Raw genomic sequence first — 113,768 nt, 5'->3', positions numbered from 1 at the left:
GCGGTGGTGTCCGGGCTGTGGCTCTTCCCGCGGCGGTCCTTCCCGCGGCCGTTCCCGGAGGTCGCCGATCCGGGCGTGGTCGAGCCGGACGTGGTCGGTCCGGGCGTGGTCGAGCCGGACGTGGCCGACCCGTCCCCGGCCGATCTGTCCGTTGTCGACCCGTCCGCCGTCGACGGGTCCACTGCCGATCCGTCCTCCGCCGATTCGTCCGCCGTCGATCCGTCCGCCGCCGATCCGTTCCTGGCCGTGAGGAGCCGCACCCCGACGTCGAGGCCCGCGTCGAGCAGCCGCCGTTCCTGGTTCGCCGCCTGCCGCGGTCGGCCGCTCTGCTCGGTCCGCAGCAGCCCCCTGGCCATCGGCAGCAGCACCGCGGCCCGTTCCCGCAGATGGGCGTCCTGCTCGGCGTGCACGTCATGGCTGACCAGGCGCAGCAGCAGCGCCCCCGAGCCCAGGACCAGCAGGGGCATGGCGATGCCCATGGCCAGGGCGATCCGAGTGGAGAGCCTCATCACGCGGTCTCCGATGCGGATGTGGATGGGGATGGGGGTGTGGGTGTGGATGGGGATGCGGGTGTGGACGCGGACCCGGGCGTGGATGCGGACGCCGATCCGGCTGCGCCTCCGGAGGCCCGCAGCACGAAGCCGACCCCGCGGACCGTGTGCACCAGGCGCGGGCGGCCCCCGGCCTCCGTCTTGCGGCGCAGATAGCTGACGAAGGTGTCGACGGCGTCCGTACGTACGTCGAAGTCGTAGCCCCACACCCGGTCCAGAAGCTGGTCGCGGGTGAGCACCACCCCCGCGTTGCGGGCCAGCACCTCCAGCAGTTCGAACTCCCGCCGGGTGAGCCGGACCTCCACGCCCCCGTACGTCACCGCGCGCGCGGCCGTGTCCAGGACCAGGTCACCGACCTGCACCGCGTCCCTGCCGGCGGCGGGGCGGCGGCGCAGCAGGGCCTGCAACCGGAGCACCAGCTCCTTGAGCGCGAACGGCTTGACGAGGTAGTCGTCGGCCCCGGCCTGCAGGCCCGCGACCCGATCCGCCAGCTCGTCCAGCGCGGACAGCATCAGCACCGGCACCTCGTCCCCGTTGGCCCGCAGCGTGCGGCAGACGTCGGTGCCGCTGAGCCCCGGCAGTGACACGTCCAGGACCACCACGTCCGGGGGGCGCTCCGCCAGCTCCGCGAGGGCGGTCGGACCGTCCTCGGCGAGCGCGACGGCGAAGCCGTTCAGCCGCAGACCGCGCCCGAGGGATCGCAGGATCATCGCGTCGTCGTCGACGACCAGGACTCGGTCGAGGCGCTTGGCCGCGCACATTCCAGGCTCCGCTCTCGTCTCATCGGGCGGCTCAGCCCGTTCGATCGGGTGATGACGGGTGGTGACGGGTGGTGATCGGGCGGCCGAACCGCTTCGTCCGGTGGCTCAACCACTTGACCGGGCGGCCGAACCGCTTCGTCGGGTGGCTCATGACCGGGCGGCCGAACCGCTTCGTCGGTGGCTCAGCCGCTCGCCCCGCAGTTGTTGCAGCACCATCGGCCGTCCGGCCCCTGGATCACCGGACCACCGCAGTGTGTGCAGTTCACTGTCGACGCCGTTCTGGTCCGCTGCCCCAACCACCGGCGGCACGCCGTGCAAGGTAGCCGCACCAGGAAGGTAAGCGGCAATCTTGTGGGTTCTCTGTGGCGCTCCCGAGGCAAACCTCCGTCCCGGACGCGGGCGCGCGCACCACTCCGGTGGGGGCTCCCGAACGCGCGCGAGCTGCCGTGATTACCTGGTGTGGTGACTCCACTGCGAACGGTGGCGACGCTGGAAGTCGCCCACGAGGCGCGTCCGGCCCGGCGGGCGGCGCGCGTGAGCGCCCTGCCGTTCGCCGTGTCGGCCGTGCTCTACAACGGCTGGCTCCTGGAGTTCCTGCTGCCGACCGGGCTGGACCCGCGCCACTCGTACGTCAGCGAGCTGTACGCCGCCGACCAGCCCTTCCGCCCGCTCTTCGCCGGCATCGAGAGCCTCTGCGCCGTACTCCTCGTCCTGGGGGCGCTGCTGGCGTACGGCTTCGCGCAGGACGGCTGGGCGCGGTGCGGCTGGCTGGCGCTCCTCGGCTTCGGGCTGTCGTCCGTCGCCGATGTCCTGCTGCCGATGCGCTGCGCGCCCTCGGTGGAACCGGCCTGCGCGGCCGTACACCCCAGTCACACCCTCACCAGCGCACTGGCCCACTTCTTCGTGTTCGCCTCCATGGCGCTGCTCAGCCGGGCCGCCGGGACCGCACGGCCCCGCCTGAACCTGGTCCGCCGTTGGGGCCCGCGCGTCCTGGCGCTGGCCCTGCCGACCGCGGTGTGCACGGTCGGGCCGCTCTTCGGCCGGCCCGGTTGGCACGGCGTCTCGCAGCGGGCGCATCTGGTGCTGGTGGGGGTGTGGTTCGCGGTGCTGGCCGCGGAGCTGGCCAGGCCGTCCCGGCGGCCGTCAATCGTGTGACGGCGCGTCACTCGCGGCGGGCACAGGCGGGCGTGGCCGCGCCGCGGGATTGACCGAAGCGGGCGTTGCCCGGCGGGGAGCGGCGTACGCTGCTGCGACGATGACCGAGTTTGTCGAAGAAGTCCGTTCCCGTGTTGTGCGGCTGCTGAGGATGGCCAACACCACGGACGACCGGCTGCGCAAGCAGATCGTCGCCTATGCCGACGCCACGCCCGAGCCGCCGATCATGGGGTCGCTGGGAATCGGTACCACCGGCTGCCCGCTGTGCCGGCGGACCATGTGGCAGCAGCGGGACAGCGAAGGCCCGGTCTGGGTCTGCGCGTTCTGCGGCCACGTCGAGACCGTGTCGGTGCACTGTCCCCACTGCGAGGTGGCGATGCGGCCGCCGGCCCGTGGCTGGACGGACCGCTGGTCGTGCCCCGAGTGCCCCCGCGTCGCGACGGCGGGCGAGAGCGCCCAGGAGATCGAATCCCGCGAACGGGGACGCCAGCGGACACTCGGCCTGCTCGATCACGCCTTGACCGTGCGTGAGACCGAAAGCGAGGCGGGGGCCGGCGGCTGAGGCCGAGCCGACCGCTCGGGGGGGCGACCCGGGCTTCGGGGCGGAGGGGTCTCAGGTCCCTGACGGGGCCTCAGGCGCGGGGAGGGCTCCCCGGCCCCTGACGTGGCTTCAGAGGTGGAGAGGGCTCCCCGGCCCTTGACGTGGCCTCAGGCGCGGAGGCGACTCTCAGACCCCTGACGTGGCCTCAGAGGCGGAGACGGCGCTCAGGTCCCCCGCCCCGGCCGGGTCGCCCGCGTCCCGCTCCGAGTTCAGGTCCGTCCGCAGCTGCCTGCTGAAGCCGAAGAAGTAGGTGGCGAGGAAGCCGGTGGCATAGCCGACGGCGAGGCCCAGGGCATAGATGACGACGGTGGTGCCGAGGCCCTGGTTGCCCTTGACCAGGGGGAACAGTGCCCAGCCGGAGGGACCGATGGCCGTGGCGCCGACCGTGTCGCCGAGTTGGTGGAACAGGCCGATGAAGCCGCCGCCGAACGCCCCGCCGATGCCCGCCGTGATGAAGGGGCGGCCCAAGGGCAGGGAGACGCCGTAGATCAGCGGCTCGCCGACGCCCAGGAAGCCCGCGGGGAGGGCGGACTTGATGGTCGTGCGGATCGAGCGGTTGCCGGGGAGGCGGAGGTATACGGCGAGGGCGGCGCCGACCTGGCCCGCGCCGGCCATGGCGAGGATCGGCAGCAGGACCGTGTAGCCCTGCTGCTGGATGAGCGTGGTGTGCAGGGGGATCAGGGCCTGGTGGAGGCCCAGCATGACGAGGGGGAGGAAGAGGCCGCCGAGGACGAAACCGGCGAGCGCTCCGCCGTGGGCGAGCAGCCAGTTGGCGAAGGTCCCGACGGCGGTGGAGACCTCGCCCGCCGCGTACATCAGGCCGAAGAGCGTGACCAGGCCGGTGATCAGGACCGTAAGGGTGGGGGTGACGAGGACGTCGAGTGCCTCGGGCACCGCCTTGCGGCAGGCCTTCTCCACCTGGACGGCGAGCAGCGCCGCGGCCAGCGCGCCGAGTACGCCGCCCTGGCCCGGGGAGAGGTGCTGGCCGAAGGCGGTGAGGTGCGCGACGCCGGGGAAGACCGTGATGGCGGCGACGGCGCCGCCGAGGACGGGCGTACCGTCGAACTCCTTGGCGGTGTTGAACCCGACGAAGACGGCGATCAGTGACAGGAATCCGGAGGCGATGGCGGCGAGGGCGGGGACGATGGACGGCAGCCAGCCGAGGTTGCCGAGCAGGCCGTTGATGCCGGCGACGATGCCGCAGCCGATGAGTGCCGGGATCAGCGGGACGAAGATGTTCGCGATCCGGCGGAGGAAGAGCTTGACCGGGGTGGCGTTTCTGGCCTTCTGACGGGCCTTGATGGCGGCGCCCTGGGCGGCGAGTTGCTCGGCGTTGATGGTGGCGGTGGCGGTGGCGGTGGCGGCAGCGCCGGTGTCGGTGGCAGTGGCGGTGGCGGTGGGCGAGGCTGCGGTGGGGGGCTGTTGCGGGGCTACTGCTGTATCGGAGTGTGCGGTGGGTGGGTTGGGTGCGGTGGCTGGGTTGGGTGGGGTCTGCTTCGTTGGCTTTGTTGTGGGGGCGTGCTCTCTGGTCGCCTTGGTGGGCGCCTTCTTATTACGGCAACGATTACGGAGAGTGATTGGTTCCTTTCGTGGGGTGGTTTCGTGGGGTGGTGCGGTGGGGGGTGTGCGGGCCTGTTGCACCAGGTGTTCGAGTTCGGGGGTGACGCGGGCGACCGTTCCGGGGCCCAGGACGATTTGGTAGGTGTCGTCCTCGACCACACCCAGGACGGCCGGTAGTGCCTTGAGGGCGTCGTCCTGGACTCGTGAGCGGTCCTGGATGCCGAGTCGGAGCCGGGTCATGCAGTGGGCGATGGAGGTGAGGTTCTCGGCGCCGCCGACGAGGGGGAGGATCGCGGCGGCGGTGGCGCGGTGCTTGTGGTCGGGCATGTGGGTGCCTTGCTGTGGGTGCCTTGCCGTGGGTGCCTTGCTGTGGGGGGAGGCGTACGCCGACACCGGGCGCTGTGCGGGTGCACCGGGTGTGGGGTGCGCTGGGTGTTGGGGGCGCTGGGTGTTGGGGGAGCGCCGGTGTGTGGGGGTGGTGTGGTCGGCGGGGGTGGGGGAGGGGTACGTGGGGTGGTTCGGGGGGTGAGGCCGTCCGGGGTCAGTGGTCGCGGGCTGCTTCGAGGGCTGCGCGGAGGTGGCCGCCGGAGGCGTCGAGGAGGCGGGCGGCGGTGGGGCCGTCGACGCCGCCGAGGAGGGTGAGGACGGCGTTCTTCACCTCGCCGCCGGTGCTGCTGAGCGCCGTCTCGATCTCCGGGTCCGTGGCGCCGGTGGCGAGTGCGACGATGCGCCGCGAGCGGGCCCGCAGTTTGTCGTTGGAGGCGCGGACGTCGACCATCAGATTCCCGTAGGTCTTGCCGAGCCGGATCATGGTGATGGTCGAGAGCATGTTGAGCACGAGCTTCTGTGCGGTGCCCGCCTTGAGGCGGGTGGAGCCGGTCAGCAGCTCGGGGCCGACCACTATTTCGATGCCGTGCTCGGCGGCCGCGGCCAGCGCCGAACCGGCGTTGCAGGACAGCCCGATGGTCAGTGCGCCGAGGGCGCGGGCGTGCTCGACGGCGCCGATCGCGTACGGGGTGCGGCCGGAGGCCGAGATGCCGACGACGGTGTCGAGCTCGGTCAGGCCGGCCGCGGTCAGGTCCTCGACCGCGAGTTTCTCGCTGTCCTCGGCGCCCTCGACGGCGGTGAGCAGCGCGGACGGGCCGCCCGCGATAAGGCCGAGGACCTCGGAGGGGTCGGTGTTGAAAGTCGGGGGGCACTCGCTGGCGTCCAGCACCCCGAGGCGGCCGGCCGTGCCGGCGCCGGCGTAGATCAGGCGGCCGCCGCGGGCCATCCGGGCGGCCGTGGCGTCGATCGCGGCGGCGATCTCGGGGAGGTGCGCGGCGACGGCGGCGGGGACGGTGGCGTCCTCGTCGTTCATCGCGCGGGCGATGTCGAGGGTGGGTCGGCGGTCGATGTCGGCCAGGTCGGGGCGGAACGCCTCGGTGGTCAGGGTGTCGAGCTGGGCCCGCAGGTCGGTGTGGTGGTCGGCGGTGGAGGTCATGGGCTGACGGCTCTTTCCAGCGGCGGCGGACGGCGGGCGGGGGTCAGTGCCGGTTGTTGCGGGGGGAGTGGCGGTGGGCCAGGGCCTCGTAGGACGCGGAGAGGGCGGGCGCCGCGGTCTCGTAGGTGCGCTGGGCGACTCCTATGAACAGGCAGTCCACGACGAGCAGTTGGCTGGTCCTGGAGGACATCGCGGCGGGGCGGAGTTCGCTTTCGCGGGCCGTGGAGGTGGTCAGGATGTGGTCGGCGTAGGCGGCGATCTCGCCGTCGGGGCGGCCGGTGACGGCGATGGTCGTGGCGCCGTGGTCGAACGCGACGCGGAGGGGCTCTATGACGTCGGTGGTGCGGCCGGAGTGGGTGATGGCGACGGCGACGTCGCCGGTGCGCATCTGCACGGCGTTGGTCACGGCGAGGTGCGGGTCGGCGTGGGCGTGCGCGATCAGGCCGATGCGCAGGAGCTTTTGGGCGAGGTCCTGGCCGACGAGGTTGGAGGCGCCGATGCCGTAGACGTCGATGCGGCGGGCGGCGCAGAGGGCGGCGACGGCGGCTTCGAGCTGGGTGACGTCCAGTCCGGCCGCGGTGTCGGCCAGGCACTGCTGCTCTTCCTGTGCCAGCTTGGCGACGACGTCGACGAGGGAGTCGTCGACCGCTATGTCGGCGGTCACGGCGGGTGCGCCGCCGGCGGCCTGCTGCGCGGCGAGCGCGGCGAGCGCGAGGCGCAGGTCGCGGTAGCCCGGGTAGCCCAGCAGCCGGGAGGTCCGTACGACGGTGGCCTCGCTGGTGCCGGTGCGTTCGGCCAGGCCGGTGACGGTGAGTGCGGCGCAGCCGGCCGGGTCGCTCGCGACGGTCTCGGCGACGCGCTGCATGGAGCGGGTCATCGTCGGGGCGAGCGTGCGGACCTTGGCGGCGAGCGCCGCGGGGGCGGGTGGGGTCGGGGCAGGCCGGGTCTCGGCCGGCGCTTCCTTGAAAGATTCCTTCTTGAAAGTTTCCTTCACGCTGCTGCTCACCCTTGAAAAGTAATTTCATCCGCCCGTCGCGTCAATACCCTCCGTGAGGGCTGTGGACAGCGGGCACGGCCCGCGGGGGGCTGTGGACAACGCCGGGCGCCGGCTCGTGCTCGGGAGACAATGGGGGGCATGGAGCTGGAACAGGCATTGCACGCCGCGCGGGCGCTGGTGCTCGCCGACCTGATGGCGGACGAGGTGGCCGACGCCGACATCGTCTCGCTCGTGGAGGACGCGGTCGTTCACCGCCGGTGGTGGGTGGAGCAATGGCCTGAAGGCGCGGAATTCGTCGCGGGACTGATAGCGCAGGACGTCCAGGACGCCCTCCTGGAGCGGTACGGCCGGTGGCCGCTGTGCCCCGTGTGCACGGAGTCGGGCGATCCCCATGCCCTCGATGTCGAACCGGAGTTGGGGCCGGACCCGCACTGGGTCTGCCCCAAGACGGCGGTCGCGGTGGCCCGGGTGGGCCGGCTGCGCGCCCAGGCGGAAGGCTGAGGTGGCTGCCCGTGCGCGGGACTGACGGCGCGATCCGGCCGGAGGGCTGACGTGGCGGTCTATATCGACCGGCCCATCTGGCCGGGGCACGGCCGTATGTGGTCGCATCTGGTCAGCGACGAGTCCTTCGACGAGCTGCACGCCTTCGCCGCGCGCCTCGGTGTGCCCCGGCGGGCGTTCGAGCGTGATCACTACGACCTGCCGGCGGAGCGCTATGACGACGCGGTGCGGGCCGGTGCGGTCCAGGTCGGCAGCAAGGAGCTGCTGCGCCGGCTGACGGCCGCGGGCCTGCGCCGGCCCAAGCACCGGCCGCCGCCGCAGCCCTAAGCCGTCCGTGCCGGGCCCGGCACCCCTGTCGGGCCCGTTACCCCTGCCGAGCCCGGCGCCCGCACCGGTACGGCCACACCCGCACGGCCCGCACCCGTACGGCCCGCTGCGGTGCGTCGCAGCGGCGGCCGGATGTCGCCTCCCCGCACGATGGGCCCTGGCCGTGCGCCGCGCCGAGCGCACCGCACCGACAGCGGCGTACCGAGAGGGGACAGCGATGTCAGTCAGCGCACCGCGCAGAGAACCGGTCACCGAGCTCGATCCCGCCTACAGCAGTCAGGGCGCCGAGGCGACCGCATGGTCCGCGGCCGTCGGCGGTATGTCCGAGGCGGAGATCTTCTGGCTCGCGACCGTCCGCCCCGACGGCCGCCCCCATGTCACCCCGCTGCTCGCCGTCTGGGCGGACGACGCCCTGCACTTCACCACCGGCCCCGGTGAACGCAAGGCCAAGAACCTCGCGGCCAACCCGCACTGCGCGCTGACCACCTCCACCGCCGGCGGGAACGACCTGCATGTGGGCCTCGATGTGGTCGTCGAGGGCGAGGTGGAGCGGGTCGAGGACGAGTCGAGGCTGCGCCGCCTGGCCGAGCTGTACGTCGGGAAGTACGGCGCCGACTGGCAGTTCGAGGTCCGCGACGGAGGGTTCGACCACCGGGGCGGCCGGGCGGTCGTCTTCCGTGTCGAGCCCCGCCGGGCCTTCGGCTTCGGGCGGGGGGAGTCGGAGTTCAGCCAGACGCGGTGGACGTTCGACGGTGAAGGGTGAACGAAGGGGCCCGGGGTCAACGAAGGGGCCCGGGGTCAACGAAGGGGCCCGGGGTTGGCGGAAGGGGCCCGGGGGCGAGTGAAGCGGTGCTGATCCGGCCGGGCGGGGGCCATGGGGGCGCCCCCGCCCGGACCGCGTCGGTGCCGTTCGCCCGGCTCGGGCCGGCGCGCTTCGCCCGGGCCCGGATCAGCGCTGTTCGGCGGTCTCCGGCTGGGAGGAAGCCGTCTTCGGCGATCCGGCGACGAGCCGGGAGCGGCTGGTGGAGCGGTGCAGGCGGAAGGCGAGGCCGGTGGTGACGACGGCCACCGCCGCCAGCGCCGCGCCGGTCCAGGCCACGGACGGGTAGCCCCAGTGCGCGCTGATGGCCAGGCCGCCGAGCCAGGGGCCGAGGGTGTTGCCGATGTTGAACGCGGCGGTGGTGGTCGCGCCGGCCAGCGTCGGCGCGGCGTTGGCCACGTTGAACATCCGGGCGTTGAGGGCCGGGGCCGTGGTGAACGCGGTCACCCCGAGCATCAGGGAGAGCGCGACGGCGGCGAACGGGCTGTGCGCGGTCAGCGCCAGGACGGCCAGTACGACGGTCGAGGCGGAGATGCCGCCGAAGAGGGTGCCGAACAGATGCGCGTCGGCTATCCGGCCGCCGATGAACGTACCGATCAGCGCACCGACGCCGAAGAGCGCGAGGACCGTGGGCACCCAGCTCTCGGCGAGGCCGGCGGTGTCGGTCAGCAGCGGCGAGAGGTAGGAGAAGAGGGCGAAGACCGCGGCGCCGTTCATGGCCGTGGCGATCAGCGCCAGCCATACCTGCTTGTCCTTGTAGATGGTCAGCTCGCGGCGCAGCTGGGGGCGGTCGTCGCCGGTGGGTACGGCCGTCCGCGGCACCAGCGCCACCACGCCGACCAGGCCGATCGCGGCGAGTGCGGCCACCGCCCAGAACGCGGCGCGCCAGCCGGCGTGCTGGCCCAGGAGCGCGCCGGCCGGGACGCCGGCGATGTTGGCGATGCTCAGGCCGCCGACCATCACGGCCATCGCGCGGGCCCGCGAGGTCACCGGCACCAGCGATACGGCGACGGCCGCGCCGACCGCCCAGAAGCCGGCGCAGGCCAGGGCGCTGACGACGCGCGAGGCGAAGAGGATTCCGTAGGAGGGCGCCAGCGCGCCGGCCACCTGGCCGAGGCCGAAGACCGCCAGCAGCGCGATCAGCGTCGTACGGCGGGGCAGGCGGAGCGTGGCCGCGGCGAGCACCGGGGCGCCGACCACCATGCCGATCGCGAAGGCGGAGACCAGCAGTCCGGCCTGCGGGATGGAGACCCCCAGGTCGCGGGCGAGCGGCTGGAGGATGCCGGAGAGCATGAACTCGGAGGTGCCGAGCGCGAAGACGGAGAGGCCGAGGACGTAGACGGCGACGGGCAGGCGGGTGCGGTCGGATGGCGGTGCTGGCATGTCAGCTACTAACGCGGGTAGGACGGCGGGCATTCCCGGCCATGGTGGCGGGAAGTGAGAGGTCGCTCACCCGCCGCCCAGGAGGTCCAGCTCGGTGGCCAGGTTGCGGCGCGCCAGGTGCTCGAAGCGGTCGTAGCCCTGCGGGGTGCGGAACAGGCGGGGCAGGGCGAGGAGTTGGCGCAGTACGGCGGCGCGCCCGGCGGCGAAGTCGGGGTCGGGGACGAAGCCGTATTCGGCGCGGACCGCAGCGGCGTAGGCCGCGTACGCGTCGGGCGGGCCGCCGAGCACCGCGAGGTCGGCGTCGCACAGCACCTCGCCGTCGGGGTCGTCGGGTGCCGGGTCGTGGGTGGTGGTCAGCCGCACCAGGCGGGCGACCTCCGCGGTGCGGGCGGCGCCGATGCCCAGCTCGGGCAGTGCGCGTTCGGCGAGGGCGGCGCTGCGCTCCTCGTTCTCGGAGCGGTCCGGCCGGTAGACCGCGTCGTGGAACCACGCCGCCAGCTGGACGACGGGCAGATCGTCGGCGTGTCCGGCCAGTTCGTCGATGCGCTGGAGGACCGCGGCCAGGTGCTCGACGGTGTGGTAGCGGCGCTGCGGCTCGCTCCACCGGGCGAGGAGGTGGTCCGCGTACGGTCCGGGGTCCGGGGCCGGTGGGTCGTGGGGCGCCGCGGACTTCCGGCCGTCGCGGGCGGCGGCGACGGTGGCGGCCCAGCGCCGTCGCAGCTCCTCCAGCAGGGCGGTGGTGTCGGCCGTACGGGGCACGGAGGTCATGGCAATCATTGTGCCGGAGCGCCGGTCAGGCCGTACGCTGGGATATTGGACTAGACCTGTTGTCGGATGTGGGCTTCCCCGGCGCCGGGCCCCGCCCGCCGCGCCGTCTTCGAAGGAATGGGGTCATATGAGCAAGCGCGCGCTCCTGGAGGTGATCGCCCTCGGGCCCGAGGACGCGGTCGCCGCCCAGGCCGGCGGTGCCGACCGGCTGGAACTCGTCGCCGACATGGCGGCCGACGGGCTCACGCCCTCCCTGGCCACCTTCGCGGCGGTCCGGGCGGCCGTCGACATCCCGCTGCGGGTGATGCTGCGGGCCGCCGACGGGTTCGCGGCCGGTGACCTCCAGGCGCTGTGCGAGCGGGCGGCGGCGCTGCGGGCGGAGGGCGCGCGGGAGTTCGTGCTGGGGTTCCTCACGCCGGACGGCCGGGTGGACCTCGATGCGGTGGCGGCGCTGGCCGAGGTCGTCGACGGCTGCCGCTGGACCTTCCACCGGGCCCTCGACCGGGCCGCCGACCGGGACGCGCTGCGCAAGGAGCTGGCGGGCACGGCCGGCGCCGCCGGGCTCGACACGTATCTGACGGCCGGTGACGCCGACGGTGTCGACGCGGGGCTGCCGGTGCTGCTGGCGGAGCAGGCGCGTACGGCGGCGGGCGAGCCCGGGTACGCGCCGCGGATCCTGGTCGGCGGCGGGCTCGGGCTCGGCCATCTGCCGGCGCTGCGCGCGGCCGGTCTGGACGCCTTCCACATCGGGGGCGCCGCCCGGCCCGCCGGGTGGTCCGCGCCGGTGGACGCGGCGGCGGTACGGCGGTGGCGGGAGGCGCTGGACCGGGTGGAGGTGCCGGGCGGCGGGTTGTAGGGGCGGTGCGGCCTCAGGAGGCGGCGCCGGCCTTGAGCGCCTCGGTCGCGGCCCGCGGGCCCTGGCCGTGCTCCGTCCCGTCGGTCCCGTTCGTCCCGCCCGTGCCGTCCGCCGACCGTCGCGCCGTGACGGCCGACAGGGCCAGGACGACCAGGGTCAGCGCCGTCGAGACGAGCGGGAACCAGCGGTTGCCGAGGACTGTGAGGGCGAGGCTGCCGGCGCCGCCCGCGGCGGCGATGCCCAGATAGAGGGCACTGCTGTTGAGGGAGATCAGCAGCGGCGCGTTGGGCGGGTCGAGGGTGGCCAGGCGGTGCGGCAGCGCGACCGCGACGGCCCAGGCGGCGAGCGGGGAGACGGCGGAGTAGAGCAGTGCGCCGGTCATCGTGCCGGAGAGCCAGGGCAGGGCGAGGTAGGCCGCCGCGGCCGCACCGCTGCCGGTGAGCAGCACCGCGCGGGTGCCCAGCCGGTCGACGGCCCGGCCGCCCAGCCAGTTGCCGGCGACCGAGGCGACGCCGGCGACCAGCATGATCAGGCTGAGTCGGCCCGCGTCGCCGCCGGTGGCGGAGCTGACCGCCGCGCCGAGGTAGATGTAGACGAGGTTGACGGCGAGGAAGAACACCAGGGTGGTGGCCGCGGCCCCCAGGACGCGGCGGTCGCGCAGCGGGGCGAGGCGGGTGCGCAGGTCGGGGGCCGCGGTCGGGGCGGGGAGGCCGCGCAGCAGGAGGGCGAGGCCGAGGAACGCCGCGGCGCCCAGGGCGACCACCAGCCACATGGTCAGCCGCCAGTCCGTACGGCCGAGGTAGGTGCCCAGCGGGACGCCGAGCGCGGTGGCCACGGTCATCCCGCCGAGGACGGTGGCCAGCGCGCGGCCGCGGCGCTCCGGCGGTACGAGGGTGGTGGCGACGGCGTTCGCGGTCGGGGTGTAGAGCGCGGCGCCGGCCGCGGCGAGCACCCGGGTGCCGAGCAGGACCGGGTAATTGGGCGCGAGGGCGCTGAACGCGTTGGCGAGGGTGAAGACGGTGAGCGCGGTCAGCAGTACCCGGCGGCGCGGCCACCGGGCGGCGGCGGTCGCGAGGACCGGGGCGAGCACCGCGTAGGACAGCGCGAAGACGGTGACCATCTGGCCGGCCGCGGGGAGGGAGATGTCCAGGTCGTGGGCGACGAGGCCGAGGATGCCGGCGGTCACCATGGTGTCGGTGCCGACGGCGAAGGTGCCGAGGGCGAGCAGAAGCAGACGCAGACGCACGGGTGTCCTTCCCGGTACGGGTGGCGGGGCAGGCGAACGGGTAAGTTTGATGTGCGTCAAACAATAGAGATTGTTTGATGGATGTCAAACAATTTTGGGGTGGGGATCGGGAAATAGAGTGGGCCGGGTGAGGCCGGTGGTGCCGGGCGAGGCCGGGCGAGTGGCGGAAGGAGGCGCAGCGCCGTGGTGAGTGACGTCGATGCGGGTGACGGCGAGGGCACGCTGCTGGAGCAGCCGGAAGCCGCCGACATCCAGCTGGTGAAGGTGCTGCACGCGCTCGGGGACCCGACGCGGCTGCATCTGCTGCGGATCTACGCGAGCGGGAAGCAGTACGACTGCTCGTCGGAGCGGCTGGGGCTCGCGCATCTGCACAAGTCGACCGTCTCGCACCACATGCGGATCATGCGCGAGGCCGGGCTGACCAGCACGCGGGTCGTCGGGCGCAACCGCTATGTGCGGCTGCGCCGGGCCGAACTCGACGCGCGGTTCCCCGGTTTCCTCAAGGGGCTGCTGGCGTCCCTTGAGGGGGAGGAGATCCAGGGCGTGTCACTGCCCTAGCCGGGGTGTTCCTCCCCCCGGTCCGGGGCGCGCCCGAGGGTGAGCGCTGGGGCGCGCCCGCAGCCCGGTCCTGGAGCGGCCCGACGCTCAGTCCTGTGGCGCGTCCCACCCCGCACCGCCGTCGGCCAGTTGCTCCGGAAGCGGGGCCGCGTGGACCACCGTCAGGCCGGACACCGGCCGGGTCAGGCACACGTACAGGCGGCGCAGGCCGGTCCGCTCGTCCGGTTCGCCGTCGACGATCGCGGCCGGCTCGTCCAGGACCACGTAGTCGTACTCCAGGCCCTTGGCGAGCGTGGCGGGTACCAGCGTCAACCGGGCGGCGGCCGAGGTCTCCTGGCCCGGGGACAGGCAGGTCACACCGGCCGCCTCCAGGGCCGCGCGGAGCAGCGGGATCCGCACCTCCGCGGCGATCAGGCCGATCGAACCCTCCTTGGTCAGGGCGTCCTCGCAGGCCGCGAGGGTCGCGGCGACCAGATCCGCCGACTCGACCCGGCGGATCTCGAAGTCGCCCGCCGACTCGCGGATCGAGGTGGCCTCCGTCAGATCGGGGGCGATGGCGGGCAGCAGCCGGGACGCGTACGCGATCACCTCGCGCGGTACGCGGAAACCCTGGGTGAGCTCCTCGACGGCCGCGCCGGGCTTGCCCAGATGGAACAGGGCCTCCTCCCAGGTGCCGGTGGCCCAGGGGGTGGTCCCCTGGGCGATGTCGCCGAGGACGGTCGCCGAGCCCGTGGTGCAGCGGCGGCCGACCGCGCGGTACTGCATGGGGGAGAGGTCCTGCGCCTCGTCCAGGACGACATGGCCGAGCGAGTGGGTGCGGGTGACCAGATCCGTCGCCTCGTCGATCAGCACCGCGTCCGCGGCGGACCACCGGGCGCCCTTCACGCTGCGGGCCGGTTTGGCCCACAGGATCGTCTTCTGCTCCTCGGGCGAGAGGATCCCCTCGGCCTGCTCGGCGAGGAACTCGGCGTCACCCAGCAACCGCAGCACCAGCTTCGCCGGATCGACCGGCGGCCAGACCGCCTTGACCGTGGCCTTCACGGCGGCGTTGCGGGCCACCGCGTCCTGCACCCGGTCGTCCGGAGCCTCGCCGGCCTGCTCCATGCGGACCAATACGGCGTGCGCGATCCGCTGGGGCAGCGCCTCGCGGGCCGCGCCGTAACGGATCTCACGCTCCGCCAACTCCCGCACGATCTCTTCGAGTTCATACGCCGGTACGCGCCAGCGGCGGGAGCCGCGCACGACCACGCAGGGCTCCTCGGGCAGCGTGATGTGCGAACGGACGGCCCGCCGCAGGACCTCGGCCATCCGCGCGTCGCCCTTGACCGTCGCGGCGGCCGCCTCGTCGGTGCCGCGCACCTCCACATGCCCCACCAGGTCGTCGACCGTGGCCTGCTTGACCTCCAACTCTCCCAGTGCCGGCAGGACCTGCTCGATGTAGTGCAGGAAGGAGCGGTTGGGGCCGATGACGAGGGTGCCGGAGCGGGCCAGCCGCTCGCGGTGCGCGTACAGCAGGTAGGCGACACGGTGCAGGCCGACGGCGGTCTTTCCGGTGCCCGGCGCTCCCTGGACGCAGACCGAGCCGCCGATGCCGGCGCGCACGATCTCGTCCTGCTCGGGCTGGATCGTGGCGACGATGTCCCGCATCGGGCCGACGCGCGGGCGCTCGATCTCCGACTGCAGCAGCCGGCTGGTCCGGGCCGCCTCCGCCGGGTCGGTGAGGTGCTCGTCCTCATACGCGGTCAACTCGCCGCCCGTGTAACCGAATCGGCGGCGCAGTTCGAGGTCCATCGGGTCCTTCTTGGAGGCCCGGTAGAACGGCTGGGACACGGGGGCGCGCCAGTCGATGACCATCGGGTCGCCGTCGGCGTCGTGGACATGCCGTCGGCCGATGTAGAAGTTCTCTCCCGCGGCGCCCTCGGCGAGGTCGACGCCCGGCGCGTGGAGGTAGTCCAGGCGGCCGAAGAAGAGCGGGGTGTGGGAGAGGTCCGCGAGCGCCTTGATGCGGGCGTCGATCTCCCCCTGGAGCACCTCGGCGTTGACCCAGTTCGCGGTGACGTCGGCGATGTTCAGCGCCTCGGCGTCCTCGCGCATGGCGCGCAGCGCGGCCCGGGAGGCGGCGAGGTGGTCCTTTTCGCGCTGCAGGGGGTCGTGGGGGGTGGGTTGGTGGGCGTGCGAGGGCACGGCGTTGCCTCCGGGGCGGGTCAGCGGCGTGAAGCGAAGGGCCGGCCGGTTTCCGACCGGGCGGCGGCACTCCTCGGCGGGAGGCAGGCAGACGCGGGAGTGTAGTTCAGCCCCGCAGACGGCGCCAACGGAATTTCTTCCGTACCGGTGGCGGCGGTGGCGGCCGTACCCGTGAGGGAGAACCCTGACCGACGTCGGCCTCCCGTAGGGGGTGGGGTGGGCCTGGAGGCTGACGGAAAACCCGTGCGGGATGGGCCTATGGACCGATGTGCTGCAATCGGGTGAATCCCATCATGGAGGCATGAGCAGCGCAGCGATTCCACCAGCCGCCGTCCCTTCTCCCTCACTCCACCCGGCCAGAGGCGCGACAGCCCTCGGCACGGGCTCCGCCGCCGGCGCGGCGGTCGTCCACGGGCATCGCCATTTCGTCGGCAACGCCCTTCGCGCGATCAAGGTCTTCGCCGGGGCGGCCTTCAGCGTCGCCGTCCTGGGGGAGTACGCGGAGGACTGAGCCCGTCCCCCGTGTGCCGCAGTGCCCTAGTGCCGCAGTGCCCGCGTACCGAGGCCGCCCCGTGTGCCCTCGCGCCCAGAGCCGACTCCGTGCTGCCTCGTGTACGAAGCCGACTCGGTGGCGCCTGACCTGCGAAGCCGACCCTCGGCCGCTCGGGTACGAAGCCGACTCCGCGGCGGCTCGTCCATGAGGCCGACTCCGGGCCGACTCCGCCCGGCCACCCAGATGACCAAAAACCGTTACAGAAGGTCGACCTCGATCCACTAGCGTCGCCGCAGGGGCGCGCTCAGGGCGACAGAGCATGCGCTCAGGGCGACGACGAGGGGGTCGAAGGGTGTCTGCCGCCGACGGGATACGGACGTGGAGACAGACCTGGAGGCGGACGTGGGCCCTGAGCACCGCGAGCCCCCGCCGACTGATCCCCGCGGCCGCGCTGCTCGTGGCGTCGCTCGCCGGGCTGTGGGTGCTCTACCAGGTCCAGCCGATGCCGATGTCCGACATCGCCGTCTACCGCGCCGAGGGGGAGGCCGCCGCGACCGGTGGTGACCTCTACGGCTTCACGGTCACCCGGTGGGATCTCCCCGCCACCTATCCGCCCTTCGCCGCCCTGCTCTTCATCCCCACCACCTGGCTCTCCCTCGGCACCCTCAAGATCGCGGCCGTGGTCGTCAACGCGGCGCTGCTCGCCCTGCTGATCCACCTCTCCTGCAAGGCCGCCGGCCTGCGCAAGGCCGCGCACAGTGCCCCCGCCCTCCTGACCGTCACCGCACTGGGCCTCTGGCTGGAGCCCGTCTTCCAGACCTTCGTCTTCGGCCAGGTCAACCTCGCCCTGGCCTGCCTGGTGCTGTGGGACCTCTCCCGCCCGGACGGCGCGCGTTTCAAGGGCTTCGCCACCGGCCTCGCGGCGGGCATCAAGCTCACCCCTGCGATCTTCGCCGTCTACCTCCTGATCACCGGCCGGGTGAAGGCCGCCTGCACCGCCCTCACCGGCTTCCTGGTCTCGGCGCTGCTGGGCTGGCTGGTGCTGCCCGAGGCCAGCATCGAGTTCTGGACGCGGCGGATGTTCGAGACCGAGCGGGTCGGCAAGGTGTGGATCGTCGACAACCAGTCGCTCCAGGGGCTGATCAGCCGCGTTCTGCACGATCCCGAGCCGGGGCCGCTGTGGGCGGTGCCGGCGGTGCTGACCGCGGTGGCCGGGCTCGCGGTGGCCCGCCGCGTCCACCGGCGGCGCGGCCTCGACGCCTGGGGCGTGCTGTGCACGTCCGTCACGGCGCTGCTGGTGTCGCCGATCAGCTGGTCCCACCACTGGGTCTGGTGCGTGCCGTTGCTCGTCGCGCTCGCCGCGCACACCCGGCGCAGCCGCCCGCGCCGTGCGCTGCTGGCCGCCGTCACGCTCGTCTTCACCGTCCGCACGATGTGGATCGTGCCGCACACCGGCGACCTCGACCTGCGCCTGCCCTGGTGGCACCAGCCGCTGGCGTCCCCGTACCCGCTCCTGGGCCTCGCGCTGCTGGCGACCGTGGTCTGGTGGACGCGGAAGCCGGCCGACGGCCCCGGCACTCCGGGCGCCCCCGGCGGCCGCATCCCCGAGCCGAGGACCGCCGGGACCGGCCATGAACTGCCGGCCCGGCCCCGGAGGTGATCCGGCGGGGGACGTACGGGGGCAGGGGCGGGGGCCAGGGGCGGTACCAACGGACGGGGCGGCGGTACGGCGGGTCGGTACGGCGCAGCGGTACGGCGCGGCGGTACCTAGGGGGTGGGCGAACACATCCCGTAGGGGATGCGAGGGCCCCCTGCGGGGCCACAACGCGGCGGGTGCGGGCAATATTTCGGATCGCCCGCGCCCGTCACACGTTCGCGCCCGTCACACGTCCTCGTCGGCCGCCAGCAGTTCGTCCGCGTCGACGATCCGGTACGCGTACCCTTGCTCGGCCAGGAAGCGCTGGCGGTGTGCCGCGAAGTCCTGGTCGATGGTGTCGCGGGCGACGACCGAGTAGAACCGCGCCTCGTGCCCGTCCGCCTTGGGGCGCAGCACCCGGCCCAGCCGCTGGGCCTCCTCCTGGCGGGAGCCGAAGGTGCCCGACACCTGGATCGCCACCGTCGCCTCGGGAAGGTCGATCGAGAAGTTCGCGACCTTCGAGACGACGAGCACCGAGATCTTGCCCTCCCGGAACGCGTCGAAGAGCTTCTCGCGCTGCGCGTTGGTGGTCTCGCCCTTGATCACGGGCGCGTCCAGATGCTCGCCCAGCTCGTCCAGCTGGTCGATGTACTGCCCGATGACCAGGGTCTGCTCGCCCTGATGCCGGCGGACCAGCGACTCGGTCACGAACTGCTTGCTGGCGGTGGTCGCACAGAAGCGGTACTTCTCCTCGGTCTCGGCGGTCGCATACGCCAGCCGCTCCGACTCGGTCAGATTGACCCGCACCTCGACGCAGTCGGCCGGGGCGATATAGCCCTGCGCCTCGATCTCCTTCCACGGCGCGTCGAACCGCTTCGGCCCGATGAGCGAGAAGACGTCCGACTCCCGGCCGTCCTCCCGGACGAGCGTCGCGGTCAGGCCGAGCCGCCGCCGCGCCTGGAGATCGGCGGTGAACTTGAAGACCGGTGCGGGCAGCAGATGCACCTCGTCGTAGACGATCAGGCCCCAGTCGCGGGAGTCGAAGAGCTCCAGATGCGGGTAGACACCCTTCCGCTTCGTGGTCAGCACCTGGTACGTCGCGATGGTGACCGGCCGGATCTCCTTGCGCGTGCCGCTGTACTCGCCGATCTCGTCCTCGGTCAGCGAGGTCCGCTTGACCAGCTCGTGCTTCCACTGCCGGGCCGAGACCGTGTTCGTCACCAGGATCAGCGTGGTGGCCTTCGCCTGCGCCATCGCACCGGCGCCCACCAGCGTCTTGCCCGCGCCGCACGGCAGGACGACCACGCCCGAGCCGCCGTGCCAGAAGCCCTCGACGGCCTGCTGCTGATACGGGCGCAGCGCCCAGCCGTCCTCGCGCAGCTCGATCGGATGCGCCTCACCGTCGACGTAGCCGGCCAGGTCCTCGGCCGGCCAGCCGAGCTTGAGCAGCGTCTGCTTGATCTGCCCGCGCTCGGAGGGGTGGACGACGACGCTGTCCGGATCCAGCCGCGCCCCCACCAGCGGCTGCACCTTCCTCGACCGCAGGATCTCCTCCAGCACCGGGCGGTCGGTGGTGGTCAGCACCAGACCGTGAGCCGGGTGCTTGACCAGCGTCAGCCGCCCGTAGCGCGACATCGTCTCCGCGATGTCGACGAGCAGCGCATGCGGCACCGGATACCGCGAGTACTGCACCAGTGCGTCCACGACCTGCTCGGCGTCGTGCCCGGCGGCCCGCGCGTTCCACAGCCCCAGCGGCGTCACCCGGTAGGTGTGGATGTGCTCCGGCGCCCGCTCCAGCTCGGCGAAGGGCGCGATGGCCCGCCGGCAGGCGTCGGCCAGCTCATGGTCCACCTCCAGAAGCAGCGTCTTGTCGCTCTGGACGATCAGGCAGGACACACATACCTCCACGGATAGGTCGCCTGGTGACAAGTGAAACACCCCAGGCGTCTCTTCCGGCCCGGGCTCTGCCCCGGACCCGGCGCCGGAAGGGCGTCCCGGCCAGCGCGCCGGGCATGCGCGCAGCCATCCATCCTCGCCTATCGCGGGAGACCGGGGAAGGCGCTTCCCCGCGACGGGGCAGAAGCGATCTTGTGCGGCGCGCCGAGAACTGAGAGCTACCTCACAGAGTCGCCGGTCAGCGGCCGTAGCGGGTCCCTATGCCGATCGCCGAGGTCGTCGCGGTGGCGATCGCTGTGATCAGTCGTGCCGGAAAACGGTCGGCGGTTACCCGGAATCCGCCGATGCGGAGTGCGAAGCAGGGGCGAGGCGGATGCGGCATGGAGGTCCCCCGGCTCGTTGTCGGTGATCGGCCCGGTGGTCGTGTGCCGCCGTCCGCCAACGCCCCGCCGGACGGTCGTCACGGCGGTCGCCGTCGCGACGCCGACGCCGACGTCGCCGTCGACACGCACGCGGCAGCCATGGGCCCGGAGCGCGTACTGGACGGTGCGGGCCGGCCGTCGGCCCGGGCCGATACACCGGACGCCGCCGCGGCGGCCAAGGTGCGGGCCCGGGGGAGGTCGGCGTCCGGCGCGCGCAGGACCGTGTGGAGCAGTTCGACTGTCTTGGGGGGAGCGGTTGAGGGGTGTTGGGGGTTGAGGTAGCGGGAGAGGGTGGTCTGGCCGATGCCCAGTCGCCCGGCGAGGGACTGCTGGGTGGGCTTGGGGCGGCCGTCGCGAGCCGATAACTCCCACCAGTTCCTGAGCAGTTCGGCCAGTGCCCGCCCCGCGTCCCGGTCCGAGCTGGTCGGTGGTCCCGTCATGCGTCCCCCGGGTCGTTCCGTGCGTCTTCGTCTTCGTCTTCGGCTGTGGCGTTGTGGCGTTGTGGCACCTGCACCAGGACGAGCCTTGCGTGGCTCTGCGGAAGGGCGGGTCGGCGCCGTGCATCGAGTCGCTGCGTCGATGCATCGGCCCGAGCCTGGCAGATCGTGGTGAAGTCCCGTGCCGCTGCTGCATGGTTGAGGAGCGCGGTCGGTCGGGCCCCGCGCCTTCCACTCCACCGCAAGCCCTGGCCAAGGGCTCCTCCGGCCTGCGCGGATCCGGCGGCCTCCGGTCTCCCATGGTCCCGTGGGGCCACGAAGCAAGGGGTGATGAATATGCCTCTGGCATCACCCATTCGGGTGCGTACGGCCCTTGTCCGCGCGCATGCACCCCGGCGTCGGCCCGGCCGGCCCCGCTGATCGCGCCGCCGGGCCCGTGCGTTGGTCCGGTGCCCGCCGGGCCCGTGCGTTGGTCCGGTGGCCGCCGGGCCCGTGCGTTGGTCCGGTGCCCGCCGGTCGGCCGTCAGACCGCGTCGTCCGCCAGCTCCGCCACACCCGTGATCCGGTGCAGCGGATAGGTGCGGACCTCGTCGGAGGTGTGGTCGTAGGCCGTCACGAAGCCGCCCTCCACCCGTACGGGGGCGATCACCCGCTGGCTGGCGGCGCCGTCGGCGTTGACGTAGCCGATCCACAGGGTCGAGCTGGTCAGCACCGCGGCCTGCATGGTGGCGAGGGTCTCCGCGGATGTCGTACGGGGGAGGGCGCCGGGGGACGGGGCCGGTGCGCGGACCGGCTTGCGTTCCGCGGTGGCGGCCAGATCGCCGGCGCGGATGGCGCGCACCGCCGCTTCGAGCAGGGTGGCGTCCGGGGACGGCGGGCCGTCGGGGACCGGAGCGGGGGCGCTGCGCGGCGCGGTGCGGTAGGAGTCGGCGCGGGCGATCAGGACGTCGCCGGCCGCGGACTCGGCGGCCGGTGCGTAGCCCATCGCCCGCAGCCCGTCCAGGAGTTGCTCGGGGGAGGTCTGGGCGGCGAGCACGGTCGGGGCGAGGCGGCGCAGGAGCAGCGGGGCGGCGCGGCGGTCGGCGAGGATCTCGGACAGCAGCGCGTCGTCGTCGCAGCGCACATACGCGGCGGCCGCGCCGATCCGCAACTGGCCGTGCCTGCGGGCCACATCGTCGATGAGGTAGGCGAGCGGCTGGGGGACCGGTGTGCGGGAGTGGGCGTGCAGGAACTCCTGGAGTTCGGCGGCGGAGCGGCCGGCGTCCAGGGCGCGGCGTACCGAGGCGGGGGTGAAGCGGTAGACCGTCGCACCGCCCTTGGACTCGATGTCGGCCAGGACGCCGAGCGCCTCGGCGAGCGGGCGGCGCAGCGGCCCGGGGGCGACGGCGGTCAGGTCGGCCTGGAGCAGGACGTGGTCGAGCGGCTCGGGCAGGAGGGGGGCGAGGAGGTCCGCCGCGCGGGACGCGGCGGCGCCGATCTCGGCGGGGGTGGGCGCGACGGCGGCGTCCTGCGGGCTGCCGCCCGCGGCGCCGATCAGGGCCCGCGCATGGGTGGCGAGCGCGCCCCGTCCCGTCACGCCGAGCAACTCGGCCTCGGACAGGGCCCATTGGGCCAGGCGGGTGCGGAGGTCGTCCCCGGGGGCGGGCGTGCCGGGGGAGCCCTCACCGGACGCGGGCGCCGTGTCCTGGGCCGGCGCGGCTCCCGCGCCGCGCAGCGGACGCTCCCACCGCAGCCGGGACAGCACCGCCGTCGCCGGTGCGGAGGTACCGGCCGGCAGGTCGGCCAGGAGCCCGAGCGCGCGGCGGCGGACCTCGGGTGCCGCGGAGCGGTCCAGGTTCGGGCCGAGGGCGGCGAGCGCCCGGCCCTTGGCGTCGGCGGTGCCGACCACGCCCGGGGTGCGGGTCGCCGGCAGCCAGCCGGCCGCCAGTACCGCCCAGCGCTGGTGGTCGGGCAGCTCCAGCCACTCCTCGGCCGCCGGGGTGGCCGCGTACCGCTCGTCGGCCTCGCCGTCGGAGGCGATCAGCCCGGCCGCGTAGGCGAGTTCGAGCCAGAAGGCGGCGAGCTGCTCGGTGGTGTCCAGGGCGACGGCGGTCCGCTTGAGGTCGCGGACGCTCAGGCCCCCGGCGCGCAGGACGGGCGGTCCGCCCAGGTCCCACTCCTTGAGCAGCTCCTCGACGGTCGCCAGCGCGGTGAACGCCTGGCTCGCGGCGGCGCTGTCCACAAGCTGTGGATCGCGCTCCGTCGTCGGCGACAGCGCGGGCGGCAGCGGCTCCGGCGCGCGGTGCGCGCGTCCGCCGCGCAGATGCAGTGCCGCCTCCCTGGGCAGCACGACGTTGCGGCCGCCCGCCGGGATCAGCAGGCCCCGGTCGAGCAGCCACTGCAGATGGGGCGCCGGCCGGTCGGTGACACCGCCGTACGGAGGGCCCCACAGCAGCTTGTCGAGGACGGCAACGGACTCGGCGGGCGCGGTGTCCAGCAGCGCCGCCATACCGTCGCGGTCGCGGAAGAGCGAGGTGAGCGCGGCGACCGCGGAGACCGGGTCGTGGGTGGCGGGCAGGCCGGCCGCGGCGATGATCTCCTGGAGGCGGCCCGGCGACATCCCGGCCATGGCCTCGGCGACGGTCGGTCCCAGGCCGGTCGGTGAGGGGTGCGCGGGGCTGGGCGTGAGCAGTTCACGCGCCGTGCGCACCAGCCGCAGCCGGTCGTCCGGCCCCCACACCAGCGCCTGGGCGCGCAGCTCGGCCACCGCCCGGGGCAGCTCGGCGGCGACCGCCTCGTCCCCGGCGTCCCCGCCCATCAGCGCGCCCAGCGTGCCGTACGGGCAGGGGTCGGGCGCCACCGCCAGCGCCTCGGCGGTCTGCAGCGCGAACCGGTCGAGCCGCTCCACCGCGCGGACCACCGACGCCCGCGTCCCGGCCCGGGTCGCCAGCTGCGTGACATCGCCCGGCACCGGATTGAGCAGGTCGGGCCGCGCCCGCAGCAGCCCGATGAGCCCGCTGTCGGTGCGGGTCCGGAGCTCCTCGGCCAGGGTGCGCGGCGTGTCGGTCATTCGTCCTACGTTAGCGGGGCCGGGGAGGCGGGGGCAGTCAGCGGCGGTACGGCGCCGGGGCGCGGCGCATCCGGCCTGCGGCACGGCACCCGTAGGCGGCGCACTCGGGCTGCCGTACGGCGCGCGTGCGCGGCGCACCCGCCCTCCGGTCCGGCGGCCGGTCGACGGGGTACCGTCGAGGGAGCAACCAGCGGACGCCGCAGGGGATTTCGTGGGGATCGAGAGCGATCAGCTCGTCTTTGACTACCTGAGCCGGGTGGGCGACCTGGCCCAGCAGCGGGGCCTGCCCAGCTCCACGCGGATGCGGCTGGTGAGCGGGCTCAGGGCCGAGATAGACAGCCGGCAGATCGGTTCGGCGTCGGGCGTCCGGCGCCTGCTGGCGCGCCTGGGGACGCCGGAGGCGGTGGTCGCGGCGGCGCAGGGCGCGGACGACCGGCCGCCGGGGGCCTTCGGGGGCGGCACGGACCCGCGGCCGGCTCCGGAACGCGGGTCGGCCCCGGGAGGCGGGCCGGTCCCGGACGACGGGCCCGCCGTGCCGATCGGCCTGCGGCCCGCGGAGCCGCCTGACCCGCCGCGGGCCGCCGGTGCGTCCCGGCTGTGGTCCGGCGCGCGCGAGAGGCTCGGCGGGCTGGCCGCGCGCGGCGGGCTGACGGGCCGGGCCGCCACGGCCGGTGGCCCGCTGCCGCCCCCGCGCGAGGGTTCGGCGGACCCCGAGGGCTCGGCGTCCGCCGATTCCGCCTCCGCGTCCGCCGCGCCGACGGCCGGTCTGCCCCCGCACCTCGCCGGAGCGGACGAGCTGGGCGATGCGCAGGACGCGCCCGACTGGTGGCGGGTGGAGCCGGCGGCGTTCGGGCCGGGCGAGACCGTGCCCGGCTTCGTCGGCGGGATCGAGATCCCCGAGATATGGGACCGGCCCAAGAGCGGCGCCGACGGTGACGGTGACGGCGAGGGTGACGGCGGCCCGCTGTCGCTGAAGAAGGGCGGCACAGCCGGGTCCGGCGGCGACCGGACGCCGAGCGCCGACGAGGAGGCGGAGCCGGACGGGAAGCGCGGACTGCCCGGGCTGCTGCGCCGCGCGCTCGCCCGGCGGCGCGGTGCGGCGGCCGACGAGGAGACCGCGGCCGACGAGACCGGCGGCGAGGAGGAGGCGGGCGGCGGGCCGGTTCCGCTGCGGGCCTGGCTCAGCCCCGTGCCGACGCTGGCCGTCCTGCTGCTGGTGGCCGGCGCGGTCCTGGGATCGTGGCTCGCGCTGGCCGGCGGCTGGGCGCTGGCCTATCTGTCGCGGCGGCTGACGCCCGCCGAGGCCAAGTTCGCGGCGCTCGGCCTGCCGGGGCTGATCGCCGCCGGCCTGGTGGTCTGGCTGTGGGGTCGCTTCGACGGCCGCTGGGGCGAACCGATCGCCCGGGGCCAGCTGGGACCGGAACTCCTCGCCGGCCTGCCGGCCATGGCCCGGACCGCGGCCGTCGCCTCGGCACTGTTCCTGGTGTGGCGGATGCGACGGGCGGCGCGCTGAGGACCGCCGTGTCGGCGGCGCGGTGCGCGCGGGCGTACGGCGGCGCGGTGCGGGATCCGGCCTACGGGCGACGTGGTGCGGGACCGGCCTACGGGCGGGGCGGGCGGGCGCCGGGTGGGCGCCCGCCCGCCCCGCCCCGCTCAGCTGCCCGGCTTCGGGATCAGCGTGCGCTCGCGGCCCAGGGCCCCGGCGCGGGAGTCGGGGTTGAGGGTGAGCTTGCCGTCCGGCCAGCGGGCCACGACATCGTCGGCCCGGCCGTCGCCGCCGAAGGCCCCCACGGTCGCCATGGCGACGTTGCGCCACGGGGACTTCGGTGCCCGCAGCCGCCGCTCCTTCTTCAGCTGCGTTCCGGCGGCGTCCTCCAAGACCGACACCTCCCCGTCGGCCCAGCGGACGAACAGGTCCTGGCCGGCCGACGAGGCCGCGAAGTCCCCGGCGGCGATGTCCCGGGCGTAGGTCCAGGTCTTGTTGGGGCCGATGAGCCGCTTCTCGGCGTGCAGGCCCTTGCCGTCGACGTCGGTATAGACGCTCACATGGCCGTCGGACCAGCGGACGAGGAGGTCGTCGGCGCGCTGGTTGCCGCCGCCGAAGCGGCCCGCGGCGATGCCGTGCGCACGGGTCCAGAAGCTGCCGCGGGGGCGCAGCCGGACCTCCTTGCCGAGCTTGTTGGTCTCGTCGACGTCGATGTAGAGCGTCAGTTCCCCGTCCGACCACCGGACGACGAGGTCGTTGGTGCCGGAGCCGGTGAAGTCGCCCGCCGTCATGAACGAGGCGTGCGTCCAGGTGGAGTGGGGGTTCGCCAGCCGGATGCCCTTGCCGAACCCGTGCGCCCCGTCGCCGGGGTACAGCGTCACCTCGCCGTCGGTCCAGCCCACGATCAGGTCGCTGTTGCCGTTGCGTACGGAGGAGCTGTGGAAGCGACCGGCGGCCATGACCTTGGTGTGCTGCCAGGTCGTGGCGTCCCCCAGGGGGCTCGGGGTGTCCGGCTGCGCCCCGTCGACCGCCTGCCGGTAGAGCCGGAAGACGTCGTCGTCGAACTGCGAGCTGTAGGAGATGTGGTCGTAGCGCCCGCCGGTCTTGTAGCCGCCTATCGCGCCGATGAGCTTGCCGCGCCGGCCGTCGAAGTCCGTCAGGAACGGGCCGCCGCTGACGCCCGACCGGAACCCGGCGCACTCGATCTCCAGGAACCGGCCCTGGAATGCCTTGGTGCTGTTGGTGCACTGCAGCGGCGTCTTCTGGCCACCGGGGTAGCCGACGACGGTCACGTTGTCGCGCGCCAGCTGCGAGGCGGGCACGGCGGTCAGCTCGTTGCCGCGGCCGGTCGCGTCCTCCAGCAGCTGCCCCTGCGCGTTCGGGCCGACGCGCAGCAGCGCGAAGTCCACGTCGTCGTCGGGCTTCGACTGCAGATAGCGTCCGTCGATCCAGACCTTCCCCGGCAGCATCGGGAAGATCCCGTACGGTGTCTCACCCGGCTGGCCCGGCTTCGTCGCCCCGGCCCGGTAGCCGGGGACGAAGGCGACGCTGCGGTAGGGCTTGTCGCCCTTGAGGCAGTGCGCGGCCGTGAGGACCAGGCTCTTCGTCGGGGAGGCCACGGATCCGGCGGTGCAGAACTGGTCGGCGGTCGCCGATCCGTCGCCGGCGCGGATGAGGAAGACGCCGACGGTGGCGACGCCCTGGTCCACCGGGGCGCTCGGCGCCCGCAGTGCGCGCTTGCGCCGCTCCCCGGGGGCGGCCGACGCGCCGGCGCCGTCGTCCACGGGGACGGCCGCACGGATCCGCTCCGGGGTCCAGTAGCGCTCCGTCTCCCGGGCCAGCCGGATGTCGTCGTCGCTCACGCCCTTGGACCGCTCTTCCGGCCGGGTGGAGGAACTGGCGGAAGGGGAGGGCGAGGGCCCCGGGGAATCCGCCGCGGTCGCGGTCGCCGTCGCCGTGGCGCCGCCGGCGATCGCGGCGCAGACGGCCACCGTGAGGGCGCGCGTCCGGAGTGCCGGTCTCAAACGTATGTGTCTCATCAGGTCTTCCATTGACAGCTCATCAGCCGGGCCGCCGGAGCGTGCACTTCCGGCTCACCCGGCCTGCTCGATCTTGCCGTGTGCCCTGCCGGCGCCCGCACCCGGGTGGGGCGGAGTGCCGTGTTTGTTCCCCGGCGTGCTCGCCCCGCGGGGCCGCCCGCGGTCGTGGAAGGCCATCGGCGACAGGGGAGCCGGCGGGTGAAAGCCCGCCCGCCGCCCCCGGGTTGGGCGCCCGCTCGGTCCTGCTTCTGCCGACTTGCGCCCGCCTGCGCTACTTCTTCACCAGCCGCTGCTGCACCTCGTCCAGGATCTTGCCGGCGCCCGTGTAGCCGATGCCCTGGATCCACAGCCGGTCGTCGACGCGGAAGGACCGGCCGCCGGTGACGGCCCGCATCCGCTTCCACCGGCCGCCGGTGGTGATCCGGGCCTCCCCGGACTCCTTCGGGGTGCCGTGGGAGGCGTAGAAGACGGCGTCCGCGTCGGCCCGGTCGATCCGCTCGGGGCCGACCTCGACCGTCCGGCCGTCCTCGGAGCCGTCGACGACATCGGTCGGGCCGGTGCCGAGGTCGGCCAGGACGGTGCCGGGGTAGCTCCGGCAGCCGTAGACGCGGGCGTCGGCGCCCTCGACGAAGCGGACGATGTTGATACGGAGCCTCTGGGCCGCCGCCGGGCCGCCGAGGGCCTCGGTGACCCGCTCGGCGTGTGCCTCGTACGCGGCGGCCGCGCGCCGCGCCTGGGGGATCCTGCCCAGCGCGTCGGCGTGCGTGGCGAAGTCCTGCTTCCAGGAGTGGCCGGTGGTCCCGGTCGTCACGGTCGGCGCGATCTTCGTCAGCCGGTCGTAGCGCCGGCCGTCGCGGACCGCGCCGGCCAGGATCAGATCGGGCTTGAGGGCGGCGATCGCCGCCAGGTCCGGGGCGCCGGTCCCGCCGACGTCCTTGATACCGGCGACCTGGTCCCCGGAGAGGTAGTCGAGCGAGCCGGAGGCGGCCTTGGGGCGGGTGGCGCCGACCGGCTCGACGCCCAGGGTGATCGCGGAGTCCAGCGCGGCGGTGCCCAGCACCACCACCCGCTTCGGGGAGTTCGGCACCCGCACCTCGCCCATGGCCGTCCGCACCGGGTGGGTGCCGCCGCCGGTGGCCGGCTCGGCCCAGGCCGTGGCCGGCTGCTTGGGGCAGTCGGCGGCCTTGAAGGGACCCGGGGAGCCGGTGGAGGACGCCTCACCGCCGAAGCCGCAGCCGGTCAGGGCGAGGGAGGCCGCGAGCACACCGGCGGCGGTGAGGGCGCCGGTGGGGGAGACGGCGGCGGCGCGGCGAGCGGCGGTGGAACGGAACATGACATGTCCTCTCGGCTCGCCTGGCCGTCCCGCACCTCGCCCGCAGGCGGCCGGAAGTCAGGTAAGGCAGGGCTAAGAGTACGGCCTGGATGCCCGGCCGTCCGCGGTCGCCTGCACAATGGCCGGCATGGCTGCGTACCCCCTGACGGTCGGCTTCGACCTCGATATGACGCTGATCGACTCCCGCCCCGGAATCAAGGCCGCGTACGAGGAGCTGTCCGCCCGGACCGGCACCTTCGTCGACGCCGAGGCCGCGGTGACCCGGCTGGGGCCGCCGCTGGAGGAGGAGATCCGCCGCTGGTTCCCCGAGGAGCGGGTGGCCGGGATCAGCGACCTGTACCGCTCGCTGTATCCGCAGTACGCGATCGCGGCGACGCCGGCCATGCCCGGCGCCCGGGAGGCCCTCGCCGCGGTCGCGGCGGCGGGCGGCCGGTCGATCGTGGTGACCGCCAAGTTCGAGCCGAACGCCAAGCTGCACCTGGCGCACCTGGGCATGGAACCGGACGCCGTCGTCGGCTCGCTGTGGGCGGAGGCCAAGGCCGAGGCGCTGCGTGCGCACGGTGCGCGGATCTACGTCGGCGACCACACCGGTGACGTCCGGGGCGCGCACGCCGCGGGCGCGCTGTCGGCCGCCGTGGCCACCGGGCCGTGCGACGGCGGCGAGCTACGGGCGGCCGGCGCCGATGTGCTGCTGGACGACCTCACGGACTTCCCGGCGTGGCTGAATCGCTACCTCGCGGAAGGGGCGGAAGGGGCGGATCCCTCGGAGGCCGCCTCGGCCTGACGGCGCTGAGCGGCGGCGGAGCGGACCACTCCGGTCGCGGCGATCAGAAAGCCGAGGCCCATCAGCATGCAGACCCAGTAGAAGGCGGACGGCAGCGGGTGGGTCCCGATGAACAGCGGCGTCACGGTGGCGAGAGTGGCCGCTGCGCCAACTAGGAACATGATCGCGCCGATTCGGACCAGCAGATCCCCGGCCTGGGGAGTTTCGTCAGACACCTGACCAGGGTAAGTCCGGGCCAGAAGCGCTGAGGATCCACCCGGCGGCGTCTTGTCACCGGCCCGGGGACCATTAGCCTTGGTGGTGGCGGGTCCTGCGGCCCGCTGCATTGCTATCCAGACCCGATTCCGCCGCTGCTTCGCGGTGGGCGGCCCAGTTTTTTCCAACGAGTACGAGGACGAGGACAGACGTGCCTACCGGCAAGGTCAAGTGGTTCAACAGTGAGAAGGGCTTCGGCTTTCTCTCCCGCGATGACGGCGGTGACGTCTTCGTCCACTCGTCGGTGCTGCCCGACGGCGTGGCCGCGCTCAAGCCTGGCCAGCGCGTCGAATTCGGCGTGGTCGCGGGCCAGCGCGGCGACCAGGCGCTGACCGTGACACTCCTCGACCCCGCCCCCTCGGTAGCCGCGGCCCAGCGCCGCAAGCCCGACGAACTCGCCTCGATCGTGCAGGACCTCACCACGCTGCTGGAGAACGTCACCCAGCAGCTGGAGCGCGGCCGCTACCCCGACAAGGCGCACGGCTCGAAGATCGCCGGCATGCTGCGCGCGGTCGCCGACCAGCTGGACGTCTGAGCGGACCCGCCCAGGACGACCCACCTCAGACGAAACGCAGCGCATCGCGGCCGAGGGGCGGTACGAGCCCCTCGGCCGCGGCGCGGGTGAGCAGCCCGCGCACCGCGGCGTAGCCGTCCTCGCCGAGGTCGGCGGTGAACTCGTTGACGTACAGCCCGATGTGCTGGTCGGCGACCTTCGGGTCCATCTCCTGGGCGTGCTCCAGGACGTAGGGGCGGGATGCCTCCGGGTCGTCCCAGGCCATCAGGACCGAGGTGCGCACGGCGGCCGCGAGGTCGCGCAGCGTCCGCTCGCCCAGCGAGCGCTTGGCGATGATCGCGCCGAGCGGGATCGGCAGGCCGGTGGTGTGCTCCCAGTGCTCGCCCATGTCCGCCAGGCAGACCAGGCCGTAGTTCTGGTACGTGAAGCGCGCCTCGTGGATGACCAGGCCCGCGTCGACCTTGCCGTCGCGGACCGCCGGCATGATCTCGTGGAACGGCAGTACGACGATCTCGCCGACGCCGCCGGGCACCTCGGCCGCCGCCCACAGCCGGAACAGCAGATACGCCGTGGACCGCTCGCTGGGCACCGCGATCGTCTTGCCGGCCAGGTCCGCGGCCGTGCCCTGCCACCGGGTCAGCACCAGCGGCCCGCAGCCGCGGCCCAGCGCCCCGCCGCAGGGCAGCAGCGCGTAGTCCTGGAGCACCCACGGCAGCACCGCGTACGACACCTTCAGCACATCGAACTCGCCGCGCTCGGCCATGCCGTTGGTGAGGTCGATGTCGGCGAAGGTGACCGCGAGGTCCGGCGCGTGCGGGACACGGCCGTGCGCCAGGGCGTCGAAGACGAAGGTGTCGTTCGGGCACGGCGAGTACGCGATCTGCAGCGGCCGGGTCACGGTGTCCTCCTCTAGGGGCGGTGCGGTTGCCCGGCCGTCCCGTGGGCGGCCAGGGCTTCGGGGAGCGTACGGAAGGCGCCGGTCAGGGCGGCGAGCGCGTCGCCGATGCGCCAGGCGGCGCGGTCGCGGGGGCCGACGGCGTTGGAGACGGCGCGCAGCTCCAGGACCGCCACGCCGTGCGCGGCGGCCGCCTCGGCGACCCCGAAGCCCTCCATCGCCTCGGCCAGCACGCCCGGGTGACGCCGTGCCAGCTCCGCGGCGCGGGCCGCCGAGCCGGTGACCGTGGAGACGGTGACGATGGTGCCCACGGCCCCGCCGGACGCCTTGGCGACGGCGTCGACCAGCGCCTTCTCGGGGCGGTGCGCCACCGTTCCGAAGCCGAGTTCGGTGACCGGGACGAATCCGTCGGGGGTCTGGGCGCCCAGGTCGGCCGCGACGATCGCCTCGGCGACGACCACCGACCCCAGGGGCGCGGAGGCGAACCCGCCGCCGATCCCCGCTGAGACCACCAGGTCGTAGGGCGTGCCGGCGAGCGCGGCGGCGGTCAGCGCGGTGGCCGTGCCGGCGGCCGCGGCGGCCGGTCCGACACCGGCGGCCAGCACATCGAAGCCCATGGCCCGGCCGCGCACACGCCGCAGCTCATAACCACCGGGAAGCGACCACGGCTCCGCCTCGGCCAGCCCGGCGGCCCCGCCACTGAAGGCCGCATCGCCCTCAGCCGCCACCGCCGTGACGACCAGGACCCGCATCACGAGGCCCGCACCGTGCGCGGACGCCGCGCGCTCAGCGCGCTCAGTCCTTCTGCTTCAGCGTGAAGTGCCACATCGTCTTGGGGCCCTGGCCGGTGCCGATCTCGGCGACCTGGAGGGTGACGTCCTTGGTGTAGGAGGTCTGGCCGGTCTGCGGGTTCTGCTGCATGAAGAGGGTGTCCGCGTCGAAGCTGCGGTACGTCTGCTTGCTGGGCTCGCGCATGACGGGGCCCGCGCCGATGACGATCCACCCGGACTTGGCGACCTCGGGGTCGACGCCGACGCGCACCTGCTCACCGGGGTGCACGGTGATCGTCTTGCCGCCCTTCTTGGTGATGCAGGCGGCGACGGCCTTCCGGGACAGGTCCTCGCCCTTGCCGTCGCAGCCGGGCGTGGCCTCGGCCGTCACCGTCGACGAACCGACGGTCACGGTCGCGAGCGCGGTCGGCTTCTCGCAGGCGGAGAGGGTGACAAGGCCCAGGGACACGGCACCGATGGCGGCAGCGGCGCGGCGGCCCTTGCCCCAGGAGATGAACGCAGCGGTCATACGGGCAGGCTATCGGGCGCCCCAGCTCACGCCACGCCCGGGTGCGGCGTGCCGCGCGGCCGGTCCGAAGCCGTGCCCCCGACGGGCCGGTCCACCGCCCCTTTCAGGCCACCCGGGGCGCCGACCCGCCGCCGCGCCGCGCCGCGCCCAGCAGCCCCCGTACGGCCAGCACCACGCCCAGTGCCACCAGCGCCGCGGCCACCGACATCCCCAGCGTCCCGGCCAGCGGCAGCGAGATCCCGATCGCGCCGCCGACCACCCACGACATCTGCAGCGCCGTCTCGGAGCGGGCGAACGCCGAGGTGCGCACCGCCTCGGGCACATCGCGCTGGATCATCGCGTCCAGCGACAGCTTCCCCAGCGCCTGGCACAGCCCCGCGCAGGCCGCGGCCGCGGTGACCACGACGGGCGCGGCCGCGGTGTAGAACACCGCCGCGAACACCGTCGTGCCGAGCGCCAGCCCCAGCACCGCCGCGACGATCTGCTCCGGCCCGCGGGCCTTCAGCCACGCCCCGACGGCCGTCCCCAGGGCGTTGCCCGCCCCGGCCGCCACCGCCACCAGGCCCAGCGAGGCGGCCGGCCCCAGGCCGCCCAGCGGATGCTCGCGCAGCAGGAAGGCCAGGAAGAACGTCAGAAAGCCGGAGAGCGCCCGCAGGCAGACGTTGGCCTGGAGCCCGTGCAGCACCGACGGCCCGACGGTGCGCAGCCCCGGCTTCGCCGGCCTGCCGCCCGCCGCGCCCTTCGCCACCGTCTCGCGGGACGCCAGGCGGGCCCGCGCCTCGCCCTTGTCCGAGTCGACCTTGTGCGGCAGCGAGAACGACAGGAACGTACCGGCCGCGAACACCGCGAACGCGCCGTACAGCGGCCAGCTCGGCCCGATCAGATGCAGTCCGGCCGCGGCCGGCGCGGCCGCCCCCGTGGCCAGCAGCCCGGCGAGCGTCACCCGGGAGTTGGCCCTGACCAGCGAGATCCGCGGGGGCAGCAGCCGCGGCACCACCGCACTGCGCACCACGCCGTACGCCTTCGACGCCACCAGCACGCCCAGCGCCGCCGGATACAGCTCCAGCCCGCCGGTCGCCACCGCGCCCGACATCGACACCGCCAGCAGCGCCCGGGCCAGCATCGCGCCCGCCATCGCCGCCCGGCGGCCGTGCGGGACCCGGTCCAGCAGCGGGCCGATCACCGGCGCGAGCAGCGCGAACGGCGCCATCGTGACCGCCAGATACAGCGCCACCCGGCCCCGCGCCTCCTGTGTCGGCACCGAGAAGAACACCGTCGAGGCCAGCGCGACCGTGATCAGCATGTCGCCGGCGGAGTTCACCGCGTGCAGCTCGATCAGCTTGCCGAGCCCCGACTCGCCCGCGCCGTGCGCATGCGTCGCCCGCCGCACCCGGCGCGCCGCGCCGGTCAGCGGCCGGTGCAGCGCACGGCCGGCCGCCCGGCCCGCCCGCCGGGCAGGGCCGTCCCCGAAGCCGTCCCGGGACGGCCCGCGCGACGACACTCTCGACGACTTCCGCGATGCCTTCGACACCTTCGACACCTTCGACGCCCTTGCGGCAGCAGCCACTCGGCCATAGTGCCCCAACTCGCCCAGGGGAGGGCGTTTTCTCCGTACCGCCGCGCGAGGCGCCCCGGCGCGCGGTAGCCGTCGCGGACATTTGCGCTCCCGCCGAGGAGTCGTACACCGCTGAAGGGGTAGCGTGTGTAGCGCGCCACCGGCGGTCGGTTTTGGCCGCGTGTCTCATTGCGTTCCGCGATCCCGCAGAATGGGTCTATGAGGTGCGCTCGACCGAACCGATCGGGCGCGGACGTCGACGCGGTCCCCAGGTCCGCTCCGCCCGCCCCCGGCCCGCCGGTCGTCCGGACAGGACAAGGACAGCTCCGGCTGGCGCACTCGTGAGACGGCGTGGAAGAGAGAATCGATTCTTGTGAGTGCTGCGATGCGAAGCCGTACCCCTGACCGCCTGTGCGCCGAGGCGGTCGACCTTGCCCGGGCGGCGGCGGAGGAAGTCGCCCTGCCCGGAAGGGTCGGCGACCACATCGAGGCCGTCGCCGACGCGGACCGTGTCGTCACCCACCTCTTCGCCGCCAACGAGCCCGGATACCGCGGCTGGCGCTGGGCGGTGACGGTCGCCCGGGCCTCCAGGGCCAAGGTCGTCACGCTCGACGAGGCGGTGCTGCTGCCCGGCCCCGACGCGCTGCTCGCACCGGAGTGGGTGCCCTGGAGCGAGCGGCTGCGCCCCGGCGACATGGGCCCCGGCGATCTGCTGCCCACGGAGGCCGAGGACCTGCGGCTGGAGCCGGGCTTCTCCGGCGAGGACGGCCCGCCGCCGAACTCCGCCGTCGCCGAGGGCATGGCCGCCGAGGTCGCCGACACCGAGGAGGCGGACGTCGTCCCGGGCTCGCCGGCGATCCAGCCCGCGCCCACGCGCGGCGGTATCGCGGACGTCGCCGAGGAGCTCGGCATGCGCCGCGCCCGGGTGCTGTCCCGCTACGGCCTGCACGCCGCCGCCGACCGCTGGGAAGAGGCGTACGGCGCGAAGACCCCGATGGCCCAGGCGGCCCCCGCCACCTGCCTGACCTGCGGCTTCCTCACCCCGCTCACCGGCTCCCTGCGCCAGGCCTTCGGTGTGTGCGCCAACGAGTTCGCCCCGGCGGACGGCCGGGTGGTCTCCCTGTCGTACGGCTGCGGGGCGCACTCCGAGGCCGCCGTGATGCCCAAGACGCCGCGGCCGGCCGCGCCGGTGGTCGACGAGACGGTGGTGGAGCCGCTGTCCCTGCGGCCGGAGCGCGACAGCGGTTCGGTCGAGGAGGCCGGGCCCGCGGAGGAGCTGGGCCACAGCTGAGGTGTGTCCGGGCGGGGCGCCCGGAAAAGGAATCAGAAGCTCGGCCGCGTCGTGGCGCGGCCGAGCTTCTGCCGGTCCTTGACCTCTCCCCCCCCGGGCCCCGGCCCGATACGCCTCACCCCCGCCGAAGGCGGGAAACTGAAGCCCCCACGACGGGCCGGCCGACAACGCGGGGCGATACCGTCTGCACACAGACTCAGCGAGGGAGACGAGAGACGTGACCGCAACGTCGTGGGTGCGAGGCGCAGCCGGAGACCCGTTCGGGACGGCTCGACTGCGGCGCGGCGTGCTGGACGCCTGGGCCGCGTCACCGGCCCGGTTCCGGGAGGACGCCAACGCCGAGGAGGATCTCGCGCTCGGCGGCTACCGCGACCGGCTCGCCGTGGAGCTGGCGCAGAACGCGGCGGACGCGGCGGCCCGCGCCGGCGTCCCCGGCCGGCTGCGGCTGACCCTGCACCCGGCCGACGGCGACGCCCCCGCCGTACTCGTCGCCTCCAACACCGGCGCTCCCCTCGACGCCACCGGCGTCGAGTCGCTGTCGACGCTGCGCGCCTCCGCCAAGCGGGAGGCCAGTGTGTCGGCCGGCGCGGTCGGCCGGTTCGGCGTGGGCTTCGCCGCGGTGCTGTCCGTGAGCGACGAGCCGGCGCTGGTGGGACGCACCGGCGGGGTGCGGTGGTCGCTGGCCGAGGCCCGCACCCTGGCGCAGGAGGTGGCGGCGCACAGCCCCGGCCTGGGCGGCGAACTGCGCCGCCGCGAGGGGCATGTGCCGCTGCTGCGGCTGCCGCTGCCCGCGGAGGGCACCGCGCCCGACGGGTACGACACCGCCGTCGTGCTGCCGCTGCGGGACGTCGCGGCGCAGGACCTCGCCGAGCGGCTGCTGGACGGTATCGACGCGGCGCTGCTGCTGACGCTGCCGGGGCTGGCCGAGGTCGTGGTCGAGACCCCGGAGGGCGTCCGCGAGTTGAGGCGGCGTCAGGACGGCCCGTACGTCCTGATCGAGGACAGTGAGCGGGGCGCCACCCGGTGGCGGGTGGCGACCGACGGCGGGCCGCTGGACCCGGCGCTGCTCGCCGACCGGCCCGTCGAGGAGCGGCTGCGGCCGTCGTGGTCGGTGACCTGGGCGGTGCCGGTGGACTCCGAGGGCGCGCCGGCCCGCCCGGGGACCACGCCGGTGGTGCACGCGCCGACGCCGACGGACGAGCCGCTGGACCTGCCCGGGCTGCTGATCGCCTCGTTCCCGCTGGAGCCGACCCGGCGCCATGTCGCCCCGGGCCCGCTGACGGACTTCCTGGTGGAGCGGGTGGCCGCCGCCTACGCGGCGCTGCTCGCGGACTGGCAGCCGGTGTCCGTCGCCACCCTCGACCTGGTGCCGGGGCCGCTGGGCAAGGGCGGACTGGACGGTGAGCTGCGCCGGCAGGTGCTCGCGCTGCTGCCGCGGGTGCGGTTCCTGCCGAGCGCGGGCGCGCCGGGCGCGGGGGAGCGGGCCGAGCCCGAGGCCCCGGCGGAGAGCGCCTGGGACTCCGGCGAGGACGCGGTGCGCTATGTCCTGCGGCCCGTGGAGGCCGAGGTGGTCGAGGGCGCCGGGGCCGCGACGGTCGCGGTGCTGGCCGAGCTGTTCCCCAGCCTGCTGCCGGCCGGCCTCGAACGGCGCCCGGAGCTGCGGTCGCTGGGCGTGGCCCGGGTGCCGTTCGGGGAGATCGTCGACCGCCTGGCGGGCGTCGAGCGGGCCCCCGGCTGGTGGTGGCGGCTGTACGACGCGCTGGCCGGCACCGACCCCGACCGGCTCAGCGGACTGCCGGTGCCACTGGCGGGCACGACCGGCCAGGGCCCCGGCGGGGCGAGTGGCACCGCGCGCACCACCATCGGGCCGCGCCAGGTGCTGCTGCCGCTGCCCGGGGGCGGCCCCGGAGAGGGCGAGGACGCCGCCCGGCACCGCATGCTCGCCCGGCTCGGGCTGAAGGTCGCCCACCCCGACGCGGTGCACCCGCTGCTGGAGAAGCTCGGCGCCACCCCGGCCGCGCCCCGCGCCGTGCTGACCACCCCTCAGGTGCGGGCGGCCGTGGAGAACTCGCTGGACGCGGACGAGGACGCCTACGACGTCTTCGCGGACGACTTCGCCGGCGGCGGGGCGGGGGCTGCGCCGGGCGCGGAGGAGCTGGCGGAGATGGTGCTCGGGCTGGTCCGGGACGCCAACCTCTCGCCCGGCGACGAGCCCTGGCTCGGCGCCCTCGCGCTGCCCGACGAGGACGGCGAGCTGTCCCCGGCGGGTGAGCTGGTGTACCCGGGCAGCGCTTTCGAGCGGGTCATCCGGGAGGGTGAACTCGCCGCATGCGATGAGGAGTTGGCCGCACGGTGGGGTGAGCAGCCGCTGACCGCCGTGGGCGTGCTGGCCGCCTTCGCGCTCGTACGGGCCACCGATGTCGTGCTCGACCCGGACGAGCTGGAGCCCCGCGACGGGGACTTCGCCGAGCCGGACGACGCCGGGCTGCTGGACGCCGTCGACGTGTGGTGCGAGGACCTCCTCGACGCCCTGCCGGACACCCCGGTCCCGCCGGTGCTCACCGAGCTGGTGGCCGTCCGCGACCTCGATCTGGTCGACGACGACGCCTGGCCGCAGGTGCTGGCGATGCTCTCCCAGCCGCCGCTGCGCGACGCGCTCACCGCACCCGCCCGGGTGCTCCTGCCCGACGGCACCACCGAGTCCGTACGCCCCTACACCGCCTGGTGGCTGCGCGGCCACCCGGTGCTGGACGGGCGGCGGCCCGCCGGTCTGCGCGCGGCGGGCGGCGACCCGCTGCTGGCCGGCCTCTACGAGTCCGCGGACGCCGGCGAGGTCGACGCCCAGGTGCTGCGCGCGCTCGGCGTGCGCACCACCGTCGCCGCCCTCCTGGACGAGCCGGGCGGCGCGGCCGAACTGCTGGCCCGCCTCGCCGACCCGGACCTGGCCGTGGGCGCGGCGCAACTCCACGGCCTCTACGGCCTGCTGGCGGACCTCGACCCCGATCAGGTGACGCTCCCCGACGAGCTGCGGGCCGTCCTCGACCGGGAGGTGCGGGTGGTGGACGCGGCGGACGCCGTGGTCGCCGACGCCCCGGATCTGATGCCGCTGGCGGCGGGGCTGCCCCTGCTGCCGGTGCGCCCGGCGCGCGCCGCGGACCTCGCCGAGCTGCTCCAGGTGCGCAGGCTGAGCGAGGCGGTCGCCGCCGAGGTGCGCTCCGAGGGCGTGCGCCACGAGGTCCCGGAGGCCGTACGGGCCCTGCTCGGCCCCGCCACCCCCGAGTCGTACCTGGAGCACGAGGAGCTGCTGGTCGGCGACGGCCCGGACGCCACCGCCGAACTGGACTGGCGCTGCGCTCCCGACGGCACCCTGCACGCCGCGACCCTGGAGGGCGTCGCCGCCGGCCTGGCCTGGGCGGCCGGCCAGTGGCCGCGCCGCTTCGAGGTCGCGGCGCTGCTGGAGGACCCGGACCGGGGCGAGGAGCTGGCGCGGGCGCGCTGGTTCGACTGACCGTCGGGGCCGGGGCGCACCGCACAGGGCCGGGGCGAGGTGTCGTCCCGGCCCGGACGACGGAGCTCCGGTCTGATCCGGTCGGTCGGTCGGATCGGGTTCGGCCGGGTCCGGTCAGTCCGAGGTGAACTTCTTCACCAGGGCCCAGACCACGAGGATCGCGCCGACGGCCAGGATCAGCCACTCCCACCAGTCCAGGACGCCGTCGCCCCCGTAGTGGGAGGTCGAGTGGTGGTAGTGGCGGTGCGAGCCGGCCAGCACCTGGTACGTGAGGTCCCCCGGAAAGAGTTTCATGGGGCGGAGGGTAGGGGAGGGCGCGGGCCGTGGCCAGGCCGCGGGGCGCGGGCTCGACCGCGAACCCGACCCTCAGGCCGGGAAGCGGCGGTCCACTCGGCGCCAGGTGATCTCCAGGAGCACCGCCGCCACCGCGGCGACGGCCACCGCCGTCCACGGCATCGTCGTACCGACCAGGCGCAGGTCGAAGAAGTCCTGCAGCCAGGGGGTGACCAGGACGATCAGGAAGCCCAGGCCCATGGCCAGCACCAGCGCGATCCGCCACCAGGTGTAGGGGCGGGCGATGATCGCCAGGACCCACATCGCGGTGAGGAAGAGGGTCAGCGTCGCGGCGCTGGTCTCGGCGGAGAGGGCGCCCGGGCCGCTGTAGTGGGCGCGGGCCAGGAGGTAGGTGGCGAAGGCGGCCACGCCCGTGATGATGCCGGAGGGGATCGCGTAGCGCATCACCCGGCGGACGAAGTGCGGGCGGGCGCGCTCCTTGTTGGGGGCCAGCGCCAGGAAGAACGCCGGGACGCCGATGGTCAGGGTGGACAGCAGCGTCAGATGGCGGGGCAGGTAGGGGTAGGGGATCTGGCAGCAGGCCACGAGGATCGCCAGCAGGACGGAGTAGACCGTCTTGGTGAGGAAGAGGGTGGCGACGCGGGTGATGTTGCCGATGACCCGGCGGCCCTCGGCGACCACGGACGGCAGGGTGGCGAAGCTGTTGTTCAGCAGGACGATCTGGGCCACCGCGCGGGTGGCCTCGGAGCCGGAGCCCATCGCCACGCCGATGTCGGCGTCCTTCAGGGCGAGGACGTCGTTGACGCCGTCGCCGGTCATGGCGACGGTGTGGCCGCGGGACTGCAGGGCCGCGACCATGTCCCGCTTCTGCCGCGGGGTGACGCGGCCGAACACCGCGCCCCGGTCCAGGGCGGCGGCCATCGCCTCCGCACGGGCGGGCAGGCTCCGGGCGTCCACGGGGGCGGTCGAGCCCGGCAGGCCCAGCTTGCCGGCCACCGCGCCGACGGACACCGCGTTGTCGCCGGAGATGACCTTGGCGCGGACGCCCTGCTCGGCGAAGTAGCGCAGGGTGTCGGGGGCCTCGGTGCGCAGCCGCTGCTCCAGGACGACCAGCGCGGTGGGGCGCACGCCCCGGGCGACCTCGGGGTCGTCCAGCTCCCGTTCGGCGCGGGCCAGCAGCAGCACCCGCAGGCCCTGGGCGTTGAGGTCGTCGATCTCGGCCAGGTGGTGGTCGCCGGCCGGCAGCAGGACGTCGGGGGCGCCCAGGAGCCAGGTCGTGCGCGCGCCGTGGGCGTCGTCGAGGGACGCCCCGCTGTATTTGCGGGCGGAGGAGAACGGCAGCGACCGCGTGCAGCGCCAGCCGCCGTCGGCGGGGTAGGCGTCGACGATCGCCTGGAGGGAGGCGTTGGGGCGGGGGTCGGACGCGCCGAGCGCGCCCAGCACCCGCTCGATATAGGCGTTCTCGCCGGCACTCCGCTCCGCTCGGTCTCCGCTGCCTTCCAAGCCTTCGGAGGCGGAGCCCATGACCCGCAGGGCGCTGACGTCCATACCTCCCTCGGTGAGCGTGCCGGTCTTGTCCAGGCAGACGACGTCGACCCGGGCCAGGCCCTCGATGGCGGGCAGTTCCTGGACGAGGCACTGCTGGCGGCCGAGCCGGACGACGCCGATGGCGAAGGCCACGGAGGTGAGCAGGACCAGTCCCTCGGGGATCATCGGGACGATGCCGGCGACCATCCGGCGGATCGCCTCGTCGGCCGGCAGGCCGAGGGTGAGCAGATGGCTGAGGATCAGGCCGAGCGCGGTGGGGATCATCATCCAGGTCACGTACTTGAGGATCCGGCTGATGCCGGAGCGCAGCTCGGAGTGGACCAGGGTGAAGCGGCTGGCCTCCTCGGCGAGCTGGGCCGCGTACGCCTGGCGGCCGACCTTGGTCGCGGTGAAGGCGCCGCCGCCCGCGACGACGAAGCTGCCGGACATCAGCGGCTCGCCGGGCTTCTTGACGACCGGGTCGGCCTCGCCGGTCAGCAGCGACTCGTCGATCTCCAGGCCGTCGGTCTCCAGGACCTCGCCGTCGACGACGACCTTGTCGCCGGGACCGAGTTCGATGACGTCGCCGAGGACGACCCGGGCGGTGGGGATCCGGGCGCGGACGCCGTCGCGCCGGACGGTCGGCCGGGCCTCGCCGATGACCGCCAGGTTGTCCAGGGTCTTCTTGGCGCGCAGCTCCTGGACGATGCCGATGCCGGTGTTGGCGACGATGACGAACCCGAAGAGGCCGTCCTGGAGGGGCCCCACGATCAGGATGATCACGAAGAGCACGCCGATGATCGCGTTGAAGCGGGTGAAGACGTTGGCGCGGATGATCTCGGCGGTGGAGCGGGAGGACCGTACGGGGACGTCGTTGACCTCGCCCCTGGCCACCCGCTCGGCGACCTCGGCGGCGGTCAGGCCGGGGTGGGCCGGGGCGCGGACGGCCGCTCCGGCCGGCTCACCGCCCGCTTCGGCGTTCCCGGCTTCGGTCCTCGCCCGATCCGTCATGCCCTCGACGTTACGGGCGCGGCGCGCACTTCACCCGCCGGCCGGGCGCCGGGTGCGGCGGGGGGAGGGGAGCCGGGGTCAGGAGTCGCCGGCGGCGGCCGCGGCGCGCTTGATCGCGGCGTCGCGCTTGCGGACGTACCAGATGCCCAGCAGGCCCAGGGCGCCGCCGGCCAGGCAGGTCCACACCCACCAGGCGTGGCCGTTGTCGGCGTACCAGCCGTAGAAGGGCAGCTGGCCGAGGAAGAGCACGAACCAGATGATCGTGCCGCCGGTGATCGTGCCGACGACGGGGCCCTCCAGAGGCGCCGGGGCCGGGCGCAGTTCGGACTTCTTCCACATGGTGTTCAGCTTACGGGGGTCGCATGCGGGGCCGGACGGCGGACGCAGGGCGAGGCATCCCGCGGCGGGAGGGCGCGGGCCCGCCCCAGGACAACAGGGGTCTACGCGCGGAGATAGCGATCAATGCATTGTTTATTCATACTGAACCTTTCTGGATCTGACCGGATCGGATCGTCGATTCATCCAACGTGATCCGGTTATTGATGCTCTGTACGTGTTCCGGGCCCACGGGCCCCCGCGCCTTCCCCAGGCCCGTCCGACTGAGGTCCCTGCATGTCCCCCTCGGCCACCACGCCGGTCGATCCCCTTGAGAACCCGGCGCCGACGCCCCCCAAGAACGGTTTCGACCGCTTCTTCAAGATCTCCGAGCGGGGGTCGACGGTCAGCCGCGAACTGCGCGGCGGTCTGGCGACGTTCTTCGCGATGGCCTACATCATCGTGCTGAACCCGATCATTCTCGGCTCCGGAGTCGATAAGTTCGGCCACCATCTCGACAACGGCCAGCTGGTCACCGCGACCGCGCTGATGGCCGGGCTGTGCACCGTCCTGATGGGCGTCATGGGCAACGTCCCGATCGCCATCGCCGCGGGACTGGGCATCAACGCCGTGGTCTCGCTCCAGCTCGCCCCCAAGATGAGCTGGCCGGACGCGATGGGCATGGTCGTGCTCGCCGGTCTGGTGCTGATGATCCTGGTCGCCTCGGGTCTGCGGCAGCGGGTGATGGACGCGATCCCGGGCGGGCTGCGCCGGGCCATCGCCATCGGCATCGGCCTGTTCATCTCGCTGGTCGGCCTGGTCGACGCGGGCTTTGTGACCCGCAACCCGGACGCCGCGCACACCACCGTGCCGATGGGCCTGGGCCAGGGCGGTCAGCTCCAGGGGTGGCCGGTGCTGGTGTTCGTCGTCGGTCTGGCGCTGATGTTCATCCTGACCGTGCGCAAGGCCAAGGGCGCGATCCTCATCGGCATGGTGACGATGGCGGTGGCCGCGATCGTCATCAACGCCGTCGCCGACATCCCGGACGCGGCATGGGGACTGGCCGTCCCCAACGTCCCGGACAAGATCATCGGCGCCCCGGACTTCGGCCTGATCGGCCAGATCAGCCTCTTCGGCGGCTTCAAGGAAGTCGGTCTGCTGACCGGCTGCCTGTTCGTCTTCACCGTGCTGCTGTCCGGCTTCTTCGACGCGATGGGCACCATCATCGGCGTCGGCGAGGAGGCCGGGCTGCTGGACAACGAGACCGGCAACCTGCCGAACATGGGCCGGATCCTGATGGCGGACGGCATCGCGGTCGCGGGCGGCGGCTTCGGCTCCGCCTCGGCCAACACCTGCTTCGTGGAGTCCACGGCCGGCGTCGGCGAGGGCGCCCGCACGGGCCTGGCGAACCTGATGACCGGCGGGCTGTTCCTGCTCGCGCTGATCTTCACGCCGCTGGCGACCGTGGTCCCCTCCCAGGCGGCGACGCCGGCGCTGGTGGTCGTCGGCTTCCTGATCATGGCCTCGAACGTCCGGGACATCGACTGGGGCGACTTCACCGTCGGCATCCCGGCGTTCCTGACGCTGGTCTCGATGCCGTTCACGTACAGCATCACCAACGGCATCGGCATCGGCGTGCTGTCGTACATCCTGCTGCGCACCGCGACCGGCCGGTTCCGGCAGATTCCGTGGCTGCTGAACGCGGTCGGGGTCTGCTTCCTGGTCTACTTCCTGCTGCACCCGATCGAGCAGGTCCTGGGCGTCAAGTAGCCGACCAGCGCACGCCGAGCTTCTCGGTCTCGTCGACGGACGATTTGAACCGTTCGTCGAAGTCCTCGCGGATGAGCGTCCGGACGACATAGTCCTGGACGCTCATTCCGCGTTTTGCGGCGTGCTGCCGAATGCGCTCCAGCAGCTCCCCGTCCACGCGCAGGCTGAGCACTCGCGATCCCATACGGACACGGTCCCGTCCTCTCCCGGTCAGGTGTGTCACTTTCCGCCGCGTCCTCACTCATATGGGTGATCCATGGTGGACACCAGCCCGCAGCTTTACTTAGAGAGGGTAATGAGTTATGCTAAAGACCATGCCGGAACTGTCCCACCCCCAGCCTGACGGCCGGGCGGTGCACCCAGATGACGCGGCCGCGGTGAACGCACTGCGGTCCGCCGTGATGCGCCTGTCCCGCCGGCTCAAGCACCAGCGGGTGGACGAGTCGCTCAGCCCCACCGAGATGTCGGTGCTCGGCACCCTGGCCCGCTGCGGCCGGGCCACGCCGGGTGAGCTGGCCCGCAAGGAGCATGTGCAGCCGCCGTCGATGACCCGCATCGTGGCCATGCTCGAAGCCAAGGGACTGGTCCGGCTCGAACCGCACCCCGACGACCGCCGCCAGAAGGTCGTCACGCAGACCGAAGAGGCCGAGGCGATGCTGGAGGAGAGCCGCCGCAAGCGCAACGCCTGGCTCGCCGAGCTGGCCTCCGGACTGGACGAGGACGAGTGGGCGAAGGTGCGGGCCGCCGCGCCCGTACTGGAGAAGCTGGCACAGCTGTAGAACCCAAGGCCAAGGAGGCGAACCCGATTTGAGTACGGGATCCGGAGCAGACTCCGCCCCCGCACCGAACTCCGACGACGGCACGGTCCCCCGCGATCCGACCGCGACCGCCCCGCGCAAGGGCACGTTCAGCTCCCTGCGCATACGCAACTACCGTCTCTTCGCCACCGGCCAGATGGTGTCCAACACCGGCACCTGGATGCAGCGCATCGCCCAGGACTGGCTGGTGCTCAGCCTCACCGGCTCGTCCGCCGCGGTCGGTATCACCACCGCGCTGCAGTTCCTGCCGATGCTGCTCTTCGGCCTCTACGGCGGCGTCATCGCCGACCGCTTCGCCAAGCGCAGGCTGCTGCTGCTCACCCAGTCCGCCATGGGCCTGACCGGCCTCGCCCTCGCCGCGCTCACGCTCAGCGGCCAGGTGCAGGTCTGGCACGTCTACCTGGTCGCCTTCCTCCTCGGCCTGGCCACCGTCGTCGACAACCCCGCCCGGCAGGCGTTCGTCTCGGAGATGGTCGGCCGGGACGAGCTGCGCAACGCCGTCAGCCTCAACTCCGCCAATTTCCAGTCCGCGCGCCTGATCGGCCCCGCGGTGGCCGGCGTGCTGATCACGGCGTTCGGCAGCGGCTGGGCCTTCCTGCTCAACGGCCTGTCCTTCGTGGCGCCGGTCGTCGGCCTGCTGATGATGCGCCCGGCCGAACTCCACAAGGTCGAGCGGGTCCCCCGCAGCAAGGGGCAGCTGCGCGAGGGCCTGCGCTATGTCTCCGGCCGCCCCGACCTGGTCTGGCCGATCGTCCTGGTCGGCTTCATCGGCACGTTCGGCTTCAACTTCCCGATCTGGCTGACCGCGTTCGTCTACCACGTCTTCCATCAGGGCGCCGGCACCTACGCCCTGTTCAACGGCCTGTTGGCGGCCGGCTCGCTGATCGGCGCGCTGCTCGCCGCCCGCCGCGCCGGCTCCCGGCTGCGCCTGCTGGTCGGCGCCGCCGCGCTCTTCGGCGTCCTGGAGATCACGGCCGCGCTGGCACCCTCCTTCTGGATCTTCGCGGCCCTGCTCGCCCCCATCGGCATGGCCGGCCTGACGATCAACGTCACCGCCAATTCGAGCGTCCAGCTGGGCACCGACCCGCTGATGCGCGGCCGGGTGATGAGCCTGTTCATGATGGTCTTCATGGGGGGCACCCCGCTCGGCGCCCCCCTCGTCGGCTGGGTCACCGACGCCTTCGGCGCCCGTGTCGGGTTCCTTGCGGGCGGTGTGGTCTCGCTGGCCGCCGCGACCCTGATCGGCCTGGTCCTCGCCCGGACCGGCGGCCTCCGGCTCAAGATCGACCTCCGCCGGGGCCATCGGCACGTCGCCTTCGTGCCGCGGGCCGCGGCTCTCGCCCCGTCCGGCGAGAAGGAGCTGTCCCCGGCCGCGTAGCGGCGCCCCACCCGCGCCCCCGCTCCGCTCCCGCGGTCGCCGCGCGCGCCGCGCCGCGCGCGGTCACCATGGGCCCAAGGGCGCAGAGCGGTTCTCCGCGGACACCCCGGTGCCGCGGAGAGGCGCGGAAAGGGGACAGCCGTGGTGCCCATACGAGGGGAGGCGTTCCTGGCGCAGGTCCGGGAGCGCGGTGAGTACGCCTCGGCGCAGGAGGCGGAGCGGGCGGCGCGGGTCGTGCTCGCGGTGCTGGGCGCGCATCTGGTGGGCACCGAGCGGGCCGAGCTGGCCGCCTGCCTGCCGGAGACCTTCGAGCTGATCCTGCTCAGCCCGCTGCCGGCCGTCGAGCCGCTGGATCCCGAACGGTTCGTCCGCGCTACCGCGGCCTGGATCGAGGGGGCCAACGAGGAGACCGCCCGATGGGACGTCGGCGCGGTGCTCAGCGTGGTCGCCGACGCCGCCGGCGACGACCTGATGCGGCGTGTCCTGCTCCAGCTGCCCCCGGACTACGACCTGCTCTTCGGCCGCCCCCGGCGGGTCTGATCCCCGCCCGTACGGCCCCGGGGCCGTACGGGGCCGTACGGGGCGCGCCGCACCGATCCGGCCGGGCCCCCGCGGACGCCCGGTCCGCCGGGCGGTGTGGGCCAGACTGGCCGCATGAGACTCTTCGCGGCGGTCCTGCCGCCCGCCCCCGCCCTTGAGGAACTGGCCGTCGAGGTGGCGCGGTTGAAGCGACTCCCGGCCGCCGACCGGCTGCGCTGGACCGGCCGGGACGGCTGGCACTTCACCCTCGCCTTCTACGGCGAGGTGCCCGAGGAGATCCTGCCCGAGCTGCACGAGCGGCTGGCCCGCGCGGCCCACCGCCGCGATCCGTACGCACTGCGGATCGCCGGCGGCGGCCGCTTCTCGGACCGCGTGGTGTGGGCCGGGGCCGACGGCGACCGGCCCGCCATGGGCAGGCTCGCCGACTCGGCGTCGGCCGCGGGCCGCCGGGCCGGCCTGGCCATGGCCGACGAGCACCGCCCGTACACCCCGCACCTCACCCTCGCCAGGAACCGCACCGCCAACCTGAACCTCGCCCCGTACGCGGCCGCCCTGAAGGACTTCCACGGCTCCTCCTGGACCGTCGGGGCGCTCTCCCTGATCCGCAGCCATCCGCCCGTCCCCGGACCGGCCGGCGCACAGCCCCGCTACGAGGAGATCGCCTCCTGGCCGCTGGGCCGCTGAGCGGCCCGGGGAGCCCGCCGCCGAGGGGCGTGGGGGAGCGCGGGGGCCGGCCCGCGTGCCCGGGTCGTTGAAATGTTCGGATCCACCCCGGTTACGCTCAGGGGGTGGACCCGAAAACCCGTAACCGCATCATGTCCGGCCTGCTCGCCGTGCTGCTCGTCGTCGTGATCGTGGCGGCGGCGCTGCGCTGACGGCCGCCCGGCCGGACCCGGCGGCCGTCAGCGCGCCGCCTTCGTCACCAGGCGAACGCCTCCGGTGACGGCCCCGGCCCGGGGAAGATCTCGTCGAGCGACGCCAGCAGCTCGTCCGGCAGCTTCAGCTCGACGGCGCGCAGCGCGGAGGCGAGCTGGTCGGCGGTGCGCGGGCCGACGATGGGGCCGGTGACCCCCGGGCGGGTCAGCAGCCAGGCCAGCGCCACCTCGCCGGGCTCCAGGCCGTGCTTGGCGAGCAGATCCTCGTAGGACTGGATCCGGGCGCGGATGGCGGAATCGGCCAGCGAGTCGGCCGAGCGGCCGGAGACCGAGCGGGCCGCGCCGCCCTCGCGCTCCTTGCGGATCGCGCCGCCCAGCAGCCCGCCGTGCAGCGGGGACCAGGGGATGACGCCCAGGCCGTAGCTCTCGGCGGCCGGAATGACCTCCATCTCGGCCCGCCGCTCCGCCAGGTTGTACAGGCACTGCTCGCTGACCAGGCCGTACGAGCCGCGCCGGGCGGCGGTCTCGTTGGCGCGGGCGATATGCCAGCCGGCGTGGTTGGACGAGCCGGCGTAGAGGATCTTGCCCTGCTGGACGAGGACGTCGATGGCCTGCCAGATCTCCTCCCAGGGGGTGTCCCGGTCGACGTGGTGGAACTGGTAGAGGTCGATGTACTCGGTGCCCAGCCGCTGGAGGCTGGCGTCCACCGCCCGCCGGATGTTGAGGGCGGAGAGCTTGTCGTGGTTGGGCCAGACCGCGTCCCCGTCGGGGGCCATGTTCGCGTAGACCTTGGTGGCCAGCACGGTCTTGTCGCGGCGGCCGCCGCCCTTGGCGAACCACGAGCCGACGATCTCTTCCGTGCGGCCCTTGTTGGCGCCCCAGCCGTAGACGTTGGCGGTGTCGAGGAAGTTGACGCCGGCGCCGAGCGCCGCGTCCATGATGGTGTGGCTGTCGGCCTCGTCCGTCTGGGGCCCGAAGTTCATCGTCCCGAGGACGAGTCGGCTGACCTTGAGTCCGGTGCGTCCGAGCTGCGTGTACTCCATAGTGCGTCAGCCAACGCCTTGAAGTGCGCCCGAAGCAAGGATGTGCGCGCGGCGGCCGCGGCGTGGCGGCCCCGGCTCAGTGCACCGCGGCGGCCGGGTGCGGTGCGTCCGGCCGGTACGGGCCGCCGACCCCCCACGCCTGGTGCATCGCGTCGGCGAACGCCCCCGCCAGCAGGTGCTCGCCCCATGCGGAGGGGTGGGTGCCGTCGTAGGTGGCGTGCCCGGTGTCCCAGTCGGCCGGCTCCGAGGCCAGCAGCAACGGCGAGGCGGGCGTGGACAGATCGCCGACGGCCTTGGCCAGCAGCTCGTTGAAGCGCGCGCACTGGGCGCCGAAGGCGGCGTCCGCGGCCGCCCGCACGTTGGGGATGACGGGCATCAGCACGGCCCGGACGTGTGGCGCCGCCGCCCGCGCCCGCGCCACGAACTCCCGTACGTTCTCGGCGGTCTGCTCGGCGTTGGTGTAGAAGCCGAGGTCTATCAGGCCGAGCGAGACCAGCAGGGTGTCGGCCTCATGGCGGTCCATCGCCTCGCCGATCAGCGGCGCCATGTGCAGCCAGCCCTCGCCCCATCCGGCGAGATGGCACCGGGCTTCCTGGGGGAAGCCGGGGTCGCCGTAGGCGTGTGAGGTGGCGGCGTCGGCGGCGGGGTCGTGGAGGGTGCGGCGCGGGCCGACGATGCGGTACGCGTCGCCGCAGGTGGCGTTCAGGTGCTGCCACATCCGGTAGCGCCATGTGAAATCGCCGGTGCTCCCTATCGTCATCGAGTCACCGACGAACATGATCCTCATCGGGCCATGATGGCCGAGAACCCCTGCGACCTGGTACGTGACGCTGACCACGCCCGCCGGCCACCGAGTCGGTGCCCCCTCCGCGCGCCGGTGCCCGGGATGGCAGTCTGTGCCCATGCGTTCGCTTCTGTGCGCGGCCGGTGCCGCGGGGGTCCTGTGGGCGGCGGCGGCCGGGCCGGCCCTCGCCGACGAGCCCGACGGCTTCACCATCGGCGATCCCCGGATCACCGAGTCCAGCGGGCTGGCCGCCAGCCGGGCGCACCCCGGCGTCTACTGGACCCACAACGACAGCGACGACGGCCCGTACGTCTACGCCGTCGACGGCAGGACCGGCCGTACGGTCGCCAGGATCACGCTGCGCGGCATCGGCACGCCCCGGGACGTCGAGGCCATCTCGGTCGGCCCGGACGGCAACGTCTACGTCGGCGACATCGGCGACAACCTCGGCGGCACGTGGAAGAACGTGTGGATCTACCGCTTCCCGGAGCCGGCGAAGCTGCGCGACGCCACCGTCACCGCCACCCAGTTCGACGTGGTGTACGCCGACGGGCCGCGGGACGCCGAGGCGCTGATGGTGCACCCCAGGACCGGCCGGGTCTATATCGCCAGCAAGAAGCAGGGCGGCGGCGGTGCGCTCTACGAGGGCCCGCGGCACCTCGCCACCGCCGGCCCCAACACCTTCCGCAAGGTCGCGCCGATCGATCTGTGGGTGACCGACGGCGCGTTCTCGCCGGACGGTACGCGGCTGGTGATGCGCAGCTACTTCGGCGCCCGGATCTACCGGTGGCAGGACGGGCGGCCGAAGGACATCGGCAGCGTGGGCGTACCGATCCAGCAGCAGGGCGAGTCGGTCGCCTTCACCCCCGACGGCCGCACCCTGATGTACGGCTCCGAGGGCCGCGGCAGCGAGGTCCGGCCGGTCGGGCTGAGCGGCGAGCAGCTGCCGGAGTCGGCGAAGGAGTCCGGCGGCCCCGACGACCCGGCGGGCGGCGGGAGTTCCGCCGACGGCCCTGACGGGAAGGGGGGTTCGGGCACGGAGCTCAAGCCCGGCGTCGTCAAGGGCGCGCTGATCCTCGCGGCGGCGACGGCGCTGGTCGTGGCCGTACGGCGGCTTCTGCGGCGGCGGTCCTAGGGGGTGTCCGACGCCGCCTCACCGGACCGGCCCTGGGAGGCCGCCGGCGGCCAGGCGTCGGCCTCCGCCGTCAGCCGCAGCTCGTAGTGGAGGGTGCGCTCCTTCTTCATCCGGTGCGCCAGCGGCACCAGCAGCCCGTGGATCAGCGGGTACTTCCGGGTCAGCGACCGCTCGGCCCGCCGGTACTCCCGGGTCTGCGGATCCAGCAGCCGCACCCGGGCCCTGACGGCGGGTCCGGTGGGTTTGCCCCGCCAGGTGGACGCGCAGATCTCCACCTCGGGGAAGTTCCGCATCCGCTTGGCTTTCCAGGCGCTGCCGTACGTGCGGATATAGGCGTGGTCGCCGTCGACGGCGATGTTGACCGGTGTGCCGACACCGGTCCCGTCCCGCTTGTACGTGGTCAGCAGGATCGCCCCTTGCCGCTCGAAGGGGGTCAGGCCGGGGCTGGGGGGAGTGGTCATGCCCCCATACAGGCATATCCGGCCCGTTTCGTCACTTCGCGGTGCGTCCGTTCGGGGGGCGTCTCGGGCTGTCGTTCGGCCGGTTCCGGACGGATGCGCGGCGGTCGGGCGCAGCAGCGCCGCGGGCCCCGGCGAAGGACGCCGGGGCTCGCGGCGCGGTGTGCTGCCGAACCGGCCGTTACAGCTGGCCGATCACGTAGTCGACGCAGGCCGTCAGGGCCTCGACGTCCGACGGGTCGATCGCCGGGAACATCGCGATGCGCAGCTGGTTGCGGCCCAGCTTGCGGTAGGGCTCGGTGTCGACGATGCCGTTGGCCCGCAGGGCCTTGGCGACGGCCGCCGCGTCGATGTCGTCGTGGAAGTCGATCGTGCCGATGACCTGCGAGCGCTTGGCCGGGTCGACGACGAACGGGGTGGCGTACTTGGAGTCCTCGGCCCAGCCGTACAGGGTGCGGGCGGAGGTGGCGGTGCGGCGGACCGCCCAGTCCAGACCGCCCTGGCCGTTGATCCACTCCAGCTGCTCGTTGAGCAGGAAGAGGGTGGACAGGGCCGGGGTGTTGTACGTCTGGTTCTTCAGGGAGTTGTCGATCGCCGTGGGCAGCGAGAAGAACTCCGGGATGTGGCGGCCGGAGGCGTGGATGGCGCGGGCGCGCTCCAGGGCGGCGGGGGAGAAGGCCGCCAGCCACAGTCCGCCGTCGGCGGCGAAGGACTTCTGCGGGGCGAAGTAGTAGACGTCGGTCTCGGCGATGTCGACGGGGAGGCCGCCGGCGCCGGACGTGGCGTCGACCAGGACCAGGGAGCCGGAGTCGGCGCCCGCGACGCGCCGGATGGGGGCGGCGACACCGGTCGAGGTCTCGTTGTGGGTGAACGCGTAGACGTCCACGCCCGCTTCGGCCTCCGGGTCCGGGTGGCTGCCCGGGTCGGCGGAGATGACGGTGGGCTCCGCCAGCCACGGCGCCAGCTTGGCGGCCTTGGCGAACTTCGAGGAGAACTCGCCGAAGGACAGGTGCTGGGACTTGCGCTCGATCAGGCCGTGCGTCGCGATGTCCCAGAACGCGGTGGAGCCGCCGTTGCCGAGCACGACCTCGTAGCCCTCGGGGAGCGCGAAGAGGTCGCGTACGCCGTCGCGCACCTTGCCGACCAGGTTCTTGACCGGGGCCTGGCGGTGGGACGTGCCGAGAAGGGAGCTACCGGTGGCGGCCAGGGCGCCGAGCGCCTCCGTACGCACCTTGGAGGGGCCCGCGCCGAAGCGTCCGTCGGCGGGCTTGATGTCAGCGGGAATCTGGATATCAGCCACGGGCGAAGCCTAATCCGTCGCGCTGCGGGGTCCGGCGGCACGTCCAGCGGGTGAGATGGTCGCCGATCGCAGGCTGGACAGGCCGGGCGGGGATCACGGCGGCGGCCCGTCCTCGGCGTACGCCCCGGCGATGGCGGCCGCGGCCCGCGCCATCACCCGGCGGGCGGCGGGCGGGCCGAGCACTTCGACGTCGTCGCCGAACTGGAGCAGCTGGCGGACGGCGGGCAGGACCGGGTAGGCCAGTTCGAGCACGGCCCAGTCCTCGCCGCCCGCTTCGGTGTCACCCGTACGGGGCGGGCCGGTCAGCGACCCGCCCAGGATGCGTACGGCCAGATCCAGTCGTGTGCGGCGGATGCGGGCGGTGACCCGGACGTCCGCGGGCCGGTCCTCCACCTGGCTCCGCAGCCGCCGCCAGACCTCGGCGAGCTCCACGCCGGGGCGCCGCCGCACCGGGGTGTCGGTGAGCGTCGCGCGGTCCACCCGGTCGGCCCGGAAGAGCTGCGGGCGGCCGCGCCGGTCGGCGACGAGGTACCAGGTGCCGGCCTTCGCCACCAGTCCGTACGGATCGACGGTGTACGTGCGCAGCCGGGTCTCGCCGCTATGGCGGTAGCGGATGCGCAGCCGCAGATCGCTGAAGACGGCGGTGTGCAGCACGTCGAGGTCGACGGCGGGGGACGGGCGGGCCAGCCAGCGGTCCGGGTCGACCAGGATGCGGCGGCTGGTCAGCTCAGCGGCCGGGCGGTGCGGTGCGGGCAGCGCGGCCATCACCTTGCGCAGCGCCGAGCCGAGCGCGCCGTCCAGGCCGAGGGCGCTGTGGGCGCCCTGTGCGGCCAGGACGAACAAGGCGCGCGCCTCGTCGGTGGTCAGCCCCGTGACGTCGGTGCGGAAGCCGGGCAGCAGGGCGATCCCGCCGTGCCGGCCGCGCTCGGCGTAGACCGGCACACCGGCCGCCGACAGGGACTCGATATCGCGGTAGACGGTCCGGCGGGAGACCTCCAGCCGCTCGGCGAGCTCCCCGGCCGGCACCCGGCCGCGGGTCTGGAGGAGCAGCAGGATCGACAGCAGGCGGTCGGACTTCACCGACCGATTTATATATGACGGCCGGTGTCAACTTATCGCGGCAGGGTGCGGGGCATGCAGATCGACGACCTCGCCCCCGCGCACCCCGCCTTCCCCTTCTCCCCCGCCGTCCTGGCCGCCCTGAAGCGGGAGGTGACCGGGGTCGTCCTCGTCCCCGGCGACGACGGCTACGACGCGGAGCGGTCCGGGTTCCAGCTGGCCCACCGGCACCGGCCGGCCGTCGTCGTCGGCGCCGGGCACGCCGACGACGTCCTCGCCGCGGTGCGCTTCGCCCGTGCGCAGGGGCTGCCCGTCGCCGTCCAGGCCACCGGGCACGGGCGCTCCGCCGCCACCGACGGCGGACTGCTGATCAGCACCCGGCGGATGGACGAGGTCCGCATCGACGCGGCGGCCCGTACCGCCCGCGTCGCGGCGGGCGTCGTCTGGGGCCAGGTGATCGCGGCGGCCGCCCCGCACGGGCTCGCGCCGCTCAACGGCTCCTCCCCGGGCGTCGGCGTCGTCTCCTACACCCTCGGGGGCGGGGTCGGCGTGCTGGCCCGCACCTACGGCTTCGCCGCGGACCACGTACGCTCCGTCGACCTGGTCACCGCCGACGCCCGGCGGCGGCACGTCACCGCCGAGCGCGAGCCGGAGCTGTTCGCCGCGCTGCTCGGCGGCGGCCACGGCCTGGGGGTGGTGACCGCGATGGAGTTCGGCCTGATGCCGGTGGCGCGGCTGTACGGCGGGCAGCTGGTGTTCGGCGCGGAGCGGGTCGACGAGGCGCTGGCGGCGTATCTGCGCTGGACCGAGACCGTCCCCGACGAGCTGACGTCCTCGCTCGCGCTGATGGCCTACCCCGATCTGCCGCAGCTGCCGGCGGACCTGCGCGGCCGCTACCTCGTGCACCTCCGCATCGCCTACACCGGCAGCGCCGAGGAGGGCGAGCGGCTGGTGGCGCCGCTGCGCGCGGTGGGCCCGAGGGTCGCCGACGACCTGCGCGAGATGGCCTACGAGGAGTCGCACACCATCCACCGCGACCCCAGCGATCCGCACGCCTACGACGGCGACAACGCGCTGCTCGGCGCTCTGGACGCGGCGGCGCTGCGCCGGGTGGCCGCGCTGACCGGCCCGGCCGCCCCGACGATGTGCGTGGTGCAGCTCAACCACCTCGGGGGAGCGATGGCGGCGCCCGGCGCCGTCGGCGCCGTCGGCCACCGCACCGCCCGCTACGCGCTGCGGGTGCTCTCGCCGCTGCCCGCGGACGACACCGGCGCGGGCCTGGCGACCGTACGGGCGCTGCACGCCGAGGCGCTCGCGGTCGTCGCGCCCTGGCGGCTCGGCCGGAGCGTGAACTTCCTCTTCGGCGGCCACGGGGAGCGGCCGGACGCGGCCGAGGTGGCGCGCAGCGCGCACGACGCCGACGAACAGCGCCGACTGGCCGGGCTCAAGGCCGCCCACGACCCGCAGAACGTCTTCCGCTTCCACCCGACCGCGGCCGCGGCGCCGGGCCGCGAACCGGCGGCCGCGGCGGCCTCCCGGGCCGGCTGACGGCCCGTCGGAGGATCGGCCCCGCCGAGGGCCTCATGGACCGGTCCCAGTGGGCAGGCTGGGGACATGGCTGATCGCAATGTGACGGAGCAGCGGGACCTGATGAAGGAGTTGGCGGCCGCGGTACGAGGGGAGGTCTCGTCCACCGCGGCCGACCGGGCGCTGATGACGATGGACGCGTCCAACTACCGGCGGGTGCCCCGGGCGGTGGTCGCGCCCCGGGACGCCGACGATGTCGCGGCGGCGCTACGGGTGTGCCGGGAGCACGGTGTGCCGGTGGTGGCGCGCGGCGGCGGGACCAGTATCGCCGGCCAGGCGACCGGCGTCGGCGTCGTGCTGGACTTCACCCGCCATATGCGGCGGATCGTGTCGCTGGACGCCGAGAGCCGGACGGCCGTGGTGCAGCCCGGCGTGGTGCTCGACGACCTGCGGGCGGCCGCGGCCCCGCACCGGCTGACCTTCGGCCCCGACCCCTCCACCCACAGCCGCTGCACCCTCGGCGGCATGATCGGCAACAACTCCTGCGGGTCGCACTCGGTGGCCTGGGGCACCACCGCCGACAGCGTCCGCGACCTGCAGCTGCTGACCTACGGCGGCGAGCGGGTGCGCGCCGGCCGCGGCACGGACCGCACCGGCGCCCCCACCGGACTGCCGCCGCGCCTGCGGGACGGCGTCAAGGCCCTGGTCGACGGGGAGTTGGCGCTGCTGCGCACCGGCTACCCCGACCTCCCGCGCCGGATCTCCGGCTACGCCCTGGACGCGCTGCTGCCGGAGGCGGGCACCGACCTGGCGCGCGCCCTCACCGGCAGCGAGGGCACCCTCGGCGTGCTGACCGAGGCGACCGTCGCCCTCGTGCCGACCCCGGCGGCCCGCGCCCTGGCCGTCCTTGGCTACCCCGACGAGAGCGCGGCCGCCGAGGCCGCCCACACCCTGCTGCCGCACAAGCCCATGACCGTCGAGGGGATGGCCGCCGACCTCGTGGGCAGCGCGGCCGGGCTGCCCAAGGGCGGCGCCTGGCTGTTCGTCGAGATGGGCGGCGCGAGCCCCGCCGAGGCGGCCGCCCGCGCCGAGGCGCTCTGCCGGGCGGCGGCCGCCGACGGCGCCACCGACCACACCCTGGTCACCGACCCGGCCGGCCAGCGGGCGCTGTGGCGGATCCGCGAGGACGCCTCCGGCACCGCGACCCGGCTGCCCGACGGCACCGAAGCCTGGCCCGGCTGGGAGGACTGCGCCGTACCGCCCGCCCGGCTCGGCCCCTACCTGAGGGACTTCCGCGCCCTGCTCGCCCAGCACGGCCTGCGCGGCACCCCCTACGGCCACTTCGGCGACGGCTGCATCCACGTCCGCATCGACTTCGACCTGCTGACCGCCCCCGGCATCCGCCGCTTCCGGGAGTTCTCCTGCGACCTGGGCGAGTTGGTCGTCTCCTACGGCGGATCGCTGTCCGGGGAGCACGGCGACGGGCAGGCCCGCGCCGAGCTGCTGCCGAAGATGTACGGCCCGGAACTGGTCGGCCTCTTCGAGCGCTTCAAGGACCTGTGGGACCCGGCCGCCGGCCTCAACCCCGGCATGCTCGTGCGCCCCGCCCGCCTCGACGACAACCTGCGCTTCGCGCCGCTGCCCAAGGGCCCGGTCCCGGTCGCCTTCGGCTACCCGCACGACGGCGGGGACTTCTCGGCCGCCGTACGCCGCTGTGTGGGCGTCGCCAAATGCCGCAACGCCCACACCGCGCCCGGTGCGACGGACGTCATGTGCCCGTCCTTCCGCGCCACCGGCGCCGAGCAGCACTCCACCCGCGGCCGGGCCCGGCTGCTGCACGAGATGCTCGCCGGCGAGGTGATCACCGACGGCTGGCGGTCGCCGGAGGTGCGCGACGCCCTCGACCTGTGCCTGTCCTGCAAGGGCTGCCGCAGCGACTGCCCGGTCGGCGTCGACATGGCCACCTACAAGGCGGAGTTCCTCCACCACCACTACGAGGGCCGGCTCCGCCCCGCCGCCCACTACTCCATGGGCCGGCTGCCCCAGTGGCTGCACGCCGCGGCGCCGGCGGCCCCCCTCCTCAACGCCCTCGCCCGCACCCCGCTGGCCGCCCTCGGCAAGCGCCTCGCCGGCATCGCGCCCGAGCGGCCCGTCCCGGAACTGGCCGCGGAGACCTTCACCCGCTGGTGGTGGCGCCGGCACCGGTCCACCGGCGAGCCGGCCGCCGGCGCCGCCCGCACGGTCGTGCTGTGGCCGGACACCTTCACCGACCACCTCTCCCCGCAGGTCGGCCGCTCCGCGGTACGGGTCCTGGAAGCGGCCGGTCTGCGCCCCCTCCTCCCGCCGACCGCGCCGCCGCGCCCCGCGTCCGACGGGCCGCCGCGCCTCCGCCCGCCGCGCCGCCACCGCCCCCTGTGCTGCGGTCTGACCTATGTCTCCACCGGCCAGCTCGACCGGGCCCGTGCGGTGATGCGCCGCACCGTCGACGTCCTTGCCCCCCTGGTACGGCCCGGCCGGCCGCTGGTCGTCCTCGAACCGAGCTGCGCCGCCGCGCTGCGCACCGACCTGCCCGAGCTGCTCGCCGACGACCCCCGCGCCGCCCATCTCGCCTCCCAGGTACGCACCTTCGCCGAGGCCCTGGAGGAGCTGGCCCCCGATTGGCGGCCCCCGCGCCTGGACCGCCCCGTCGCCGGCCAGACCCACTGCCACCAGCACGCCGTCCTCGGCGACGCGGCCGACCGCCGGCTGCGCGAACGCGCCGGGCTCACCGGTGAGTTGAGCGGCGGCTGCTGCGGCCTGGCCGGCAATTTCGGCTTCGAGAGGGGCCACTACGACGTGTCCGCGGCCTGCGCCGAGGACCAACTCCTGCCCGCGGTGCGGCAGTCTCCGCCCGAGGCGGAGATCCTCGCGGACGGCTTCTCCTGCCGCACCCAGCTCGACCAGCTCGCGGGCCGGACCGGCCGCCACCTGGCGGAGGTACTGGCCCAGGCGCTGGAGGAGGAGGGCCGCTGACCCGGGCCGCCGCCCGGGGCCCCTCCGGTGGAGCACTCCGGTGGAGCACTCCGGTGGAGCGCCGGGCGCCGGCGCGGGATGCAGCGGCCCCCGGCGCTCCGTAAGCTCGTATACGGGAGTGCTCGCCGGCGTGGCCGAGGCCCACCGGCGCCCGGCCCCGCGCGCCCTCGCGACGCGGGGCGCCGGCCCTGACGTGGAGCCGCTGATGACCACACCGCGGGACCTGCTGATCGTGGCGCTGGACGCGGAGTCCAGCCGCCCCCTGGAGCGCGGCGATCTCTCGCTCGCGCTCGCGGGAGCCGAGCTGATCGACCTCCTCGGCGCCGGAGCCGTCACGCTGGACGGCGAGCGCATCGTGCCGGGCTACCGGCCGGCACTGTCCGACGACATCCTGGAGCAGGCCGCGTCGGCGCTCGACGGCCAGGCGCCGTACGAGACCGTCGACGACTGGCTGTGGCGCAGGGGCCGCGGCCTGGCCGGGGTCTACCTCGCCGCGCTGGAGGCGGCGGGGCAGCTCACCAGGGAGCACCGCCGCTGGGTGCCCTTCGGGGCGGGCCGGGTGGGCCTGGCCGACTCCGAAGGCCGCCGCCGGGCGGTGAGCCGCTGGAGCGGGCAGGAGCCCGTCCTCGCCGCCCTCGCGACCACCGTCGGCGTCCTGGACCAGCGCACCGAGGACTCCCCGGACGTGGCCGACGACGCGGTGGCCACCGTGCTCGCCGCCGTCGACGACGCGGTCCGCCACCTGGAGTTCGAACGGCAGCGGCGCGCCATCGACGAGGCCGCCTTCGACAACGTCTGGCGGGGCGACGGGGGCTGACGACACTCCGCAACCGGACTGGGTGGCGTGGGTCGACCGCAACGAGTTGCTGATCATGAGCGGCCGGTGCTGGACGGAGTTGCGGCGTCCGCTGCGCGCCGTTCCCGTTCTGGAATCAGCGCTCGCCGTGTACGACGACACCCACGCCAGGGATAAGAGCCTGTACCTGTCGTGGCTGGCCGACTCCTACCTGACAGCCGGGGAGGTCGAGCAAGCCGCGACCGTCACGGGCCGAGCGCTGGACCTCTGCGCCGGGGTGGCTTCGGTACGCCCACGGGAACGGCTCGCTCCCGTCCTACGACGGCTCGGCGAGCACCGGACCGTGCCCGGCGTCGCCGAGGTTTTGGAGAAGGCCCATGCATAAGGAGTTACTGCCCGGAGATCGGCCCGACGGTGGTAGCGATCCAGCGTAGGTAGGCATCCGACCCGGCCACGAGCGGAACGGCCGAGACCTCAGGGTTCTTCCACGGGTGATGCTTCAGGAGGTGCGTCTCCAGCGCGGCGTATCCGTCGGCCCGGCTCTTGAGCAGGAGTTGCCACTCCTCGCCCGTCCCGAACTCGCCCGGCCGCCCCCAGCCACGGCCCCGCACCGGGTGCGCCCGGAGTACCGCTGTCCGCTGGATCGCCAGGAGTGACGACCGCGGGGCAGAGGCAGCCAGGGCCGGACTACTGCCGCCCGCGGTGGCGCCCCATGACCTCGTGGGCCAGCGCGACCAGGTCCGGGATGCGCGGATGTCCCGGCCCGTCGCGGCGGGCGATGACCACCGGGACCGGCGGGGCGTCGGTGAGCGGGACGTACGCCATCGAGGGGTGCGGGTGCATCTCGGCGGTGGCGGAGGTGGTGACGCCCACCGCGCGGCCGCCGGTGATGGCGGCGAGCCAGTCGTCGGTGTTGCCGATGGTGATCGTCGAGGAGGGGCGGGCCGAGGCCGGCCACAGGTCGAGGGTGGTGGTGCCGGAGACCGTGTTCAGGGCGATGGTGCGGTCGGCCAGCTCGGTCAGGGAGAGGGCGGCGCGGTGGGCCAGCGGGTCGTCGGCGGGGAGGCCGGCGACCCGGGGTTCGGTGGTGAGCTGCTCGGTGACCAGGCCGGGGGCGTGCACGTCGCCGCGCAGCAGGGCGGCGTCGACCGCGCCGCGGGCCAGACCGGCCGTGCGGTCGTCGATGCGCAGGAGTTCCAGCGGCGTGCCGGGGTGCTCCTTGTGCCAGCGGCGCAGCAGCGCGGTGGTGTCCGTACCGGCGGCCGACCAGGCGTGCCCCAGGCGCAGCGGCCAGCCGGGGTGGTGCGCGAAGCCCAGGGCCCGGTCGAAGGCGGCGACCGCGACCGCGGCCCGGTCGCGGAAGGCCGCGCCGTCGGGCGTGAGCGTGAGGTGGTGGGTGGAGCGGTCGACGAGGCGGACGCCGAGCTCCTGCTCCAGCTGGCGCAGGGTGCGGGAGACGGCGGGCTGGGTCAGGTGCAGCCGCTCGGCGGCACGGGTCACGCTGAGGGTGTCGGCGATGGCGAGAAAGCAGCGGAGATGACGCAGCTCGATGCTCATGCGCGCGGAGCATAACAACAGGGGAAAAGGCATTTCACGGACGAGAACGGCGGGCCTTAGCGTGGTGGGGTGAACGCTTCGCCTGCCGGTCCCGAGGGACGCATACCCGCCACAGAACTCACCACCGCGGCCCCCGGTGACGGGGCGGTCCCGCATCCGGTGCCGCCGTCGCCCGAGGTGCTGACAGCACAGGCCGAGGCCGACCGGGCGGGGGCGCCGGGGGCGCGCGGGCGGCTCGGGTCGGTCGCGCTGGTGATCGGCGGGATCGTCTCGCTGCAGTTCGGCTCCTCGGTGGCGGTGCTGCTCTTCCCGCGGGCCGGTGCGCTGGGCGTGGTCACCCTCCGCTTGGTCGTCGCCTCCCTGGTCCTGCTGCTCTTCTGCCGCCCCAAGGTGCGCGGCCACTCGCGCGGCGACTGGGCCACGGTCCTCGCCTTCGGCGTCGCCCTGGTCGGGATGAACTCGCTCTTCTACCAGGCGATCGACCGGATTCCGCTGGGTGCCGCGGTCACCCTGGAGTTCCTCGGACCGCTGATCCTTTCGGTGGCCACCTCGCGGCGGCTGCTCAGCGTGGTGTGGGCGGCGCTGGCGCTGGGCGGAGTGGTGCTGCTGGGGCGTGAGGGGTTCGACTCGCTCAATCTCGTCGGCGCGGGCTGCGCCCTGGCTGCCGGTGGCCTGTGGGCCGCGTACATCCTGCTCTCCGCCCGTACGGGGCAGCGCTTCCCGCAGGCCGACGGGCTGGCGCTGGCGATGACCGTCGCCGCGCTGCTGAGCCTGCCGCTCGGCGTCCTCAGCGCGGGCACCGCACTGCTCGACCCGGTCACCCTGGGCCTGGGCGCCGCGGTCGCCCTGATGTCGTCCGTCCTGCCCTACACCCTGGAGCTGCTCGCCCTGCGCAAGCTCCCGGCCTCCGGCTTCGCGGTCATGATGAGCCTGGAGCCGGCCGCGGCGGCCACCGCCGGCTTCCTGGTGCTGGGCCAGGCCCTGGGCTGGGCGGAGATCGTCGCGATCGGGCTGGTCGTGGTCGCGAGCGTGGGTGCGGTGCGGTCCGCGGCGGGCCGCTGACGCCCATGGCCTGATCGCACTCATGGCCTGATCGCACTCATGGGCTGATGAGGCGCGCGCCCCGGTCCGGTGGCGCGCGCCTTTCTGGCTGGTGAGGCGCCCGTCCCTGGCTGGTGAGGCGGGCGCCCCGGTACTCCCGCATGGCCCGTGGTGCCGCCCGGGCCCAGAAATCATGCATGCATGCTTGATTGTTTCTCCGTGCGCTGCCACCCTCGGTGCGGAACCCGTAACGCACCACGACGCCTGTCAACCCGCCCTGGCCGCCCGGCACATGGGCCGACGAGGGGAGTGCCGCGTGTTGGATGCCGGTCCCGTACTGGCCGATCTCAGGGCGGAGAGCGAGGAACTGGACGCGCTGGTCGCCGAGCTGCCGGCCGCGCGCTGGCGGGCGCCCACACCCGCCGAGGGGTGGACCCTCGCCCACCAGATCGCGCATCTGGCGTGGACCGACCGCCAGGCGCTGCTCGCGGCCACCGACCCCGAAGCGTTCGCCCGCGCCGCCCAGGAGGCGCTCGCCGCACCGCTCACCTTCGTCGACGAGGCCGCCGAGGCCGGTGCCCAGGCGCCGCCGGAGCAGCTGCTCGCCGACTGGCGCACCGGCCGCCGGGAGCTGTCCCGGGCGCTCGCCGCACACCCGGCGGGGGAGAAGCTGCCGTGGTACGGCCCGCCGATGAGCGTCGCGTCGATGGCCACCGCGCGGCTGATGGAGACCTGGGCGCACGGCCAGGACATCGCCGACGCGCTGGGCGTCACCCGGCTGCCCACCGCACGGCTGCGGCATATCGCCCGCATCGGCGTGCGCACCCGCGACTTCGCCTTCGTCACGCATCAGCTCGCCCCGCCCGAGGAGGAGTTCCGGGTGGAGCTGCGGGCGCCGGACGGCAGCGTATGGGCCTACGGGCCGCCCGAGGCCCGGCAGCGGGTCACCGGTGGCGCGCTGGAGTTCTGCCTGCTGGTGACCCAGCGGGCGCACCGCGACGATCTGCCCTCCCTGCGGGCCGAGGGGGCCGAGGCGCAGCGCTGGCTGGGGATCGCGCAGGCCTTCGCGGGACCGCCGGGCAAGGGCCGCGGGCCCTCCGGCAAGGGCGGCGCCGCATGAGCGGCGACGGCACCCCCGCCCGCCCCCTGGGGGCGGACCCCGACGTCCTGCGGGTCGGCAACGCCTCCGGCTTCTACGGCGACCGCTTCGACGCGCTGCGCGAGATGCTCACCGGCGGCCCCCTGGACGTACTGACCGGCGACTACCTCGCCGAGCTGACCATGCTGATCCTGGGCCGCGACCGCCTGAAGGACCCCGCCCGCGGCTACGCCCGGACCTTCCTGCGCCAGCTGGAGGAGGGACTCGGCCTGGCCGTCGAGCGCGGGGTGCGGATCGTCGCCAACGCCGGCGGGCTCAATCCGGCCGGACTCGCCGACGCCGTACGGGAGTTGGCGGACAGGGCCGGGGTGCCGGTGCGGGTGGCGCACGTCGAGGGCGACGACCTGCTGGCCCGCGGGGGGTGGGGCGAGGGCGTGCTGACCGCCAACGCCTACCTGGGCGGCGGCGGGATCGCCGCCTGCCTGCGGGCCGGGGCCGATGTGGTGGTCACCGGGCGGGTCACCGACGCCGCGCTGGTCTGCGGCGCCGCCCAGGCGCACTTCGGCTGGCGGCCGGAGGACCTCGACCAGCTGGCCGGTGCGGTGGTCGCGGGGCATGTGCTGGAGTGCGGGACCCAGGCGACCGGCGGGAACTACGCGTTCTTCGGCGACCACGACGTGCGGCGGCCCGGCTTCCCGCTCGCCGAGATCGCCCGGGACGGCTCGGCGGTGGTCACCAAGCACCCGGGGACGGGCGGGGTGGTCGACGTCGGCACGGTCACCGCCCAGCTGCTCTACGAGACCTCCGGCGCGCGCTACGCCGGCCCGGACGTCACCGCGCGGCTGGACACCGCACGCGTGGTGGCGCAGGCGCCGGACCGGGTCCGGATCGAGGGGGTGCGCGGCGAGGCGCCGCCGCCGACCCTCAAGACCGGGCTGACCCGCCTCGGCGGCTGGCGCAACGAGGTCACCTTCGTGCTGACCGGGCTGGCCGTCGAGGACAAGGCGGAGCTGGTCAAGGCGCAGATGGACGCGGCGTTCGAGGCGGCCGGCCGCCGCCCGGCCGAGGTGCGCTGGACGCTGGCGCGCACCGACCGGCCCGACGCCGACGTCCAGGAGGAGGCCGCCGCGCTGCTGCGGCTGGTGGTGCGCGACGGCGACCAGGACGCGGTGGGGCGGGCGGTCAGCGGCGCCGCGATCGAGCTGGCGCTGGCCAGCTACCCCGGCTTCCACGTCACCGCACCGCCCGGCAAGGGCTCCCCCTACGGGGTCTTCGAGGCGGTCGCGGTGCCCGCGGCGGAGGTGGCGCACACCGCCGTGCTGCCGGACGGCACCCGCCTGGCCATCCCCCCTCCGGGGCGGACGCGGCCACTGGTGCGGCTGCCGGACCCGCCGCTGCCCGAACCGCTGCCGGCCGGGACCACCCGGCGGGCCCCGCTCGGCCTGGTCGCCGGCGCCCGCAGCGGGGACAAGGGCGGCGCGGCGAACATCGGGGTCTGGGCCCGCGGCGACCAGGCATGGCGCTGGCTGGCGCACACGCTGACCGTCGAGCGGCTGCGCCAACTCCTCCCGGAGACCGCCGAGTTGTCGGTCGACCGGCACGTACTGCCGAATCTGCGCGCGCTCAACTTCGTCGTCGAGGGGCTGCTCGGCGAGGGCGTCGCGGCGCAGGCCCGCTTCGACCCGCAGGCCAAGGCCGTGGGGGAGTGGCTGCGCGCGCGGCACATGGACATACCGGAGGTGTTGTGTTGACCGTGCCGACAACCGGGCTCGACCCGACGAGCGCCGAGTACACCGAGCGGCGGGCGGCGATGCTCGCCAGGCTCGCGGACGTCGAGGCCGAGCACGCCAAGGCGATCGCGGGCGGCGGCGAGAAGTACGTCGCCCGGCACCGGGGGCGCGGCAAGCTGCTCGCCCGGGAGCGGATCGAGCTGCTGATCGACCCCGACACCCCGTTCCTGGAGCTGTCGCCGCTCGCGGCCTGGGGGAGCGACTATCAGGTGGGCGCCTCGCTGGTCACCGGCATCGGCGTCGTCGAGGGCGTGGAGTGCCTGATCACCGCCAACGACCCGACCGTGCGCGGCGGCGCCTCCAACCCCTGGACGCTGAAGAAGGCCCTGCGCGCCAACGAGATCGCCTTCGCCAACCGGCTCCCGGTGGTCTCCCTCGTCGAGTCCGGCGGCGCCGACCTGCCCAGCCAGAAGGAGATCTTCATCCCGGGCGGGGCGCTGTTCAAGGACCTCACCCGGCTCTCGGCGGCCGGCATCCCGACCGTGGCGGTGGTCTTCGGCAACTCCACCGCCGGGGGTGCCTACGTCCCCGGCATGTCCGACCACGTCATCATGGTCAAGGAGCGCGCCAAGGTCTTCCTGGGCGGGCCGCCGCTGGTGAAGATGGCGACCGGCGAGGAGAGCGACGACGAGTCGCTGGGCGGCGCCGAGATGCACGCCCGCACCTCGGGCCTCGCGGACCACTTCGCGGTCGACGAACCGGACGCGCTGCACCGCGCCCGGCGGGTCGTCGCCCGCCTGAACTGGCGCAAGGCGCACCCCGATCCGGGCCCCGCGGCACCCCCGAAGTACGACGAGGAGGAGCTGCTCGGCATCGTCCCCGGCGACCTCAAGGCGCCCTTCGACCCGCGCGAGGTCATCGCCCGGATCGTGGACGGCTCCGACTTCGACGAGTTCAAGCCGCTGTACGGGCCGAGCCTGGTCACCGGCTGGGCCGAACTGCACGGCTACCCGGTCGGCATCCTCGCCAACGCCCAGGGCGTGCTGTTCAGCGCCGAGTCCCAGAAGGCCGCGCAGTTCATCCAGCTCGCCAACCAGCGCGACATCCCCCTGCTCTTCCTGCACCACACCACCGGCTACATGGTCGGCAAGGAGTACGAGCAGGGCGGCATCATCAAGCACGGCGCGATGATGATCAACGCGGTGTCCAACTCCAAGGTCCCGCACCTGTCCGTCCTGATGGGCGCCTCCTACGGCGCGGGGCACTACGGCATGTGCGGCCGCGCCTTCGACCCCCGCTTCCTGTTCGCCTGGCCGTCCGCCAAGTCCGCCGTCATGGGCCCGCAGCAGCTGGCCGGCGTGCTGTCGATCGTCGCCCGCGCCTCGGCGGCCGCCAAGGGGCAGCCCTACGACGAGGACGCGGACGCCGGGCTGCGCGCGATGGTCGAGCAGCAGATCGAGGCGGAGTCGCTGCCGATGTTCCTGTCCGGGCGGCTCTACGACGACGGCGTCATCGACCCGCGCGACACCCGCACCGTCCTCGGCCTGTGCCTGTCCGCCGTGCACACCGCCCCCGTCGAGGGCGCGCGGGGCGGCTTCGGCGTCTTCCGGATGTGAGGCAGAAATGATCCGCTCCGTACTTGTCGCCAACCGCGGCGAAATCGCCCGCCGAGTCCTGCGCACCTGCCGCGAACTGGGCATCGCCACCGTCGCCGTGCACTCCGACGCCGATGCCGGCGCCCCGCACGTCCGGGAGGCCGACACCGCCGTCCGCCTCCCCGGCGACGCCCCCGCCGACACCTACCTGCGCGGCGAGCTGATCGTGCGGGCGGCGCTGGCCGCCGGCGCCGACGCCGTCCACCCCGGCTACGGCTTCCTCTCCGAGAACGCCGGCTTCGCGGCGGCGGTGGCCGACGCGGGCCTGACCTGGATCGGCCCGCCGCCCGCCGCCATCGAGGCGATGGCCTCCAAGACCCGCTCCAAGGAGCTGATGGCGGCGGCCGGGGTGCCGCTGCTGTCCCCCGTGGACCCGGCCGCCGCCACCGTGGACGAGCTGCCCCTGCTGGTGAAGGCGGCCGCGGGCGGCGGCGGCCGCGGTATGCGTGTGGTGCGCGAACTGGCGGACCTGCCGGGCGAGTTGAAGGCCGCCGAGGTCGAGGCGGCGGCCGCCTTCGGGGACGGCGAGGTCTTCGTCGAGCCGTACGTCGTCGGCGGCCGCCACGTCGAGGTGCAGATCCTCGCCGACGCCCACGGCACGGTCTGGACGCTCGGCACCCGCGACTGCTCCCTCCAGCGCCGCCACCAGAAGGTCGTCGAGGAGGCGCCCGCCCCCGGGCTGCCCGAGGAGCTGCGCGCGACCCTGCACCGGGCCGCGGAGCGGGCCGCCCGCGCCATCGGCTACCGCGGCGCCGGCACCGTGGAGTTCCTGGTGTCGGCCGACGGGCGGGCGTACTTCCTGGAGACGAACACCCGCCTGCAGGTCGAGCACCCGGTCACCGAGGAGATCTACCGCCTCGACCTGGTCGCCCTGCAGATCCGGATCGCCGAGGGCCGGCCGCTGGACGCCCGACCGCCCGAGCCCGCGGGGCACGCCGTCGAGGCCCGCCTCTACGCCGAGGACCCGGCGGCCGGCTGGCAGCCGCAGACCGGCACCCTGCACCGCCTCACCCTGCCCGACGGCGTCCGCCTGGACTCCGGCGTCACCGGCGGCGACACGGTCACCGTCCACTACGACGCCCTGCTCGCCAAGGCCATCGCCTGGGCACCGACCCGCGAGGAGGCCGTGCGCAAACTGGCCGGCGCCCTGGAACGCGCCCGCATCCACGGCCCCGCCACCAACCGCGCCCTGCTCGTGCGCTCCCTGCGCCACCCGGAGTTCACCGACCCGGCGGGCCTGGACACCGGCTTCTACGACCGCAACCTGGCGGAGCTGACCGGGCCCGGCGACCTGGCGGCCGCACGGGTGGCGGCGCTGGCCGCGGCCCTCGCCGACGCCCACGGCAGGTCCCGCTTCGGGGGCTTTCGCAACGTCCCCTCCGCCCCGCAGGCCAAGACCTACGACTGCGACGGCACCCCGCACGAGGTCCGCTACCGCCTGGCCCGCGGCCATCTGCACGCCGAGGGCCTCCCCGGCGTCCGGCTGCTGGCCTCCTCCGCCACCGGGGTGGTCCTCGAAGTGGACGGCCTGCGCCGGGAGTTCACCGTCACCCGCTACGGCGAGCGGGTGCACGTCGACACCCCCCAGGGCTCCTGGGCCCTGACCGCACTGCCCCGCTTCCCCGACCCCGCGGCCCGTACGGAGCCCGGTTCGCTGCTGGCCCCCATGCCCGGCACGGTCGTCCGCATCGCCGACGGGCTGGGCGAGGGATCCCGGGTCGAAGCGGGCCAGACCCTGATGTGGCTGGAGGCGATGAAGATGGAACACAAGATCACCGCACCGGCCGCCGGCACGCTCACCGCCCTGCCCGTCCGCACCGGCCGGCAGGTCGAGGTGGGCGCGCTGCTCGCCGTCGTCGCGGACTGAAAACCGCACGGACCGCACGGACCGACCCGCGGGGCCGCGCCCGGACCGCACGCACCTCACCCACGCACACAAGGAGCCTTCATGAGCAACCCTGTGATCGAGACCGAGGAACACCGCGCCCTGCGCGAAGCCGTGGCCGCGCTGGGCCGCCGCTACGGCCGGGAGTACTTCGCCACCGCCGTCGCCGAGGGCCGGCACACCGACGAGCTGTGGCGGGAGGCCGCCAAGCTCGGCTACCTGGGCGTCAACCTCCCCGAGGAGTACGGCGGCGGAGGCGGCGGCATCACCGAACTCTCCCTCGTACTGGAGGAGCTGGGGGCCGCCGGCTGCCCACTGCTGATGCTGGTCGTCTCGCCCGCCATCTGCGGCGCGGTCATCGCCCGCTTCGGCACCGAGGGGCAGAAGCGGACCTGGCTGCCCGGCCTGGCCGACGGCTCCCGCACGATGGCCTTCGGCATCACCGAACCGGACGCCGGGTCCAACTCGCACCGCATCACCACCACCGCCCGCAGGGACGGGCGGGACTGGGTCCTCAGCGGCCGCAAGGTGTTCGTCTCGGGCGTCGACATCGCCGACGCGACGCTGATCGTCGGCCGTACGGAGGACGCCCGGACCGGACGCCTCAAGCCGTGCCTGTTCCTCGTCCCGCGCGAGGCCCCCGGCTTCGGCCGCAGCGCCATACCGATGGAACTGGCCGCCCCGGAGAAGCAGTTCGAGCTGATCCTGGACGAGGTGCGGCTGCCCGCCGACGCCCTCGTCGGCGACGAGGACGCCGGACTCCTCCAGCTCTTCGCCGGGCTCAACCCCGAACGCATCATGACCGCCGCCTTCGCCCTCGGCATGGGCCGCTACGCCCTGGAACGGGCCGTGGACTACGCCCGCACCCGCCAGGTGTGGAAGGAGCCCATCGGCGCCCACCAGGCCATCGCCCACCCGCTCGCCCAGGCCCATATCGAACTGGAGCTGGCCCGGTTGATGATGCGCAAGGCCGCGCACCTCTACGACGCGGGCGACGACATGGCCGCGGGGGAGGCCGCCAACATGGCCAAGTACGCGGCGGCCGAGGCCGCGGTGCACGCCGTCGACCAGGCCGTCCACACCCTCGGCGGCAACGGCCTCACCCGCGAGTACGGCCTCGCCTCGATGATCACCGCCGCCCGGGTCGCCCGGATCGCACCGGTCAGCCGCGAGATGATCCTCAACTTCGTCTCCCACCAGACCCTGGGGCTGCCCAAGTCGTACTGAAGGCCGCCCGGAGCCACCCGGACCTTCGCCGACCTCCCGAGGTCTGCCGGGGCCTCCCGAGGTCCACTGGGACCGGCAAGCCGCCTGCCCGGTGCCCGCCGCGCCCCCTGAGCAGCGCACCCCCGTCATGGACGGCGAGTTGCCGGGCAGGCCACCCGTGCACGATCCTGCGGCGTGCACCGCGCGCCAGGGAAAGGAGCCCGACCCACCGATGACCGACGCACCCGCGACACCCCTGGTGGCGCGCTCCCACGAGCGCGGCATCACCACCCTCACCCTGGACTCCCCGCACAACCGCAACGCGCTCTCCGCCCGGCTGATGGCCGAGCTGCACACGGCGCTGGCGGACGCCGCGGCCGACGACGCCACCCGCGCCGTCGTCCTGACCCACACCGGCGGCACGTTCTGCGCCGGCGCCGATCTGACCGAGGCCACCTCCGGGGCGCCCACCGCCGGCCCCCTGGCCCTGGTCGGGCTGCTGCGCGCCATCGTGGAACTGCCCCGGCCCGTCGTCGCCCGGGTCACCGGCCATGTACGGGCCGGCGGCCTCGGGCTGCTCGGCGCCTGCGACATCGCCGCGGCCGGCCAGGACGCCACCTTCGCCTTCACCGAGGCCCGCCTCGGCCTCGCCCCCGCCGTGATCTCCCTGCCGCTGCTGCCGCGGCTCGACGCCCGCGCCGCGAGCCGCTACTACCTGACCGGCGAGAAGTTCGGCCCCGCGGAGGCCGCCGGGATGGGGCTGGTCACCCTCGCCGCCGAGGACGTCGACGCCGGGCTCGCCCCCGTACTGGAGGGCCTGCGCAAGGGTTCGCCCCAGGGCCTGGCCGAGTCGAAGAAGCTGGTCACCGCCCAGGTGCTGGCCGCCTTCGACCGCGACACCGACGCGCTCGCCGCGCAGTCCGCGCGGCTCTTCGGCTCCGCCGAGGCCCGTGAGGGCATGACCGCCTTCCTGGAGCGACGGGCCCCGGCATGGGCGCGCTGACCCCGGCCCGCGGCACCCGCCCGCCCCAGCAGGAACGCAGCCGGGCGACCCGCCTGAAGCTGCTGGAGGCGGCCGTCTCCTGCCTGGCCGAACGCGGCTGGAGCGGCAGTACGGTCTCGGTGGTCGCCGAGCGGGCGGGCGTCTCCCGGGGCGCCGCCCAGCACCACTTCCGCACCCGCGAGGACCTCTTCACCGCGGCCGTCGAGCATGTCGCCGACAAACGCCAGGGCGCCCTGAAGGCGGTCGCCCACAACCTGCCGCCCGCCGGGTCCATCGCCCGCACCTGGATCATCGTCGAGGAGCTGGTCGGGCTGTACACGGGGCCGCTGTTCAAGGCCGCGCTGCACCTGTGGGTGGCCGCCTCCGACGAGGAGCAGCTGCGCGAACGCGTCACCGCCCTGGAGGCGCGGGTGGGCCGCGAGGCGCACCGCACCGCGGTGGCCCTGCTGGACGCCGACGAGGCCGTACCCGGCGTACGCGAGACCGTCCAGGGCCTGCTCGACATGGCCCGGGGCCTGGGCCTGGCCAACCTGCTGACGGACGACTCCTCCCGCCGCGACCGGGTTGTGGAGCAGTGGGCGAAGATCATCGACGCCGTGCTCAATCCGCTGCGCTCGGCTTGATCCCACGTTGTCGGCTGTCCCGCCGTGGGGGTTTCTCGCCGTTGCGCCTGCGGCGGGCGGGGCCGCTGCGCGGGGCTGTTCGGGTGCCGGTGGCGGTCCTCCGGGGCTGGGTGTCCGGACTGCTGCGCTTTACGTCCGGACACCCAGCCCCTCCGGCCCGCCCCCTCCCGTGGATGGGTGGGAGAAGACCGGTGGGGGTGGACGTCGGCCTTCGTGCGCGCGTGGTCGACAGATGAGGCTCGCCCCCACCGACCCTTCTTCCCATCCACCCACGGGAGGGGACAGACCGTAGGACGGAGTCCGTAGGGCTGTCACCGCACCCGACAAACAACCGCCCGCCGCAGGCGAAACGGCGAACAACCACCACGGCGGGAAAGCCGAAAACGTGGGAAGCAAGCCCGAGCGCAGCTTGTCAGCGCCTGCGTGCTCGACGGCGACGGCCGGGGGCACGCCGCGGGGCCCCGCTACGGCGGCGCGGTTCATGACGACACGTACGAGAACGGCTCGGCGGCAAGCTCTGACCGCCGCCGAGCCCCACGGCCGGGCGGCTCAGCGCGCGATGTCGTCGTAGCCGGAGATCTCCTGCGGGCCGCGCGCGCCGGGTCCGACGTAGCGGGCCGAGGGGCGCACGAGCCGGCCGGTCCGCTTCTGCTCCAGGATGTGCGCGCTCCAGCCGGCCGTCCGGGCGCAGGTGAACATGGAGGTGAACATGTGCGCCGGGACCTCGGCGAAGTCCAGGACGATGGCCGCCCAGAACTCGACGTTGGTGGCCAGCACCCGGTCCGGGCGGCGGTTGTGCAGCTCCTCCAGCGCGGCCTTCTCCAGCGCCTCGGCGACCTCGAAGCGGGGGGCGGCCAGCTCCCTGGCGGTGCGCCGCAGCACCCGAGCCCGCGGGTCCTCGGCGCGGTAGACGCGGTGGCCGAAGCCCATCAGCCGCTCGCCCTTGTCCAGCGCCTTGCGGACATAGGCGCCGGCGTCGCCGGTCCGCTCGATCTCCTCGATCATGCCCAGGACCCGGGAGGGCGCGCCGCCGTGCAGCGGACCGGACATCGCGCCGACCGCGCCGGAGAGCGCCGCCGCCACATCCGCTCCGGTGGAGGCGATGACCCGGGCGGTGAAGGTGGAGGCGTTCATGCCGTGCTCGGCGGCCGAGGTCCAGTAGGCGTCGACGGCCTTGACGTGCTTGGGGTCGGGCTCACCGCGCCAGCGCTTCATGAAGCGCTCCACGACGGTCTCCGCCTTGTCGATCTCCTTCTGCGGCACCATCGGCAGGCCCTGCCCGCGCGCCGACTGGGCGACGTAGGACAGCGCCATGACCGCCGCGCGGGCCAGGTTGTCGCGGGCGGTGGCCTCGTCGATGTCCAGCAGCGGTTTCAGGCCCCATACGGGCGCGAGCATGGCGAGCGCCGACTGCACATCGACCCGGATGTCGCCGGAGTGCACCGGGATCGGGAACGGCTCGGCGGGCGGCAGACCGGGGTTGAACGCCCCGTCGACCAGCAGCCCCCAGACGTTGCCGAACGACACGTGCCCGACGAGGTCTTCGATGTCGACCCCGCGGTAGCGGAGCGCGCCGCCCTCCTTATCCGGTTCGGCGATCTCCGTCTCGAACGCGACGATTCCCTCGAGTCCGGGTACGAAGTCGGACATCAGGCGGCTCCTCAAGCTGGGGACGGCATACGGCCTGTGACCGGCTGCCGTGCGGTCGAGTCTGGTTGCGGTGCCGGCGCGGCTACGCGGCTGCGCGGGCAGCTCGCGGTCCGTACCGGTCACCCCGGTGATGCCCCGCCAGGGCGTGGGCCACGCGAGGGTCCTGCCCGCGGTGGGTCGGGGCCGCGGGCGGGCGGGGTCGGTGCGGTGCTCTTGCGGTCAGGCCGTGTGGTCAGGGCGCGCGGTGCGTCCCCTCGGGCCGGACGGAACACGATAGCTCCCCCCTGTCCGGGGGCCACAGTGCGCCGAGCCATGATTTTCTCCGGTCCCCCACCTGCGGGGAAGCGTGAGATCCGGCACACCGGTCGATTGGTCGACGGGAGGGTTACGGCTGGTCGACGAGGGGCAGACTTCCGCCCCTCCCACCTGACCGCACCCGCGGTGATGCTGCAAGATGAGGCCGTGCACCCAGCCGACGCGCCTCACGCCGAGACCCCCGATCCCTCCACCATGCGTGCGCACTACCGCGCCGAGGGACTCGCCGAGTCCGACCTCGCCGCCAGCCCCTACGACCAGTTCGCGCGCTGGTTCAAGGACGCGACCGTGGCCGGTCTGCACGAGCCGAACGCCATGGTCGTCGCGACGGCGGACGCCGCCGGCCGGCCGAGTTCACGGACCGTGCTGCTCAAGGCGTTCGACGACCGCGGCTTTGTGTTCTTCACCAACTACCACAGCCGAAAAGGCCGTGAGCTGGCGGAGAACCCCCATATCTCCCTGGTGTTTCCCTGGCACCCGCTCTCCCGCCAGGTCGTGGTGACCGGCACCGCGGAGCGCATCGGCCGGGACGAGACCGCCGCCTACTTCCGTACCCGCCCGCACGGCTCCCAGCTGGGCGCCTGGGCCAGCGACCAGTCGGCCCCGGTCTCCTCGCGCGAGGAACTGGAGCGCGCCTACGAGGAATTGGCGGCCCGCTACCCCGAGGGCGAGCAGGTGCCCGCACCGCCGCACTGGGGCGGCTACCGGATCGCCGCCGAGACCATCGAATTCTGGCAGGGCCGCCTGAACCGGCTCCACGACCGCCTCCGCTACGTCCGCGAGACGGAGTCCGAGGCCGGAGCCGGGACGGAGGCCGGAGCCGAGGCCGGGGGCGTGACCTGGAGGGTGGAGCGCCTGGCGCCGTAAGGCGGGGGCCTGGGCCCTGCGGACGGGGTCCGCCCCGCGGACCCGCATGCCCGGGCCCGCATCCCCGGACCGGCCCTACACACGCAGACGACCCGCGGGCTGCTCCTTCGCGCTCGGTGGCGCGAAGGGCCGGTCGGACGAACCGACAGCCCGCGGGTCGGGTGACTGCTGGGAATTGGCCGGCTGCGCATCTGCAGTATGCGCTGGTCCGGCGCTGCACTTCGGTGAAGCGACGGGCCGCTAGCCCGCAGCCACCTCACGCGTCCGGTGCGAAATCATTGGCCGAACCACCTCCCTTCTCGTGTGCACCACACATTAGGAAGCGCCCCGGCACCGCACAACCGAATTTTTCCGGGAGCAACGATTTCCGCGAATCGGCTGTGGGGTGTGTCACGTTCCAGTTGAATGTTCCCAGGTGGAGCACGTGCGGCCGCGTTTGTGAGGGGTGCCAGTGACTGCATCGTCGGCTTCTTCCGGTCTGTCCGGCTCCTCGGCCTCGGCGCGCTGCGTCGCCGACGAGACCGAGGACTCCGGTCTGCTCGCCGCCCTCCTGGACGGCATGGACGCCGCCCTGGTCGCCTTCTCGGCGAACGGCACGGTCACCCACTGGAACCACGAGGCCGAGCGCATCCTGGGCTGGACCGCCGCGGAGGCCGTCGGCCGTAGTGGCCTGACCGGCTGGGCCGTCCGCAAGGAGGACGCCGACGGCGTCGGCGCCGCGCTCACGGCCGCGATGCGTTCCCCGGGCCGCCAGGTCCATGAGTTCGCCCTGCTGGCCAAGGACGGCCACCGCGTCCTCGTCCGCACCCAGTCCTCCGCCGTCCGCGGCCCCGGCGGCCGGGTCTCGGGCGCGTACTGCGCCTTCAGCGAGGTGCACACGCAGATCGACCTGGAGCGGTCCATCGCGCTCAGCGAGGCGCTCTTCGAGGACGCGTCGTGGGGCGTGGTGCTGGTCGACGCCGATCTGCGGCCCGCCGTCGTCAACGCGCACGCCGCCCGCATCCTGGGCGTGGGGCGGACGGCGCTGCTGGGGCGTCCGCTGGCCGAGCTGCTGGCGCAGGGCGTCGAGGAGCTGGAGTGCGCCCTGCAGCACGTCCTGGCCGAGGGCGCGCCGCCGGCCGCCGCCGAGCTGTGGGTGACGCTGCGCTCCGAGGAGGCCGAACTGCCGCGGCGGTGCTGGCGCAGCGGCTTCGTCCGGCTGGCCTCGCCGCTGGCGGAGGAGCCGGTGCCGCTGGGCGTCGCCTGGCTCTTCCAGGACGTCACGGAGGCCAAGCGCACCGAACAGGAGAACTCCCTGCTGCGCTTCCGCGCCCATCAGCTGCACCGCGCCGGCCGGGCGGCCGCGGAGTGCCCGGACCCGGCCGAGGCCGCCGCGGTCCACCTCGACTTCGCGCTGGCGGGCTTCGCCGACCACGGCCTGGTCGACCTCGCCACGAAGCCCGCCCCGGCGCCGTACGGGGTGGTCGCCGGGGACGACACGTACGAGGCCCGTGAGGCGGACGACGGGGACGGCGGCTACGAGGGGGCGGTCGCGGCCTGCGCTCTGGTACGGACGCTGTCCTCCCCGGCCGGTTCGCCCGGCCCCTCGGAGGCGTCCTCGGCGACCGGCATCCCCGTGCCGTATGTGCGCGGCCATCCGGCGTTCCAGGCGTACGAGCGTCGCGGCTCGGTGCGCAGCAGCGCCGGCTCCGCCCCGGCGGGGGACTGGGCGGCCGCCCGCAACTGGCCGGACGGCACCGTGCACGGCCTGTGCGCGGTGCTGCGCAGCCGCGGCCGCACCCTCGGCGTCGTGACGTTCCTGCGCTCGCCCGCCCGCCGCCCCTTCGACCGCGCGGACGCCGACTACGCGGAGGAGGTCGCGGCCCGCATCGCCGCCGCCCTGGACCTGTCGGGCGCGGCATCGCCCTGACAAGCCCACACCGCCCCTCACGGCTCCGCGGGACGGCCCCCTCGCCTGAGCGGAAGCCCTGCCCGGCTCCGTGGGGCGGCCCCTCGCCTCCCGCGGAAGCCCCCACCTGGCTGCGCGCAGCCTTCACCCGCCTCCGCGGAAGCCCCCGCCCGGCTGCGCGCAGTCTCCGCCCGCCTCCCGCGGAAGCCCCCGCCCGGCTACGCGCAGTCTCAGCCCGCCTCCCGGGGGAGCACCCGCCCCGCCGCCGCGCAGCCTTCACCCGCCTCCGCGGGAATGCCGCCCCGCCCCACCACGTTGTGGCCCCGCAGGGGGCCCTCGCGTCCCCTACGGGATGTGTTCGCCCACCCCCTAGGCGTACCCCCCCCGTACCCCCGCCCCCGCCGCCTCTCACTCCCGGTAGAAGATCCGGTCCGCGTACTCGCTCATCACCCGGGCGTTCCAGTCGTGCCCGCCGTCGACGTTGCCGGAGCGCAGCAGCGGCGGGTCGATACCCCGTTCGGTGAGGGTGCCGGCGGCCGTCGCCACCATGGCCTGCATGATCGCGCTGGTGACCACCGTGGAGGCGGGGGCGAACGGTGCGTCGATGTCGGGCAGCGTCAGCTCCGCGTCGCCGACCGGGATCCGGCTGTCCAGGACGAGGTCGCAGTGGTCCTTGAGGAACCCGCCGGAGGCATGCCGCGAGGCGGTCGTCGCCGCGTACGCCACCGACGTCACGCCGATGACCTTGATGCCCAGGGCCCGCGCGTTCATCGCCATCTCGACGGGCAGCGCGTTGCGCCCGGACAGCGAGATGATCACCAGCACATCGCCCGCCCGCAGCGGACTGGTGTCCAGGACGGCCGCGGCCAGCCCGTCGACCCGCTCCAGCGCGCTGCCGAGCGTCGCGGGCCGTACGTCGACGCCGACGACACCCGGGACGGACAGCAGATTCATGACCGCGAGCCCGCCCGCCCGGTAGACCGTGTCCTGTGCGGGGAGCGAGGAGTGGCCGGCCCCGAAGGAGAAGACCCGGCCGCCCGCCGCGACGGTGTCCGCGATCAGCCGCCCGGCGGCGGCGATCCGCTCGCCCTCCTCGTCGCGGACCTGTCGCAGCAGGTCGATCGCGGCGTCGAAGTACTGTCCGGCCAGCCGGTCGCTCCGGTCGCTGTCAGCCATTGCCGCGGGCCCCTCTCGTCGGATCACGTCGGATCTCGTCGTATCTGATCAGTGGCGCGGATCACGTTGCGGTCTGGACCAGTGCCCTGTCAATACGGCCCGACGGGGTCCGCTCCGCGGACGACGAGGCACCGTTGTCAGCGGGATGCGTCAGAATTGAGTCCAGGGCCACCGCACCACACATCAAGGGGCACGCATGTCCGGATTGATCGACACCACGGAGATGTATCTCCGCACCATCCTCGAACTCGAAGAGGAAGGTGTGGTCCCCATGCGCGCCCGCATCGCGGAGCGGCTCGAGCAGAGCGGCCCGACGGTGAGCCAGACGGTCGCGCGCATGGAGCGAGACGGGCTGCTGACGGTCGCCGGCGACCGGCATCTGGAGCTGACGGAGGAGGGCCGGCGGCTGGCGACCCGGGTGATGCGCAAGCACCGCCTCGCCGAGTGCCTGCTCGTCGACGTCATCGGGCTCGAATGGGAGCAGGTCCACGCCGAGGCGTGCCGCTGGGAGCATGTGATGAGCGAGGCGGTCGAGCGCCGCGTCGTGGAGCTGCTGCGGCACCCGACGGAGTCGCCGTACGGCAACCCCATCCCGGGCCTTGAGGAGCTCGGCGAGAAGGCCGAGGCCGATCCGTTCCTGGACGCGGGCATGGTGAGCCTGATGGACCTGGACGCCGGTGCCGACGGCAAGACGGCCGTGGTGCGCCGCATCGGTGAGCCGATCCAGGCGGACGCCCAGCTGATGTACACCCTCCGGCGGGCCGGCGTGCAGCCGGGCGCGGTGGTCAGCGTGACGGAGTCGCCGGCCGGTGTGCTGGTCGGCAGCAGCGGCGAGGCCGCCGAGCTGGACTCCGAGATCGCCTCGCATGTCTTCGTCGCCAAGCGCTGAAGCCGTGTGCTGATCGCGGCTTGCCGCGAGCGGTTTCTTTCTTTTCGCTTTTCGCACTCTCTCCGAGTGCCCTCACGAGCCCGCTGAGCTGCGCCGACGCGCCGCCGAGCGGGCTCGGTAAGTCCTTGCGTGTTGAACGGACTTGTGCGAATCCGTGCGATACGGCCGGTCTCGTGTCACGCTGACGCATGGCCATGCGTCGGCCTGTCCTTGCCAGGGAGGGGGCTCGGATGCATCCGCTGAGTCTGGAGACGGTCAGGGCCCCGGCGCTGCGAGCAGCCGGGGCCCTGCCTCCCCATGTCCCCCACCCAAGACCCGGAGCCCCGAGCTCTCAGGGTCTTCCCCCACAGGCCCCCTTCCCGGTAGGGCCTGCCTCCCGGCAGATGTCTCCCCGTGGTGAGCGCGGCCAATCCTTGAGCGAGGTCACTCGAACGAGGGGTGTTCTGCGCCGGAGCGGTGCGTTCGAATAGGGGTTCGATAGTGTGGAGCTGCTCACGGGACGATTGGGGGTGCCAGGGCACATGGTGCGGCGCATCGATGTGACGGGGGCCGGCGGCGTGCGACTGGCCGCCTGGGAATTCACCGACCCGCCCAAGACCGGCGGCGGGCTGGAAGGCGGCGAGCAGCGTCCGGGCGTGCTGCTGCTCCATGGCCTCATGGGGCGCGCCGCGCACTGGGCGGACACCGCCCGGCGGCTGAGCGCCCGTCACCGCCCGGTTGCTCTGGACCAGCGCGGGCACGGCCGCAGCGAGAAGCCCGCCGACGGTCCGTACGACCGTGAGGCGTATGTCGACGACGCCATCGCGGCCATCGAGCAGCTGGGCCTCGCTCCGGTCGCCCTGGTCGGGCATGCCATGGGCGCCCTGACGGCGTGGCAGTTAGCGGCCCGGCGCCCGGATCTGGTCAGTGCGCTGGTCATCTGCGATATGCGGGCCTCCGCGCTGGGTGCGGCCTCGCAGCGCGAGTGGACCGAGTGGTTCCGTTCCTGGCCGGTGCCGTTCGCCACGCTCGCGGATGTCCGCAAGTGGTTCGGTGAGGACGATCCGACCCTGGAGCGGCCGCGGCCGGCCCGTGGTGAGTTCTATGCCGAGGTGATGGCCGAGCGCGCCGACGGGTGGCGACCGGTCTTCTCCCGTCGGCAGATGCTGACCGCTCGCGAGACCTGGGTCCATGACGCCCATTGGGACGAGCTCGCCCAGGTGCTGTGTCCGGCGCTGGTCATCCGCGGCCTCGACGCCGAACTGGGCCGCGCCGAAGCCCAGGAGATGGTCCGCGTCCTCCCCAGGGGCGCCTACGCCGAGATCCCCGAAGCGGGCCATCTGCTCCCCTGGGAACAGCCCGACGCCTGGTGCGACGCCATCGAACCGTTTCTCCATACGGCGACGACGCCGAGCTGAGGGGCACGGGGCGGCAGAGCGCGCGGGGTGCGCGGCGGACACGGGGCGTGTCGCGGTCCCTTCGGCGGCCGCGACACGGCGATATGACGCTCAGACGGCTGAGGCCACTTCAGCCGCCCGAGTGCTTCAGTCGCCTGAGTGCTTCTGTCGCCCTGTCGCCCTGTCGCCCTGTCGCCCTGTCGCCTTGACGGCGTGACGGCGTGACGGCGTGAGCGCCCGAGCGCCCGAGCCGTCTCAGGCGCCGTGGCTGGAGCTTTGGCCGTCAGTTCGGCGTGCGGGTGGAGTGCCCCAGCCCAGCCCAGCCCGGCCCAGCCCAGCCCGACCTGGCGTGCGGGTGAAGTGTCCTCAGTCCAGCGTGCGGGTGAAATCGCCGCGCTGGACGCGGCCGGTGAGGGAGTCGTCCGCGCCGCTGAGCAGCGAGCCGTAGCCGGTGGCGGCCCAGAGGCTGTTCTCGGCGGGGACCTCGAAGTACGGGACGGGGCGGCCGTCCCGCCGGTCGGTGAGCACCTCCGGGGCGCGCCGGGTGCGTACGGCGCGCAGACAGGTCTCGCAGGCGGCCACCCGCAGCTGTTCACGGCGGCCCAGGGGCCGCCAGGGTATGCGGCGGACGGCGGGCCCGTGCAGCGGGTGGAAGAAGCACAGCGGGAGCGTGGCGGGGGCTTTGGAGAGCGCCGCGCGGCCCTCGGCGATCAGCGCGAACACCCCTGCCAGATCGACGGTTCCGCGCGCCCGGTCCAGGACCGTGCCGGCCGCGGCGTAGGCGTCCAGGGCCCGTTCGAGGGCGGCCGGTTCGCCCTGCGCGGCCCGCGCCTCCTCGCCCAGCCGGACGACTTCCTCGTTCGCGCGGTCGCGCAACCCGGCCTCGTCGGCCTTCCGCGCGGCGGCGAAGACCGAACGCGGCAGCGCGAACGGCGTCGAGAGGTCGCGCAGCCGGGCCCGCCGCCGCAGCAGCAGTCCCGCCGCGGCCAGCAGCAGCACCGGTCCGACGACGAGGGACAGGGTCCGTATGAGCGGGGAACCCTGGGCGTCCGACGGGGCCGCCTTGTCCGCGCCGGACGGCTTGCCAGGTCTGGGCGTCGAGGTGCCCAGGCTCTGGGCGGTGGCCTTCTCGTACACCGCGTCGCCGTTGCCGGCCTTGATGATGCTGATGGCGCGGGCGACGCGCCGGGCCGGCCCCGCGCCCTTCATGTCGTCCTGGAAGAAGACCGCGGCGGCGGCGCGCGACGCCTGATGGGCGTTCGCGGGCCATTCGCGGGCGGAGATGTCGCCGGGCAGGTCCCCGAGCGTGATCAGGATCGACGGGCCGCCGCCCATCCGGTCGTGGACCACCTCGGCGAGCTGGTCCGGCTTGCCGCCCCAGCTGTCGCCCTCGACCAGCGGCACCAGCGCGACCCGGATCGGCAGGCCGGTCCGCTTGATCTGGTCGACCAGCTTGCGCTGCTGGTCGGCGTCGACGGCCGTGGAGAGGGACGGGTCGACATGGACGGGCGAGCGGCGCAACGCATCGGCGATCTTCTGCCCCGGGCTCTCTCCGCCCGGACTCCGGTCGGCGGCCGCACCGGGCGCCGCCGCGGCGAACAGCAGCGCGACGGACGAGGCGCCGAGGCCGAGGACGGTCCGCAGCCGGCGGGCGGCCGGGCGCCGCCGGGGGCCGGAACCGTGAGTGGGGTCAGTGCACACCGAAGTACTCCCGTACATCGCGGGTGAGTTGATCGATTCCGGCGCCGTCGCCGAGCGCGGCCAGCGGTCCGGGGAGAGCGGGGTACGGGGCGGACGATCCACGCCCGGCGCCGCCCGAGGAGCGCAGCCGCAGCACCGGGCCGGGGGTCGCCCGGCACGCCTCGCACACCGGCAGCGACCGGGCCCGGCCGCCGTCGTCCGGCTGTATCTGTGCGCGCTTGCGGGCCGCGCCGTGCAGCGGGTTGCGATGGCAGGCGTGCTGTGCGGCGGCCGGTTCCTCGATGGCGGTGCGGCCGGCGCGGGCCAGCACGACGGCGCAGGCGAGCGCGGTGGGGGTGGCATCGGCGTCGATCCGGCTGTCGCTGTCGCCGTCGATCAGCAGGGCGGCGGCGTCCAGACACTCCCACGCCCGGCGCCGGTCGTCCTCGGGCAGGGCGGCGGTCGGCTCCAAAGCGGCGGTGAGGGCGTCGAGTTCCTGCCGGGCGGTGCGCCGCAGCCACGACAGCGAGGGCTGGTGCGGTGCCTGGGGGAGGCCCTGGGCGCCCTCCGCCGCCCGCACCCGGCGGGTGACCACGCGGACGATGCCGCACCCCGCCGCCACCAGCCCGAAGAGCAGGCCCGCGGCGAAGGTCCCGATGAGCAGACCGGGCGCGAAGTCCCCGGCGAACAGGCCGGGCAGCGTCTGCTCCTCGGCGGGGTCGGCGGTGGACGGCGGGACATAAGGGGTGTTGCCGGCGCGGTCCTTGGGGGACTTGGCGAGGTACGTCAGCAGCTGGTCCAGGCGGCGGCCGAGCGCGGGGTCGGTGGATTCGGGGTACGACAGATCGCGCGGGCGGTCGATGAGGTACATGTCGTTCACGCGGGTGCCGTAGTTGACGACCTCGATGCCGCCGGACACCGGCTCGGCGAGCACGATGAGCAGATCGCGGCGCAGCCGGTCGTGCAGCGACTTGGCCAGCAGTTCCTTGTCGCCGCCGGACTCGTCGTCGGTGCTGCTGGGCACGGCGGCGATCACCACCGGAAGGTCCATCCCGCGCAGCCGCCTGCGCAGGCGGTCGCTCTCGGCGGTGTCCAGCGCGGGTGTGCTCTCCGGGTCGAGGTAGAGCGGGTCGCGGCGCAGTCCGTCGGCGACCCGGTCGAGGCGCGCGCGCAGGTCGGTGGCCGTGGGCCGGGAGCCGTCGCCGCTGTCGGTGTCGTCGAAGACCTGCGACGCGGTGAAGGCGATCAGACCGGCCAGCACCACGGCCCCCGCCAGGAGGGGCAGCAACCGCGTGCGCGGAAGCCGCCCGGGGCCGCCGGCCGTGCGCTTGGCGGCGCCCCCCTTCTTGCCGGCGCTTCCCTTCTTCCCCGGGCGCGCCGTCGAGCCGCCGCCCGCCTTCGTCCCGCCGAGCGCAGCCGGTGCGCCCGCGGCCGCCGTGCGGCGCACCCGCCGCCGCCGGAGTGCGTACACCGTGATCAGCAGGGCGGTGAGCGGGATCCCGGCGACCGCGATGCCGGTCACAAAGCTCTGGTTCTCGCGGTCGGTGCGGCTGGTGTGCAGGCCGGGCGGTTCGTCCGCCGACCCGTGCCCGTAGGTGGCGCGCGCCTTCTCGGCGCGCTGATGTGCCTGCCCGGAGGTGGCCACCTCGACGAAGTGCCGGAAGACCTCGCGGGGTGTGGCGTCATACGGCAGCTCGTACAGCGTCGCGGTGTCCGCGTCCTGGGCACCCGGCAGGCTCACGCCGTAGGTCTGCACCGCGTCCAGGCCGGAGTCGGTCATGGCGACATACAGGCCCTTGCGCCCCAGCCGGTCATGGACACCGGCGAGCAGGGCGTCGGCCTGGGAGCCGTAGGCAGAGCTCGGCAGCACGATCACATACGTGGGCACGCCCAGCCGCCGGGCCTCCCGGGCGAACTCGGGCGCGGACGAGCGGGGGACGGCGCGCGGGATCTGGTCGCTGATGTAGACCGGGCTCTTTCGCAGCTGCTCGGCGAGGTACGCGAGCTGCGTGGGGCGGTCGGGGCCGGCCGGCGCCGCCTGTACGGCGCCGGCGCACAGCAGCACCGCCAGCCAGCCCGTCACCAGCACGATTCCGGCGCGCATCACCGCCCCCACCCCCCCCCGTTTGTCCCCCGTCGTCACCGCGACCCTCGTCGCTGTCGTCGCCACGACGCTACCGCCCGCGCGCACCGGCCGGCGCGGCCTGTGGATAACCTCACGGCACGGCCGCACCGGCCCGGTGGGCCGGGCGTTCACCCCTTGCTGACCGCTCCCAGGATCTCCGGCAGCCGACGGGCCACGCGGGGTGCCGCCACCCGCAGACCCAACTCGGCGATCAGCGCGCCGTAGACCGCACCGACCGGCAGCAGGATCCACAGCATCGCGTGCAGGTCCGCGACGTGCAGCCAGATCGTCAGCGCCAGCAGCGGCGAGCACAGCACCGCGCCCATCAGCACGCCGCCGAAGAGGCTGAACCAGGCGATGGCGCCCTGCCCGGGAGCGACGTTCTTGTTGCCCTCCGAGGGGATCGAGTACGGGAAGACCGCCGACGACAGCGCACCGGTGGCCATCAGGGCGCCCAGCACGGCCAGCGAGAGCCCGTACACCTCCACGAAGTCCGACCAGGGCCCGATGAGCGCCGCGGAGCCGACGACGACCAGCGTCACGTACGGGACGGCCACCAGCGCCAGCGCCAACGCGCGGGCCCGCAGCTCCTGATAGGCGTCCCGCCGGGTGGCGATCGTCGAGGCGACCATCCAGAACGCCGAGGTGTCCTGCCCGAACTGGTTGTACATCTGCATCCCGAGCAGCGCGGACGCCGAGAACGCGGTGTAGATGCTGCCGTTGCCCTGCACGGACGAGACGATCGGCACCAGCAGGCCGACGCCGATCGACGTCGCCCAGGACATCTTCGACTTGGGGTCGCGCCAGGCGTAGCGCAGCGTGCGGAGCATGACCGTGCCCGTACGGCCGTCCGGCAGCAGCCGCGCGAGTCCCCGCTCGCCGGTGCCGGAACGGCGCGCGCTGTCCTTCTCGACCGCCTGGAGGGTGGAGGAGTCCGGCGAGGTCATCAGAGCGGTCAGGGTGCGCTGCCACCACCACAGCAGCAGGGCCAGCGCCAGCGCCGCCAGTGCCAGACCGGCCGCCGCCCGCCCGTACGCGCCGTTCCCGGCGTCCTCGACGGCGCTGACGGCCGAGGCCGGCGGCACCCAGCGCAGCACATTCCCCAGCGGCTCCAATACGGACAGGCCGTCGGGGCTGCCCAGCTTCTGGGCGGCGATGTTGACGCCCTGCGCGCCGATCGCGATGAACAGCCCGCTCAGGACGGCGAGATCGCGGCCGCGGCGGCTGGTCAGCAGCCGCACCGAGGCCGTGGCGATCGCGCGGGCCAGCGAGACGCACACCAGCACCACCAGGACGACGGCCAGGACACCGACGACCGCGCCGAGGGCTCCCTTGGCCACCGCGATCACCGCGCCGGTCACCAGCGCGAGGGTGACGAACGGGCCGATCCCGACGAGCGAGGCCACCAGCAGCGAGACGATCAGCGGGCGCGGCCGCAGCGGCAGCATGACCAGCCGGGTCGGGTCCAGGGTCTCGTCGGAGGCGGGGAAGAACAGCGGCATCACCGCCCAGCCCAGCGTGAGCAGGCCGGTCAGCAGCACGACCAGCGCGCCGACGTGGGCGTTGCCGCGCAGCGCGGTCAGCCCCAGCACGACGCCGGCGGCGAAGAGCAGGCCGACGAGGACGGACCCGACGTACGCCAGCGTGCGCCCGGTCGACTGGCGCAGCCCGTTGCGCAGCAGCGACAGCTTCAGCCGTACGAAGACGGCGGTCGGGGACGGCGCGGCGGCCGGCCGCGCGGCCACCGCGGTGGATTCGCTGCTCATCGGGCGCCGCCGCCCAGCCAGTCCAGGCTCTGCCCGGCGGCGCGGTCGTTCGCGCCGACCAGTTCGAGGAAGGCGTCCTGCAGGGAGGGGGCCGCGCCGCGCACCTCGTCGAGCGGCCCGTCCGCGCGGATCCGCCCGGCGGCCATCACCGCGACCCAGTCGCACAGCGACTCGACCAGCTCCATCACATGGCTGGAGAAGATCACCGTCGCCCCGGAGGCGGTGTAGCGCTCCAGTACGCCGCGGATGGTCTGCGCCGACACCGGGTCGACGCCCTCGAAGGGCTCGTCGAGGAAGAGGATCTCGGGGTTGTGCAGCAGCGCCGCGGCCAGCCCGATCTTCTTGCGCATACCGGTGGAGTAGTCGACCACCAGCTTGTGCTGGGAGCCGGCCAGGTCCAGGACGTTCAGCAGCTGGTCGGCCCGCTTGTCGACCTCGTCGCCCGGCAGGCCGCGCAGCCGCCCTATGTAGCCGAGCAGTTCGCGTCCCGAGAGGCGCTCGAAGAGCCGCAGGCCCTCCGGGAGCACACCGATCCGGGACTTGACGGCGACCGGGTCCTGCCAGACGTCGTGCCCGCCGATCTCGACCTGCCCGGAGTCCGGTCGCAGCAGGCCGGTCACCATGGACAGGGTGGTGGTCTTGCCCGCGCCGTTGGGGCCGACCAGTCCGATGAAGCGGCCGGCGGGCAGCGTCAGGTCGATGCCGTTGACGGCGATCTGCTCGCCGAACCGCTTCCACAGCCCCTGGATACGCACCGCGGGCGGGCCGCCCGCGGCCTGTGCCGTGGCCGGCCCGCCCGAAGCGGCGGCCGATGCGTCCTGCGGCGGTGCCGACACGGCCCGCCCCTTGTGGTCTTCCGGTTCGTTGGCCACCGGTCCTGCCCTTCGACGTCCCCGCAGGGGCCGTCCTGACCCCCGTCCGACATCCCACGATACGAGCAGGTACCGACAGGCGGCCGCCGCGGGGCCGCGGGCGGCGGCGGGCAGCGGCGGGCGGCGGAGCGGGCGGGCCGCGGGTCAGCGCGCCCGGACGGCCGCCGCGTCCTGGGCGCAGGCGTACGCGAGCGGGCTGATCAGCTCGTCCGCGTCCGGCAGCCAGCGGTTGGTGGCGGTGGGGCGGCGCGCCCACTGCACCGAGCCGTGCGAGCCCACCCGGGTCGGCGGGGCGGCGATGTACTCGCCCTCGCCGCGGCAGATCAGGTCGAGGCCGGCCGGCGCCCAGCCGATCTCCCGTACGCGAGCGGGGACCTTCACCGCGGCACCGGGCAGGACGAGGAAGAGCATCCGGCGGTCCGGGGTGCGGGTGACCGGGCCGAGGGCCAGCCCCATCCGCTCCATACGGGCCAGCGCCAGGCAGCCCGCGGTCTCGGGCACGTCGAGGGCCTCGAACGCCCGGCCCGTCGGCAGCAGGATCGAAGCCCGCGGCTGCTTGCTCCACATCCGGCGGACCGCCGTCGCGCTGCCGCTGGCCAGCCCGGCCCAGCCGGGGGCGGTGGGGTGCGCGCCGGGCGCGGCGCAGTCGCCGGCCTCGCACGAGCAGCGCAGCCGCTCGCCGTCGTGCTCCAGCCATGCGCCGGGGAACACGTCCCAATGCCGCTCTTCCGCGTAACGCACCGCAGTTTCGAGCAGCTGCTCGCCGCGCTGCTTGGGGATCTGCGAGGCTCCTGTGACTCCGATGGTCTCTTCCACGCATATGACAACTCTCCGTGTCACCAAGGGTTACGGCTGAATGGATGAGCTGCCCGGCGCATCGTTCTCGCACGTGGGGCGCATGGATGCACCGGTGGGGGCGCGTGTGCGGATGGGGCCCGGCGAGCGGGTAGCCACCTGCGTGACGGGCGGAGAGGCCGCCCGGCGGCAGGCCGCGGTGCATGAGGGGGAGGCCCTGCACGGCGGTGCCGCTCTTAGCGCACGAGCGCCGTCGCGCCATTCCCGATCGTCAGAGCAGTCGCGTGACCCGCGCGCCATGACCGGCTTCGGTGAACAGCGCTTCGCACGGGACGCCCGGAATCTTGCACAAACCGCTCATGAACCGGCATCCGCTGCAAAGCGTGTATCCAACCGATCCCGCCCATCGCGCGTATCCGGGAACTCTCGGATATCCGGGATATTCGCGGGGCATCGATCACGGGGAACGGCGTTCGACGGCGAACGCGCAGCAGTAACCAGGGGGTACAAGCATGGCCGCCAGGCCACTCGTCGCGCGGCAGCCCAATGAGCGGCTGCAGGCGCTCATTCAGGAAGCCGCCTGCTCCAACGCGGGGCTCGCCCGCCGCGTCAACATGTGCGGCGCGGAACACGGTCTCGACCTGCGCTACGACAAGACCTCCGTGGCCCGCTGGCTGCGCGGGCAGCAGCCGCGCGGCCGCGCCCCGGCCGTCATCGCGGAGGCACTGGGCCGCAAGCTGGGCCGCACGGTCACCATCGACGAGATCGGGATGGCCGACGGCAAGAACCTCGCATCAGGGGTGGGGCTGCAGTTCTCGCCGACCGTCCTCGGGGCGATCGAGCAGGTCTGCGAGCTGTGGCGCAGCGACGTCGGCCGACGGGACTTCCTCAGCGGCTCCACGGTCGCGGCCTCGGCGCTGGTCGAGCCCAGCCGCGACTGGCTGATCACCGGCGCCGACACCCAGGTCGCCCGGAACGCCGGGGCCCGGGTCGGGGTTTCGGACGTCGAGGCGGTGCGCGCCATGACCACGGCGCTCGGCGAACTCGACCACCGCTTCGGCGCCGGGCACGTCCGGCCGGTCGTCGTGCACTACCTCAACAGCGTCGTCTCCGGGCTGCTGGCCGGCTCCTACCGGGAGTCCGTTGGGCGGGAACTGTTCGCCGCGGTGGCCCGGTTGACGGAGCTGGGCGGCTATATGGCCGTCGACACCGGGCAGCCCGGTCTCGCGCAGCGCTACTACATCCAGGCGCTGCGGCTGGCCCAGGCGGCCGGTGACCGCGGTTACGGCGGCTACGTGCTCGCCGCGAGCATGAGCCATCTCGCCGCCTCGCTCGGCAATCCGCGGGAGATCGCCCAGCTGGCGCGCGCCGCGCAGGAGGGCGCCCGCGGGCACGTCACCCCGCGCACCGAGGCGATGTTCTGCGCGGCGGAGGCGCGCGGGCACGCCCTGATGGGCGACGGCCGGGCCTTCCAGGTGGTGGCCGGCCGGGCGGTCGCCGCGATGGAGCGCGCCCAGGCGGCCACGGACGCGGGCGACGACCCGGTGTGGATCGCGCACTTCGACCAGGCGTATCTGGCCGATGAACTCGCCCACTGCCACCGGGACCTGGGGCAGCCCGGCCCCGCCGGCCAGCGCGCCCAGGAGGCGCTGAACGGGCATCCCAAGGACCGGGCGCGGCGCCGCGCCATCGGCATGCTGCTGCTGGCCGGCGCCCAGGTGCAGCAGCGCGAGGTCGAGCAGGCATGCCATACGGGTACCCAGGCGGTGGAGCTGCTGAGCGGGCTGCGCTCGGACCGCGGCGCGGAGTATCTGGAGGACTTTCAGCTGCGTTTGGAGCCCTATCGGGACGAACCGGTCGTGCGGGAGTTCAGCGCACGACTGGAGCTGCGGGCCGCGGCGGCGTGACGGGCCCGCGGCGGCCGGCGAACGGTCCGGGGAAAGGGGGTGGATCCGCACGGTGACCAGGGGGCGTGGTCGAACGTCGCTGCGAACCGGTAGCGTGCAGCCGACGATTCCGTAGGTCTGCACGTTGGTAGGAGTCACGGTGACGCAGAGCGGACAGGGCCACGACCCGCAGAATTCTGCGGCCGGTCCCGCGCGAGAGGGCATTGTGCTGCCCGCCAACGGTGAGCCGTGGGTGCCCGACCAGCAGGCCGCGCCGCCGGCCGGGCAGCCCTGGGGTCAGCCCTGGGGCCCCGGTCAGCAGGCCGCCCCCGCCCCCGAGCCGTACGGGCAGCAGCCCGCCCAGGGGCAGGGGTACGGCCAGCAGCAGGGCTACCCCCAGCAGCCCCCGGCGCAGGCCCCTCAGGCCCCCATGCCGCCGCAGGCGCAGCCCCAGGGAGGCCAGGGCTTCCCTGCGCCGCCCCAGGGGCAGCCGTCGATGCCGCCCGTGCCGCCACCGGCCCAGCAGGCGCCGGGGCAGCACACCGCGCCGCCGCCGTACGGCCAGCAGGGCGGCCCGGCGCCCCAGCTCCAGCCTCAGCCCCCGTCGCAGCCCCAGCCGGGCCCCACGGGGGAGCTGGTGCGGGCGACGCCGCAGCAGGCCGCGCCGCTGCCGCCCGCCGCGGGCGACGCGGAGGCGACCACACTGATACCCCCCTTCGCCGCACAGTCCGGCGGACCGGGCGCCGCGCCGCTGCCGCCCGAGGCGGCCTCGCGCCCCGAGACGCCCGACGAGTCCACCACGATGCTGCGCGCCATCAAGCCGCCGCAGGGCGGCCCCCAGGGCCGGCCGATGCCGCAGTCCCAGCCGATGCCCGGCGCCGGTGGCGACTCCGAGGCCACCCAGCTGATCGCCCCGGTGGGCGCCGGGACGCCGACCCCGCCTCCGGGCGCGCCGTACGGCGTCCCCCCGGGCGCACCCGGCGACCGGTCCACGCCCGCCGAGTTCGAGGGCCTGTTCCGCGACGGGCCGGGCGTGGCGCAGACCGGCGCGCCGGACTCCACCGCGCAGCTGCCCCGCTTCGAGGACCCGGGCCGGCCGCCGTACGGCGCGCCGGGCCAGGGCTACGGCCAGCAGTTCCCGCCCGGTGGCGGCTACGACCAGCAGACCGCCCCCTATGACGACGACGCCGACGGCGGTCGGCGGCGCCTCGCCCCGGCCGTGATCGTCGGTCTCGTCGTGGTGGCGCTCGCCGGCGCCGGCCTCGGCGTGGGCTGGGCGCTGAGCGGTGGCGACGAGGACACCGCCAAGAAGCCCGGCCCCGGCCGCAGCGCCGCCAAGGACGCCGGCGCCAAGGACGAGCCGAAGCCGACCACCGACCCGGCCGAGGCCCAGGCCAAGGGCCTGGACGCGCTGCTGGGCGACAGCAACAACAGCCGCGCTTCGGTGATCGGCGCCGTCAACGGCATCAAGTCCTGCAACAACCTCGACGGTGCGGCCAAGGATCTGCGGGCCGCGGCCGGGCAGCGAAACGACCTGGTCAAGCGGCTTCAGCAGCTTCCCGTCGACAAGATCCCCAATCATGCGCAGCTGACCGCGGCGCTCACCAAGGCCTGGCAGTCCTCGGCCGCCGCGGACAACCACTACGCGGCCTGGGCGGGTCAGGTCGGCGGGAAGAAGGGCTGCCACAAGGGCAAGGCCAAGGTCACCAAGCAGACCGCGCAGGGCAACGTCGCCAGCGGCCAGGCGACCGCGGCCAAGAAGCAGGCCGCGCAGATCTGGAACCCGCTCGCCCAGAAGTACGGCCTGACCGAGCGCCGCCCCGAGCAGCTCTGAGCCGCGCTCGGGGAGGGCCGTCCGCTGTGGGCGGGGCGGCCGGTCAGTCGTCCGTCCGCCGCCGCTCCAGCGTCTTGGTGACGTTCACGAAGCCGCCCCGCTGGGCGACCAGTTCGCCGTTGCGGACGACCTGGTAGGTCACCATGGCGTTGACGATGCGCGGGAAGTCCTGGACGGCGAGCATGTCGTCCTCGCGCCAGCGCAGCTTGGGGGTCAGGCCACCGGTGTCGATGGCGCGGTCGCCGCGGTCCAGCGTCGTCTGCAGATCGCGCGAGGTGATGTCCTCGACGCCCCGGTCGTCCAGTTCCTCGATCAGGCCGCGCAGGACGGTGTAGGCGATCCAGGTGGTCTGGACGCCCTGGTCGGCGGGGTCGACGCGGTTGTCCTCGAAGGCGAAGTCGTTGATCACCTTGCGCATCGGATTCCAGCGGTGGTCGTCGGCGACCGGATACCAGCCGGTGATGTCGGCGCCCTCCAGCGGCCCGGACATACCGCCCGTACGGTTCAGCAGGGACTGGCCGACACTGCCGAGTACGGAGGCGACCCGGACCTTGGGGCTGTCCTCCTGGAGGCGGCGGAACGAGTCGAAGAAGGCGTCCGTGTGGTCGCCGAGCGCGGCGGCCACACAGGCGCCCGGCGCCTTGCCGCCCGCGTCCGCCCTGCCGTAGACGGCCGGGTCCGCGCCCACCTGCTCAAGGGCCCGGGCGACCTCCGCCGAGTAGTCGGTGCCGTCCTCGGGGGCCTTGATGTCCTTGGCCGGCTTCCGGCTGCCGCTCTCCAGGCCGGAGTTGAGCAGCGAGGGCATCTGGTCGCCCTGGATGGTGTCGGGGCGGACCAGCGCCACGCGCCGGCAGTCGCCGGCCAGCTGACGGCCGTTGCCGGCGAGCAGGGATGCCTGGCCGCCGTTGACGGGGTAGGACAGCGGGCTCTCGAACTCCTCGTCGGAGGCGCCGTAGCCGCCGATGAACGGGATCCCCTTGACCTCCAGCGGCGACATGACCTGGCGGCCGAACTGGCTGTAGGAACCGACGACGGCGATCGCGCCCTGGCTCACCGCCCGTTGGGCGCACTGCGCGGCGGCCACCGAGTCGTTGCGCTCGTTGCAGGTCAGCACCCGCAGGTGGTGCCCCCTGATGCCGCCGCGGGAGTTGACCCACCGGGCGTACGCCTGCGCCATGGCCGGCATTCCCGGCATATTGGTCGCCTTGGTGTCCTGGGGCGCCCAGGTCATCACCGTGATCGGCTCCTTCTCCCCGGAGCCCCCCGCTCCGGGGAGGGAGCCGCAGCCGGCCACTAACGACGCGATGGCCGCCGCACATGCCACCACCGAAGCGATCGCGACCGCGGGAGCGTGGGGCAGGGGGCGGGAGGAGGAGCGTCGCCGTCCGGTCATGACACCGCAGCCTTCCGTCCCGGTAGGAACGTCCGAGTGACGAAAGTGCAACGGACGGTGACGTGGAGGTGAACTCCGGGGGGCCGCGGGTGATCGACGACGAAGAACGTACGATCGAATACTGTGCAAGGTTCGGAGAAGTCTTCCCGTCGCGGCCGCCGCTCGACCACCATGGGCGGCATGCCACTCAACGACATGCCGTGGTGGCGCTGGCGCAGCAATGTGCGCTCCGCGCTGCACATGCTCTCCGACCCCGCGTTCCAGCAGGAGACCTGGCTGGCCGGCCGGCCCGGATACGGGGATGTCACCGACGCCGTCTACCGGCTCGTCGAGGACACCTGGCTGGACAACTGGTCCGCCGACAAGTACATCGGCACGATCTTCCGCGACGCCCAGGAGGCGCAGCTGGTCGACGTCGCCGTGCTGCGGGTGCTGCGGATCATGCACCAGGTCGGCGCGGACGCCCCGGTGACCGCGTATATGGCGCACCAGGGCTGGCCGGAGGCCGTACGGGCGGCCCGTGAGGCCCATGTGCGGCTGGCGGCGGCGGACGGCGAGGACCCCGACGCGGCGCCCCGCTCGCTGGAGGTGCTGGCCATCATGGCCGGTCAGGCGGACGCCCCGGCCTGACCTGCCCCGCGGGTGTGCGACCCTATGAGGTCATGAGCGAGTCGCAGCCCACCCAGTCCGGTCCGCACGGTCGGAACGATCAGTACGTCCTCACGCTGTCCTGCCCGGACAAGCAGGGGATCGTGCACGCCGTGTCCAGCTATCTCTTCATCACCGGCTGCAACATCGAGGACAGCCAGCAGTTCGGCGACCACGACACCAGGCTGTTCTTCATGCGGGTCCACTTCAGCGCGGACGCGTCGGTGAGCGTGGAGAAGCTGCGGGCCAGCTTCGCGGCGGTGGGCGACTCCTTCGGCATGGACTGGCAGATCCACCGGGCCGACGAGAAGATGCGGGTCGTGCTGATGGTGTCCAAGTTCGGGCACTGCCTCAACGACCTGCTCTTCCGCTCCCGGATCGGCGCGCTGCCGGTCGAGATCGCGGCCGTGGTCTCCAACCACACGGACTTCGCCGAGCTGGTCGGCTCGTACGACATCCCCTTCCATCACATTCCGGTCACCCGGGACACCAAGGCCCAGGCCGAGGCGCGGCTGCTGGAGCTGGTGGAGGCGGAGAACGTCGAGCTGGTGGTCCTCGCCCGCTATATGCAGGTGCTCTCCGACGATCTGTGCAAGGCGCTGTCCGGCCGGATCATCAACATCCACCACTCCTTCCTGCCGAGCTTCAAGGGCGCCAAGCCCTACCACCAGGCGCACGCCCGCGGGGTGAAGCTCATCGGCGCCACCGCGCACTACGTCACCGCGGACCTCGACGAAGGCCCGATCATCGAGCAGGAGGTCGAGCGCGTCGGCCATGAGGTCACGCCGGACCAGCTCGTGGCGATCGGCCGGGACGTGGAGTGCCAGGCGCTGGCGCGGGCCGTGAAGTGGCACAGCGAGCGCCGGGTGCTGCTCAACGGCAGCCGCACGGTCGTCTTCGCCTGACGGTCCGGGAATACCCTCCGCACCGCTCACGTTGTGGCCCCGAGGGGGCGCTCGGACCCCCTACGGGACTTGTTCGACCGCCCCCTACTGGCAGCCGCCGCCCCCTGCCCGGCCCGCGCGAGCCGCCGCCCGGCCCGCGCGAGCCGCCGCCCGGCGCCCCTAGAGCCGCGACAGTGACGCGGTGGCGAAGAGGACGTCGCGGATCGCGTCGCGTTCGCCGTACTGGCCCGCGGCGGCCTCCTCGGGGGAGATATGGCCGGCGGCCAGCTGGCAGAACTCGTCGCTGTCCAGGGCGATATGCGCGACGGTGTGATCCGGCGTGCCGAGCGCGGCCGGCGAGTCCAGCGCTATGTACCAGTGCCCGCCGCCGTTGCCCTCGACCTCCAGATGGAGCGTCCGGCCCGGGGCGCCCGCCTCGACCAGCCGCTGCGGCGGCGCCGCGAGCCCGGCCCGGCGGCGGTCGGCCAGTGCGCTGGGCAGCAGCCGGGCGGCGAGGTCGACCATGCGGTGCAGATGCCCGGCCGCCGGGGGCTCGTACGGATAGTCCACCGCTTCGGCGATGTCGCCGGCGTGCACCCAGCACTCGAAGGCGCGGTCCAGGAACGCGTCGCGCAGCGCGAGCTGGAAGTCGCCGTAGGGCACGGCGAGTTCGGCGACCTTGCCGCCGGCGAACGACACCTGCCTTATCAGCGAGTAGCTCTGGTCGCGCCACGGTCCGTGCGCGGCCATCGGGCTCTGGGCCGCGTCGGCGGCCCGCCAGAACGTCTCCGTGCGGATGAGGGGGTTCGGGGCGCCCGGCGGGGCGGCGGTGCCGAGCGGGTCGGGCAGGCCGAGCGCCGTCGCGACCAGGCCGTCCACCGCCATCAGATGCCCTATGACACCGGCCACGGTGCTCTGCCGCTCGACGGGGCGCTCGCCCTCGAACCAGCGCAGCCGCACCGGGGCGAGCCACTCCGCCTCGCCCATGTCGCGCAGCAGCGCGTCCAGTTTGGCGGTCTCCGCGTCATACGGCACCGCCCACTCGGGCACCGGGATACGGGCCGGGCGGCGGCCCAGGCAGCCCTCCAGGACCCGGGAGCGCAGCAGCGGATCCAGGTCGAGGCTGTCGGCGGGGTGCAGCAGTCCGACGGCGTCGCGCAGCCGCAGCGCCTCGTCCGCGCAGGAGGCGCAGTCGGTCAGATGCGCCTCCACGGTGGCCGTCTCCTCAGGGGAGCAGGCCGCCAGTGCCCAGGCGCCGAGCAGGGACTTCAGGACGCGGTGCGGCGGGTCGGGCGCCGATGCGGGCGTGGGGAGCGGGGCGGTCGCGGTGGCGGGGTCGGTCACGGGCTCGGCTTCCGGTTCGCGCGGGGAGTCGGCGCGCGGGGAGTCTTGGTGGGGGATGGCGCCCGCACCGGGATCGCCCGCCGGATCGCGGGCGGGTGCGGCGGGCGCGGCCGGCGGGTCCGGGAGTGGGCCGCGGTCCTCGGCGGCGGCGCGCGGTCCCGGTATCCGCGGCCGTTCACCGGGGCCACCGGGCAGTTCGCGGCCGTCCCACTCGCCGGGGCCGTTCACAGTGTCCGTCCGCGGCCCGGACCGGGCGGTGAGGCGGAGCCGGGACCGGCGTGCCGGGCGTGTGGCGGCTGCGGCAGGCGGGGCGCGGCGGACGAGGCGCGGACCTTGCTGGATGCGTAGGTGGTGCGGTGGGCGGGCGGCGCGACCTGGTGGTTGTGGGCGGTGGACAGCAGTTGCAGGCCCAGGCGCAGCCGGCGGCGCGCCTCGTCCTCGGTGACGCCGAGGTCGGCGGCGGTCTGGCGGTAGTCGCGGCGCTGGAAGTACGCCAGCTCCAGTGCCGCCCGCAGCGGCGCGGGCATGGAGGTGACGATGTAGTCGGCGCGGGCCGCCGTGGAGGCGTCGCGGATCTTCTGCTCTATCTCGGCGGGCGCGGGGGCGTCCTCGCCGCAGTCGCGCGCCGAGGCGGCCTCGGTCTGGCGCAGCCGTGCCACGGCCTGATGGCGGGTGATGCCGGCGATCCAGGAGCGCAGCGGGCCCTGCTTGGGGTCGTAGGTGTCCGGGTGCTCCCAGATGTAGCCGAAGACTTCGCGGGTGATGCGGTCGGCCGCGTCCTCGTCGTCCAGGACGCGGTAGGCGAGGCTGTGCACGAGCGAGGCGAAGCGGTCGTAGAGCTCACCGAGCGCGGCCGCCTCGCCGCGGGCGAGCCGCTGCTGCATCCGCCTGTCCCACCGCGGTGGCGCGTCGTGTCCCATCGGACCCCCATCCCTGCCCGTCGCCTGCAGGCTCACACCTCAGTCGTCACTCCTGCACACCTCTTGCCCAGATCTGTGTGCACGGTCACAGATTTCGCCGTGACATCGAATGTAATGCGCGGGTCCGACAATGCACGCTCCTTTGCGGCAAACCGAGCCTTGAGGGGGACGCGGGTGGTAAGGCTGACGGCCGGAGCCCCTTGGCGGGCGGCGGCCGACGCGTCCGGCGGCCGTCGCGCGGCACGACGCGTCGCAGGCGCGGGAACCCGCTCGATCGTGGAGCGTTCGCGCTCGTATGAGGTGATCTGTTATCCGGGTGTGATCAGTTGGCGGCGAATTACCCCCGCCTCCTGGGCATAGCCTTGGGTGGCAACGACTTGTTGCGCCGCGGCCGCGCCAAGGATTCGTCAGTGTTTCAGGGCAGGGAGGCCGGGCAGTCGAGCCGGGGAAGGATGAGTTTCGGACGCAACCGGACACATCCAGTCCGAAAGCGAGCGAAAGGCTTCGAGCGCGTGTCGTTGAAGGTGGCAGAGGACGCACAGGGCCCCTGGGCCGTACTCCAGGTCTCCGGTGAGATGGACCTGGTCACGTCGCCTGCGGTGCGCCAGCATGTGCACGATGCGGTGGCGGAGGGCCGGAGATCGCTCGTACTCGATCTCTCCGAGGTCCGGTTCTGCGATTCCAGCGGCGTCGGCGTGCTGATCGCCGCCCGCCGGCTCATGCGCTCCTGTCAGGGGCGGCTGCGGCTGATCCTGCCCGCGCAGGGCGCCGTCGACGGCTCGCACGTCAACCGGGTGCTCGCCGCGCTCGGCGTCCGCCGGCTCTTCGAGGTCTACCCGGACCTGCGCACCGCCGTCGACGAGGCCGCCGCACCGCTCTCGGCCTGACGCGCCCGGCCCGCCCGGCCCCGCACCGCCCCGTGCACCGCGCTCGTCCCCGCCCGGTTCACCCCGCCGCGTAGGGGAACTCCGCCCGTACGACGAAGCCGCCGTCCGAGGTGTGGCGCGCCTCCAGCGTCCCGCCCAGGCTCTGCGCCCGCTCGCGCAGCCCCACCAGGCCGTGGCCGCCCCCGGGAAGCGCGGGGACCGTCGCCGTCGCGTCCGGCGGCCCGTTGCGGATCTCCACCCGCAGCCCCGGCGCCGTACGGCCGTCGTCCGCCCCGTCCGCCTCGTCCCCCTCGCCCAAGGCGCTACGGGCCCCGTCGACGGCCTCCACCGGATCGACCCGGACCCGCACCCGCGCCCCCGGCGCATGCTTGCGCACGTTGGTCAGCGCCTCCTGGACCGTACGGAAGGCGGCCCGCTCCACGGTCTTCGCGCCGCTCGCCCCGGCCACCACACCGCCCTCGTACGTCACATCCAGCGCGCTCATCTCGATCAGCCGCGGCAGCTCCTCCAGGTCGGGCTGCGGCGCCAGACCGTCGGCCTGCGCCGCGTCACCGCCGTCCGCGCGCAGCACGCCGACCATGTGCCGCAGCTCCTCCAGCGTCCGCACGGACAGCTCCCGGATCGTCCGGGCCCCCGTGCGCGCCGCCTCGTCCTCCGTACTGACCTGCACCGCCCCCGCCTGCAGGCTGATCAGGCTGACCTGGTGGGCCACCACGTCGTGCATCTCCCGGGCGAGCCGGGCCCGTTCGGTGGTCTTGACCCGGTCCGCCAGCAGCCGGTCCTCGCGGCGCAGGCTGCGGGTCAGGTCCTCGACGCGGGAGGCCAGTTCCCGGCGGGTGCGCACCAGCAGGCCCAGGGCGATCGGCGTGGCCGAGGTGACGCAGGCGTCGATCAGCACCAGGGTGTTGTCGCGGTACTCGGTGAGCTCGAAGTCGGAGATCGGATACGGGAAGAAGTGCGCGGCGATCAGCAGCACCGCGCAGATCCCGAGCCGCACCCGGCCCGGCCGCCGGGCGGACAGCGTGTAGAGCGCGATCATCGGCGCGAACCAGATGTAGCCGATGTACAGGCCGGGCAGGGTGACCAGGAAGACCGGCAGCGGGAAGCGGTGGCGCAGCAGCAGGGCCGCCGCGGCCACCACCGAAACGCCCAGCTCCAGGGCCAGTTCCAGGCCGTTGACCAGCACCGCGTCGGCGATCGCCAGTAGGACCGGCACCACCAGCAGGGCGATCGGGCGCGCCCTTCGCCCCCACGGGCCCCGTGACAGCGCCCGCCGGGCCGCCGTCCCCCGGGCCGGCGGCCGCCCGCCGCCCGCCCCCTTCACCACGCCCCCCGGGGAGCGCCGCTGACCAGACCCGCGCGGTCGGCGACGATCGCCGCCTGGATGCGGTTGATCCCGCCCAATTTGCCCAGCAGGGCCCGTACATGGTCCTTGACCGTACTGGGGGCCAGCCCCATCCGGTCGGCTATCTGGGCGTTGCCCAGCCCCTCGCCCAGGAGGGCGAGCACCTGCGACTCCCGCGGCGTCAGCCCGCTGACCGCCCGTGCCGCGGCGGCCTGGTCCTCGGCCGTCAGATAGCCGCCGATCACCGCCCGCGTCACCCCCGGGTCCAGCACGCTGCCGCCCGCCGCCAGGGTGCGTACGGCCCGCATAAGTTGCTCCGGGTCGGAGTCCTTGAGCAGGAAGCCGGCCGCGCCCTCGCGCAGCGCCGCGGTCAGGTACTCCTGGGCGTCGAAGGTGGTCAGCATCGCCACGGCCGGCGGGTTCGGGGCGGCGCGCAGCCGGCGCAGCACGGTGAGCCCGTCGACGTCCGGCATCCGGATGTCGAGCAGTACGACCTCGGCCGCGCAGCGCAGCACGGTCTCCACGGCTTCTGCGCCGCCGCAGTCCGCGACCATCTCGATGTCCGGGGCGGTGCCCAGGATCATCCGCAGTCCGGATCTGACCAGCCGCTCGTCGTCCACCACAGCGACACGGATCACCGGCCGCCCCTTTCTGTCCTGCTGGTTCACACCCATCCGAGTCCGCGGAACCGCCCGGCGCTGCGCGGCTCCGTACCCCACTCGCCCGGGCCCGCCCTCCGACGGACCCCCACCCCCGCCGAGCGGCGGGGGTGAGCCCGCGACCTCGGGAGGATGCCATGGGGAGCCCCCCACAGGCAGAGTGGTCCACATGCTGCACCACTGAAGAGGCCACAAGCCCAGGACGCGTTGCAGTTCACATCGGCGGCCGCCGCGACCCCCACACGCGGCGGCCGTCTTTGGCGTGCGGGGGCGGTTCGGAGGGGGATCTCCCCCGCACCGCCGAAGGCCCGCCCGGGGCCGGCGTACGGCCCCTTCGCGCCCCGCCGCCCCGCAGCCCCTACGGGCCCTGGAAACGTCCCGTCCGCGCCGTGCGTAAGCCCTCCGCGAGCACCCCGCCGTACGGCCCGAAGCCGCGGCCGGTGGCCAGCACCACCACCGACGTCATGGCCGCCAGTCCGTAGGCCGTCGTCGCCATGGACAGCGCGCCCTCGGTCGTCTCGAAGGACCGGTTGAAGAAGTCGGTCACGGTCAGCCAGACCACCGTCCGTACCGTCAGATACAGCTCGACCGCCGCGAACAGCAGCAGCGCACCGCGCACATCGCGCCGCCCCCGCAGGGCCAGCACCCCGAGGACCAGCAGCGCGATCACCGAGGCGGTGGTGGTGAACTCCGTGGACGCCGCCAGGTCCAGCGTGCCCAGGACGGAGCCGTCGACCGCGCCGCGCAGATAGTGCACCACGTCCGTCCCGCTGCTGGTCAGGGCCCGTACGGTCCAGCCGAGCCGGGCCAGGCCCATGAGCAGCAGCAGGACGCCGCAGATGCGTGAGGAGCGTCGCCAGGACGCCCCGAGGCCGGTGGGCCGCGCCTCGACGGCCGGGAGCAGCACCGCCAGCACGACCAGCGCCACCACCAGCCCCAGACCGCGGGTGGCCAGCGCCCAGCCGCCCAGCTCGTCGTGGGCGTACTGGGCGCGGTAGCCGGCGTCGAACAGGCCCACGGCCTCCCGCAGGGAGACGGCGAGCAGCAGCGCCCCGGACAGCAGCGCGGCGGAGCGCGCCACCCGCCGCTGCGCCAGCGCCAGCGCCGCGGTCACCGCGAACACGACCGTGAAGGACCACTCGTACGGGCCGAGCACCTGGGACATCGGCGAGGCGCCCGGGTTGAACAGGCCCTCCAGGAAGTCGAAGACGGTGCCGTCGCCGCGGGCGATGCCGTAGGCGATCCAGGCGAGCAGCGTGCCGGCGTAGAGCGCCAGGCACAGCCCGGTCGCCAGGTAGGCGCCGCGGTGCTCGGGGGCGGCCCGGCCGGGGTCGGTGCCCGGTCGGACGTCCACCGTTCCGCCGTCCTGCATCTTCATGGCCGACCCCCGCTCCGCCTCTCGCAGCCGCCGCACCGGCCCGTCCCGTACGGATGCCTCACTGTGTCAAGGACGGTGACGGAGCCGGTGGAGGTTCCACCCCGTGTGTCGGGCGGGGCGATTCGTGTGTTCGGCGCACCTGGTGCGCCGTTGCCGCGAGGGAGTCCCTCCTGCCCTGGAGGGCGCCTGCGCCGCCGCCCGGCGCGTGGCCCGCGGGTTCCCGAGGGCCGCCCGGTCGCCGGCCCGGTGCGGCTCGGCCACTGCGGCCGGCAGGGTGTCGGCGACGGCCACGGCGCTTGCCGCAACTGCCTCCATGGGGGCGGTACATGACAGCGCTCCAGGTCAGCGGCGGGGCACGGCCCGTAAGGCCGGCTGCGTGGGGTGCCGCCCCCCTCGGGCGGGCGGTGGTGCGGCAAGATGGAGCCATGGGGATCTTCGGGGGCGAGGGCCGACTGATCGGTGGCCGGTACCGCCTGGGTATACGGCTGGGCCGCGGCGGCATGGGGACGGTCTGGCGGGCCACCGACGAATTGCTCGGGCGCCAAGTCGCCGTCAAAGAGCTGCACTTGGACGAGGAGACGGACGGGCCCGAGGCGCGGGTGCAGCGCGAGCGGGCGATGCGCGAGGCCCGGACCGTCGCCCAGATCAAGCACCCCAATGTGATCGTCGTCCATGACGTCGTCGAGCAGGACGGCCGGCCGTGGATCGTGATGGAGCTGGTGGAGGGCGCGTCGCTGGCCGACCGGCTGCACAGCGGCGGACCGGTCGCCCCGCGGGAGGCGGCCCGGATCGCCGTGGCGCTGCTGGGCGCGCTGCGCGCCGCGCACACCCGCGGGGTGCTGCACCGCGACATCAAGCCCGCCAACGTCCTGATGGAGTCGGGCAGCGGCCGGGTCGTGCTCACCGACTTCGGCATCGCCCAGGTCCCCGGCGTCACCACCCTGACCGACGCGGGCGGCTTCGTCGGCTCGCCCGAGTACACCGCGCCGGAGCGGATGGCCGGGCGCGGCGCCGGCCCCGAGGCCGACCTGTGGTCGCTCGGGGTGCTGCTGTGCGCCGCCCTCAGCGGCCAGTCGCCCTTCCAGCGCGACTCGCTGGGCGGGGTGCTGCACGCCGTGGTGTACGACGAGATCGAACTCCCGGAGTCCGCCCGCCCGTTGCAGAGCGTCGTCGGCGGCCTGCTGGAGCGCGAGCCGGAGCGCCGGCTGGGCGTGGCCGAGACCGAGCAGCTGCTGCGCGGCTATCTGCAGTCGGGCCGGGTGCCCGGACGCGGGGCGGGCGGGCACGGCGGCTTCGGGCCCGGTCGCGGCCCCGGGGCGATGGCCTCCGGCCCGGCCGCGGCCCCGCCGCCCGGACCGGGCGCGCACGCCCCCTCCTTCGACGGCCCCGACGGCGGCCTCGCCGGAGCGCACCCGCCCGCCGAGGACCCCCTCGGCCTCGGCACACCGCCGCGCACCTCGCCCGGTGTCGGCCCCGCCCGTATGCCCGCCGGTGCCGTGCCGCCCGCCGGCCGTACGGGCGGCCGCACCCCGGGCATGCCGATCCGGGAGGCGATCGACGAGCGGGCGCTGGCCGCCGCGGCCCGCCCGCACACCGGACGCACCCGCACCGCGCTGCTCCTCGCGCTCGCGGTGGTGGTGATCGGCGGGGCCGGCGCGGGCATCACGGCCCTGCTGATGAACCAGTCCGGCGACGACGGCGGCGACGGCGCGCGGGCCGGCCGCCCCGGCCACTCCCAGCAGGCCGCGCACGACAAGCCCACGAAGAAGCCCGGCACGCCGACGCCCAGCGTCCCGGTCACCGCCGCGCCCTCGCCGGGCGCCACCGAGCGGATCCCCGCCGGATACAGCCTGGTCCGCGACCCGGTCGGCTTCGCGCTCGCCGTCCCGGACGGCTTCACCCGCAGTTACGAGAACGACCGGGTCTACTACTCCCAGGGCAAGCGCTTCCGGATCGGTGTCCAGCTCCAGAAGCGGGTGCCGCAGGGGCCGATCGGCGCGATGCGCACCGCGGACGCGCGGGGGCCCGCCGACTACCGCGGCTACCGCGAGGGCCAGGTCACCGAGACCACCCACAACGGCCTGCAGGCCGGGCTGTGGGAGTTCGTCTGGGACGGCAGTGCGGCGGACGGCGGCTCGCGCTACACCTACGACCTCAGCTGGGACGAGGGCGGGAAGATGATCGACGTCTGGATCTCCTCCCCGGTCGCCTCGCGCACGGAGGCCAAACGCCACTTCGACACCGCGATCGACGCGTTCCGGTTGACCGGGGCATAGGGGGAGCAAAACGCCCCGCGGCCGGTGGAAGCGGCGCCGAGGGCTGCCGGTCGTCCCAGACCAGAGCCCTTGTGGCCAGCAGACACTGGCGTGATGGTGGGTACCGCGGGAAAACCTATTACCGCCGGGTACACAAAGTGTCCGGGGAGGAATACGCTCGCCCGCATGACGGACTCGCAGGACACCGGAACATCCCCCACGCCCGGCTCCGCTCGCGCGGGAGGGACCCCCCTCTCCGCCGCCGACGGGGCCCCCGCCGAAGCTCCCGCCCCCAGTGGGGCAGGCAACCCGGTCGCACCGGTGCCGGCCGGCGTCCGCACCGCCGCGGACGTGGTCACTCCCGAGATCGCCGCCCGGCTCACCCGCGCGGTGGTGGGCAGCGGAACCACGGCCAACCACACCCCCTTCACCGGGGAGAAGCTGGCCGACCTCCCGGAGTCCACCCCCGAGGACGTCGCCACCGCCTTCGCGCGCGCCCGCGCCGCCCAGGAGCGCTGGGCCAAGGTCCCGGTCAGGCAGCGCGCCGCGGTCCTGCTGCGCTTCCACGACCTGGTGCTGCGCCGCCAGGCCGAGGTGCTGGACCTGATCCAGCTGGAGACCGGCAAGGCGCGGCTGCACGCCCATGAGGAGGTGCAGGCGGTCGCCGTCGCCGCCCGCCACTACGGCCGCAAGGGCCCCGCCTATCTGCGGCCCAAGGGCCACACCGGCGTCGTACCGACCCTCACCAAGGTCACCGAACTCCGCCAGCCGCGCGGCGTCGTCGGGCAGATAGCCCCCTGGAACTACCCCTTCGAACTCTCCGTCGGCGACGCCCTGCCGGCCTTCGTCGCGGGCAACGCCGTGGTGATGAAGCCCGACACGGAGACCGCGCTGACCGCGCTGTGGGCCCGTGAGCAGCTCATCGAGGCCGGGCTGCCGGAGGACGTCTGGCAGGTCGTGATCGGCGAGGGCCCGGTGGTCGGCCCCGCCGTCGTCGAGCACGCCGACTACGTCTCGTTCACCGGCTCGACCCGGACCGGCCGCGAGGTCGCCCAGGGCGCCGCCGCCCGCCTGGTCGGAGTCTCCCTCGAACTCGGCGGCAAGAACGCCATGCTGGTGCTCAGGGACGCCGATGTGGACAAGGCGGCCGCCGGCGCCGTCCGCGGCTGCTTCTCCTCCGCCGGCCAGCTGTGCATCTCCATCGAGCGGCTGTACGTCCACGAGTCCATCGCCGACGACTTCCTGGAGCGCTTCGCCGCCCGCACCAAGGCGATGCGGCTGGGCAACTCCCTCGCCTACGGCGCCGACATGGGCTCGCTGGTCGGCGAGCGCCAGATGGAGACCGTCACCCGCCATGTCGAGGAGGCCGTCGCCAAGGGCGCGAAGCTGGTCGCCGGCGGCCGCCCCCGCCCCGACATCGGCCCGCTCTTCTACGAGCCGACCATCCTCGACGGCGTCCAGGCCCCGATGGCCGTCTGCGACGAGGAGACCTTCGGCCCGGTCGTCTCCGTCTACCGCTTCGGCGACGAGGACGAGGCGGTGGCGCTCGCCAACGCCACGCCGTACGGCCTCAACTCCAGCGTCTGGTCCAAGGACGGCCGGCGCGGCCGCGCGGTCGCCGCCCGGCTGCGCACCGGCACGGTCAACGTCAACGAGTCCTACGCCGCCGGCTACGGCAGCGTGCAGTCCCCGATGGGCGGCATGGGCGACTCCGGCCTGGGCCGGCGCCACGGGTCCGAGGGCATCCTCAAGTACACCGAGGCCCAGACCGTCGCCCACCAGAGGCTGATGCCGCTGGCGCCGTCCTTCGGGATGACCGACGAGAAGTACGCCCGGTTCATGACCCGCAGCCTCGCCGTGATGAAGGCGCTGCGCCTGAGGTGAACGGCCCGCGGTAGCCCGGCCCATCGCGACGAAACCAGCAGGGAGAGCCAGTGCCCCAGGAGAACTCTGCCCCACACCAGGACGAGGCGTCCGACGGCTACGACTACGACGTGCTCGTCGTCGGCTCCGGCTTCGGCGGTTCGGTCTCGGCCCTGCGGCTGACCGAGAAGGGCTACCGCGTCGGCGTCCTGGAGGCCGGCCGGCGCTTCACCCGCGAGACCCTCCCGAAGAACTCCTGGGACCTGAGGAAGTACCTGTGGGCCCCGGCGCTCGGCCTGTACGGCATCCAGCGCATCCACCTCCTGGGCAAGGTGATGGTCCTGGCGGGCGCCGGGGTCGGCGGCGGCTCGCTCAACTACGCCAACACCCTCTACGTCCCGCCGAAGGCGTTCTTCGACGACCCCCAGTGGAAGGGCATCACCGACTGGCAGGCGGAGCTGAAGCCGTACTACGACCAGGCCAGGCGGATGCTCGGCGTGCGGCTCAACCCGACGATGACGCCGTCCGACGTCCATCTGAAGGCCACCGCCGAGGCGATGGGCGTCGGCGACTCCTTCCACATGGCGCCGGTCGGGGTGTTCTTCGGCGACGGGCAGGACGCGACGGGGGAGGCGAAGGCCGAGCCCGGCGCGGAGGTCGCCGACCCCTACTTCGGCGGCGCCGGCCCCTCCCGCAGGGCGTGCACCGAGTGCGGCGAGTGCATGACGGGCTGCCGCCACGGCGCGAAGAACACCCTCAACGAGAACTACCTCTACCTCGCCGAGCGGGCCGGCGCCGTCATCCACCCGATGACCTCGGTCGTCGCCCTCACCGAGGACTCCCGCGGCGGCTTCGCCGTCAGGACGCTGCCGACGGACAACAAGAAGAAGGGCGCGGGGAGGACGTTCACGGCCCGCCGGGTCGTCCTCGCCGCCGGCACCTACGGCACCCAGACCCTGCTGCACCGCATGAAGGACAGCGGGCTGCTCCCGTACCTCTCCGGCCGGCTCGGCGCGCTCACCCGTACCAACTCCGAGGCGCTGGTGGGCGCGCAGACCGACGACCGGCGCTACCGGCGGCGGCACGGCGCGGCGAAGGCCGACTTCACCAAGGGCGTGGCGATCACCTCGTCGATCCACCCCGACGACAGCACCCATATCGAGCCGGTCCGCTACGGCAAGGGCTCCAACGCGATGGGCGGACTGACGGTCCTCCAGGTCCCCTACCGCCCCACCGGGCGGGTCGCGGGCTGGCTGGCCAACGTCGCCCGCCACCCCCTGCTCGCGCTGCGCTCGCTGTCCAACCGCCGCTGGTCGGAGCGGACCATCATCGGCCTGGTGATGCAGTCCCTGGACAACTCCCTGACGACGTATCGGAAGCCGAAGGGCCTGGGCAGGGGCCTGCTCACCGCGCGCCAGGGGCACGGCGCCCCGAACCCGGACCAGATACCCGAGGCCACCCGGGCCGCGACGCTGCTGGCCGAGGAGATCAACGGCTTCGCGGGCTCCAACGTCGGAGAGCTGATGGGCACCCCGCTCACCGCGCACTTCCTCGGCGGCTGCCCGATCGGCGACTCGGCGGACTCCGGGGTCATCGACCCCTACCACCGCCTCTACGGCCATCCGGGCATCTCCGTCGTCGACGGCGCCGCGGTCTCCGCCAACCTCGGCGTCAACCCCTCCCTGACCATCACCGCGCAGGCCGAACGCGCGATGTCGCTGTGGCCCAACAAGGGCGAGGCGGACCCGCGCCCCGCACCGGGCCGGCCCTACCGGCGGCTGGCCCCCGCCCCGCCGGTCCGCCCGGCCGTCCCCGACGGGGCCTTCGGCGCGCTGAACCTGCCGTTCCTGGCCGTGCCCGCGGTGCCGCCGAAGAAGTCCCCGGCGTAAGGCGCCGCCGACGACGAGGGGCCGCACCCGATCGCCGGGTGCGGCCCCTCGCTTCCGTTACCGCCGCTGCTTACGCGGCCGCGGCGCCGGAGGACTTACGGCGGCGGACGGTGAAGACCGCGCCGGCGCCGATGGCCATGGCGATCCCGCCCACCAGGGCGATGGTCGGCAGGGCGGAGGAGGAGCCGGTCTCGGCGAGCTTGCCGGTGACCGGGAGGTCCTTCAGGTCGCCCTGCGGCGCGGGCTTGTTGCCCTTGTGCTTGCCCGGCTTGCTCTTGGCCGGCGGCACGCTGCCGGGCTTGCTGCCCGCGACCAGCACGTCGAAGTCGTACTGCGAGACGTCCGAGAAGCCGCAGACGTCGTCCTCGTTGTGGTACGCGCCGATGGTGAACGCGAAGCCGTAGCTGCCCGGGGTCTTGGCGTCGACCTTCAGCCGCAGCTTGGCGTCGGCGTACTCACCGGGCGCCAGGCCCTCGACGGAGGCGAAGTAGCCGTCCTCGTCGGTGATGGACTCCCAGGTGTGCGAGCCCTCGTCGTACCACTGCACGGTCAGCAGCTTGGAGACGTCGTCGATGGTGTCGGTGCTGATGGCGCCCAGCGCGACATACGCGTCGACCGACTTCATCGCCTTGTCGGAGGTGTTGGTGGCGCGGAAGGTGAAGTTCTTCCAGCCGGAGCCGGCCACGACCTTGCTGGGCAGGCCGCGCAGCTCGGTGCTGATCGCGGTCTCCTCCGACTGCGTGGCGCAGGTCGGGTCCTCGTCGGGGTCCCCGGTCGGTTTGGCGGTCGGCTTGACGGTGGGCTTGGCCGAGGTGGACGGCTCGGGGGAGCCGGTGGGCTCGGTGTCGCCGCCCGGGGTGGCCGGGGCGGTCGGTTCGGCCTCGTCACCGCTGCCGGTCTCCGTACCGGACTCGGTGCCGCCGGTCGTGGTGTCCTCGCCCGGCGCGGTCTCCTCGCCGGCGGCCGGGGTCTCCGGCTGCGTGGTGGAGGCGTCGGTCTGGTCCGAGCCGGGCGTGCCCGGAGTCGGCTCGGCGCTCACGCTGGTCTCGGTGTCGGCACCGGTCGCGAACGCGGCGGGGGCCGCCATGAGGGCGGCGGGGGCTATGACGGCCGTCGTGGCGGCGGCCGTCAGGGCACGGCGAAGCTTCATCGAGAAGACCTCTCGGGGTCCAAAGTGCCCTCGATGGGCACAAGTGGGTAGCGGGCCGTCGCGGTGGGGCGCGGGATGGCCGTGCGATTGCACGTACATGACCGGTCATGGCCAAAAAAGGTTGTTCACTTGAACGAGATTGTTGCCGTGACGCCGATCACATAGCTCACAGCCGCCCCACAGGAAACACACAGCCGCCGCACAGGCCGGCCCGGCGGTACTCGTGCGCCCCGCGTGCGCCCCCTACCCCGCGCCCGCATGGCGAAGGGCCCCGGATGCCGTCCGCGAGGGGGGTGCGGGCGGCATCCGGGGCCCTTGGCTTTCGGTGCCGGCGTCAGGGCAGCGCCGGCACCGACGGGCGGCGCTGGGGGGGGGGGTAGCGCCGCTGGCTCATAAGTGGTGCTTGATGGTGCGCGTCCCCGGTGGTGGGACCAATGGCGGTGCACAGGTCCGCGCTCACCGGGAGCGGTAGGTCGTTCGTCAAGCATCGTCCTGGATACGCCTCACCTGGCGCAACCGTTTCGACCGGATGCGGTCGGTCCCGGGCGTCCCCAGGACCGACCACCCCATCGGATGTGACCGGGCTGCTGTCCCCTGCTGACCGGCCACGGTTCCGGAACGAGGTCCCACGACGCGGACCGCGGCAAGCGGCCGGTGTCTCATCGTTCCGGTCTTCCGCCCGTGGGGCGGCGTCTACGCGTAGTCCTGCAGGCCGCGCCTGGCTGGCGTGGCACCGGGAACAACGAAGCCCCGCGGCGGCCGGTCACGCGCCGTACGGGTGAGTCGGCAACCGAACTCAGATCCGGCAGCTGCGCCGGGCGCGCGCTCCTGCGCCATGCGCCCGCCCATACTCCACCGGCCCGCCGAAATCCACCGAACGCCGATCAAAACCGGCCACCCGGACCGACGGCGCGAACCGGCCACGGGACCGACGGCGTGAACCGGCCACCGGGCCGACCGCGCGCCTCAGATCTGGCCCCGGGACAGCTCCAGCAGGGTCATCGCCAGTGCCGTGCCCGGCTTGCCGAGCTGGTCGCGGTAGTGGGCGAGGATCTCCATCTCGCGGGCGAGGTTCACCCGCCGCCCGCCGGAGGTGATCCGCTCGCGCTGGATGACGGCCGAGACGGCCATGCGCTCCTGCACGAGGCCGATGATCCGGCCGTCGAGGTCGTCGATCCGGCGCCGGGCGTCGGTGATGATCCCGGCCGCCTCGGGGGTGCGCGCACCGGTTTCGGGGGCGGCGGGGGCGGTGGCGGCGGTCTGGGGGCTCATGTCCGTGTCTCCTGGGGTGAGTGGCCCCCGAGCCGACGACCGGTCCGGACAGACGCAGACGCCCCGGACCTTGTCGGCCCGGGGCGCCTGGGGAAGTTTGCTCGTCAGTGGATCAAGCAGCACGACCATGGCAGCCGGACGGGCCGGTGCCATAGGTAAAGACGAAGGTCAGCTGCTTGGACATGGCGCTCAGTATGAGCCCGTTAGAATCGAAAGTCCAACCCCGCTCCACACCGCCGGAAGGCCGCCGAAGTGCCCACAGCGCCCCCTGCCGCTGCCCCGGACGTCGTCCTCGTAGTCGACTTCGGCGCACAGTACGCCCAGCTCATCGCCCGCCGCGTCCGTGAGGCCCGGGTTTACAGCGAGATCGTGCCGTCCACCATGCCGGTGGCCGAGATGCTCGCCAAGAACCCCAAGGCGATCATCCTCTCCGGCGGCCCGTCCTCGGTCTACGCCGAGGGCGCCCCCTCCCTCGACCGTGCCCTCTTCGAAGCCGGCGTCCCGGTCTTCGGCATGTGCTACGGCTTCCAGCTCATGGCCACCACCCTCGGCGGCACCGTCGACAACACCGGCGCCCGCGAGTACGGCCGTACCCCGCTGGCCGTCTCCCGCACCTCCTCCACCCTCTTCGAGGGCACCCCCGCCGAGCAGTCGGTGTGGATGTCGCACGGCGACGCCTGCTCCGCCGCCCCCGAGGGCTTCACGGTCACCGCGTCCACGGACGTGGTGCCGGTCGCCGCCTTCGAGAACGACGAGAAGCGGCTCTACGGCGTCCAGTACCACCCCGAGGTCATGCACTCCACGCACGGCCAGCAGGTCCTGGAGCACTTCCTCTACCGCGGCGCGGGCATCGAGCCGAACTGGACCACCCACAGCGTGGTCGAGGAGCAGGTCGCCGCGATCCGTGCCCAGGTCGGCACCAAGCGCGCGATCTGCGGGCTGTCCGGCGGCGTGGACTCCGCGGTCGCCGCCGCCCTCGTTCAGAAGGCCATCGGCGACCAGCTGACCTGCGTCTACGTCGACCACGGCCTGATGCGCAAGGGCGAGTCCGAGCAGGTCGAGAAGGACTTCGTGGCCGCCACCGGCGTCCAGCTGAAGGTCGTCGAGGCCGAGGAGCGCTTCCTGAACGCGCTGGCCGGGGTGAGCGACCCCGAGCAGAAGCGGAAGATCATCGGCCGGGAGTTCATCCGGGTCTTCGAGCAGGCCCAGGCCGAGCTGGTCGCCGAGGCCGGCGCCGAGGGCGAGGAAGTCGCGTTCCTGGTCCAGGGCACGCTCTACCCGGACATCGTCGAGTCCGGCGGCGGCACGGGCACCGCCAACATCAAGTCGCACCACAACGTCGGCGGGCTCCCCGACGACATCGAGTTCGAGCTCGTCGAGCCGCTGCGCAAGCTGTTCAAGGACGAGGTCCGGATGGTCGGCACCGAGCTCGGCCTGCCCGACGAGATCGTCCACCGCCAGCCGTTCCCCGGCCCCGGCCTGGGCATCCGCATCGTCGGCGAGGTCACCCGGGACCGCCTGGACCTGCTGCGCGAGGCCGACGCCATCGCCCGCGAGGAGCTGACCGCGGCCGGTCTGGACCGCGAGATCTGGCAGTGCCCGGTGGTCCTGCTCGCCGACGTCCGCTCGGTCGGCGTCCAGGGCGACGGCCGCACGTACGGCCACCCGATCGTGCTGCGCCCGGTCTCCTCCGAGGACGCCATGACCGCGGACTGGACGCGGATGCCGTACGAGGTCCTGGCCCGTATCTCCACCCGCATCACCAACGAGGTCCCGGACGTCAACCGCGTGGTGCTGGACGTGACCAGCAAGCCGCCGGGCACCATCGAGTGGGAGTGACCTCCCCTCCGGCCCCAGGGTGATCCACCGCCGATCTCCCGCCGGGGCCGCCGATCACGCCGTCGCTCGTTCGTCCGAGCGGCGGCGTCGTCGTTTCCATGGGGCTGTCGTGCCGCCCCGCCCGGTCGCGTCCCGTAGGGCCGTCGGCTCAGTCCCGTACGGCCGCCGCCAGCCGCTCCAGCGTCCTGGCCATCGCCGGGCCCATCCGCCGCGGATAGCCGGGCAGCTCGACGACGAGGCGGGGCAGGCGGGCGCGCGACCAGTCGTAGGTGTGGGTGACGCGGGTGGCGGCCCCGGCCGCGGCGTCCTCCAGCGGCGTCAGCGCGTAGCGCCAGCGCTGCCCGCCGACCAGCCGGCGGCCGCGCAGCTCGCCCCAGGTCTCCCAGGCGATCAGCCGGTCCGCGTCGTACTCCACCACGGCGTTCACCGACCGGTAGGCGATCCGCCCCTGCGCCATCCCCATGGTGAACCGGTCGCCGGGACCCAGCGGCGAGGGGCCCTGGGGCCGGCCGCGCAGCATGCCCGAGCCGTCCAGCTCGGCGTGGCGCGCCGGGTCCCTGAGGAGCGCGAAGATCTGCTGCGGTGTGGCGTGGATGTCCTGGCTGACCGATATCGCCCTCATGGCGCGCCCCTCTGGTGCCGTTGCCGGTGCTTGCTGCTGCCGTACGTGCCGCCCATATGATGCCGCCGGCCGCCAACCGGGCCTGCCGCGGCCCTGGTTACCTGCGGTACCGGAGGGTAGCTTCCGCATCGCGCACCAAGAGCCGCATGTGCCAGGAGGAGAACCGCGATGCCCGAGCCCACCCCCATACCCGCCGACCAGCTGCACTTCGCCATGCCGCCGACGCACCGGACCGTCGAGGACGCACGGCGCCACCGCAAGGAGCGCCTGGTGGCGGCGCTGCGGCTCTTCGGGCGCTTCGGCTTCGAGGAGGGCGTCGCGGGCCATATCACCGCGCGCGACCCGGAGTTCACCGACTGCTTCTGGGTCAACCCGTTCGGGATGTCGTTCAAGCTCATCACGGTCGGCGACCTGCTGCTGGTGAACGCGGAGGGCAAGGTCGTCGAGGGCCGCCACCACGTCAACCAGGCCGCGTTCGCCATCCATTCACAGGTCCACCAGGCCCGCCCCGACGTGATCGCCGCGGCCCACAGCCACTCCACGTACGGCCGGGCGCTGTCCGCCCTCGGCGAGCTGCTGGAGCCGATCACCCAGGACGTCTGCGCCTTCTACGAGGACCATGCGCTCTTCGACGACTACACGGGCGTGGTGGTCGACGAGGAGGAGGGCCGCCGGATCGCGAGCGCCCTCGGGCCGCACAAGGCCGTGATCCTGCGCAACCACGGGCTGCTGACGGTCGGCGACTCGGTGGACGCGGCGGCGTGGTGGTTCATCACCATGGAGCGCTCGTGCCAGGTCCAGCTGACCGCGAAGGCCGCCGGCAAGCCGGTCCTGATCGACCACCACAACGCCGTCCACACCCGCGAGCAGCTGGGCAACGACCTGGTGGCCTGGATCAACTACCAGCCGCTCTACCAGCAGATCGTGCGCAGCGAACCGGATCTCTTCGGCTGAACCGGATCTCCTCCACCGGGGAGAGCGGCCCCCTGGGGCCCGTCCGGCGCGCCGGTGCCCCGCGGGACGGTGGATCTCCCGCGGGGCACTCGGCGGCGGTGCGCGGTCAGATCCGGGGGAACAGGTTCAGGAACGGCTCGGCGCTCGCGGAGATGCCCCGGCTGAACGGCGAGTCGAAGTCCCAGACGAGGAACAGCAGGAAGGCGATGAGCGCGCTGAAGAGCGCCGCCATCAGCAACTCCCGCCCCGAGCGCCGGATCTGCAGGGTGAACATCACCCCGATGGAGATGGCGCCGCCGATCACCAGGCCGAACCACACCTCCCCCGGCAGCGTGGAGTCGGCCGCGTCCGCGCGGGCCGAACGCGCCCCGTCGGCCACCGCGACCTGGTCGACCAGCGGCTGGTAGGACTGCCCTTCGAAGTCGTCGGCCGGGTGGTAGTCGGTGACATCGGCCCGCACCTTCGTCAGCAGCTCGGTGCCGCGCCGGGTCAGCTGCCCCTGGTCGGACATCACCTTCCACTCCTTGTGCACGACGTGGGACACATAGGCGTCGACGTCCGAGCGGATCCGGTCCCGCACCGGCGCGGGGTAGGCCCGGGCCCGCGCGCTGACCTCGTGCAGGGCCTGCGCCTCGGCCCGTACGGTGTCCTCGGCCGCGCTCCTGGCCTCCCAGACACCGGCGATCGCCAGGCCCAGCACGATCGCGTACACCACCCCGACCATCATCGTCAGGTACTCGATCACATCAGGGGTTTCGGTCGGATCGTCGTCCTCGGCGATCCGGCGCTCCTTGAGGACGGTGATGATCAGTACGACGCCGCAGACCGCGGCCATGGCGATGCCCAGTACCAGCCATTGCGACATGGGGACTCCTACGAGGAACGGCGTCCGGCGGAACCGGACGAGGAGCGCGAACGGGGACGAAGAGCGGCGCCGGCCAGCACGGCCGGGGCGGTGACCAGCAGGGTCGTGGTCACGATGGAGCGGCCCTCGCGCGGCGGGCGGGACGCCCGGGCGTAGCTGCGCGGCGGGGCGGACGGCGCCGGACCGCGAAGGTGCTTGGGCGCGGGCGGCGGCGGAGCGGGGCGGGCGGGGGGCGGTGGCGGCGGTGGCGACGGTGTCGGCCGCGGTGGCGACGGTGTCGGCCGCGGTGGCGGTGGCGGTGGCGGTGCGGGCGGTGGTGGTGCCGGTCTGGGGGAGTGCCGGCGGGGGCTGGGCTTGGGCTTGGGCTTGGGCCTGGGCGTGGGAGTCGGCTCGGGTTCGGGCGGGCGGGTGACCTTGGTGCACGGGAAGTGCCAGCCGTGCGGCATGGGAAAGCCGGTCGGTACGTCCACGGGTGGCGTGGTCCCGGCGAAGGCGCAGTTGTCGCCGGTGGGCGTCCGGGGCCGCCGGTCATGGGCGGTCGCCGGTGGTGCGGCCGCGAAGAGCGCGGTGAGCCCGGTCAGGAGGAGGAACGAGAGGACGGCGAGGAAGGCGCAGCACGCGACGAGGGGAGTGGCGGCCGGGAATCCGGTCCTGCGGCGGGTGGTGCCGCCGGGTCGGCCTCGTCCGCGGCGCCGTGCGGCGGGGCGGTGCTGTCCCTGGCGCGGTCCCTGGGATCCGTGTATTTGGCACACGGCGAGAGCTTGCGCAGGGCGCGGGCGGCTCAGCCGTCGCCGCGCTCCGGTTCGCTCGAATAGGGGAAGCGCCGGGTTTGTGCGGTCGGCTGCCGCTCAGGCGTTCGGACGCCTCGCCGGGCGTCAACGTACCGATGCGTCCCGCCCCCGCCCCCAGCTGGACGTTTGGCGCCCACCCCGGTCGCATGAGGCACAATTCCCCTTCACATGCGGCAAGTTGGTGGCGAGCGGTGGCGGGGCGGTAGCGGACGTGTCGGTTGAGGCGGCGGGCAGGACGGCCGGAGCGGGCGGGCCGGAGGGTGGCGCGGGCGCGGAGCGCGCCGACGGCGGTGAGTGCGGCTGCGGGCGGTGCCCGCACGGCGCCCGTGAGGGGCATCAGCGGGCGGTCGCCGCGTTCGTCGCGCTGCGCGAGGACTTCGCTGCCGGGCGCGGCGTACCGTCCGGACTCGCACGCTCCGCCGGTGCGGCCCGGCAGTGGGTCTCCGACGAACTGACCCTCTCGGCACGGGAGTTGGCCCGGCGCGGCGCCGCCGAGGGGGTCAGCTGGCTGGCCGCCGTACGGTGGCGGACCCTGCTGGCGGTCTGGAGCGCGGTGGTGGCCCTGCTGCTCGGGCAGGCGCTGACCGCCATCGGCGGCAGCTGGACGGCGGGCCGTACGGCGGGGCTGGTCGCGGCCGTCGTCCTGGCGCTGGGGCTGACGCTGGCGGCCCTCCTGCACCGTGCGCACGGCGGGGCGCTGGCACCGCTGATCGGCGAGGACGGCCGGCTGTCGACCTCGCGGACGGTCGCGGCGGGGTGGGCGGGCGTGGTGCTGTACGCCGTGCTGATGGCGGCCGTACGCCTGGCCGCCGCGGCCCCGGGCGAGCGCCGCCGCCTGCTCCAGGGCCTGGCGCTGGAGCGCTCCGGCGCGCTGCTGGCGGCGCTCGCCCTCGGGTGCGGGGTGGCCGTGCTGGCGTACGGGGTGGTGGCCGCGCGGGTGCGGTCGGGGCGGTTGCAGAAGATCCCCGCACAGCGGCCGCGCGCCGGTGATCTGCTGACTGACGACGCGGGCCGGGGCAGCTTCCTGGACGTGCAGTACGTCCTGGTCAACGCGGCGGTGGCGGTGCTCGCCCTGGTGCGGCTGGCCGACCGGCCCGGGCAACTGCCGCGGCTGCCCTGGGCCCTGGTGCTCCTGGTGGCCCTCTCCGGGGCGACGTACCTCATGGGGAAGCTGGTGGCGGGCGGCCGTCCGGTGATCCTCTCCATCGTCCGCTCCCGTGAACTGGGCGACCTCGCGGCGCCCGTCCGCACCGGCGACGACATCGAGATCCGCGGCGCCGGTTTCGTGCCCCCGGGGGCTACGACGCCCGACCGGCTCGCCCGTACCGTCGTGCGGATCGGCGGGGTCCATGTCCCGGTGCCGCTGGTGCCGGTTCCGGGCGGGTTCGCCAACCCGACCGACGGGGTCCTGACGGTCCCGGTGCCGGTCGATGTGGAACCGGGCCGGGTGCAGGTCCGGGTCGTCACCGCCGCGGGAGTGGAGTCGAACGGCTTTCCGCTCGACGTCCTGGACTAGGGCCTGTCCGATGGGTCCTGGCCGGGCCCGCGGCGTCTGGCACGGCACCTCGCGGCGTTGCCGAATCATCCCGATAGCTCCGCTATCGAGA

General features: G+C 74.0%; 95 protein-coding genes (1 of these 95 running past the window's edge). 47 read left to right on the top strand and 48 right to left on the bottom strand.

From position 1 onward, the window contains the following. Both ACZ4NB_RS15995 and ACZ4NB_RS15990 read right to left on the bottom strand, forming a co-directional pair. Positions 1-509, bottom strand: the start of a protein-coding gene (locus tag ACZ4NB_RS15995; RefSeq protein WP_467661888.1) for an ATP-binding protein. Its footprint begins 1,414 nt before the window's first position; 509 of the gene's 1,923 nt are visible here — the first part of the coding sequence; it begins with the start codon at positions 507-509; its stop codon lies off the left edge, out of view. Continuing rightward, a complete protein-coding gene (locus tag ACZ4NB_RS15990; protein ID WP_467661886.1) occupies positions 509-1,312 on the bottom strand; it encodes a response regulator transcription factor in 804 nt (267 codons plus the stop codon). The genes ACZ4NB_RS15995 and ACZ4NB_RS15990 overlap by 1 nt, the downstream gene beginning before the upstream one ends. A 480-nt stretch (positions 1,313-1,792) precedes the next feature. On the opposite strand from ACZ4NB_RS15990, the gene ACZ4NB_RS15985 reads away from it, so the two are divergent. Then, positions 1,793-2,467, top strand: a complete 675-nt coding sequence (locus tag ACZ4NB_RS15985) for a DUF998 domain-containing protein (RefSeq protein ID WP_467661884.1) — start codon at positions 1,793-1,795, stop codon at positions 2,465-2,467. 100 nt (positions 2,468-2,567) lie between these two features. Further along, the gene (locus ACZ4NB_RS15980; RefSeq protein WP_467661882.1) at positions 2,568-3,029 is read left to right on the top strand and encodes a hypothetical protein; all 462 of its coding nucleotides are present in this window, start codon (positions 2,568-2,570) and stop codon (positions 3,027-3,029) included. Between the two features lie 165 nt (positions 3,030-3,194). On the opposite strand, the gene ACZ4NB_RS15975 is transcribed toward ACZ4NB_RS15980, so the two are convergent. The 3 genes from ACZ4NB_RS15975 to ACZ4NB_RS15965 form a co-directional block, all read right to left on the bottom strand. Continuing rightward, on the bottom strand, positions 3,195-4,955 hold the full coding sequence (locus ACZ4NB_RS15975; RefSeq protein WP_467661880.1) for a PTS transporter subunit EIIC: 1,761 nt from the start codon (positions 4,953-4,955) through the stop codon (positions 3,195-3,197). Positions 4,956-5,169: 214 nt separating this feature from the next. After that, the gene (murQ, locus tag ACZ4NB_RS15970; RefSeq protein WP_467661878.1) at positions 5,170-6,111 is read right to left on the bottom strand and encodes an N-acetylmuramic acid 6-phosphate etherase; all 942 of its coding nucleotides are present in this window, start codon (positions 6,109-6,111) and stop codon (positions 5,170-5,172) included. A 43-nt stretch (positions 6,112-6,154) separates the two neighbouring features. Continuing rightward, positions 6,155-7,105 (bottom strand): MurR/RpiR family transcriptional regulator, encoded by a 951-nt coding sequence (locus ACZ4NB_RS15965; protein ID WP_467661876.1) that lies wholly within the window; start codon positions 7,103-7,105, stop codon positions 6,155-6,157. Positions 7,106-7,246: 141 nt separating this feature from the next. Here ACZ4NB_RS15965 and ACZ4NB_RS15960 point away from each other — a divergent pair, with 141 nt between their 5' ends. From ACZ4NB_RS15960 to ACZ4NB_RS15950, 3 genes are all read left to right on the top strand, one after another. Further along, positions 7,247-7,609, top strand: coding sequence for a hypothetical protein (locus ACZ4NB_RS15960; RefSeq protein WP_384425021.1), 363 nt, complete (start codon positions 7,247-7,249; stop codon positions 7,607-7,609). A 51-nt stretch (positions 7,610-7,660) separates the two neighbouring features. After that, positions 7,661-7,936, top strand: coding sequence for a DUF4031 domain-containing protein (locus ACZ4NB_RS15955; RefSeq protein ID WP_467661874.1), 276 nt, complete (start codon positions 7,661-7,663; stop codon positions 7,934-7,936). Positions 7,937-8,153: 217 nt separating this feature from the next. Next, entirely contained in the window at positions 8,154-8,699 is a 546-nt protein-coding gene (locus ACZ4NB_RS15950) for a pyridoxamine 5'-phosphate oxidase family protein (RefSeq protein WP_467661872.1), read from the top strand. A gap of 186 nt (positions 8,700-8,885) precedes the next feature. Here the strand turns inward: ACZ4NB_RS15950 and ACZ4NB_RS15945 are convergent, their stop codons facing one another. Both ACZ4NB_RS15945 and ACZ4NB_RS15940 read right to left on the bottom strand, forming a co-directional pair. Continuing rightward, positions 8,886-10,139 carry a Cmx/CmrA family chloramphenicol efflux MFS transporter gene (locus tag ACZ4NB_RS15945; RefSeq protein ID WP_467661870.1) on the bottom strand — a complete coding sequence of 418 codons (1,254 nt, stop codon included), beginning with the start codon at positions 10,137-10,139 and terminating at the stop codon, positions 8,886-8,888. A 66-nt stretch (positions 10,140-10,205) separates the two neighbouring features. Continuing rightward, positions 10,206-10,907, bottom strand: coding sequence for an HD domain-containing protein (locus ACZ4NB_RS15940; RefSeq protein WP_467661869.1), 702 nt, complete (start codon positions 10,905-10,907; stop codon positions 10,206-10,208). A gap of 127 nt (positions 10,908-11,034) precedes the next feature. On the opposite strand from ACZ4NB_RS15940, the gene ACZ4NB_RS15935 reads away from it, so the two are divergent. Further along, the gene (locus ACZ4NB_RS15935; RefSeq protein ID WP_467661867.1) at positions 11,035-11,763 is read left to right on the top strand and encodes a copper homeostasis protein CutC; all 729 of its coding nucleotides are present in this window, start codon (positions 11,035-11,037) and stop codon (positions 11,761-11,763) included. A 13-nt stretch (positions 11,764-11,776) separates the two neighbouring features. Here the strand turns inward: ACZ4NB_RS15935 and ACZ4NB_RS15930 are convergent, their stop codons facing one another. Continuing rightward, entirely contained in the window at positions 11,777-13,009 is a 1,233-nt protein-coding gene (locus tag ACZ4NB_RS15930) for an MFS transporter (RefSeq protein ID WP_467661865.1), read from the bottom strand. Positions 13,010-13,195: 186 nt separating this feature from the next. Between ACZ4NB_RS15930 and ACZ4NB_RS15925 the strand changes: the two genes are divergently transcribed. Then, a complete protein-coding gene (locus tag ACZ4NB_RS15925) occupies positions 13,196-13,567 on the top strand; it encodes an ArsR/SmtB family transcription factor (protein ID WP_467661863.1) in 372 nt (123 codons plus the stop codon). Positions 13,568-13,654: 87 nt separating this feature from the next. Here ACZ4NB_RS15925 and ACZ4NB_RS15920 read toward each other — a convergent pair whose 3' ends face one another. After that, the gene (locus ACZ4NB_RS15920; protein ID WP_467661861.1) at positions 13,655-15,751 is read right to left on the bottom strand and encodes a HelD family protein; all 2,097 of its coding nucleotides are present in this window, start codon (positions 15,749-15,751) and stop codon (positions 13,655-13,657) included. Between the two features lie 301 nt (positions 15,752-16,052). Here ACZ4NB_RS15920 and ACZ4NB_RS15915 point away from each other — a divergent pair, with 301 nt between their 5' ends. Together ACZ4NB_RS15915 and ACZ4NB_RS15910 are read left to right on the top strand one after the other, a co-directional pair. Next, positions 16,053-16,262, top strand: a complete 210-nt coding sequence (locus ACZ4NB_RS15915; RefSeq protein ID WP_467661859.1) for a hypothetical protein — start codon at positions 16,053-16,055, stop codon at positions 16,260-16,262. A gap of 334 nt (positions 16,263-16,596) precedes the next feature. Next, positions 16,597-17,904 (top strand): glycosyltransferase 87 family protein, encoded by a 1,308-nt coding sequence (locus tag ACZ4NB_RS15910; protein WP_467661857.1) that lies wholly within the window; start codon positions 16,597-16,599, stop codon positions 17,902-17,904. A gap of 222 nt (positions 17,905-18,126) precedes the next feature. Here ACZ4NB_RS15910 and ACZ4NB_RS15905 read toward each other — a convergent pair whose 3' ends face one another. The 3 genes from ACZ4NB_RS15905 to ACZ4NB_RS15895 form a co-directional block, all read right to left on the bottom strand. Continuing rightward, the gene (locus ACZ4NB_RS15905; RefSeq protein ID WP_467661856.1) at positions 18,127-19,776 is read right to left on the bottom strand and encodes a DNA repair helicase XPB; all 1,650 of its coding nucleotides are present in this window, start codon (positions 19,774-19,776) and stop codon (positions 18,127-18,129) included. Between the two features lie 460 nt (positions 19,777-20,236). Then, entirely contained in the window at positions 20,237-20,638 is a 402-nt protein-coding gene (locus ACZ4NB_RS15900) for a helix-turn-helix domain-containing protein (protein WP_467661854.1), read from the bottom strand. Positions 20,639-21,158: 520 nt separating this feature from the next. After that, entirely contained in the window at positions 21,159-23,684 is a 2,526-nt protein-coding gene (locus tag ACZ4NB_RS15895; protein ID WP_467661852.1) for a helicase-associated domain-containing protein, read from the bottom strand. A gap of 211 nt (positions 23,685-23,895) precedes the next feature. Here ACZ4NB_RS15895 and ACZ4NB_RS15890 point away from each other — a divergent pair, with 211 nt between their 5' ends. Then, positions 23,896-25,197 (top strand): hypothetical protein, encoded by a 1,302-nt coding sequence (locus ACZ4NB_RS15890; protein WP_467661850.1) that lies wholly within the window; start codon positions 23,896-23,898, stop codon positions 25,195-25,197. Between the two features lie 140 nt (positions 25,198-25,337). Here ACZ4NB_RS15890 and ACZ4NB_RS15885 read toward each other — a convergent pair whose 3' ends face one another. Together ACZ4NB_RS15885 and ACZ4NB_RS15880 are read right to left on the bottom strand one after the other, a co-directional pair. Further along, positions 25,338-27,194: a trypsin-like serine peptidase gene (locus ACZ4NB_RS15885; RefSeq protein ID WP_467661848.1), complete on the bottom strand. Its 1,857-nt coding sequence runs from the start codon at positions 27,192-27,194 to the stop codon at positions 25,338-25,340. Between the two features lie 286 nt (positions 27,195-27,480). Then, positions 27,481-28,542 carry an ABC transporter substrate-binding protein gene (locus ACZ4NB_RS15880; protein WP_467661847.1) on the bottom strand — a complete coding sequence of 354 codons (1,062 nt, stop codon included), beginning with the start codon at positions 28,540-28,542 and terminating at the stop codon, positions 27,481-27,483. 127 nt (positions 28,543-28,669) lie between these two features. On the opposite strand from ACZ4NB_RS15880, the gene ACZ4NB_RS15875 reads away from it, so the two are divergent. Further along, the gene (locus ACZ4NB_RS15875; protein ID WP_467661845.1) at positions 28,670-29,326 is read left to right on the top strand and encodes an HAD family hydrolase; all 657 of its coding nucleotides are present in this window, start codon (positions 28,670-28,672) and stop codon (positions 29,324-29,326) included. On the opposite strand, the gene ACZ4NB_RS15870 is transcribed toward ACZ4NB_RS15875, so the two are convergent. Continuing rightward, entirely contained in the window at positions 29,272-29,541 is a 270-nt protein-coding gene (locus tag ACZ4NB_RS15870) for a hypothetical protein (protein ID WP_467661843.1), read from the bottom strand. The genes ACZ4NB_RS15875 and ACZ4NB_RS15870 overlap by 55 nt on opposite strands. Before the next feature lie 191 nt (positions 29,542-29,732). Here ACZ4NB_RS15870 and ACZ4NB_RS15865 point away from each other — a divergent pair, with 191 nt between their 5' ends. Then, complete coding sequence (locus ACZ4NB_RS15865) at positions 29,733-30,116, top strand: cold-shock protein (RefSeq protein WP_069572471.1); 384 nt, start codon at positions 29,733-29,735, stop codon at positions 30,114-30,116. A 25-nt stretch (positions 30,117-30,141) separates the two neighbouring features. Here the strand turns inward: ACZ4NB_RS15865 and ACZ4NB_RS15860 are convergent, their stop codons facing one another. The 4 genes from ACZ4NB_RS15860 to ACZ4NB_RS15845 form a co-directional block, all read right to left on the bottom strand. Continuing rightward, entirely contained in the window at positions 30,142-30,993 is an 852-nt protein-coding gene (locus ACZ4NB_RS15860; RefSeq protein ID WP_467661841.1) for a 1,4-dihydroxy-6-naphthoate synthase, read from the bottom strand. An 11-nt stretch (positions 30,994-31,004) separates the two neighbouring features. Further along, entirely contained in the window at positions 31,005-31,742 is a 738-nt protein-coding gene (locus tag ACZ4NB_RS15855; RefSeq protein ID WP_467662165.1) for a futalosine hydrolase, read from the bottom strand. Between the two features lie 43 nt (positions 31,743-31,785). Continuing rightward, positions 31,786-32,289 (bottom strand): hypothetical protein, encoded by a 504-nt coding sequence (locus ACZ4NB_RS15850; RefSeq protein WP_467661840.1) that lies wholly within the window; start codon positions 32,287-32,289, stop codon positions 31,786-31,788. A 103-nt stretch (positions 32,290-32,392) separates the two neighbouring features. Next, positions 32,393-33,820: an MFS transporter gene (locus ACZ4NB_RS15845; RefSeq protein WP_467661838.1), complete on the bottom strand. Its 1,428-nt coding sequence runs from the start codon at positions 33,818-33,820 to the stop codon at positions 32,393-32,395. 409 nt (positions 33,821-34,229) lie between these two features. Between ACZ4NB_RS15845 and ACZ4NB_RS15840 the strand changes: the two genes are divergently transcribed. Together ACZ4NB_RS15840 and ACZ4NB_RS15835 are read left to right on the top strand one after the other, a co-directional pair. After that, complete coding sequence (locus ACZ4NB_RS15840; protein WP_467661836.1) at positions 34,230-35,135, top strand: DUF3027 domain-containing protein; 906 nt, start codon at positions 34,230-34,232, stop codon at positions 35,133-35,135. A 286-nt stretch (positions 35,136-35,421) separates the two neighbouring features. After that, on the top strand, positions 35,422-38,643 hold the full coding sequence (locus tag ACZ4NB_RS15835) for a sacsin N-terminal ATP-binding-like domain-containing protein (protein ID WP_467662163.1): 3,222 nt from the start codon (positions 35,422-35,424) through the stop codon (positions 38,641-38,643). Positions 38,644-38,757: 114 nt separating this feature from the next. Here the strand turns inward: ACZ4NB_RS15835 and ACZ4NB_RS15830 are convergent, their stop codons facing one another. The 3 genes from ACZ4NB_RS15830 to ACZ4NB_RS15820 form a co-directional block, all read right to left on the bottom strand. Then, entirely contained in the window at positions 38,758-38,937 is a 180-nt protein-coding gene (locus tag ACZ4NB_RS15830) for a hypothetical protein (protein WP_467661834.1), read from the bottom strand. A 72-nt stretch (positions 38,938-39,009) separates the two neighbouring features. Further along, positions 39,010-41,475 carry an HAD-IC family P-type ATPase gene (locus ACZ4NB_RS15825; protein WP_467661832.1) on the bottom strand — a complete coding sequence of 822 codons (2,466 nt, stop codon included), beginning with the start codon at positions 41,473-41,475 and terminating at the stop codon, positions 39,010-39,012. Positions 41,476-41,553: 78 nt separating this feature from the next. Continuing rightward, positions 41,554-41,814: a DUF2530 domain-containing protein gene (locus ACZ4NB_RS15820; RefSeq protein WP_399148588.1), complete on the bottom strand. Its 261-nt coding sequence runs from the start codon at positions 41,812-41,814 to the stop codon at positions 41,554-41,556. Positions 41,815-42,087: 273 nt separating this feature from the next. Here ACZ4NB_RS15820 and ACZ4NB_RS15815 point away from each other — a divergent pair, with 273 nt between their 5' ends. Beyond that, positions 42,088-43,560 (top strand): NCS2 family permease, encoded by a 1,473-nt coding sequence (locus ACZ4NB_RS15815; RefSeq protein ID WP_467661830.1) that lies wholly within the window; start codon positions 42,088-42,090, stop codon positions 43,558-43,560. On the opposite strand, the gene ACZ4NB_RS15810 is transcribed toward ACZ4NB_RS15815, so the two are convergent. Then, entirely contained in the window at positions 43,553-43,744 is a 192-nt protein-coding gene (locus ACZ4NB_RS15810; protein WP_467661828.1) for a hypothetical protein, read from the bottom strand. The genes ACZ4NB_RS15815 and ACZ4NB_RS15810 overlap by 8 nt on opposite strands. Positions 43,745-43,874: 130 nt before the next feature. Between ACZ4NB_RS15810 and ACZ4NB_RS15805 the strand changes: the two genes are divergently transcribed. The 4 genes from ACZ4NB_RS15805 to thpR all read left to right on the top strand — a co-directional run bounded on the left by ACZ4NB_RS15805 (position 43,875) and on the right by thpR (position 46,980). After that, a complete protein-coding gene (locus ACZ4NB_RS15805; RefSeq protein ID WP_384491500.1) occupies positions 43,875-44,339 on the top strand; it encodes a MarR family winged helix-turn-helix transcriptional regulator in 465 nt (154 codons plus the stop codon). 28 nt (positions 44,340-44,367) lie between these two features. Then, entirely contained in the window at positions 44,368-45,756 is a 1,389-nt protein-coding gene (locus ACZ4NB_RS15800; protein WP_467661826.1) for an MFS transporter, read from the top strand. Positions 45,757-45,906: 150 nt separating this feature from the next. Continuing rightward, positions 45,907-46,296, top strand: a complete 390-nt coding sequence (locus ACZ4NB_RS15795; protein ID WP_467662161.1) for a DUF2267 domain-containing protein — start codon at positions 45,907-45,909, stop codon at positions 46,294-46,296. Positions 46,297-46,410: 114 nt separating this feature from the next. Then, positions 46,411-46,980 (top strand): RNA 2',3'-cyclic phosphodiesterase, encoded by a 570-nt coding sequence (gene thpR, locus ACZ4NB_RS15790; RefSeq protein ID WP_467661824.1) that lies wholly within the window; start codon positions 46,411-46,413, stop codon positions 46,978-46,980. A gap of 235 nt (positions 46,981-47,215) precedes the next feature. On the opposite strand, the gene ACZ4NB_RS15785 is transcribed toward thpR, so the two are convergent. Next, on the bottom strand, positions 47,216-48,214 hold the full coding sequence (locus ACZ4NB_RS15785) for an aldo/keto reductase (RefSeq protein ID WP_467661822.1): 999 nt from the start codon (positions 48,212-48,214) through the stop codon (positions 47,216-47,218). 76 nt (positions 48,215-48,290) lie between these two features. Next, complete coding sequence (locus ACZ4NB_RS15780) at positions 48,291-49,001, bottom strand: GDSL-type esterase/lipase family protein (RefSeq protein ID WP_467661820.1); 711 nt, start codon at positions 48,999-49,001, stop codon at positions 48,291-48,293. Between the two features lie 115 nt (positions 49,002-49,116). On the opposite strand from ACZ4NB_RS15780, the gene ACZ4NB_RS15775 reads away from it, so the two are divergent. Continuing rightward, positions 49,117-50,133 (top strand): SdiA-regulated/phytase-like domain-containing protein, encoded by a 1,017-nt coding sequence (locus ACZ4NB_RS15775; RefSeq protein WP_467661818.1) that lies wholly within the window; start codon positions 49,117-49,119, stop codon positions 50,131-50,133. Here the strand turns inward: ACZ4NB_RS15775 and ACZ4NB_RS15770 are convergent. From ACZ4NB_RS15770 to ACZ4NB_RS15760, 3 genes are all read right to left on the bottom strand, one after another. Next, positions 50,130-50,594, bottom strand: coding sequence for a PPOX class F420-dependent oxidoreductase (locus ACZ4NB_RS15770; protein ID WP_467661816.1), 465 nt, complete (start codon positions 50,592-50,594; stop codon positions 50,130-50,132). The two genes, ACZ4NB_RS15775 and ACZ4NB_RS15770, sit on opposite strands and share 4 nt — an antisense overlap. 178 nt (positions 50,595-50,772) lie before the next feature. Further along, entirely contained in the window at positions 50,773-51,891 is a 1,119-nt protein-coding gene (serC, locus tag ACZ4NB_RS15765) for a phosphoserine transaminase (RefSeq protein WP_467661814.1), read from the bottom strand. Between the two features lie 93 nt (positions 51,892-51,984). Continuing rightward, a complete protein-coding gene (locus ACZ4NB_RS15760) occupies positions 51,985-52,971 on the bottom strand; it encodes a helix-turn-helix transcriptional regulator (RefSeq protein ID WP_467661812.1) in 987 nt (328 codons plus the stop codon). 54 nt (positions 52,972-53,025) lie between these two features. Here ACZ4NB_RS15760 and ACZ4NB_RS15755 point away from each other — a divergent pair, with 54 nt between their 5' ends. The 4 genes from ACZ4NB_RS15755 (at position 53,026) to ACZ4NB_RS15740 (ending at position 58,670) form a co-directional block, all read left to right on the top strand. Beyond that, positions 53,026-54,498 carry an FAD-binding oxidoreductase gene (locus ACZ4NB_RS15755; protein ID WP_467661810.1) on the top strand — a complete coding sequence of 491 codons (1,473 nt, stop codon included), beginning with the start codon at positions 53,026-53,028 and terminating at the stop codon, positions 54,496-54,498. A gap of 66 nt (positions 54,499-54,564) precedes the next feature. After that, on the top strand, positions 54,565-57,489 hold the full coding sequence (locus ACZ4NB_RS15750) for an FAD-binding and (Fe-S)-binding domain-containing protein (RefSeq protein ID WP_467661808.1): 2,925 nt from the start codon (positions 54,565-54,567) through the stop codon (positions 57,487-57,489). Between the two features lie 205 nt (positions 57,490-57,694). Continuing rightward, complete coding sequence (locus tag ACZ4NB_RS15745; protein ID WP_467661806.1) at positions 57,695-58,306, top strand: GOLPH3/VPS74 family protein; 612 nt, start codon at positions 57,695-57,697, stop codon at positions 58,304-58,306. A 22-nt stretch (positions 58,307-58,328) separates the two neighbouring features. Beyond that, positions 58,329-58,670, top strand: a complete 342-nt coding sequence (locus ACZ4NB_RS15740) for a hypothetical protein (RefSeq protein WP_467661804.1) — start codon at positions 58,329-58,331, stop codon at positions 58,668-58,670. A 4-nt stretch (positions 58,671-58,674) separates the two neighbouring features. Here ACZ4NB_RS15740 and cutA read toward each other — a convergent pair whose 3' ends face one another. After that, a complete protein-coding gene (gene cutA / locus ACZ4NB_RS15735; RefSeq protein ID WP_467661802.1) occupies positions 58,675-58,896 on the bottom strand; it encodes a divalent cation tolerance protein CutA in 222 nt (73 codons plus the stop codon). Positions 58,897-58,972: 76 nt separating this feature from the next. Then, a complete protein-coding gene (locus ACZ4NB_RS15730) occupies positions 58,973-59,842 on the bottom strand; it encodes a LysR family transcriptional regulator (protein ID WP_467661801.1) in 870 nt (289 codons plus the stop codon). Between the two features lie 177 nt (positions 59,843-60,019). On the opposite strand from ACZ4NB_RS15730, the gene ACZ4NB_RS15725 reads away from it, so the two are divergent. The 8 genes from ACZ4NB_RS15725 to ACZ4NB_RS15690 all read left to right on the top strand — a co-directional run bounded on the left by ACZ4NB_RS15725 (position 60,020) and on the right by ACZ4NB_RS15690 (position 70,084). Next, positions 60,020-60,904 (top strand): EamA family transporter, encoded by an 885-nt coding sequence (locus tag ACZ4NB_RS15725; RefSeq protein WP_467662159.1) that lies wholly within the window; start codon positions 60,020-60,022, stop codon positions 60,902-60,904. 295 nt (positions 60,905-61,199) lie between these two features. After that, positions 61,200-62,003: a TIGR03084 family metal-binding protein gene (locus ACZ4NB_RS15720; RefSeq protein ID WP_467661799.1), complete on the top strand. Its 804-nt coding sequence runs from the start codon at positions 61,200-61,202 to the stop codon at positions 62,001-62,003. Then, entirely contained in the window at positions 62,000-63,733 is a 1,734-nt protein-coding gene (locus tag ACZ4NB_RS15715) for an acyclic terpene utilization AtuA family protein (RefSeq protein ID WP_467661797.1), read from the top strand. The genes ACZ4NB_RS15720 and ACZ4NB_RS15715 overlap by 4 nt, the downstream gene beginning before the upstream one ends. Beyond that, a complete protein-coding gene (locus ACZ4NB_RS15710) occupies positions 63,730-65,328 on the top strand; it encodes an acyl-CoA carboxylase subunit beta (RefSeq protein WP_467661795.1) in 1,599 nt (532 codons plus the stop codon). The genes ACZ4NB_RS15715 and ACZ4NB_RS15710 overlap by 4 nt, the downstream gene beginning before the upstream one ends. 7 nt (positions 65,329-65,335) lie before the next feature. Then, positions 65,336-67,234 carry an acetyl/propionyl/methylcrotonyl-CoA carboxylase subunit alpha gene (locus ACZ4NB_RS15705; protein ID WP_467661793.1) on the top strand — a complete coding sequence of 633 codons (1,899 nt, stop codon included), beginning with the start codon at positions 65,336-65,338 and terminating at the stop codon, positions 67,232-67,234. An 81-nt stretch (positions 67,235-67,315) separates the two neighbouring features. Next, positions 67,316-68,479, top strand: a complete 1,164-nt coding sequence (locus ACZ4NB_RS15700) for an acyl-CoA dehydrogenase family protein (RefSeq protein WP_467661791.1) — start codon at positions 67,316-67,318, stop codon at positions 68,477-68,479. Positions 68,480-68,690: 211 nt separating this feature from the next. Further along, positions 68,691-69,461: an enoyl-CoA hydratase family protein gene (locus ACZ4NB_RS15695; protein ID WP_467661789.1), complete on the top strand. Its 771-nt coding sequence runs from the start codon at positions 68,691-68,693 to the stop codon at positions 69,459-69,461. Next, entirely contained in the window at positions 69,449-70,084 is a 636-nt protein-coding gene (locus ACZ4NB_RS15690; RefSeq protein ID WP_467661787.1) for a TetR/AcrR family transcriptional regulator, read from the top strand. The genes ACZ4NB_RS15695 and ACZ4NB_RS15690 overlap by 13 nt, the downstream gene beginning before the upstream one ends. A 549-nt stretch (positions 70,085-70,633) precedes the next feature. Here ACZ4NB_RS15690 and ACZ4NB_RS15685 read toward each other — a convergent pair. Next, a complete protein-coding gene (locus tag ACZ4NB_RS15685) occupies positions 70,634-71,734 on the bottom strand; it encodes a citrate synthase 2 (protein WP_393499445.1) in 1,101 nt (366 codons plus the stop codon). Between the two features lie 510 nt (positions 71,735-72,244). Between ACZ4NB_RS15685 and pdxH the strand changes: the two genes are divergently transcribed. Together pdxH and ACZ4NB_RS15675 are read left to right on the top strand one after the other, a co-directional pair. Next, a complete protein-coding gene (pdxH, locus tag ACZ4NB_RS15680; protein WP_467662157.1) occupies positions 72,245-72,916 on the top strand; it encodes a pyridoxamine 5'-phosphate oxidase in 672 nt (223 codons plus the stop codon). Between the two features lie 478 nt (positions 72,917-73,394). Beyond that, positions 73,395-74,825: a PAS domain-containing protein gene (locus ACZ4NB_RS15675; protein WP_467662155.1), complete on the top strand. Its 1,431-nt coding sequence runs from the start codon at positions 73,395-73,397 to the stop codon at positions 74,823-74,825. 387 nt (positions 74,826-75,212) lie between these two features. On the opposite strand, the gene ACZ4NB_RS15670 is transcribed toward ACZ4NB_RS15675, so the two are convergent. Next, on the bottom strand, positions 75,213-75,980 hold the full coding sequence (locus ACZ4NB_RS15670) for an SIS domain-containing protein (protein WP_467661785.1): 768 nt from the start codon (positions 75,978-75,980) through the stop codon (positions 75,213-75,215). A gap of 196 nt (positions 75,981-76,176) precedes the next feature. Between ACZ4NB_RS15670 and ACZ4NB_RS15665 the strand changes: the two genes are divergently transcribed. Beyond that, positions 76,177-76,869 carry a metal-dependent transcriptional regulator gene (locus ACZ4NB_RS15665; protein ID WP_238574840.1) on the top strand — a complete coding sequence of 231 codons (693 nt, stop codon included), beginning with the start codon at positions 76,177-76,179 and terminating at the stop codon, positions 76,867-76,869. A 521-nt stretch (positions 76,870-77,390) separates the two neighbouring features. Further along, on the top strand, positions 77,391-78,266 hold the full coding sequence (locus ACZ4NB_RS15660; RefSeq protein ID WP_467661783.1) for an alpha/beta fold hydrolase: 876 nt from the start codon (positions 77,391-77,393) through the stop codon (positions 78,264-78,266). Between the two features lie 345 nt (positions 78,267-78,611). Here the strand turns inward: ACZ4NB_RS15660 and ACZ4NB_RS15655 are convergent, their stop codons facing one another. The 5 genes from ACZ4NB_RS15655 to ACZ4NB_RS15635 form a co-directional block, all read right to left on the bottom strand. Continuing rightward, positions 78,612-79,946 (bottom strand): hypothetical protein, encoded by a 1,335-nt coding sequence (locus ACZ4NB_RS15655; protein ID WP_467661781.1) that lies wholly within the window; start codon positions 79,944-79,946, stop codon positions 78,612-78,614. Then, complete coding sequence (locus ACZ4NB_RS15650; RefSeq protein ID WP_467661779.1) at positions 79,936-82,029, bottom strand: hypothetical protein; 2,094 nt, start codon at positions 82,027-82,029, stop codon at positions 79,936-79,938. Before ACZ4NB_RS15650 ends, ACZ4NB_RS15655 begins: the two co-directional genes overlap by 11 nt. 149 nt (positions 82,030-82,178) lie before the next feature. Next, complete coding sequence (locus ACZ4NB_RS15645) at positions 82,179-83,816, bottom strand: transporter (RefSeq protein ID WP_467661777.1); 1,638 nt, start codon at positions 83,814-83,816, stop codon at positions 82,179-82,181. Next, positions 83,813-84,688 (bottom strand): ABC transporter ATP-binding protein, encoded by an 876-nt coding sequence (locus ACZ4NB_RS15640; RefSeq protein ID WP_467661775.1) that lies wholly within the window; start codon positions 84,686-84,688, stop codon positions 83,813-83,815. Before ACZ4NB_RS15640 ends, ACZ4NB_RS15645 begins: the two co-directional genes overlap by 4 nt. A gap of 144 nt (positions 84,689-84,832) precedes the next feature. Continuing rightward, positions 84,833-85,504 carry a bifunctional DNA primase/polymerase gene (locus ACZ4NB_RS15635; RefSeq protein ID WP_467661773.1) on the bottom strand — a complete coding sequence of 224 codons (672 nt, stop codon included), beginning with the start codon at positions 85,502-85,504 and terminating at the stop codon, positions 84,833-84,835. A gap of 491 nt (positions 85,505-85,995) precedes the next feature. On the opposite strand from ACZ4NB_RS15635, the gene ACZ4NB_RS15630 reads away from it, so the two are divergent. Both ACZ4NB_RS15630 and ACZ4NB_RS15625 read left to right on the top strand, forming a co-directional pair. Continuing rightward, a complete protein-coding gene (locus ACZ4NB_RS15630) occupies positions 85,996-87,390 on the top strand; it encodes a transcriptional regulator (RefSeq protein ID WP_467661771.1) in 1,395 nt (464 codons plus the stop codon). Between the two features lie 139 nt (positions 87,391-87,529). After that, positions 87,530-89,203, top strand: coding sequence for a hypothetical protein (locus tag ACZ4NB_RS15625; protein WP_467661769.1), 1,674 nt, complete (start codon positions 87,530-87,532; stop codon positions 89,201-89,203). 43 nt (positions 89,204-89,246) lie between these two features. On the opposite strand, the gene ACZ4NB_RS15620 is transcribed toward ACZ4NB_RS15625, so the two are convergent. Continuing rightward, a complete protein-coding gene (locus ACZ4NB_RS15620; RefSeq protein WP_467661767.1) occupies positions 89,247-90,596 on the bottom strand; it encodes an ABC transporter substrate-binding protein in 1,350 nt (449 codons plus the stop codon). Positions 90,597-90,767: 171 nt separating this feature from the next. Between ACZ4NB_RS15620 and ACZ4NB_RS15615 the strand changes: the two genes are divergently transcribed. After that, entirely contained in the window at positions 90,768-91,226 is a 459-nt protein-coding gene (locus tag ACZ4NB_RS15615) for an SCO4402 family protein (RefSeq protein ID WP_467661765.1), read from the top strand. A 32-nt stretch (positions 91,227-91,258) separates the two neighbouring features. Continuing rightward, complete coding sequence (purU, locus tag ACZ4NB_RS15610; protein ID WP_467661763.1) at positions 91,259-92,149, top strand: formyltetrahydrofolate deformylase; 891 nt, start codon at positions 91,259-91,261, stop codon at positions 92,147-92,149. Positions 92,150-92,308: 159 nt separating this feature from the next. On the opposite strand, the gene ACZ4NB_RS15605 is transcribed toward purU, so the two are convergent. Further along, complete coding sequence (locus ACZ4NB_RS15605; protein WP_467661761.1) at positions 92,309-93,700, bottom strand: zf-HC2 domain-containing protein; 1,392 nt, start codon at positions 93,698-93,700, stop codon at positions 92,309-92,311. Continuing rightward, on the bottom strand, positions 93,697-94,392 hold the full coding sequence (locus tag ACZ4NB_RS15600) for an RNA polymerase sigma factor (protein ID WP_467661759.1): 696 nt from the start codon (positions 94,390-94,392) through the stop codon (positions 93,697-93,699). The genes ACZ4NB_RS15605 and ACZ4NB_RS15600 overlap by 4 nt, the downstream gene beginning before the upstream one ends. A 512-nt stretch (positions 94,393-94,904) precedes the next feature. On the opposite strand from ACZ4NB_RS15600, the gene ACZ4NB_RS15595 reads away from it, so the two are divergent. Next, positions 94,905-95,279, top strand: coding sequence for an STAS domain-containing protein (locus ACZ4NB_RS15595; protein WP_467661757.1), 375 nt, complete (start codon positions 94,905-94,907; stop codon positions 95,277-95,279). A 58-nt stretch (positions 95,280-95,337) separates the two neighbouring features. Here the strand turns inward: ACZ4NB_RS15595 and ACZ4NB_RS15590 are convergent, their stop codons facing one another. From ACZ4NB_RS15590 to ACZ4NB_RS15580, 3 genes are all read right to left on the bottom strand, one after another. Continuing rightward, the gene (locus ACZ4NB_RS15590) at positions 95,338-96,495 is read right to left on the bottom strand and encodes a sensor histidine kinase (protein ID WP_467661755.1); all 1,158 of its coding nucleotides are present in this window, start codon (positions 96,493-96,495) and stop codon (positions 95,338-95,340) included. A gap of 104 nt (positions 96,496-96,599) precedes the next feature. Continuing rightward, positions 96,600-97,262, bottom strand: a complete 663-nt coding sequence (locus tag ACZ4NB_RS15585; protein ID WP_467661753.1) for a response regulator — start codon at positions 97,260-97,262, stop codon at positions 96,600-96,602. Between the two features lie 379 nt (positions 97,263-97,641). Next, on the bottom strand, positions 97,642-98,661 hold the full coding sequence (locus ACZ4NB_RS15580) for a hypothetical protein (protein ID WP_467661751.1): 1,020 nt from the start codon (positions 98,659-98,661) through the stop codon (positions 97,642-97,644). Between the two features lie 425 nt (positions 98,662-99,086). Between ACZ4NB_RS15580 and ACZ4NB_RS15575 the strand changes: the two genes are divergently transcribed. The 3 genes from ACZ4NB_RS15575 to ACZ4NB_RS15565 all read left to right on the top strand — a co-directional run bounded on the left by ACZ4NB_RS15575 (position 99,087) and on the right by ACZ4NB_RS15565 (position 104,668). Beyond that, on the top strand, positions 99,087-100,937 hold the full coding sequence (locus ACZ4NB_RS15575) for a serine/threonine-protein kinase (protein ID WP_467661749.1): 1,851 nt from the start codon (positions 99,087-99,089) through the stop codon (positions 100,935-100,937). Positions 100,938-101,102: 165 nt separating this feature from the next. Next, positions 101,103-102,800, top strand: a complete 1,698-nt coding sequence (locus tag ACZ4NB_RS15570; RefSeq protein WP_467661747.1) for a succinic semialdehyde dehydrogenase — start codon at positions 101,103-101,105, stop codon at positions 102,798-102,800. A gap of 50 nt (positions 102,801-102,850) precedes the next feature. After that, a complete protein-coding gene (locus tag ACZ4NB_RS15565) occupies positions 102,851-104,668 on the top strand; it encodes a GMC oxidoreductase (RefSeq protein ID WP_467661745.1) in 1,818 nt (605 codons plus the stop codon). A gap of 70 nt (positions 104,669-104,738) precedes the next feature. On the opposite strand, the gene ACZ4NB_RS15560 is transcribed toward ACZ4NB_RS15565, so the two are convergent. Further along, positions 104,739-105,818, bottom strand: a complete 1,080-nt coding sequence (locus ACZ4NB_RS15560) for an LAETG motif-containing sortase-dependent surface protein (protein ID WP_467661743.1) — start codon at positions 105,816-105,818, stop codon at positions 104,739-104,741. Between the two features lie 966 nt (positions 105,819-106,784). After that, a complete protein-coding gene (locus ACZ4NB_RS15555; RefSeq protein ID WP_467661741.1) occupies positions 106,785-107,090 on the bottom strand; it encodes a chorismate mutase in 306 nt (101 codons plus the stop codon). Between the two features lie 252 nt (positions 107,091-107,342). Between ACZ4NB_RS15555 and guaA the strand changes: the two genes are divergently transcribed. Beyond that, positions 107,343-108,929, top strand: coding sequence for a glutamine-hydrolyzing GMP synthase (gene guaA, locus ACZ4NB_RS15550; RefSeq protein WP_467661739.1), 1,587 nt, complete (start codon positions 107,343-107,345; stop codon positions 108,927-108,929). A gap of 148 nt (positions 108,930-109,077) precedes the next feature. Here the strand turns inward: guaA and ACZ4NB_RS15545 are convergent, their stop codons facing one another. Next, complete coding sequence (locus ACZ4NB_RS15545; RefSeq protein ID WP_467661737.1) at positions 109,078-109,551, bottom strand: SRPBCC family protein; 474 nt, start codon at positions 109,549-109,551, stop codon at positions 109,078-109,080. Between the two features lie 168 nt (positions 109,552-109,719). Between ACZ4NB_RS15545 and ACZ4NB_RS15540 the strand changes: the two genes are divergently transcribed. Further along, a complete protein-coding gene (locus ACZ4NB_RS15540; RefSeq protein WP_467661735.1) occupies positions 109,720-110,505 on the top strand; it encodes a class II aldolase/adducin family protein in 786 nt (261 codons plus the stop codon). Positions 110,506-110,611: 106 nt separating this feature from the next. Here the strand turns inward: ACZ4NB_RS15540 and ACZ4NB_RS15535 are convergent, their stop codons facing one another. Together ACZ4NB_RS15535 and ACZ4NB_RS15530 are read right to left on the bottom strand one after the other, a co-directional pair. Next, complete coding sequence (locus ACZ4NB_RS15535) at positions 110,612-111,370, bottom strand: bestrophin-like domain (RefSeq protein WP_467661733.1); 759 nt, start codon at positions 111,368-111,370, stop codon at positions 110,612-110,614. Between the two features lie 8 nt (positions 111,371-111,378). Continuing rightward, on the bottom strand, positions 111,379-112,122 hold the full coding sequence (locus ACZ4NB_RS15530) for a hypothetical protein (RefSeq protein ID WP_467661731.1): 744 nt from the start codon (positions 112,120-112,122) through the stop codon (positions 111,379-111,381). 250 nt (positions 112,123-112,372) lie between these two features. Between ACZ4NB_RS15530 and ACZ4NB_RS15525 the strand changes: the two genes are divergently transcribed. Next, a complete protein-coding gene (locus tag ACZ4NB_RS15525; RefSeq protein ID WP_467661729.1) occupies positions 112,373-113,677 on the top strand; it encodes a hypothetical protein in 1,305 nt (434 codons plus the stop codon). The last annotated feature ends 91 nt before the right edge of the window (positions 113,678-113,768 follow it).

The organism is Streptomyces sp. NPDC026575 (assembly GCF_055567415.1).
This window is presented reverse-complemented; position numbering and strand designations above follow the sequence as displayed.

Excerpts from the sequence above, each read along its gene's own strand:
- murQ (WP_467661878.1), bottom strand. The coding sequence starts at position 6,111 with ATGACCTCCACCGCCGACCACCACACCGACCTGCGGGCCCAGCTCGAC.
- ACZ4NB_RS15950 (WP_467661872.1), top strand. The coding sequence starts at position 8,154 with ATGTCAGTCAGCGCACCGCGCAGAGAACCGGTCACCGAGCTCGATCCC.
- ACZ4NB_RS15755 (WP_467661810.1), top strand. The coding sequence starts at position 53,026 with ATGCAGATCGACGACCTCGCCCCCGCGCACCCCGCCTTCCCCTTCTCC.
- ACZ4NB_RS15820 (WP_399148588.1), bottom strand. The coding sequence starts at position 41,814 with ATGTGGAAGAAGTCCGAACTGCGCCCGGCCCCGGCGCCTCTGGAGGGC.
- ACZ4NB_RS15685 (WP_393499445.1), bottom strand. The coding sequence starts at position 71,734 with ATGTCCGACTTCGTACCCGGACTCGAGGGAATCGTCGCGTTCGAGACG.
- purU (WP_467661763.1), top strand. The coding sequence starts at position 91,259 with ATGAGCGAGTCGCAGCCCACCCAGTCCGGTCCGCACGGTCGGAACGAT.
- ACZ4NB_RS15650 (WP_467661779.1), bottom strand. The coding sequence starts at position 82,029 with ATGCGCGCCGGAATCGTGCTGGTGACGGGCTGGCTGGCGGTGCTGCTG.
- thpR (WP_467661824.1), top strand. The coding sequence starts at position 46,411 with ATGAGACTCTTCGCGGCGGTCCTGCCGCCCGCCCCCGCCCTTGAGGAA.
- ACZ4NB_RS15700 (WP_467661791.1), top strand. The coding sequence starts at position 67,316 with ATGAGCAACCCTGTGATCGAGACCGAGGAACACCGCGCCCTGCGCGAA.
- ACZ4NB_RS15545 (WP_467661737.1), bottom strand. The coding sequence starts at position 109,551 with ATGAGGGCGATATCGGTCAGCCAGGACATCCACGCCACACCGCAGCAG.
- ACZ4NB_RS15670 (WP_467661785.1), bottom strand. The coding sequence starts at position 75,980 with ATGGCTGACAGCGACCGGAGCGACCGGCTGGCCGGACAGTACTTCGAC.
- ACZ4NB_RS15745 (WP_467661806.1), top strand. The coding sequence starts at position 57,695 with ATGACCACACCGCGGGACCTGCTGATCGTGGCGCTGGACGCGGAGTCC.
- ACZ4NB_RS15580 (WP_467661751.1), bottom strand. The coding sequence starts at position 98,661 with ATGAAGATGCAGGACGGCGGAACGGTGGACGTCCGACCGGGCACCGAC.
- ACZ4NB_RS15630 (WP_467661771.1), top strand. The coding sequence starts at position 85,996 with ATGGCCGCCAGGCCACTCGTCGCGCGGCAGCCCAATGAGCGGCTGCAG.
- ACZ4NB_RS15875 (WP_467661845.1), top strand. The coding sequence starts at position 28,670 with ATGGCTGCGTACCCCCTGACGGTCGGCTTCGACCTCGATATGACGCTG.
- ACZ4NB_RS15665 (WP_238574840.1), top strand. The coding sequence starts at position 76,177 with ATGTCCGGATTGATCGACACCACGGAGATGTATCTCCGCACCATCCTC.
- ACZ4NB_RS15815 (WP_467661830.1), top strand. The coding sequence starts at position 42,088 with ATGTCCCCCTCGGCCACCACGCCGGTCGATCCCCTTGAGAACCCGGCG.
- ACZ4NB_RS15645 (WP_467661777.1), bottom strand. The coding sequence starts at position 83,816 with ATGAGCAGCGAATCCACCGCGGTGGCCGCGCGGCCGGCCGCCGCGCCG.
- ACZ4NB_RS15915 (WP_467661859.1), top strand. The coding sequence starts at position 16,053 with ATGAGCAGCGCAGCGATTCCACCAGCCGCCGTCCCTTCTCCCTCACTC.
- ACZ4NB_RS15770 (WP_467661816.1), bottom strand. The coding sequence starts at position 50,594 with ATGACCACTCCCCCCAGCCCCGGCCTGACCCCCTTCGAGCGGCAAGGG.
- ACZ4NB_RS15830 (WP_467661834.1), bottom strand. The coding sequence starts at position 38,937 with ATGAAACTCTTTCCGGGGGACCTCACGTACCAGGTGCTGGCCGGCTCG.
- ACZ4NB_RS15960 (WP_384425021.1), top strand. The coding sequence starts at position 7,247 with ATGGAGCTGGAACAGGCATTGCACGCCGCGCGGGCGCTGGTGCTCGCC.
- ACZ4NB_RS15840 (WP_467661836.1), top strand. The coding sequence starts at position 34,230 with ATGCGAAGCCGTACCCCTGACCGCCTGTGCGCCGAGGCGGTCGACCTT.
- ACZ4NB_RS15940 (WP_467661869.1), bottom strand. The coding sequence starts at position 10,907 with ATGACCTCCGTGCCCCGTACGGCCGACACCACCGCCCTGCTGGAGGAG.
- ACZ4NB_RS15990 (WP_467661886.1), bottom strand. The coding sequence starts at position 1,312 with ATGTGCGCGGCCAAGCGCCTCGACCGAGTCCTGGTCGTCGACGACGAC.
- ACZ4NB_RS15600 (WP_467661759.1), bottom strand. The coding sequence starts at position 94,392 with ATGGGACACGACGCGCCACCGCGGTGGGACAGGCGGATGCAGCAGCGG.
- ACZ4NB_RS15715 (WP_467661797.1), top strand. The coding sequence starts at position 62,000 with ATGAGCGGCGACGGCACCCCCGCCCGCCCCCTGGGGGCGGACCCCGAC.
- ACZ4NB_RS15850 (WP_467661840.1), bottom strand. The coding sequence starts at position 32,289 with ATGACCGCTGCGTTCATCTCCTGGGGCAAGGGCCGCCGCGCCGCTGCC.
- ACZ4NB_RS15935 (WP_467661867.1), top strand. The coding sequence starts at position 11,035 with ATGAGCAAGCGCGCGCTCCTGGAGGTGATCGCCCTCGGGCCCGAGGAC.
- ACZ4NB_RS15750 (WP_467661808.1), top strand. The coding sequence starts at position 54,565 with ATGGCTGATCGCAATGTGACGGAGCAGCGGGACCTGATGAAGGAGTTG.
- ACZ4NB_RS15615 (WP_467661765.1), top strand. The coding sequence starts at position 90,768 with ATGGGCGGCATGCCACTCAACGACATGCCGTGGTGGCGCTGGCGCAGC.
- ACZ4NB_RS15695 (WP_467661789.1), top strand. The coding sequence starts at position 68,691 with ATGACCGACGCACCCGCGACACCCCTGGTGGCGCGCTCCCACGAGCGC.
- ACZ4NB_RS15620 (WP_467661767.1), bottom strand. The coding sequence starts at position 90,596 with ATGACCGGACGGCGACGCTCCTCCTCCCGCCCCCTGCCCCACGCTCCC.
- ACZ4NB_RS15535 (WP_467661733.1), bottom strand. The coding sequence starts at position 111,370 with ATGTCGCAATGGCTGGTACTGGGCATCGCCATGGCCGCGGTCTGCGGC.
- ACZ4NB_RS15785 (WP_467661822.1), bottom strand. The coding sequence starts at position 48,214 with ATGGAGTACACGCAGCTCGGACGCACCGGACTCAAGGTCAGCCGACTC.
- ACZ4NB_RS15555 (WP_467661741.1), bottom strand. The coding sequence starts at position 107,090 with ATGAGCCCCCAGACCGCCGCCACCGCCCCCGCCGCCCCCGAAACCGGT.
- ACZ4NB_RS15705 (WP_467661793.1), top strand. The coding sequence starts at position 65,336 with ATGATCCGCTCCGTACTTGTCGCCAACCGCGGCGAAATCGCCCGCCGA.
- ACZ4NB_RS15980 (WP_467661882.1), top strand. The coding sequence starts at position 2,568 with ATGACCGAGTTTGTCGAAGAAGTCCGTTCCCGTGTTGTGCGGCTGCTG.
- ACZ4NB_RS15825 (WP_467661832.1), bottom strand. The coding sequence starts at position 41,475 with ATGACGGATCGGGCGAGGACCGAAGCCGGGAACGCCGAAGCGGGCGGT.
- ACZ4NB_RS15575 (WP_467661749.1), top strand. The coding sequence starts at position 99,087 with ATGGGGATCTTCGGGGGCGAGGGCCGACTGATCGGTGGCCGGTACCGC.
- ACZ4NB_RS15895 (WP_467661852.1), bottom strand. The coding sequence starts at position 23,684 with ATGACCGACACGCCGCGCACCCTGGCCGAGGAGCTCCGGACCCGCACC.
- ACZ4NB_RS15810 (WP_467661828.1), bottom strand. The coding sequence starts at position 43,744 with ATGGGATCGCGAGTGCTCAGCCTGCGCGTGGACGGGGAGCTGCTGGAG.
- ACZ4NB_RS15945 (WP_467661870.1), bottom strand. The coding sequence starts at position 10,139 with ATGCCAGCACCGCCATCCGACCGCACCCGCCTGCCCGTCGCCGTCTAC.
- ACZ4NB_RS15805 (WP_384491500.1), top strand. The coding sequence starts at position 43,875 with ATGCCGGAACTGTCCCACCCCCAGCCTGACGGCCGGGCGGTGCACCCA.
- ACZ4NB_RS15690 (WP_467661787.1), top strand. The coding sequence starts at position 69,449 with ATGGGCGCGCTGACCCCGGCCCGCGGCACCCGCCCGCCCCAGCAGGAA.
- ACZ4NB_RS15780 (WP_467661820.1), bottom strand. The coding sequence starts at position 49,001 with ATGAGGATCATGTTCGTCGGTGACTCGATGACGATAGGGAGCACCGGC.
- ACZ4NB_RS15900 (WP_467661854.1), bottom strand. The coding sequence starts at position 20,638 with ATGACGGGACCACCGACCAGCTCGGACCGGGACGCGGGGCGGGCACTG.
- ACZ4NB_RS15570 (WP_467661747.1), top strand. The coding sequence starts at position 101,103 with ATGACGGACTCGCAGGACACCGGAACATCCCCCACGCCCGGCTCCGCT.
- ACZ4NB_RS15775 (WP_467661818.1), top strand. The coding sequence starts at position 49,117 with ATGCGTTCGCTTCTGTGCGCGGCCGGTGCCGCGGGGGTCCTGTGGGCG.
- pdxH (WP_467662157.1), top strand. The coding sequence starts at position 72,245 with ATGCGTGCGCACTACCGCGCCGAGGGACTCGCCGAGTCCGACCTCGCC.
- ACZ4NB_RS15855 (WP_467662165.1), bottom strand. The coding sequence starts at position 31,742 with ATGCGGGTCCTGGTCGTCACGGCGGTGGCGGCTGAGGGCGATGCGGCC.
- ACZ4NB_RS15880 (WP_467661847.1), bottom strand. The coding sequence starts at position 28,542 with ATGTTCCGTTCCACCGCCGCTCGCCGCGCCGCCGCCGTCTCCCCCACC.
- ACZ4NB_RS15660 (WP_467661783.1), top strand. The coding sequence starts at position 77,391 with ATGGTGCGGCGCATCGATGTGACGGGGGCCGGCGGCGTGCGACTGGCC.
- ACZ4NB_RS15730 (WP_467661801.1), bottom strand. The coding sequence starts at position 59,842 with ATGAGCATCGAGCTGCGTCATCTCCGCTGCTTTCTCGCCATCGCCGAC.
- ACZ4NB_RS15560 (WP_467661743.1), bottom strand. The coding sequence starts at position 105,818 with ATGAAGCTTCGCCGTGCCCTGACGGCCGCCGCCACGACGGCCGTCATA.
- ACZ4NB_RS15540 (WP_467661735.1), top strand. The coding sequence starts at position 109,720 with ATGCCCGAGCCCACCCCCATACCCGCCGACCAGCTGCACTTCGCCATG.
- ACZ4NB_RS15975 (WP_467661880.1), bottom strand. The coding sequence starts at position 4,955 with ATGCCCGACCACAAGCACCGCGCCACCGCCGCCGCGATCCTCCCCCTC.